Genomic DNA, 115343 nt, shown 5'->3' with positions numbered 1-115343 from the left:
TTGAGCGCCTGCGCGAAGAGTATTTCGATCACATGTGGGCGGATTTTTCGGCTGCCTACGGTGAAGACGCGGGCTGGAAAGAATACAGCGAGTATTTGCACCATGGCCTGTTCGCCATTCGCCGCCGTCTGGGGCTGCAGCGGTATGCAGAATTCACCGCGCTGTTAGATTCCGCGCTGCTGGAACAGCAACGCTCCGGCAGCACAGAGGCGCACTTCAGCTGGCTTGCGCCGCTGCTGAAGGACTATTACGACCCGATGTACGGCTATCAGCTGGAGAAAAAGGCGGAGAAGATTGTGTATCGCGGGACGTTTGAAGACGTTGCCGAATGGCTTGATCGCTAAAATAAAGTCGGATGGCGAGGTAAAAGCAAAACGGCAACCAGGGTTGCCGTTTTTAATGTTTGTTCCCTCTCCCCGTGGGAGAGGGTCAGGGTGAGGGCATCAGGCCGCCCACTACAAAACGACTTAGAAGTCGTAACGCAGACGCACCAAGTTCATATCGCCCAGGTTGTCGGTGCTGGATGTGAACACGTGTTCGTAATCCACGCGGAAGCCGTAATCCAGCTGGAAGCTGATACCCACGCCGTTGTCGATGCGCTGGTAGTTACGGCCGTTCACGTACTCAATACGGTCACCCATGAAGTAAGGCTGGATGGATTTGACCGCGTACTGACCGATTGGGAACTTGTAGCCCGCAAAGTATTCAATACCCCATGCATCACCGGCGAAGTAGTCGTTAACAGACACTTTTTTGGTGGTCAGGAAGTTCTGGTACCAGCCGCCGCCAGCGGAGAAGGTCCAGTTGTCCGGCGTCCAGCTCAGCGCGGTACCGAGGATGTTCTGGTCGTAGGTTTTGCTGTCGCCGTTGTCCGGGTTACGCATGTCCGCGCGGGTGTAGTTCCACGCCGCGCCCCAGGTCAGGTCGGTGGTCAGGTGGTAATCCAGACCCAGCGAGCCGCCGCCTTTACGCTTGTAGCGCAGGCCGTTGCCCGGCAGGTATTCGCTGTCTTCAAACAGGTAGGATGCATAAATATCGGCATCACCCACGGTTTTCTTATATTTCAGCATCTGGCGTGAACGGTAAGAACCGTCGTAATCGCCGTTGATCCCGTTACCCGGAGCCTGGCCGATCATGTCGTAGTCCCAGATATCGGTTTTCGCGCCCACCACATCATAGTAAACGCTGTTCTGTTGACCGAAGGTCAGCGTACCCCAGGTGTCGCTCTTCAGACCGGTATAGAGCATACGACGCGTGGTGTCGTGTGCGCCGTCGGCGTAGTGATGATCCCAGTTAAACTGCGCAGGAATATTGACACCCAGCTCGTAGTAGCTGATCCAGCTGATGTCATCAAACAGATAATAATCAGCCGCGAAACGGAAACGGGTGCCGCCGTCAAAGCCGTTACGCTTGTAGCTGTTTTTACCATCGTCGCCGGTCATGTTCTGGAACTGAGGACGAATACTGCCGCCAACGGTAAAGTTCAGGCGGCTCAGCGGGTTACCCGCCTGAGGATCCTGCTTAAGAACGGTGATTTCCGCCTGAGAAGCGAAGGTAGTCAATGCCACTGCCGCGCCGATCGTTGCCGCCAGCGCTGATTTTTTTATAGTCATTATTTTTCCTTAATAGACACGCTGCTAAATATTTAGCGGGTGAATATTAACTGGAAATAATCGGGCTGTGGGGTCGGGTTTTTAATGTTTTGTGCTACTAAATGAGTGGGTATTATCACTTTGTGCTATTTAAACATTGCGCACCGGCATTAAAACCCGGTGCGCAACTATCACAGTTCTAAATCAACTCGCAAACTGACGGAACAGGGCTTTGCCCTTTAGCAGCCGCGTGCCGAGCCAGCCGCCGCAGAGGGAAAGCAGCGCAGCGCCGCACAGAGGCAGGGTCAACCAGAGACGCCAGTCAGGCTCCCACGGGAAGTCGAAGACCTTTGTCTGCAGCACCGCCAGCGCCGTTTCCGCGCCAATGGCCGCTACCAGACCCGCCACCAGCCCCAGCAGCGCAAACTCGCTCCAGAGCGTCATTCGCAGCAGCCGCTTACCGGCCCCTAGCGTGCGGTAGACAACCAGCTCCTGATGGCGCTGGCGCATGCCCACCTGTACCTGAGCCAGCAGCAACAGCACGCCGCAGATCGTCACCAGCACCACCATGACCTCCAGCGCGCGGCTCACCTGCTCCAGCACCTGCCCTACCTGCTTCAGGATCGCCCCGATATCCAGCAGGCTGACCGTTGGAAACTCCCGGTTGAGCTGGGTCAGCATGCCGTTGCCGTTTTCCCAGCGGAAGCTGGTCAGCCAGCTCTGCGGCTGCCCGTCCAGCGCGCCCGGCGGGAAGATAAAGAAGAAGTTTGGCCGCAGGCTTTCCCAGTCCACTTTACGCAGGCTGGTGACTTTCGCGGTAAAATCCTGGGTATCGCCGGTAAAGGTGACGCTGTCCCCGAGCTTCACGTTCAGCCGCATCGCCAGCCCCTCTTCCATCGAGACTTCCCCCGCTTTCGGCGGCCAGGTGCCGGCGGTTATCGGGTTATGGTCAGGGCGTTTCTCCTGCCAGGTCAGGTTCAGCTCGCGGTTCAGCGACTCGTCCTTATTCCCCTCCGTTGGCTGACCGTTGATCTGCGTCAGACGCGCGCGCACGATGGGATAGAACGACTCAGGGATAATGTGATGCTCCGACAGGAAGCCCTTCAGCGGCGTGACCTGCTCAGGGGCAATGTTGATCAGGAAATAGTTCGGGCTTTCCGGGGGAAGCTGCTGCTGCCAGCGATCCAGCAGATCGCCGCGCAGCACTAACAGCAGCGCTAGCAGCATAAACGACAGCGAAAACGCCGACAGCTGGCTCAGCGTTGACCACGGCTGATGCAGCAGGCGGTTGACCGCCAGGCGCACGGGCAGGGATTTCACCGTGAGCCGCTTCAGGACGTTGAGCAGTATCCAGCCCAGCACGCCGCACAGCAGCGCCAGCACAACCGCCCCGGTCAGTACCGCCCACAGCAGCGTGCTGCCCCCCATCAGCCACGCCAGCAGCCCCACCGCCACGGCAATAATCACCGGAAGGTAGAACTTCAGCGGCCAGACGTTCGCCACCACATCGTTGCGAAGCACGCGCAGCGGCTGCGTCGCGAGCAGCAGGCGGTAGGGGCGTAGCCCCACCAGCAGCGAAATCACCGTCATTGCGCCCATCGCCCACAGCCACGGCCAGAGGCTGGCCGGCGGCAAGGCGGCCGGGAGCACCGGCTTCAGCATCACCATCAGCAGTTTTTCAAACAGCAGCCCCATTATTCCGCCGGTCAGCGCGGACAGAATCAGCAGCATCAGCCACTGGCCGACAATCAGCTTGCGCAGCTGCGCCCTGCCCGCCCCCAGGGTTTTGAGGATCGCCACCAGGTCGTAACGGCTGCGGCAGTAATGCCCCATCGCCACGGCAACCGCCGCCACCGCCAGCAGCAGGGTCAACAGTGCCGAAAGCAGCAGGAACTGCTGAGAACGCTCAAGAGATTTACCGAGCGCCCCTTCGTCCTGCTCCAGCCCGTACCAGCGGTGCTCTGGTTTGAGCTGCGGCAGAAGCCATTTTTCGTACGCGTCAAGCTGGGCAGGCGTGCCGCCAAACTTATAGCGCCAGGTGACGCGGCTGCCCGGCTGAACAACATGGGTTGCCGCAACATCCGCGGTGTTCATCAGCAGGCGCGGCGCAAGCTGGAAGGGGTTAAAGCCGGAGTCAGGCTCCTGCACCACTTCCCCGGCGATTTTCAGCGTGGCGTCACCGACGTCGATACTGTCGCCGGGTTTCAGGTTCAGAAGCGCCATCAGACGTGATGCCAGCAGCACCGTGCCGGGCTTGGGCTTCAGCCCGGGCGGGCTGGTCTGCAGTTCGCCGTACATCGGGTAGATATCATCGACGGCTTTAACGCTGGCGAGCTGCGGCGTGTCGCCCGCAAAGGTCATGGTCTGGAAGCTTATCTGCTCCCCCACCTTCAGCCCTTCTTTACGCGCCTCTGCAATCCAGCCCGACGGCACCGGGCGGGAGCTTTGCAGCGCCCGGTCCCCCGCCATAAACTCCCGGCTCTGCTGGCTGAGCCCTTTTTCCATGCGGTCGCTGACGCTGCCGAGCGCCAGCACGCAGGCCACCGCCAGGCTTAGCGCCAGCCAGACAATCAGCAGCGAGGGGGAACGCCACTCGCGCCAGAACCAGCGGGTAATCATGCCTCCTCCTGAAGAATACCGTTCACCAGCCGCAGGCGGCGATCGCAGCGGGCGGCGAGCTGAGGATCGTGGGTCACGAGGATCAGCGTGGTGCCGTGCTCGCGGTTGAGCGAAAACAGCAGGTCGGCAATCCGGTCTCCGGTTTTACGGTCAAGGTTACCGGTGGGCTCATCGGCAAACAGGACTTCGGGACGACCGTTAAACGCCCGCGCCAGCGCCACGCGCTGCTGCTCGCCGCCGGAAAGCTGTGCGGGAAGATGGTCGAGACGCTTGCCCAGACCGAGCTGCTCCAGCAGCGCCTTCGCGTGCGCCCGGCTTTCACGGCTGTTTTCACCGCGAAGCAGCGCCGGGAGTTCGACGTTTTCAAGCGCGTTCAGGGTCGGGATCAGCATGAAGGACTGGAAGACAAAACCAACGTGACGCGCGCGCAGCGCGGCCCGCGCCTCTTCATCAAGCTGATGCAGCGGTTGCCCGACAAGATGGACCTCGCCGCCGCTGCCGTCGTCCAGACCGGCCAAAATCGCCAGCAGCGTGGACTTACCGGAGCCGGATTCGCCAATCAGCGCGATGGTTTCAGCGCGTTTGACAACGAGTTCAACTCCAGTAAGGATGGAAAGCTCGTGTTCCCCCTGACCGACGGACTTCTTAAGATGATGAACTTCAACACTGTTTTCCGCTGGCATTTGCCCTTCCTGTTTTTGATTCTGATGACCTTCCGCGCGGCGGCTGCGGACACGTTACTGGTTCTCGGCGACAGCCTGAGCGCAGGCTATCGCATGGCGGCCAGCGCGGCCTGGCCCGCGCTGCTCAACGACAAATGGCAGAGCAAGACGTCGGTAATCAACGCCAGCATCAGCGGCGATACCTCGCAGCAGGGCCTGTCGCGCCTGCCTGCGCTGCTCAAACAGCATCAGCCTCGCTGGGTGCTGGTGGAGCTTGGCGGTAACGATGGATTGCGCGGTTTTCAGCCTCAGCAAACCGAGCAAACGCTGCGCACCATTTTACAGGACATTAAGGCGGCAAACGCCCAGCCGCTGCTGATGCAAATTCGCCTGCCGGCCAACTACGGTCGTCGGTATAATGAAGCCTTTAGCGCGATCTACCCTAAGCTTGCCAAAGAGTTTGATATTCCGCTGCTGCCATTTTTCATGGAAGAGGTGTATCTCAAACCCCAGTGGATGCAAGACGACGGGATCCACCCCAATCGCGATGCTCAGCCGTTTATTGCCGACTGGATGGCAACGCGGCTGGCTCCTTTAGTTAAACATGACTCCTGATTAAGCGGAGATTCTGACAGGTAAAGTTATGCAAAAATCGGTCTTAATTACAGGATGTTCCAGTGGAATCGGCCTGGAAAGCGCGCTCGAACTGAAGCGCCAGGGGTTTCGGGTGCTGGCGGCCTGTCGCAAACCCGACGATGTCGAACGCATGAACGGGCTGGGCTTTACCGGCGTGCTGCTGGATATGGACTCGCCGGAGAGCGTTGAACGCGCCGCCGATGAAGTGATCGCGCTGACCGACAATCGTCTGTACGGGCTCTTTAACAATGCCGGCTACGGCGTGTATGGCCCGCTGGATACGCTCTCCCGCGAAACGCTGGAGAAACAGTTTTCGACCAACTTCTTCGGCGTGCATCAGCTCACCATGCGTCTGCTCCCCGCGATGCTGCCGCACGGTGAAGGGCGCATCGTGATGACATCGTCAGTGATGGGGCTGATTTCCACCCCCGGCCGCGGCGCCTACGCCGCCAGCAAATATGCGCTGGAGGCCTGGTCCGACGCCCTGCGCATGGAGCTGCGCCACAGCGGCATCAAGGTCAGCCTGATTGAACCCGGCCCGATCCGCACCCGCTTTACCGAAAACGTGAACCAGACGCAGGCGGATAAGCCGGTCGAAAACCCCGGCATCGCCGCACGTTTTACCCTCGGGCCAGAGGCGGTGGTGGCCAAAGTGCGCCATGCTTTTGAGAGCGAACATCCCAAAATGCGCTATCCGGTAACGCTGGTCACCCACGCCGTAGGCTGGTTAAAGCGCCTGCTGCCGGGCCGGATGATGGACAAAATTTTGCACGGTTGAGTTGAAGCGACGACGCTCATCCCCATGTAAAGAACAAACCGACAAAAGAGAAAGCCGCATGTCCGTACAGAATATCGTCAATATTACAGAAGCTAACCTGCAACAGACCCTTGAACAGTCGATGACCAAACCGATCCTGTTCTACTTCTGGTCTGAACGCAGCCAACACTGCCTGCAGCTGACGCCGGTGCTGGAAAGCCTTGCTGCCCAGTACAACGGTCAGTTCATTCTCGCCAAGCTGGACTGTGACGCCGAGCCGATGGTGGCGTCTCAGTTTGGTCTGCGCGCCATTCCTACCGTTTATCTGTTCCAGAACGGTCAGCCCGTTGATGGCTTCCAGGGGCCGCAGCCGGAAGAGGCGATTCGCGCCCTGCTGGATAAAGTGCTGCCGCGCGAAGAAGAGCTGAAAGCGCAGGAAGGCATGGCGCTGATGCAGGAAGGTAAATACGACGAGGCGCTGCCGCTGCTCAAAGAGGCGTGGCAGCTGTCGAATCAGAATAGCCAGATCGGCCTGCTGCTTGCGGAAACGCAGATCGCCCTGCACCGTTCAGAAGACGCGGAAGCCGTTCTCAAGACGGTTCCGCTCCAGGATCAGGACACCCGCTATCAGGGTCTGGTCGCGCAGATTGAGCTGCTGAAACAGGCCGCGGACACCCCGGAAATTCAGCAGCTGCAGCAGCAGGTTGCCGACAACCCGGCCGACGCTGCGCTGGCAAGCCAGCTGGCGCTGCAGCTGCACCAGGTCGGGCGTAACGAAGAGGCGCTGGAGCTGCTGTTCAGCCACCTGCAAAAAGACCTGGCAGCCGCAGACGGTCAGGCGCGTAAGATGTTCCAGGAAATTCTGGCCGCGCTGGGCACCGGAGACGCGCTGGCGTCGAAGTATCGTCGTCAGCTGTACGCGCTGCTGTACTAACAAAAAAATGCCCGGTGGCGCTAACGCTTACCGGGCCTACAAAACAGGCTTAACCCGTTTTCTTTAATTGCGTCACCACCAACTGGTGACGCGCGTTGTAGAACTTCCGATAGGTCAGGTAGCAGGCAATGATGGTTGACAGGCTTGCCGTGGAAAGCAGCATAAACGTCACCATGATCTGATACTTAATCGCTTTTACCGGATCGATACCGGCAAAAATCAGCCCCGACATCATTCCCGGCAGGCTCACCAACCCCACCGTTTTGGCTGAATCGACCGTTGGGATCAGCGATGAGCGAATGCTCTCACGAATCAGCCGCGCCGAGGCCACTTTAGGCGTCGCTCCCAGGCTTAACTTCTCCTGAAGCTGCTGCTGTTCACTGCTGAAGCGCTGGCCGAGATTGTTATAACACAGCCCAACGGCCACCATGGCGTTCCCCGCGATCATCCCTGAGATAGGGATAACCTGCATCGGCGTAAAGGCAATCGAGCCGGAGAGCACCAGCACCGCCAGCGTGAGCGCCGTCCCGGTGGTAATAGCGATAAACGAAGAGATAAACGCCTTATCTATATATTTACTGCGTTTTTTCGCATTCCACGCCGCGTTGAAACAGATAAAGAGCACCATCAGCAGCGTCAGCACAGCGTGGTTGACGTTGAAAATATACTTCAGCACATAGCCGACGATGATGAGCTGAACCACCGCGCGGCAGATACTCCACACAATATCTTTTTCCAGCCCCAGCTTTTCCCGGTAGCTGACCACAATCGCAATCAGCACCAGCACCATCGAAAACGCCAGTGATTCATTGGTAATGTTATGCTCACCCACGGTTAGCCTCCTGCATTTTCCCGCCGTGCGGCTGAAGCGTAATCACGTCATCCGCATGGGTTATTTCATTAGCGTCGTGCGTCACCCACAGCACGGCAATATTCTGCTCCCGGGCGTAGCGATGAATAATCTCGTTAACGTTGCGCTTGTTGACGTCATCGAGCGCGCTGGTAATTTCGTCCAGCAAAAGCACCTTCGGTAAAAACTGCAGGTTGCGGATCAGCGAGACGCGCTGCTTTTCTCCGCCCGACAGCGCAGAGATGGATTTGGTTAACGTCTCCTGCGCCAGACCAAAGCGGGCAAGATCGCTGATAAACTTTTCCGGCTCCGGCGTTTTATTGCGGATTTGCCACGGGAAAATCAGGTTGTCATAAACCGTATCGCCAAAAAGCGCGGGGGTTTGCACGCAGTAGGAGACCTGCTGGCGATAGTTTTCCGGGGACAGTGTTGCGATATCCTGTCCTTCAAACAGAAGGGTGCCCTCCGTCGGGCTGAGGAGTGAGGCCACAATTTTCAGCAGCGTGCTTTTACCGCAGCCTGAAGGGCCCGTGATTAATTTAAACTCGCCCGGCGACAGGCTAAACCCGACGTGCTGAAGAATAATGTTTTCTCCGGCACGAAATCCAATATCCCTGAGATGTAATAGTTCTTTTTTATCGTTCATTACGCTTCCGTTAACCGCTTCGTGTAATAACCGCCTGTAGCATAATCCTTTCGTGCGCACAGAGCGAATAGCCTCACGCTAAAGCAAGTGTTAAACTTTTTGTTTGTCATTTGTCTCCACCATCACTACAGGAAGTAAGCAGCATGGCACATATCTTTTATGAGTTTCCTTCCCTGAAGCCTGGCGTTCCTGATGTCGAAACATTAATGGAAGTCATCAAATCTTCGGAACTCACGCGTTTTGTCATTGGTGCAGAGGTGGTGGATTTTGTTAAGAAGGCGCTCATCGTGAACACCACGATTGGCAGTTTCAAAAATTGCTATTTCGCCTTCGGCAACGGGACACACTTCCTGGAATTTGACGGCAAGGGAAAATCAAAACGTTTCAATGAAGTACCCGACTGGTTCGTCTCTCCGGCTGAATTTTCTCGTACCCAGTGGCTTATCAACCACGATCTTGCGGATGTAAAGGCCACCCAATTCATTGACGTGCTGATGTCCTACCCGCTGAAAGAGCGCCGCGCGCACTGTAATTTGTTATTCGGACTGGAGCTGGAAAAGGTGAATGCGGTTCCGGCCGCAGCGTCAGCCGCAGGGAAAATCGGCAATAAAAACGGCAAAACGACCAAACCGCGCGTGACCGATCTGGGATCGTTTGAATTGTTCAGCCAGTTCTTTGCGCGCATGAAAACCGCCGTGCTGGCCGATGAGTTTCCTACTCTGCAGGTCCTGACGGGCATGGATAACCTGACTAAAGCGCCGCATAATTTAAAGCAGGGTATCAGGACGTGGTTCAAGGCCATCGCGGGCGATCTTCCACCGAATAACAAACGCGTAGAAGCGGGGAATGCCGTTCTGTTCTGCGCCCCTATCCGCGAACAGATCCAGCGTATCGAAGCGCTGGGGCTGGAGAAGTACTACCAGGGATTATCGAAAGCCATTGCCGAAGCGGGTGATGGATTCATCTCTGACTTTACCTATACTTACGAGCAATAAACACACACTTTCACTCGTCACAGCATGCAAAACAGGAGGTTTTTATGCTTATCGTTGTTCCTGTCCTTATTTTCGTTGCGCTGGTTATCGTGGGCGCAGGCGTCAAAATTGTCCCTCAGGGTTATCAGTGGACCGTCGAGCGTTTCGGTCGCTACACCAATACCCTCCAGCCGGGCTTAAGCCTGATTGTTCCGTTCATGGACCGGATTGGTCGCAAGATCAACATGATGGAACAGGTACTGGACATTCCGTCTCAGGAGAACATCTCCAAGGATAACGCCAACGTCACCATCGACGCCGTCTGCTTTATTCAGGTGATTGATGCGCCGAAAGCGGCCTATGAGGTCAGCAACCTTGAGCTGGCGATCGTCAACCTGACGATGACCAACATCCGTACCGTGCTCGGCTCGATGGAGCTGGACGAGATGCTTTCCCAGCGCGACAGCATCAATACCCGCCTGCTGCACATTGTCGATGAGGCAACCAACCCGTGGGGGATCAAAGTCACCCGTATCGAGATCCGCGACGTGCGTCCGCCGGCTGAGCTGATCGCCTCCATGAACGCCCAGATGAAGGCCGAGCGAACCAAGCGCGCCTATATTCTGGAAGCCGAAGGGGTGCGTCAGGCGGAGATCCTCAAAGCGGAAGGGGAAAAGCAGTCGCAGATCCTGAAAGCGGAAGGCGATCGTCAGTCCGCGTTCTTACAGGCAGAAGCGCGTGAACGTTCAGCCGAAGCGGAAGCCCGCGCCACTCAGATGGTGTCTGAGGCGATTGCCGCAGGTGACATCCAGGCCGTGAACTACTTTGTCGCGCAAAAATATACCGATGCGCTGAAAGAGATAGGCTCCGCGAACAACAGCAAAGTGGTGATGATGCCGCTGGAAGCCAGCAGCCTGATGGGCTCTATCGCCGGTATTGCCGAGCTGATTAAAGACAGCGGAAACGAGCGTAAAAAATGATTGAGCTGATTGTTGCACATCCTCACGCCTTCTGGCTAAGCCTCGGTGGCTTATTGCTGGCGGCGGAGATGCTGGGCGGCAACGGCTACCTGCTCTGGAGCGGTGTTGCCGCCGTCATTACGGGCCTTCTGGTCTGGATCCTTCCCCTGGACTGGGCGTGGCAGGGCGCACTGTTTGCCGTGCTCACGCTGGTGGCCGCGTGGCTGTGGTGGCGCTGGCTAAACCGGCGGGTTAACGAGCAAAAACCGCTGGACGCGCACCTCAACCAGCGCGGACAGCAGATTGTCGGCAAGCGTTTTACGCTCGACACCGCGCTGGTAAACGGGCGCGGGCATATGCGCGTGGGCGACAGCTCGTGGCCGGTGGTCGCCGACGACGACCTCAGCGCCGGCACGCGGGTTGAGGTCATTGCTGTGGAAGGCATTACCCTGCGGGTGAAAGCCTGCTAAGCAGAAGCCTTACGATGACAGCAGCCGGCAAGATTGTCGATAATCGGGCAGTCGGCGCTGTCATCCCCCGGACAGGATTCCGCGAGCTGCAGCAGCTGTTCGCGCATCGCCTGCAGCTCAATGATGTGGCGTTCAATCTCGGCCACTTTTTCCAGCGTGCGTTTTTTCACGTCGGCGCTGTGACGCTTCGGATCGTTGAACAGGTTTACCAGCTCGCCGCACTCTTCCAGATTAAAACCGACCTGTCTTGCCTGGCGCAGCAGCGTCAGTTCATCCAGATGCAGCTGCGTGTAGCTGCGGTAGCCGTTTTCGCTGCGCAGCGGCGGCGTCACCAGCCCCTTCTCTTCATAAAAGCGGATTGCCTTGCTGGTTAAGCCGGTTTTTTTTGCCACGTCACTGATATTCACATTTCCCCCTTGACCTTCCCCTTGATGGAAGGTTTAACCTTCATAACAGTTAGCGAAAAGCGTTACTCCGGTCAACTACTGACCAGTTCATTATACGGGAGTTTTGTTATGTCTCACACTATCGACCTGACGCTGGACGGCCTCTCATGCGGCCACTGCGTCAAACGCGTTAAAGAAAGCCTGGAACAGCGCCCTGACGTTGAAAGCGCTGACGTGACTATCGATCATGCCGCCGTAACAGGCAGCGCCAGCGCGGATGCGCTGATCGATACCATCAAGCAGGCCGGTTACGGGGCGGAGTTAAGCCACCCAAAGGCTAAACCGCTGGCAGAGTCATCATCCCCGTCGGAAGCGCTGACAGCGGCCACTCCTGAGCTTCCGGCTGCTGATGATATTGACGACAGCCAACAGCTGCTGATCAACGGCATGAGCTGCGCCAGCTGCGTCTCCCGGGTACAAAACGCCTTGCAGGCCGTACCGGGCGTCGCGCAGGCACGGGTAAACCTCGCGGAGCGCACTGCGCTGGTGATGGGCAGCGCCTCCGCCGCAGATTTAGTGCAGGCCGTTGAGAAAGCGGGCTATGGCGCAGAGGCCATCGAAGATGATGCCGAACGCCGCGAGCGCCAGCAGGAAACGGCTATCGCCACCATGAAGCGCTTCCGCTGGCAGGCGATTGTCGCCCTGCTGGTGGGTATTCCGGTGATGGTGTGGGGCATGATGGGTGACAACATGATGGTCACCGACGACAACCGCACGCTGTGGCTGGTGATTGGCCTGATTACCCTTGCGGTGATGGTGTTTGCAGGCGGGCATTTTTTCACTAGCGCCTGGAAGAGCCTGAAAAACCGCACCGCGACGATGGATACGCTGGTGGCGCTCGGTACCGGCGCGGCGTGGCTCTATTCAATGAGCGTGAACGTCTGGCCCCAGTGGTTCCCGATGGAAGCGCGGCATCTCTATTATGAAGCCAGCGCGATGATTATCGGCCTGATTAACCTGGGCCACATGCTGGAAGCCCGCGCCCGTCAGCGCTCCTCGAAAGCGCTGGAAAGATTGCTTGATTTAACCCCGCCGACGGCCCGCGTGGTCACGGACGAGGGTGAGAAAAGCGTCCCGCTGGCGGAAGTTCAGCCCGGCATGACGCTGCGCCTGACGACGGGCGATCGCGTTCCCGTTGACGGTAAGATAACCCAGGGCGAAGCCTGGCTGGATGAAGCGATGCTGACCGGCGAGCCTATCCCCCAGCAGAAATCAGATGGCGACGCCGTTCATGCCGGTACGGTGGTGCAGGACGGCAGCGTGCTTTTTACCGCCAGCGCCGTCGGCAGCCACACGACGCTGTCGCGTATTATCCGCATGGTGCGCCAGGCCCAGAGCAGCAAGCCGGAAATTGGCCAGCTTGCTGACAGGATCTCGGCCATTTTTGTGCCGGTGGTGGTCGGCATTGCCCTGCTGAGCGCGGCGATCTGGTATTTCTTCGGCCCCGCACCGCAGATTGTTTACACCCTGGTGATCGCCACCACGGTGCTGATCATCGCCTGTCCTTGCGCCCTTGGCCTGGCGACCCCGATGTCGATTATCTCCGGCGTAGGCCGCGCGGCCGAATTTGGCGTACTGGTGCGGGATGCGGACGCGCTGCAGCGGGCCAGCACCCTTGACACGCTGGTGTTTGATAAAACCGGCACGCTGACCGAAGGCAAACCGCAGGTGGTGGCCGTCACTACCGCAGGCATTGCGCAAGAAGAGGCATTGCGTCTCGCCGCCGCGCTGGAGCAAGGCTCCAGCCATCCGCTGGCGCGCGCCATTCTCGATAAAGCGAATGCTTCTGCCGTGGCGCAGGTCAGCAATTTCCGCACCCTGCGCGGGCTCGGCGTGAGCGGTGAAGCAGAAGGCCATACGCTGCTGCTGGGCAACCAGGCATTGCTTAATGAAAACGGTATTGATACCGCCGCCCTGGAAAGCGAGCTGAAAGCGCAGGCGTCTCAGGGCGCCACCCCGGTTCTGCTGGCGGTGGATGGCAAAGCCGCCGCGCTGCTGGTCGTGCGCGATCCGCTTCGCCAGGACAGCGTGGACGCCCTGCAGCGCCTGCACCGTGCGGGCTACCGTCTGGTGATGCTGACCGGGGACAATCCGACAACGGCCAACGCCATCGCGAAAGAAGCCGGAATTGATGAGGTTATTGCAGGCGTACTGCCGGACGGTAAAGCGGACGCCATCAAGAAGCTGCAAAGTCAGGGTCGTCAGGTGGCGATGGTCGGCGACGGCATCAACGATGCCCCGGCGCTGGCCCAGGCGGACGTGGGGATTGCTATGGGCGGCGGCAGCGATGTGGCCATTGAAACAGCGGCCATTACGCTGATGCGCCATAGCCTGATGGGGGTTGCCGACGCGCTGGACATTTCAAAAGCCACGCTGCGCAACATGAAGCAGAACCTGCTGGGGGCATTTATCTATAACTCGCTCGGTATCCCAATCGCGGCCGGTATTTTGTGGCCGCTGACCGGCACGCTGCTTAACCCAGTGGTCGCGGGCGCGGCGATGGCGCTCTCCTCCATCACCGTGGTGAGCAACGCCAACCGTCTGTTGCGGTTTAAACCGAAGGATTGAACGTTGTACCCGTACGCGCTAGCATGAACCTTTCCGTTCATGGAGCGCGTATGGGTCTGTTTAATCGTATAAAAGCATCGTTTCGCGCCCTCTTTCCTCGCCGTTATGCCTGGCCCGGTCTGGATATCTCTCTCCCTGGCGGGCAGCACCTGCATCTGGTCGGCAGTATTCATATGGGTACGCAGGATATGTCTCCCCTGCCACCCGGCCTGATTAAACTGCTGAAACACGCTGATGCGCTGATCGTTGAGGCGGACATTTCGGGTCAGGAGTCGCCGTTTGCCGGGCTTGAGAGCGATCTCACCCTGGCGGAGCGTCTGAATGAAACCCAGCTTGCGGAACTGACGCGCGTCGCGGATGAAACCGGCGTGTCGCTCTCCATGATTGACACCCTGCCGCTCTGGCAAATTGCGATGGTGCTGCAGGCTACGCAGGCGCAGCGTCTGGGCCTGCGCGGTGATTACGGCATTGATTACCAGCTACTTAACGCGGCAAGGGCGCGCAGTATGCCCATCATCGAGCTGGAAGGGACGGACAGCCAGATTGCGCTTCTGCGGCAGCTTCCCGACGACGGCCTGATGCTGCTGGATGATACGTTGACCCACTGGCACACCAACGCGCGCCTGCTGCAGACCATGATTGGCTGGTGGCTGGACGCGCCGCCAGCGGACGGTAAGCTGGCGTTACCGTCGACGTTCAGCGAATCGTTATACGATGTGTTGATGAACGCGCGTAACAAAGCCTGGCGGCAGACGCTGCATGCGTTACCTGCGGGGCATTACGTGGTGGCGGTTGGGGCGTTACATTTATACGGAGAAGGGAATTTGCCGTCACTGTTGAAATAAAAAAATGGCCAATATTTCTATTGGCCCGTCAAAGAGGAATTTCATCGTTTTTATTATGCCGAAGGAGACCTTCGGTTGAGCCGATTGTCGCTCAAAGTAACCATCACTGCCAATACTATTGCGCAAGATGGTGCTATTTTTTAGACAAACGTCAGGCGTATGCTGTGTGCATGATTTGTCTGTCGTAAGAAGGATAGCTATGACTCCCGCCGTTAAATTACTCGAAAAAAACAACATTTCTTTCCGGATCCACACTTACGATCACGATCCGAATGAAACTAACTTTGGTGATGAAGTGGTGCGCAAGCTGGGGCTGAATGCCGACCAGGTTTATAAAACGCTGCTGGTGGCGGTGAATGGCGATATGAAACACCTCGCCGTCGCGGTTACTCCGGTGGCGGGGCAGCTGGATCTGAAGAAAGTCGCCAAAGCGCTGGGGGCGAAGAAGGTGGATATGGCGGATCCGATGGTGGCGCAGCGCACTACGGGCTATCTGGTGGGCGGGATCAGTCCGCTCGGGCAGAAAAAACGCCTGCCGACGCTGATTGATGCCCCTTCACAAGAGTTTGAAACCATCTTTATATCCGGCGGCAAACGCGGGCTGGATATCGAGCTGGCGGCGGGCGACCTGGCGAAAATGCTGGACGCGAAGTTTGCGGATATTGCGCGGCGGGATTGAGAAAATTGCCCGGTAGCGGCTGCGAGGTAAAAGCAAAACGGTAACAGGCGTTACCGTTTTTTGTGTTCGCACCCTCTCCCGGTGGGAGAGGGTTGGGGTGAGGGCATCAGGCCGCACACCACTACTGCCAGCTCACCTCACCTTTCGGCTCGTAGGCATTCACGTCAATCGGCGAATTCTGCTCGATGAACTGCTTCAGCACTTCCGCATCAATAAAGCCGGTATTTACGTAGCCCGGTTTGTTATCAATGTGCGGATAGCCGTCGCCGCCGGTGGCGTTAAAGCTTAACGTCGCCAGACGGTAAGTCTTGGCCGGGTCAACCGGTTCGCCTTTGATCTTCAGGTCATTAAGCTTGCCGTCTTTCGCGACGAAGCTGACGTTAGCAAACTGCGGATAGGCCCCGGAATCCGGCTTCATCTGCGCCACGGCGGTCAGGTAGTCAATCACCTCTTTCCCGCTCATGTCCGCATAGACCACCACGTTGCCGAACGGCTGCACCTTCAGGACGTCTTTATAGGTAATGTTTCCGCCCTCGATGGAATCACGAATACCGCCGCCGCTCATCACGCCGAAGTCAGCGCCGGTACGCGCCATTTGCGCCGCCAGCACCAGGTGCCCCATGTTGGTCTGCACGAAGCGAACTTTACTGCGGTCCCCCTCCAGACGACCGTTCAGCGTGCCGATTTTCACGTCCAGCTGCGCCTTGCCTTTGTTCTGGAACGGCGTCAGCAGGGAGAGCATCTGCTGGTTTTCAGCGATCTCTGGCGTGAAGAGTACGCGCTCACTTTTCCCGTCCGGGTAGGTGACTTTCTTCTTCAGGTTGACCGGGATGAGCTGATAATGAACCAGCTTCATTTCGCCGTTACGGAACTCGAAATCCGCCCGGCCGACGTATTTGCCCCACTCGTGCGCCTGAACAATCCAGATACCGTTCTGACGGTCCGGCGCGCACGGCGTGCCCGGCACGTAGTCCACCTGCTTTTTGTTCTCCGAGGCCATGCACACCGGATCCTGTGAGTGACCGCCCACAATCATTGCCAGCGAGCCCGCGGGCAGGCTGCGCGCCATTTCCACGTCGCCGGGCGCGTTAGAGCCGTGCTCGCCGTTGTCGTAGTGCCCCATGTGCGTGGTGGCGATAATCACGTCCGGCTTCTCGTTTTGCTGCAGCTCCTGAATTACCAGCTTCGCTTCGTCTGCCGGTTTGCGGAATTCGATATCGGTAAAGAACTCGGGGTTGCCAATTTTCGCCGTATCGTCAGTGGTTAAGCCGATGACCGCAATTTTCAGATCCTGGCGCTTAAACAGCGCCCACGGCTTAAACAGACGTTCGCCGGTGCTTTTCTGGTAAATATTGGCGGAGAGGAAGGGAAATTTGGCCCATTTTTCCTGCTGACGCAGCACGGTCAGCGGATTATCGAACTCGTGGTTACCCACGGCCATCGCGTCGTAGCCAATCAGGTTCATGCCGCGAAAATCAGGTTCCGCGTCCTGTAAATCGGATTCCGGCACGCCGGTATTGATATCCCCCCCCGACAGCAGCAGCACGCTGCCGCCCTGGGCCGCCACCTCTTTACGAATGCCGTCCACCAGCGTTTTTTGTGCCGACAGGCCATATTCGCCGTATTCGCTGCGCCAGAAATGACCGTGGTGATCGTTGGTATGCAGAATGGTGATTTTATAGGTTTTGTCTTTTTCATACGCCTGCGCGGGCAGGCTTACCAGGCCCCATGCGGCGATGAGCGCCAGCGCGACGCCCCGCTTCATTAACTTCATCTTCTCTCTCCCTGACCAATAGACAAAGGCAAAAATTACAGTGACTAACAAGAATAGACAAATAAGTTTTCAGAATTGCGACTTTCTTCAAATGTCCCGGGCGGGTATGTTAGTCGGATAATAATTACACCCTGCATCTCTAATAACGAAAAACGTGGTACTTCTCTCTATGGCAATCAGTGAATCAACCCAGCCCATTTCGGGCGCGCCGGCGTCGCGCACCTCCTTTAAAGTCTTAGGCGCAATCAGTCTCTCGCACCTGCTCAACGACATGATCCAGTCGTTGATTCTGGCCATTTATCCGCTGCTGCAGTCCGAGTTCTCACTAACCTTCGTGCAGATCGGGATGATCACCCTGACCTTCCAGCTGGCTTCCTCACTGCTGCAGCCGGTGGTCGGCTACTGGACGGATAAATACCCGATGCCGTGGTCGCTGCCGATAGGCATGTGCTTCACCCTAAGCGGGCTGGTGCTGCTGGCGATGGCGGGGAGCTTTGAAGCCGTGCTGATTGCCGCCGCGCTGGTGGGCACCGGCTCGTCCGTTTTCCATCCGGAGTCTTCCCGCGTGGCGCGCATGGCCTCCGGGGGACGTCACGGTCTGGCGCAGTCTCTCTTCCAGGTGGGCGGTAACTTTGGCAGCTCTCTCGGCCCGCTGCTGGCCGCGGTGATTATTGCCCCTTATGGTAAAGGCAACGTGGCCTGGTTTGTACTGGCCGCGCTGCTGGCGATCATCGTGCTGGCGCAGATCAGCCGCTGGTATGCCGCTCAGCATCGCGTGAATAAAGGTAAACCTAAAGCGAAGGTTATCAATCCCCTGCCGCGCAACAAGGTTATCCTGGCGGTTTCCGTGCTGCTGGTACTGATTTTCTCGAAATACTTCTATATGGCGAGCATCAGCAGCTATTACACCTTTTATCTGATGCAAAAATTCGGATTATCGGTACAGAATGCGCAGATCCACCTGTTTGCCTTCCTGTTCGCCGTCGCGGCCGGTACGGTTATTGGCGGGCCTGTGGGTGATAAGATTGGGCGTAAATATGTCATTTGGGGCTCTATCCTCGGCGTGGCGCCGTTTACCCTTATTTTGCCGTACGCCAGCCTTGAATGGACGGGGATTTTAACCGTGATCATTGGTTTTATCCTCGCATCCGCCTTTTCCGCCATTCTGGTCTATGCCCAGGAGCTGCTGCCTGGCCGTATCGGTATGGTTTCCGGGCTCTTTTTCGGTTTCGCCTTCGGCATGGGCGGGCTGGGCGCGGCGGTGTTGGGGATGGTGGCGGATCACACTAGCATCTTCCTGGTTTATAAAATCTGCGCTTTCCTGCCGCTTCTTGGGATGTTGACCATATTCCTGCCTGATAACCGTCACAAAGCGTAAATTACGGGTAGCCAAAGTTTAACTTTGGCTACCTGATACCCTGATGCCATAAGGGTTTCTTCTTCATCCCCTCGCTGAATTTATCAAAACGCGCTTTTTTACGTACATATTGCTGTTTTATTCAAACTTCAACAATAATTCATAAACATAAGGGTAAAAATTGTCATAAACTATTACTCGGTTTTTTGGTTTTCGCCAAAAAGGAACACCCACAACGAAAGGAGACGGAATGCACCACGCCACACCGCTTATCACCACCATTGTTGGTGGACTTGTGCTCGCTTTTATCCTCGGCATGATTGCCAATAAGCTGCGTATTTCTCCTCTTGTCGGCTATCTGTTAGCGGGTGTACTGGCGGGACCGTTTACGCCAGGCTTCGTGGCGGATACCAAACTGGCCCCTGAGCTGGCGGAATTGGGCGTGATTCTGCTGATGTTTGGCGTCGGCCTGCACTTCTCCCTGAAGGATCTGATGGCGGTAAAGTCGATCGCCATACCGGGAGCGATCGCCCAGATTGGGGTGGCGACGCTGCTGGGGATGGCGCTTTCGGCGGTGCTGGGCTGGTCGTTAATGACCGGTATCGTATTTGGGCTGTGTCTCTCAACCGCCAGCACCGTGGTGCTGCTGCGCGCGCTTGAAGAGAGACAGCTGATAGACAGCCAGCGCGGGCAAATCGCGATAGGCTGGCTGATTGTGGAAGACCTGGTCATGGTCCTGACGCTGGTGCTGCTGCCAGCCGTCGCCGGGATGATGGAAAAAGACAACGTCGGCCTGGCCTCGCTGGCGCTGGATATGAGTATCACCATCGGTAAGGTGGTGGCGTTTATCGCCATCATGATGCTGGTGGGACGCCGTCTGGTGCCGTGGATCATGTCCCGCAGCGCGGCAACCGGCTCACGCGAGCTGTTTACCCTCTCCGTGCTGGCGCTGGCGCTGGGTATCGCTTTTGGTGCCGTAGAGCTGTTTGATGTCTCCTTTGCCCTGGGCGCGTTCTTCGCCGGGATGGTGCTGAACGAATCCGAGCTGAGCCACCGCGCGGCGCACGACACTCTGCCGCTGCGCGATGCGTTCGCCGTGCTGTTCTTCGTCTCCGTCGGGATGCTGTTTGACCCGATGGTCCTGATTCACCAGCCGCTGGCCGTGCTGGGCACGCTGGCGATCATCATCTTTGGTAAGTCGCTCGCCGCCTTCTTCCTGGTGAGAATGTTCGGCCACTCCCCTCGTACGGCGTTGACCATCGCCGCCAGCCTGGCGCAGATCGGTGAGTTCGCCTTTATTCTGGCCGGTCTGGGCATGGCCCTGAACCTGCTGCCGCAGGCGGGACAAAACCTGGTGCTGGCGGGGGCGATCCTGTCAATTATGCTGAACCCGGTGCTGTTTGCCCTGCTGGAAAAATACCTCGATAAAACCGAAACGCTGGAAGAACAGACGCTCGAAGAGGCCATCGAAGAAGAGAAGCAGATCCCGGTGGATATTTGCAATCACGCCCTGCTGGTCGGCTTTGGCCGTGTGGGCAGCCTGCTCGGTGAGAAACTAATGGCGCAGGGCATTCCGCTGGTGGTGATTGAAACCTCACGCACCCGCGTCGACGAGCTGCGCGAGCGCGGGATTCGTGCGGTGCTGGGCAATGCGGCAAACGAAGAGATAATGAATCTGGCGCATCTGGACTGCGCGCGCTGGCTGCTGCTGACCATACCTAACGGCTATGAAGCGGGCGAGATTGTGGCTTCCGCGCGCGCGAAGTGCCCAACGATTGAGATTATCGCCCGGGCGCACTATGACGACGAGGTGGAGTACATTACCGAGCGCGGTGCTAATAAGGTGGTGATGGGCGAGCGCGAAATTGCGAACACGATGCTGACGCTGCTGGAGAATCCGCCGGTTGAAGAAGGGGTGACGGGGTAAGTTTGGTGCGGTCTGATGCCCTACCCTGACCCTCTCCCACAGGGAGAGGGAATAAACACTAAAAACGGCAACCACAGGTTGCCGTTTTGCTTTTATCTGTCCCAGTAGGCCTCTTCGAGGCTGTCTTCCCGTTCCGGCAGGCCGCGCGTTAAGCGCGGGGAGTGCTGGTTCAGTACCTGATAGCTCACGCGGTTGGCATATTTACACACCTGCGCCAGTGAGGAATAGGTCAGCCAGCTGAACTTGTGCTTGCTGGAGTTCGGCACGTTGGTTTTGTGGTAGGCGTTAGCGGTGATGTCGTGCAGCAGTGCGGCCAGCGCGCCGTCGCCCGCACCGTTGGTGTTCATGATCTTCTCCGGTCCGCCCATGTATGGCGCGATATGGGAGTAGATACGCAGCGGATTCACACAATCTTTGTAGCGCATGCCGCGGCTGAACTCGTACTGGTTGAACTCGGCAATCGCACCGGGCAGCAGCGGGTGCTGGGTTTTGCGCTTGCTCTCTTCTTCCGTGAAGCCCGCCATGTACAGCCCAACTGGACCCGCGGTGCAGAGCACCAGATCCACCCAGTCCAGCGCTTTGTCAGACGCCAGCAGCGGATCGCTTTCGCCGGTCAGCGCTTCGGCCTCTTCTTCGTTCATCGCCAGAATCGAGACGTGCTCTTTCAGGAACGCCTGCCACCACTCCGGGTTATCGGCGATAACAAATTTCGTGCCCAGCGTCAGAACGACAGGCACGTTGTATTTCTTCGCGTACTCAATCGCTTTCATGGTCGCTTCCGGCATCGGCTCGCCCGGCTTACAGCGCACCAGGTAGGAGGTCAGCACCAGCGCCGAGGCGCCCGCAATCACCTCTTCCGGAATACTCTCGGCGCGCAGCTTATTCATATGACCCGGGCTGATGGCAAAAGTACGCTCGCCGGAATCGCTAATCAGCGTAAAGCAGCGGCCAATAGGCCCGTCGACGCCCTGAAGGTAGTTCAGATCGGTACGGCTGGAGGTGTTGCAGAGATAGCGGTAGGCATAGCCACCGATTTCAATATTGCTGCACATCACGCCGAGCAGCACCGAGCGGTCGTCGGCCAGCACGGAGTAGTTATGCATGGTATTGCCGATGGTGCCACCGGCGAACTGATGGGTAATCAGGTTTTCGCGCACCAGCTCCTGGTACAGCGCTTCGGCAACGTCGTCCTCAATCACCAGCGAGTGACCGGCGCTCAGACCGTAACGGGCGACAAACGCATCATCCACTTTCGCTTCAATGTCCACCAGCGTCTGATCGATACCGACGACCCATGCCGCGCTGGTTTCGTTTTCAGGCTGGATTTGCTGCAGGAGCGGATCGCGGGCATCGACGGGGAAGTAGTGTTTGGATTTGCGTTTACCGGGAAATTTCATGGTCTGAACTGTACGAAGAATATGGGCCGGGAATGGTAGCACAAACCCGGCCCGGAGTGCGATCAGCGGCTGTTCGTTACCAGCGAGACCATCATGTCGATATGCTCAGGCGAGTCGTTAAGCGCCGGAATGTACTCGTACTTTTCGCCGCCAGCCTCAAGGAAAAATTCCCGGTTTTGCACCGCGATCTCCTCCAGCGTTTCCAGACAGTCGGCCGAGAAGCCCGGCGACATCACCTGAATGTGCTTCACGCCCTTCTCACCCAGCATTTTGAGGGTTTCATCGGTATAAGGCGTCAGCCACGGCTCGCGGCCGAAACGCGACTGGAAGGTCATCATCACCTTCTCCGGCGGCAGGCCAAGGGCGGAGACCAGCTCGCGCGTGGTATCGCGGCAGCGCTGCGGATAATCATCCCCTTCATTGGCGAAACGCTGCGGGATCCCGTGATAGGAAAGGAGCAGCAGATCCGGCTCGCCGTGCTTTTCAAACGACGCGCGCGCGCTGTTGGCAAGCGCCTTGATGTAGAGATCGTTATCCGCATAGTCGCGAATAAAGGTCACGCCCGGAATGCGGCGGCGGGTCGCCAGTATGCGGGCCAGCTCGTCCCAGACGGCGGCCACCGTCGAGCAGGAGTATTGCGGGTAGAGCGCCAGCACGACGATATGGTCCACGCCCTGCGCCAGCAGTGATTCCACCGCGCTTTCCAGAGAGGGTTTGCCGTAGCTCATGCCGAGCGCGACAGGCATCTCCGGCAGGCGGGCGGCCAGCGCTTTTTCCTGGCGACGGCTGTAGACCATCAGCGGCGAGCCCTCTTCCATCCATACGGACTGATAGAGTTTGGCGACGCGCGGAGAACGAATCGGCAGAATGACGCCACGCAGCAGCGGCCACCACAGCAGTCTCGGGAAATCCACGACGCGCGTGTCGCTTAAAAATTGTCGCAGGTAGCGTTTTACCGCGTCTGATGTAGGTGCTTCTGGAGTGCCCAGATTGGCAAGCAGGATGCCGGTTTTCGCCTGACTCATTCACGCCTCTTAACCATTTGATAGGTTGTCAATTGTAGCGGAAATGCGTTTAAACGAAACCCATTGCTGTAATAGGTAAGATGAGAATATTTCTCACCCGGGAGCCCGGGTGAGAGGCGCGCGATTAGCCGAGGATTTTTTCCAGCTCTGCACGTACGTCAGCCACGGCTTTGGTGCCGTCAACTTTGGCGTATTTGGTGTTACCCGCCTGCGCTTCTTTGGTGTAGTAGCCGATCAGCGGCGCGGTCATCTGATGGTATTCCACCAGGCGTTTACGCACGGTCTCTTCCTGATCGTCTTTACGGGTGGTCAGCTCTTCGCCGGTCACGTCGTCTTTGCCTTCAACCTTCGGTGGGTTGAATTTGATGTGGTAAACGCGGCCAGAAGCAGCGTGTACGCGACGGCCAACGATACGGTCAACGATCAGCTCGTCCGGCACGTCGAACTCCAGAACGTAGTCCACGTTGATGCCCGCTTCTTTCATGGCGTCAGCCTGAGGAATGGTGCGCGGGAAGCCGTCCAGAAGGAAACCGTTACGGCAATCTTCCTGAGCAATGCGCTCTTTGACCAGAGCAATAACCAGCTCGTCGGTCACCAGCTTGCCTGCGTCCATGATGTCTTTCGCTTGTTTACCCAGCTCGGAGCCAGATTTTACAGCGGCGCGCAGCATGTCACCGGTGGAGATTTGCGGAATACCGTATTTCTCCATGATGAACTGAGCCTGAGTTCCTTTACCCGCGCCCGGAGCGCCAAGCAGAATAATACGCATTGCGAAAATCCCCTCAAAAGTCGTTTCAATTTTTCAAAAGCGCTAAACAATACCACCAGAACGGGCATCGCTCAAGGAAGGCGGGAAGGCTGAAACGGTTAACGGGGGGAGATTATTTGGGTTAGTGCGGTCTGGAGCCCTCACCCCGGCCCTCTCCCACGGGAGAGGGAGAAGGCCAGGGGAGGCATGCTCAATTACGCCAGCAGCAGCGCATTCACACGTTTAATGAACAGGTTAGGATCTTCCAGCGTGCCGCGCTCGGCCAGCAGGGACTGATCCAGCAGCAGCTCAACCCACTCGGCAAAGCGGGCGTCGTCCTGGGTATCCGCCGCGCGTTTCACCAGAGGATGATCCGGATTAAGCTCAAAGATATATTTCACTTCCGGTACCGCCTGGCCCGCCGCAGCGAACAGCTTCGCCATCTGAGTACTCATTTCGTCGGCATCGGTGGTGACAATCGCCGGAGTGTCGGTCAGACGGTGCGTGAAGCGCACCTCTTTCACGCGCTCGCCCAGCAGGGTTTTCACGCGCTCAACGAACGGCTCCAGCGCCTTCTCGGCTTCTTTCGCGCTTTCGTCCACTTCATCCGCCAGCTTGTCGATGGATTCGTCGGCTTTGGCTACGGACTGGAACGCCTTACCGTCGAACTCGGTCAGGTAGTTCATCATCCACTCGTCGATGCGGTCAGAAAGCAGCAGCACTTCGATGCCTTTCTTACGCAGCAGCTCCAGGTGCGGGCTGCTCTTCGCCGCCGCGTAGCTGTCGGCGGTGATGTAGTAGATCTTCTCCTGCCCTTCTTTCATGCGGGAGACGTACTCTTCCAGCGACACGGTCTGCGCGGAGGAGTCGGTGTGCGTAGAGGCGAAGCGCAGTAGTTTGGCGATGGTTTCAACGTTCGCGGTGTCTTCTGCCGGGCCTTCTTTCAGCACCAGGCCGAACTGTTTCCAGAAGGTCTGATATTTTTCAGCATCGTCTTTCGCCAGTTTTTCCAGCATCTGCAGAGCACGTTTGGTCAGGGCGTTGCGCAGGTTACGGGTGACGGTGCTGTCCTGCAGAATTTCACGCGAAACGTTCAGCGGCAGATCGTTGGAATCTATCAGACCGCGCACAAAGCGCAGGTAGTTCGGCATGAACTGCTCGGCGTCGTCCATGATGAACACGCGCTGCACGTACAGCTTCAGGCCGTGCTTGTGATCGCGGTTCCACATGTCCCACGGTGCCTGTGCCGGAATGTACAGCAGGCTGGTGTACTCCTGCTTACCTTCCACGCGGTTGTGGCTCCAGGTCAGCGGGTCGGTAAAGTCGTGGGCGATGTGCTTGTAGAATTCGTTGTATTCGTCGTCTTTAATTTCAGACTTGTTGCGCGTCCACAGCGCCTGCGCCTTGTTGATCTTCTCCCAGGAAACCACGGTTTCACCGTCTTTCTCTTCCTGTTTTTCAATCTCAACCGGCAGCGCGATGTGATCGGAGTATTTGCTGATGATGGAGCGCACGCGCCAGTCATTCAGGAAATCGTCTTCCCCTTCGCGCAGGTGCAGGGTGATTTCGGTCCCGCGATCCGCCTTGGTGATGTCATCAACGGTGTACTCGCCTTCCCCTTTGGATTCCCACAGCACGCCGTTCTCGGCGCTGTCGCCTGCCGCACGGGTGCGCACGGTGACTTTGTCGGCCACGATAAACGCCGAGTAGAAGCCCACGCCGAACTGGCCGATGAGCTGGCTGTCTTTCGCCTGGTCAGAGCCCATGGACTCGAGGAACGCTTTGGTGCCGGATTTGGCGATGGTGCCGAGGTGGTCGATCACCTCGTCGCGGTTCATCCCGATGCCGTTATCGGCGATGGTCAGGGTGCGGTTCTCTTTATTGAACGAGACGCGCACGCGCAGCTCGCCGTCGCCTTCGTACAGGTCCGGGTTAGACAGCGCGCGGAAGCGCAGCTTGTCCGCCGCGTCCGAGGCGTTGGAAATCAGCTCACGCAGGAAAATTTCTTTGTTGGAATACAGGGAATGGATCATCAGGTGCAGAAGCTGTTTTACTTCTGACTGGAAACCACGGGTTTCTTGTCCTTTCATCTATGTCGACCTCAACAATGCCATTTAATGGGGTTTTAAAACGTTGAGTGAGAGATGGGGATAAGGGGGGGAATTTTCAAGCGGAGGCCGCGCGCGCAGCCTCCGTTTGGTCAGAAAATAATCTTGTGACGCCCGGCCAGAGAGTGCGACAGCGTGGTGCCGTCGACCATTTCCAGCTCGCCGCCCACCGGCACGCCGTGGGCGATGCGACTGGCGTCAACGCCGTACTGCGAGCACAGTTCGGCGATGTAGTTGGCGGTTGCCTCCCCTTCCACCGTTGGGTTGGTGGCGAGGATCACCTCTTTGATGGTTTCGGACTCAAGACGCTGTTCAAGGCGGTCAAGACCGATATCATCCGGGCCAATACCGTCCAGCGGGGAAAGATGCCCCATCAGCACGAAGTAGCGGCCGGAAAACTGCCCGGTTTGTTCGATGGCGTAGATGTCCGCCGGACTCTCCACCACGCAAATCTGACCGTTTTCCTGACGACGCGGGTTCGTACAGATGTTACACACCTCCTGCTCGGTAAAAGTGCGGCAATCCGCACAGTGACCAATTTCTGACATGGCGCGGGTTAAAGCCTGCGCCAGGCGCATCCCGCCGCTGCGGTCGCGCTGCAATAGCGTAAACGCCATGCGCTGCGCCGACTTCGGGCCAACGCCCGGCAGGCAGCGCAGTGCTTCCATTAACTGCGTGAGCAGCGGACTGGTTTGCATCAGAATGGCATCTTGAAGCCAGGCGGCAGCTGCATACCGCTGGAAACAGAGGCCATTTTCTCTTTCTGAGTTTCGTCGATACGGCGAGCGGCATCGTTAAACGCGGCTGCAACCAGATCTTCCAGCATCTCTTTGTCGTCTTCGAGCAGGCTCGGGTCGATTTCCACGCGACGGCAGTTGTGCGCACCGTTGATGGTCACTTTGACCAGCCCGGCACCGGACTCACCCGTGACTTCCAGCTGAGCGATCTCTTCCTGCATCTTCTGCATTTTTTCCTGCATCTGCTGAGCCTGCTTCATCAGGCCACCCAGACCGCCTTTTCCACCAAACATAGGCTTCTCTCTTTTTCACGTTTAAGGATTACAACCGTAAGTCAGACTCACGATCAAATGGGGCGAATACTCTCTTCATCCAGATCGGCGTCGAAGAACCGGCGCAGGGTCTGAATGTTGTTATCCGCAATAATCGCCTCGCGCGCCTGCGCGAGCTTTTCTTCATAAATGGCCTGGCGCCACTCGAGCGGCGTTTTCACTGCCGGATTATCATCTTCAATGATAGTCAATTCAACCGGTGCGCCCTGTAATGCGGTGAGCGCCTCCGCCAGCGCCTTTTGCGCGCCAGGGGAATTGAGGTGCCGCTGACCCGGACGCAGGTGCAAACGCACCTGATTGCCGTCCTGCTCTTTCCAGGCATTCAGCGCGACCTGCTCGACCAGCTTCGGCAGCTGGAGTTTGCTGACCTCGGCGGCCCAGGCGTCGCGCGCAATGGACTCTTCGGCAAGCTTCGCGGAAAGCTCCGGCGTTTTCTCATGCTCCAGCGCCTTTTTCAGCGCTTTCGGCGTGGCGACCTCTTCCTTCACCGTTTCAGTGATGGTGGTTGCCTTCCAGCGGTAAGCCTCTTCTTTCACCGGGGCTTTCTGCTCGAGCGCGGACGGTGCAGGACGCGACTGTACGCGCTCCGTTACCGAGGCCAGACGTTCAAGCGCGGCGTTGTTCACCGGCCGCGCTCTTCCTGGCGCTGCCGGTTCACTCTTTTTTGGTTTGGTTACTCCCTGCGCACGCTGCAGCTGGCTGCGTGCGGCAAGCACCGAACTGGTGGCATCCGACAGCGGAACGTTCTGCTGCGGCGGCGGTGTCGGCTGCGGCGGCACCTGCTGCGGCGACATCACCGCCGTAGGGGCGACCGGCGCGAAAGACTGCCGCGGCGCTTCCGGCTCCGGCAATGGCATGCGCGGGTGGAAAGCCAGCGCGCGCAGCAGCGTCATTTCAACGCCCATCCGTGGATCCGGCGCGAACGGTAATTCTTTGCGGCCTATCAGCAGCGTCTGGTAATACAGCTGCACGTCGGCAGGCGGCACGGTGCGGGCAAGCTCACGCATCCGCTGTTCAATAGCGGCCATATCCGCACCGATGGCGGACGGAGAAAGCTGCAGCATCGCCACGCGGTGCAGCAGGCTGAGCATCTCAACCAGCAGCCCTTCCCATTCGATACCCCGGGCAGCGGCGGCATTCACCTGCGACATCACGCGTTCGCCGTTGGCGGCGATCATCGCTTCGATAAGCGACAGCGCCTGATCGTCATCCAGCGTGCCGAGCATGGTGCTGACCGCCTCGGTGGAGAGCTTGCCGTCACCGCTGGCAATCGCCTGGTCGGTCAGGCTGAGCGCATCACGCAGGCTGCCGTCCGCTGCGCGGGCCAGCAGCTGCAGGGCGCGCGGTTCGTGGACAATTTTCTCTTCATCAAGAATGTGCTCAAGCTGCGCGCGGATCTGCTCAACGTCCAGCGCCTTCAGGTGGAACTGCAGGCAGCGCGACAGGATGGTGACAGGCAGCTTTTGCGGATCGGTGGTCGCCAGCAGGAACTTCACGTGCGCGGGCGGCTCTTCCAGCGTTTTCAGCAGGGCGTTAAAGCTGTGGCGCGACAGCATGTGCACTTCATCGATCAGGTAGACCTTGAAGCGGCCGCGCGCCGGGGCGTACTGCACGTTATCGAGCAGATCGCGGGTATCTTCCACTTTGGTGCGCGAGGCGGCGTCGATCTCGATCAGATCGACAAAACGCCCCTGCTCGATCTCGCGGCAGTTATCACATACGCCGCACGGCGTGGCGGTGATCCCGGTTTCGCAGTTGAGACCTTTTGCCAGCAAACGGGCAATAGAGGTCTTACCGACGCCGCGGGTGCCGGAGAAAAGATAGGCGTGATGGATGCGACCTAGCGACAAGCCGTTCGCCAGGGCCGTCAGCACATGTTCCTGACCGACAACGTCAGCAAAGGTTTGTGGTCGCCATTTACGGGCTAACACCTGATAACTCATGGGCAGGCTCTGCAACGCTGGAAGGTGAATTTATGGAGGGGAATGCTATCACAACCTCACCCATTGAGCGAGGTTGTGAAAACCGGGATTAATGACCCGGGAAAGGCACCAGGCTGTAGCTGGTGATGCCCTGTTTTTCCAGGCGCTGTTCACCGCCGAGATCGAACAGGTTAATGATGAAGGCCGCGTCGGTCACTTCACCACCCAGACGACGGATCAGCTTCACGGTCGCTTCAATGGTGCCGCCGGTTGCCAGCAGATCGTCGACCACCAGCACCTTGTCGCCAGGCTTGATCGCATCAACGTGGATCTCCAGCTGATCGGTGCCGTATTCCAGCTCATAGCTCTCAGCAATGGTTTCACGCGGCAGTTTGCGCGGCTTACGCACCGGCACAAAACCCACGCCCATCGCCAGCGCAACCGGTGCGCCAAACAGGAAGCCACGGGCTTCGGTACCTACTACTTTGGTGATCCCGGCGTTTTTATAACGCTCGACCAGCAGTTCAATGCTGAGCGCGTACGCTTTCGGGTCTTCCAGCAAGCTGGTGACATCACGGAAAAGAATGCCAGGCTTTGGATAGTCCTGGATGCTTTTGATGCTGTTTTTCAGATATTCAAGCTGCTGTGCAGTTGCGGTCATCGGTTTTGCCTAAATGAAACAGTGTTACTCACAGCGCGCAACGAGTCGGCCAAGGCAACAATTGTTTAACCTTTGACCAGGCGCACCTGTGCTCGAAAACGGTCGAATTTACTGGCTGTGCGCAATAATTGCAACAGTCATGATAAGGCTTCAGTGCTTTTGTTGCTTTTCATCAACCACGGGGATCCGCCACATGAAGATAAGCAGGCAGGAGAGGATCGCCAGCAGAAGAATACGTACCCATATCATTTTCACCAGCCATAATGAAATAGCGAAGGTAATGAGGATCACCGCGATCGCGCGCGGCTTCGCGCCGGGCGGCATGGCCCGGTTTTTTTGCCAGTGCCGCAGATAGCCGCCAAACCATGAGCGATAGAGCAGCCAGTGGTGAAAACGCGGCGACGAGCGGGCGAAGCACCAGGCCGCCAGCAGGATAAACGGCGTGGTCGGCAGCAAGGGTAAAAACACGCCCAGCGTGCCAAGCACTACCGCGAGCCAGCCAATGATGATTAAAATAGTACGCTTCATAATGCGAATCGTTATCAAACTGAACGGCTACTTTACCACTGGAGAGCGCCTTGAAAACAGCACTGCTTCTTGAGAGGCTGCAAAATCAGCTCGTTGCTCTGCGGAAGCAGGCTACACCGCTGATGGGCCACGCCACGCTGAAACCGCGCTTTGACCGGCAGCTTTTTCGTACCCGCAGCACCGTCATTCAGGATTATCTGGCAGAAACGCAGACCAACCTCGACGAGCTTCGCCATGCGGTTGAGAGTGAACAGCAGGAGCAGGTGGCGTGGCTTGCGGAGCATCTCACAGAGCAGATCACCGCTCTGCATCGCGAAATCGCCGCCTGGCCCCTGCGCGCCTGGGACAGCGCCTCGCCGGGGCTCGGTAAATGGCAGCGCAAGCGGCTGGAGAATCAGGAGTTTGAGCGCCGGCTGTTTGAGATGAAGCGCGAGCGCGAGACGCGGCTGAACAACAGCGAAACGCTGGAAGAGCAGCAGCTATTGATGCGCGAGATTAGCGCGCTGGAAGGACGCATCGTCCGCTGCCGTCAGGCGCGGGATGAGATTGAGCGCGTCATTGAACGTTTGACCCGTTAACAGGAGCCACACCCATGTCGCTGGAAAATGCACCCGATGAGGTCAAGCTGGCCGTCGATTTGATTATGCTGCTGGAGAATCATGAGATCCCCGCCGAAACGGTGCTTAAGGCGCTGGAGATTGTACGGCGGGATTTTGAAGGTAAATTACCCTCACCCCGGCCCTCTCCCTGAGGGAGAGGGGGAAAATCGTTCCCTCGCCCCTGAGGGCAGAGGGAAAATAGATTATGCAGGCGTAGGATCGTCACCCTTAATGTCGCGCTTCACTTCCGTATGCTCATCACCCTTCTCGTTGCGCAGGTGAACCTCAAGCTGGTTGAAGGCGATATTAATATCGTTTTCACGGCACAGACGATCGATAGAGCGGTTAAGTTCATCCACCGTATAGCTGCGGTCGCGCAGCTCGCGCACGTATAAACGCAGCTCGTGATCCAGCGTGCTCGGCCCAAAGGTGGTGAAGAAGACCGCCGGAGCCGGATCGTGCATTACTTTCGGATGTTCTGACGCCGCCTTCAGCAGCACCTCTTTCACCTTCTCCAGATCCGATCCATAGGCTACGCCCAGGCGGATCACCACGCGCGTCACCGTATCGGAGAGCGACCAGTTGATCAGGCGCTCGGTCACGAACGCTTTGTTCGGGATGATCACCTCTTTGCGATCGAAGTCGGTGATAGTGGTGGCACGAATACGGATCTTGCTGACCGTACCGGAGAAGGTGCCGATGGTAACCGTATCGCCGATTCGTACCGGACGTTCGAACAGGATGATCAGGCCGGACACGAAGTTACCGAAGATCTCCTGCAGGCCAAAACCAAGACCGACCGAGAGGGCGGCCGCCAGCCACTGCAGTTTATCCCACGAGACGCCAAGCGAGCCAAAGACCGTCATCGCCCCGACAATAATGATCACGTAGTTGAGGATCGTAGTAATGGCGTAGGACGCCCCCTGGCGGAGATTCAGACGTGACAGGAGCAGCACTTCAAGCAGGCCTGGCAGGTTGCGAATCAGCGCCCAGGCAACCACCGACGACACCAGCGCAAACAGCAGGCTGCCCATGGTCACGCTTTTCATGACCGCAGCGCCCGCTTCGGTACCGTTGTATTGCCAGAGGGTAATACTGTCGAGATAGGCGAAAACGGTAATAAGATCTGACCAGATAGCCCAGAACATAACCGCAAACAGGGCGATCATCACCAGCATGGTGATGCGCAGCGTCTGCTGGTTAACCTGCTCCAGGGCGATGGTCGGCTCTTCCTGCGGCTCCGCGCCTTCGGCCCCTTCTTTCACCTGATGCTGACGACGCGCGATAGCACGGCGATAGGCAATGCGGCGAGCCGCCACGCTCAGGCCGCGCAGCACGGTCTGATAGAGCAGGTTCCAGACGATCACCAGATAGACCGTTTCAATCCAGCGCCCGGACAGGCGCAGCGTGGTATAGAAGTAGCCCGTTGCCGTCAGCACCATCAGCGCCAGCGGAATGATCGCCAGCACCGTCACGGTGGCCAGACGAATATTGTGGGACTCTTTATCACGCCAGCTATCGCGGCACATCGGCCACATCAGGATCGCAATCAGCAGCAGGTTCAGCAGGATGACCAGCTGGCCCAGCACGTCATCCATCAGGTGCAGCGGAGAAAGCTCAGAGACAACCGACCAGAAGTGCAGCGGCAGGAGCGCCAGGCTAATGCGCACAATCTGACGACGCCAGTGGCTGGTCAGCTGCGCTGGCATGTTGAAATGACGCACCGCCACGCCGTCTTTTTCCAGCACCTTCCAGCACACGCCAAACACCAGCCAGAACAGCGCCAGCTTTTTACTGAACGCCCACAGCAGATCGCTGACGTTGAGCTGCATGGTGAGCAGAATCAGGCCCACGGCCAGAATAATCAGACACACCGGCAGGGCGCGGATGAGATCGATGAGAATCGCTTTTGGCGTATGGAGCTGGCTATCGTTGCGCAGCTGCCCCACTTCGGAGGCCAGCTTCGCCTGATATTTTTTCAGCCAGCCCAGACGCCAGCGGATCAGACCGGCAATCAGCAGCAGCGGTAAACCGGCCAGGAAAGCAATCATGACCGCAGGCCAGGCTTTCTCCCAGTTTACGGTGATCTTCATGCTCTTAATCTGCGTTTTCAGCGTCTCCGGGAAGGATTTGACCCAGTCCCAGTCCATCGGCTTGTTGCTGTTCACCCAGAAAATCTGCTGGGTCAGGATCTCCTGCAGACTTTTCGAGACGCTCACCAGCTGCTGCTGGTTGATTTGCAGGTTAATGGCCATCATCAGCTGGTTGCCCAGCTGTTTGTTGAGCTGGTCCAGCAGCTCGCGACGCATATCGACGACCTGGAGCAGCGCGTCGTGCACTTCCGGGTTCACGTCGCTGGAATGCCCTTCTTCAATTTTGGCGACAAAGGCATCGCTCTGGAAAAGGGCATCGCGCTGCTGGTTGACGTCAAACTGTTCCAGACGTAAATCCGCAATGCGGTTGGTCATGTCTTCCAGCTCATCGGCGGACGGGAGCGTCTGCTGCTGCTGGTAGAGAATACGCGACAGCAGGAGGCTGCCCTTCAGGACCGCAATCTGCTCTTTGATGTTGCGCTCAGCCTGCAGCGCGCGATCCAGCCAGTTCTTCACTTTGATATTTTGCTGAACCAGCGAGTTGCCGTTTTCCGTCGCCAGTATCAGGCGCTGGCTAAGCTGGTGGTTGGCCTCGAGCTCCTGTTTCACCAGAGGATTTGCCTGAATGCGGGCGGTTTCGTCAGGCGATACGGCCTCCTGGGCGGTTTTTTTCGTCAGGGTCAGGCGTTTGCTGTTTACCGCCTCCTGCAACAGCTGAAGCTGGTGTTCCAGGCGATTAATATTCGCGGTGACGTAATCACGCTGTTTCTGAAGCGTGTCCTGCAGCACCGTATTCCCTTCCAGGCTTTTACGCTGCTGTTCGATTTGCGCATTGAGCAAGGTCTGCTGAACCAGCAGCAGCGTTTGCTGCGTCGGGCGCAGCGTACCCTCGCCTACCGTCGTGCCGTTCAGACGGTTGCGGATCTGCTGCAGCTGCTGAGACGCGGCGTACATCGCGTTTTGCACGCGCTCGGGCTGGGTCTGCAAAGAAACAAGCTGGCTGTTATACGTTGCAAGATCCGACTGCGCGGTTTGCAGGTCGTCGAGCAGTTGTGCGACGCGGGACTCCAGCTGACGTAAGGAGAGCGTCGAGAGCGTCTTACGCGTCTCGTCGTCGTTATCCACATCGCTGAGAGCATTCAGCGCGTCGGTGGCCTTACGCATATTTTCAGGGGCCTGCGCCACCTTCTGGCGAAGCTGGACGGTTTCCGCTTTGATGCGTTCAATTTTATCCAGCGTTTCCAGCGTTTCCGTCAGATCCTGCTGGACGAGTTTCTCCTGAGGGGAGAGATCTTTTTGTTTGTTCAGCGTGTCGAGCTGCGACTGAACATCGCCGCGCGAGGGAATATCGTTGCTGTTATCGGCGCGGGCCCAGGTCAGCGGCGCCGTAGCGAAGAAAAACAGCATCGCAAAGAGCAATGCAAAAACAGGATGTTGCGAGCGATTGATGGGCAGCATAGTTGTGAATGATGTCAGAAGATGACCGAAAATAGTCCGGCGTGAAGAATATCACGCTCGCTGAAAGCAGAATAGCGCGAACATTATCCTCTGAGATAAATCCTGGAAAGGGATCAGGCCGTTAGCGAAGGCGCGTCGCTGCGCAGCGTGGGGCAGAGCTGTAGCATTTCCAGTAAAATCGCCACGTAGCTGCGGGCTTCCTCTTTGAGATCAAAGGATTGCGGCGCGAAAAGCCAGTTTTCCATCAGACCTGAAATGTAGCTGCGCATCAGGATTGCCGCCCGTCGGGTCAAGAGATTGGCCGGTAACAGTTTTGCCTGCATACAGAGGTTAAGATTCTGTTCAATACGATCATAGCTCTCCAGGCTAAGGCTGCGTTGCGCCTGCTGCACCACCGCCATCTCGCCCACAAACTCGCATTTATGAAAAATAATCTCCATCATTAATCTGCGACGTTCTTCAACTACCGTTGCTTCAAGGATATATACTAATATTTCTCTCAATACTGAGAGTGGATCGTCAGGGAATTTTGCCCGATACTCACTCTCGAGATCGCTAATGCTGGACTCTGAAAGCTCCCAGATTTCACTGAACAGATCTGACTTATCTTTAAAATGCCAGTAAATCGCTCCTCGCGTCACACCGGCAGCCTGAGCAATCTGCGCCAGCGAGGTGGATGAAACACCCTGCTGCGAGAACAAACGTATTGCCACATCCAGAATGTGTTGTCGGGTTTCCAGCGCTTGTTGTTTAGTTTTTCGTGCCATAGGTGGGTGAATTTACAGGAGTCAGATTTACATACATTTGTGAATGTATGTACCATAGCATGACGATAATATAAACGCAGCAATGGGTTTTTAGACTCAGGACCCTTGATCAATTTGAAATCGGACACTCGAGGTTTACATATGAACAAAAACAGAGGGTTAACGCCTCTGGCGGTCGTTCTGATGCTCTCAGGCAGCTTAGCGCTAACAGGATGTGACGACAAACCAGCTCAACAAGGAGCTCAGCAGGCGCCAGAAGTAGGCGTCGTGACGCTCAAATCTGAACCTCTACAAATCACCACCGAATTACCAGGCCGTACCAATGCTTACCGCATTGCGGAAGTGCGTCCTCAGGTTAGCGGCATTATCCTGAAGCGTAACTTCACCGAAGGCGGTGATGTGAAGGCCGGTGAGTCTCTGTATCAGATTGATCCAGCAACCTATCAGGCCTCTTATGAAAGTGCGAAAGGCGACCTGGCGAAAGCACAGGCAGCGGCCAAAATTGCTCAGCTGACGTTGAACCGTTACCAAAAACTGCTCGGTACGAAGTACATCAGCCAACAGGATTACGATACTGCCCTGGCGGATGCACAGCAGGCTAACGCGGCCGTGGTGGCAGCCAAAGCGGCCGTCGAAACCGCGCGCATTAACCTGGCCTATACCAAAGTGACCTCCCCTATTAGTGGTCGTATTGGTAAATCTTCCGTCACGGAAGGGGCACTGGTGCAAAACGGGCAAACTACTGCGCTGGCGACCGTGCAGCAGCTCGATCCGATCTACGTTGACGTGACGCAGTCCAGCAACGATTTCCTGCGCCTGAAACAGGAGCTGGCTAACGGCACCCTGAAACAGGAAAACGGCAAAGCCAAAGTGGAGCTGATTACCAACGACGGTATCAAGTTCCCGCAGGAAGGTACCCTGGAATTCTCTGACGTGACGGTCGACCAGACTACCGGTTCCATCACCTTACGTGCGATTTTCCCGAACCCTGACAAAAATCTGCTGCCAGGTATGTTCGTTCGCGCGCGTCTGGAAGAAGGAACGAATCCAACCGCACTTCTGGTTCCACAGCAGGGTGTCACCCGTACGCCACGCGGCGATGCGAGCGCGCTGGTTGTTGGGGCTGACGACAAAGTCGAAACGCGCAATATCACCGCCACCCAGGCGATTGGCGATAAATGGCTGGTGACGGAAGGTCTGAAAGATGGCGATCGCGTGATTGTTACTGGTTTGCAAAAAGTTCGTCCTGGCGCGCAGGTTAAAGCACAGGAAGTGAAATCTGACGATAAACAACAAGCTTCGGCCGCTGGCCAGTCAGAACAAACCAAGTCTTAACTTAAACAGGAGCCGTTAAGACATGCCTAATTTCTTTATCGATCGCCCCATATTTGCGTGGGTGATCGCCATTATCATCATGCTGGCCGGGGGACTTGCGATCTTGAAGCTGCCTGTCGCGCAATATCCAACGATTGCGCCACCGGCGGTGACAATTTCCGCAACCTACCCGGGGGCTGATGCGAAAACGGTGCAGGACACCGTTACCCAGGTTATCGAACAGAACATGAACGGTATCGATAACCTGATGTACATGTCCTCAAACAGTGACTCCACCGGTACGGTTCAGATCACCCTGACCTTCCAGTCAGGTACGGATGCTGACATTGCGCAGGTTCAGGTGCAGAACAAACTGCAGCTGGCAATGCCTTTGCTGCCGCAGGAAGTACAACAGCAGGGTGTGAGCGTCGAGAAATCGTCCAGTAGCTTCCTGATGGTTGTCGGCGTTATCAACACCAACGGCACCATGACGCAGGAAGATATTTCTGACTACGTGGGCGCCAACATGAAGGACGCTATTAGCCGTACTTCCGGTGTGGGTGACGTGCAGCTGTTCGGTTCCCAGTACGCGATGCGTATCTGGATGGATCCGAACAAGCTGAACAACTTCCAGCTTACACCGGTTGACGTGATCAGTGCGATTAAAGCGCAGAACGCCCAGGTGGCGGCCGGTCAGTTAGGCGGTACACCGCCGGTGAAAGGCCAGCAGCTTAACGCCTCGATCATCGCGCAGACCCGTCTGACCTCAGCCGATGAGTTCAGCAAAATTCTGCTGAAAGTGAATCAGGACGGTTCGCAGGTTCGCCTGCGTGACGTGGCAAAAGTTGAGCTGGGCGGTGAGAACTACGACATCATCGCGAAGTACAACGGCAAGCCGGCTTCCGGTCTGGGTATCAAACTGGCGACAGGCGCTAACGCCCTGGACACCGCCACGGCGATCCGCGCAGAGCTGAAGAGAATGGAACCGTTCTTCCCGTCAGGTCTGAAAATCGTTTACCCGTACGACACCACGCCGTTCGTCAAAATCTCGATTCATGAAGTGGTTAAGACGCTGATCGAAGCCATCATCCTGGTATTCCTGGTGATGTACCTGTTCCTGCAAAACTTCCGCGCGACGCTTATCCCAACGATTGCCGTGCCGGTTGTTCTGCTCGGGACCTTTGCGATCCTGTCGATATTTGGCTACTCGATAAACACCCTGACGATGTTCGGGATGGTGCTCGCCATCGGCCTGCTGGTGGATGACGCCATCGTCGTGGTCGAGAACGTCGAGCGTGTGATGGCGGAGGAAGGTCTGCCGCCGAAGGAAGCTACCCGTAAATCCATGGGTCAGATCCAGGGCGCGCTGGTCGGTATCGCGATGGTGCTGTCTGCGGTATTTATCCCGATGGCCTTCTTCGGAGGCTCTACCGGTGCGATTTACCGTCAGTTCTCCATTACCATCGTTTCCGCGATGGCCCTGTCGGTACTGGTGGCGTTGATCCTGACGCCAGCCCTGTGTGCCACCATGCTGAAGCCGATTCAGAAAGGCGGTCACGGCGAGCATAAAGGCTTCTTCGGCTGGTTTAACCGCATGTTTGACAAGAGCACGCACCACTACACCGACAGCGTGGGCAACATCCTGCGCAGCACCGGTCGTTACCTGCTGCTCTATATCATCATCGTGGTGGGCATGGCCTACCTGTTTGTTCGTCTGCCAAGCTCCTTCCTGCCGGACGAAGATCAGGGCGTGTTCCTGAGTATGGCTCAGCTTCCGGCGGGTGCGTCGCAAGAGCGTACCCAGAAAGTGCTGGATGAGATGACCGATTACTACCTCACCAAAGAGAAAGCCAACGTTGAATCCGTGTTTGCGGTTAACGGCTTTGGCTTTGCGGGTCGCGGTCAGAACACCGGTATTGCCTTCGTCTCTCTGAAGGACTGGTCTGAACGTCCGGGCAAAGAGAACAAGGTTGAAGCCATCACCGGCCGTGCAATGGGCACCTTCTCGCAGATTAAAGATGCGATGGTATTCGCCTTTAACCTGCCAGCGATTGTTGAACTGGGTACCGCAACCGGCTTCGACTTCCAGCTGATCGACCAGGGCGGTCTGGGTCACGAAAAACTGACGCAGGCGCGTAACCAGCTGTTTGGTGAAGTCGCTAAACACCCTGACCTGCTGGTCGGCGTGCGTCCAAACGGCCTGGAAGATACGCCACAGTACAAGATCGATATCGACCAGGAGAAAGCCCAGGCGCTGGGCGTATCCATCAGTGACATCAACACCACGCTGGGCGCAGCCTGGGGCGGTAGCTACGTTAACGACTTCATCGACCGCGGTCGTGTGAAGAAAGTGTACGTGATGTCCGAGGCGCAGTACCGTATGTTGCCGAACGATATCAACAGCTGGTTCGTGCGCGGCAGCAATGGTCAGATGGTACCATTCTCGGCGTTCTCAACCTCACGCTGGGAATACGGTTCACCGCGTCTGGAACGCTATAACGGTCTGCCATCAATGGAGATCCTGGGTCAGGCAGCGCCGGGCCGAAGCACCGGGGAAGCCATGAACCTCATGGAAGAACTGGCAAGCAAGCTGCCTGCGGGTATCGGCTACGACTGGACCGGTATGTCCTATCAGGAACGTCTGTCCGGTAACCAGGCCCCTGCCCTGTACGCCATTTCACTGATTGTGGTCTTCCTGTGTCTGGCGGCACTGTACGAGAGCTGGTCGATTCCGTTCTCCGTTATGCTGGTGGTTCCACTCGGGGTTATCGGTGCGCTGCTTGCAGCAACGTTCCGTGGACTGACCAACGACGTTTACTTCCAGGTAGGCCTGCTGACAACCATTGGCTTGTCGGCGAAGAACGCGATACTTATCGTTGAATTCGCCAAAGATCTGATGGAGAAAGAAGGCAAAGGCCTTATTGAGGCGACGCTTGAGGCGGTTCGTATGCGTCTGCGCCCAATCCTGATGACGTCGCTGGCGTTTATCCTCGGCGTACTGCCGCTGGTTATCAGCTCCGGTGCGGGTTCCGGCGCGCAGAATGCGGTAGGTACAGGCGTTATGGGTGGGATGATCACCGCGACCGTACTGGCTATCTTCTTCGTACCGGTGTTCTTCGTGGTGGTTCGCCGCCGCTTCAGCCGTAAAAATGAAGATATTGAGCACAGTCATTCGGTAGAACCTCACTGATACCGGTTCCACATGATAAAAAGGCCGCATTAGCGGCCTTTTTCATTTTCAGAAAAAATCATAAATTACGCTTATTGTGGCTCTATTTATTTTCTGCCATCTTAAATAGACATATCATAATTAACTGATACCTTAATCGGTGAATTCAGGATTTTTTTAATTTCATTTCCCCGCTTAAGGTATTAGGAATATTCCTAATAAGAAGTTCTTACAAAGATAAGTCTGAATCTGAACTTTTCTTATCATTTTTGCTAAGCTGATGAAACGTAAGGAAGCGATAAAACCCCGTCGTTAATTTGGATAAAAACGTTGAGTCCAGGGTGACCATTTGCGTAGACGCTCCCAGCCTGCGGTTTTTATTTGTAATTTTTCGTAATAGCGCGGTGAAATCCAGGAAGGAGTGGCTTATAGTTAGGTTATCAGGAACACAGCACTCATGTAGCTAAGTCAGTTGTATCCATCCCGACAATGATGTTCGGTGAGTAAGAAATCACTCAGAAGGGGATGCGCTATGGACGAGTACTCGCCAAAAAGGCATGATATCGCGCAGTTGAAATTTCTCTGCGAATCCTTGTACCATGACTGCCTTGCCAATCTTGATGAAAGCAACCATGGCTGGGTAAACGACCCAACGTCTGCCATCAATTTACAGTTGAATGAGCTGATAGAGCATATCGCAACCTTCGCACTTAATTATAAAATTAAGTACAATGAAGATAATAAGCTCATTGAGCAAATTGATGAATACCTGGACGACACCTTTATGTTGTTCAGCAGTTACGGCATTAACGCTCAGGATTTGCAAAAATGGCGTAAATCGGGAAATCGGCTATTCCGCTGTTTCGTCAACGTGAGCAGAGCTAACCCGGTGAGTCTTTCCTGTTAAAATTATTACAATTACTAAGGTGAATTTATGTCTGATAAACCACTCACAAAAATCGATTATTTGATGCGCTTACGACGTTGTCAGTCAATTGACACGCTCGAGCGCGTCATTGAAAAGAATAAATACGAGCTTTCTGATAATGAACTGGCGGTATTTTATTCAGCCGCTGACCATCGTCTTGCTGAACTGACAATGAATAAGCTGTATGACAAAATCCCTACTTCTGTGTGGAAATTTGTCCGTTAATCTTTGAAGGGTGTCTGTAGAGTTCTACGCCTCGTTCTGAGTATTTACCTGTCCCGTTATGCTCCCTGTGCGTAAGCCAGGTCTCCGTATAAAACGTGTTCATCAGCAGCAATGTTGTGACGACAGTCACATCGGCTTTTCGGGAACGTTCCCCTTCTGGCCTGTTCCGATTACCCTTCGGTAATAACATCCAGAGAGGTTTCCAATGAGCTTAGAAAAACAGAAAATGATTGCCGGTGAACATTACCGCCCCGGCGATGAGACGTTACGGGCTGACCGACTGCGGGCCCGCCATCTGGTTTACCGCTATAACCACACCGCGCCTGATGAAAAAACAGAACGACAGAACATTCTGGCGGAACTTCTGGGACAAAGCGCAGGAGCTTATATTGAGCCGAGCTTCCGCTGCGACTACGGATATAACATTTATCTGGGCAAAAACTTTTATGCTAACTTCGACTGTGTGATGCTGGATGTCTGCCCTGTTCATATTGGCGATAACTGCATGCTCGCGCCGGGTGTTCATATTTATACGGCTACCCATCCCCTGGACGCGGAAGAACGAAACAGCGGCGTGGAATTTGGAAAACCTGTCAATATTGGCAATAACGTCTGGATTGGTGGCCGGGCGGTCATTAACCCTGGCGTCACCATTGGTGATAATGTGGTCGTGGCCTCCGGCGCCGTCGTGACGAAAGACGTCCCGGCTAACGTCGTCGTTGGCGGCAACCCGGCAAAAATCATCAAAACGCTGTGAGGTTGCGGGGAGTCAACTGTTATAGTCTTTTAGCGCCAGACTGTTACTTTTTTCAGCCTGATGGCTCCCCTAAAATTGGCAGACACCCTGTATTGTCAACTCTCATGAAGGCAAAAAATGACCGAGATACAGCGCCTGCTTACCGCCACCATCGACGATCTCAACCTCCGCGAAAAGCGCGACAATCGCCCGCGCTTTAGCATTAGCTTTATTCGCAAACATCCTGGACTGTTTGTCGCCATGTATGCCGCCTGGCTGGCGACGCTTGTTGTGATGCTGAAGTCCGAAACGCTGGTGGACTCCGTCTGGCTGCTGGTTGTACTGTTTGTCGTCTTTAACGCCTTTTTCTTTTTCGACGTGAATCCGCGCTACCGTTACGAAGATATCGACGTGCTCGATTTCCGGGTCTGCTATAACGGCGAATGGTACAACACGCGTTACGTGCCAGAGGAGCTGATCGAAAACATTATGCACTCTCCGGCGGTAGAAGCCGGGCAAAAAGAGAAACTGCAGAAAATGGTCTCCACCAAAGGTCAGCTCTCTTTCTATGATGTCTTTACCCTTTCCCGCCCTGCTGCTGCGTAATTAACGTCTGCAGGCGTCGGATCCCCAGCGCAAACTGAGAAGCAGAGGTATTGCCGTAACCTAAAACCAGACCGGTTTGCCCCTGCTTCGCCTCCAGGTAGTACCCGCTCAGCGCAGCGGGTGCCAGCTGAAACGCCCTCGCCTGCTCCACTAGCCTCTGGTCGTCAATATCCTCTATCGCCAGCGCCAGATGCATTCCCCCTTCGCCTGCCAGAATGCGATGCGGAGAATAAAGCTCTGCGCCCAGCACCTCACGTAGCTGGCGGTAGCGTTTACGGTAGAGCCTACGCATAGCGGCAAGATGACGGGCGTAATGACCTTCTTCAATGAACAGCGCCAGAGTACGCTGCTCCGCGCGATGCCCCCCGCGCAACAGCGAGCCGATGGCCGGGCGAGCCGCTTTCGCCAGCGCTGGCGGTAAAACCATAAACCCCATTCGAAGTGACGGAAACAGCGTTTTACTGAACGTCCCCAGATATACAACGGGCGCATTGTTGACCATTCCCAGCATCGCCGGTACGGGCTCACCGGCATAGCGGAACTCGCTGTCGTAATCGTCTTCAATGATCCACGCGTTGTGCTTCCGGGCCAGCTCCAGCAGCGCCAGCCGCCGCCGCGCGCTGAGCACGCTTCCATAAGGGAACTGATGCGAAGGAGAGGTAAAAATCATTGAGGGCACAGGCGCATCCAGCCCTTCCCAGCACATTCCCTCGTCATCAACCGGTATTCCCGTCATTGCCAGGCCGGTTTTAACAAACGCACTCTTTGCCCCGCTATAGCCGGGGTTTTCTACCCAGGCGACATCGCCAGGCTCGCTTAACAGCATTGTGCAGAGATTGACGCCCTCAAGCGCTCCTTCGGTTATCACTATCTGGCTGGCGTCGCAGTCGATACCGCGAGACAGGGCGAGATGCCGGGCAATCGCGGCCCACAGCGACGGCTCGCCGGCCGGGTCGCCATAGCCTAACAGGGCACTCCCCTCCTCGCGCAGGACGCGATCGTACAATCGCCGCCACAGCGGCAAGGGGAAATAGTTAATAGCAGGCGTTCCCGGCGTAAACGCCATCACCGGGGTGTCGCGCGGCACGGGCGCGGACAGCAGGGCGACCCGTTTTGTCAGCCTGACGTCAGGATCCGGCAATGCCCGGGCAATCGTACGATGAGCGAATTGCCCCACCCGCGTACCCTGACGGTTACGCAGCAAATAGCCTTCGAGCGCGAGCTGGTCCAGCGCCGCATTGACGGTGTTTCGGGAAACCGAGATCTGCTGCGCAAGCGTTCGCGAACCGGGCAGCTGGCTGCCGGACCGAAGCCTTCCGCCCAGTATGGCCTCCCGCAAAGCGAGATAGAGCGCGCGCTGGAGCGTCTCTTGCCCACGCTTTTTCAGCGCAGCATGGAGCAAAGCGTAAAGCTCATCACCCGGTATATTCATCTTCCCTCCTTGTGGTACCAGAAAAACATAGCCTGGTGGTTCTTTTTAAGGAACCAGCAATTCACTAATCTGGAGATCTTTTCAACGTCACGGAAATAAAGATGAATACATTCAATGCGTTTGGGCAGCCCGTAGGTGAAGCCCTTATCGACTGGCAGCCTCGTCAGCACCCGTCCCGGGTGGTCCTTCAGGGTCACTATTGTCGGCTTGAGCCGTTGCGCGTGGAGCATGCCCACGCGTTGTTCTCCGCCTATTCCCTGGCCGAAGATACCCGCAGCTGGACGTGGCTGCTGCGTGAACCCGATGCCACCGCAGAGGAGTTTGCCGAATGGGTGGCGAGCGTAAGTGAGTTATCCGATCCCATCCACTTTACCGTTATGGATAACCGGACCCAGTCTCCTGTCGGTACGCTTTCCCTGATGCGGATCGATCCTAAAAACGGGGTCGTGGAAGTGGGGCACGTTCACTTCTCTCCTCTGTTAAGCCGCACGCCAGGGTCGACAGAAGCGCAGTATCTGCTGATGCGGTACGTGTTCGATACCCTGGGGTACCGGCGCTATGAGTGGAAGTGCAATAGCCTGAACGAGCCTTCCCGCAAAGCGGCGCTGCGTCTGGGCTTTCAGTTTGAGGGACGCTTTCGTCAGGCACTGGTCATAAAAGGCCGTAACCGGGATACCGACTGGTTTTCGATTCTCGACAAAGAGTGGCCGGCGCTGGCTAACGCCTTTGAAAGCTGGCTTGCCACCGACAATTTTACTGCCGATGGCAAACAGAAAAGATCCCTGGAAAGCTGGCGAGAAACGCGCGTTTAGCGTCTTTTTTTACGTCCCTGAACCGCCTTAAAGCGCGGATTAGATTTGCAAATCACGTATAAGCGTCCCTTGCGTTTGACTATCTGGCAATCCGGGTGACGCTGCTTTGCACTGCGTAATGAGTTAAGTACCTGCATGGTTAGCCCCGCTTCGCATTGAGAAAACCGCCAAAACGCTTGCGGAAGCGCGCTGCGCTGCCGTCCGTGGAGAACGTTTTCTGCTTACCGGTATAAAACGGGTGCGATTTTGAAGAAACCTCGATGGTGATGTACGGATACGTTTCACCGTCGAGTTCAATTTCGCGGTCGGTTTTAATGGTTGAGCCGACTTTAAAGTATTCATTAGCGCTAGTGTCGTGGAATACCACGGTGCGATAGGCTGGGTGGATATCGGGTTTCATCGTAAATCCTTTATGTTTTGTTATAACATAACAAAATAATATCCAGGCGAGGTTGAAAAAACAACCCCTCTCTTCTGACGATAATTTCTCGTTTGCCTGAGATAAAATGAAAACCATGCCAACCACGTGCTATAACTATATCATTTCGCGATAAAATCTTTCTCTTCAGGCAGGGAACTCAATGCCCAGGAAGGGTGTACGAGGAAGGACACGACAGCATGAAAACCCGACATCTGGTCAGTCTGGTGACTGGCGTACTTATCTTTTCCGTGCTGGTCCCCATTTGTCTGAGCATCTGGCTGGCCCACCGCCAGGCGGAAGATAAATTCGCCGATGCGCTGGATAACTACGCCTCCCGCGTGCTGGTACGCACCGACAGGGTTGTAGACCAGGCAAAGGAAGCACTCGATCACCTGCAGGCTTTTGAGGGAGTGCCATGTAGCCCCTTGCAATTGAGGGAAATGCGCCGGGTCGCTTTCTCGTGGCGATATGTCCAGGAAGTAATTTATATCGACAACCTTCGACCGCTCTGCTCCTCCCTGGAGCAGACCAGTCATGCGCCCCCTTTTCCCCCTCCAATGCGCATTACCGAAGATGGTTACAGCGCGTGGCTGACCACGCAAAACGATCTTGGGTTTAACCGCTACATGACGGTGCTGGGAAAAGGCCACTACCTTGTCATGATCGATCCTGCCTCGCTGGTGGACGTGATCCCTTTCGGCGAGATAGCGATTGATGCCGCCCTGGTAGGAAGCACAACGCACCGCATATTCGCCAGCAGCAGCAAGCTTGATTCTCACATCCGCGACATGGTTCAGGAGCGGGGTGTGAAAAGCGTGCAGTACAACGGTTCAATGTACGTTATGAAGTCTGTACCTGAGCTTGGGTTTACCGTCGTCGCATGGGCAACGCTCAAACCGCTCGCTGAAACCTGGCACCGGCAGCTTCTTTTCTGGTTACCGTTCGGCATGTTGATAAGCCTGCTCGCCGCACTGTTTGTCCTGCGGATCCTGCGGCGTATCCAGTCGCCGCGCAATCGCCTGCTTGACGCCATTCACAGCCGGGATTTTGTGGTTCACTATCAGCCCATCGTGGCGCTCTGTAGCGGAAAAATTGTGGGCGCTGAGGCGCTGACGCGCTGGCCGCAGCCAGACGGAAGCTGCCTCTCACCGGATATTTTTGTCCCCCTTGCCGAGCAAACGGGGCTCATCTCGCAGCTGACGCAGCTCGTCATCGAAAAGGTGTTTGAAGATATGGGACACTGGCTGCAGCGTCATCCGGATCAGCATATCTCCATAAACCTCGCCCCTGCCGATTTAACCTCCGGCATCCTGCCGCCTCTGCTGAGTCAGCTCCTGAACAAGTGGCAGATCCACCCCCGGCAAATCGCCCTGGAGCTCACCGAGCGCGGCTTTGCCGATCCCAAAATTAGCGCACCGGCTATCGCCGCATTGCGTCGTTCGGGCCACCCTGTCTATATTGATGATTTTGGCACGGGCTATTCCAGCCTGAGCTATCTGCAGGATCTGGACGTCGACACGCTAAAAATTGATAAATCGTTCGTGGATGCATTGGAGTATAAAAACGTGACGCCGCACATCATTGAAATAGCGAAGTCGCTGAAGCTGGCGATGGTAGCGGAGGGCGTCGAAACCGCAGGGCAACTCGCCTGGCTACACCGCCACGGCGTGCAGTACGGTCAGGGATGGTTTTACAGTAAAGCGCTGCCGAAGACGGAATTTATTCTTTGGGCAGAAAATAACCTCGGCATGCATTCTACTTAAGATAGGATTTCATCACCCGCAACACCACGCCAAGATCGGCTTCACGCTGCGCTTCTTCAGGCTCTTTCACCACATGATCGGTTAAATGCCCTTCGATCACCTGCATCATCATGCCATTGACCGCCCCGCGGATCGCCGCCAGCTGCTGTAACACCTCGGCGCATTCGTGATCGCTGTTGAGCATTTTTTCCAGCGCGGTGCTCTGCCCCTGAATTTTCTTCAGGCGAGTCAGTAACATCTTCTTGTCGCGAGCGGTATGTGACATCTCTGTATTCCTTATTTTTTGGCTTTTAAAGCATATCACGCTCTACTCCCCCTGAGTATTTTTCTACTGGGGGGTAGTATTGAGCTACTGGGGGGGAGTAGTATCTCCGCACGCTTTCCACTCCGGAATTTCCCATGACCGATTTTGCTTCACTTCTTCCGCAGGGCAATGCCTGGCTGTTTGTTCCCAGCGCTATCCTGCTCGGTGCGCTACATGGCCTGGAACCGGGCCATTCAAAAACAATGATGGCCGCCTTTATTGTGGCCATCCGCGGCACGCTGAAACAGGCGGTGTTGCTCGGCCTGGCGGCCACGCTCTCCCATACGGCGGTGGTCTGGCTCGTTGCGATGGCGGGATTATGGTTTGGTCGGGGCTGGGATGCGCACACGTCCGAACCCTGGTTCCAGCTGATCTCCGGAGTGCTGATCGTTGCGATCGCCCTGTGGATGGCGTGGCGAACCTGGAAAGAGAGCCAGCCGCACGATCATCATCATCACGATCATGATTACCACCACCATGACCATGACCACCACCATGACCATGACCATGACCACCACCATGACCATCATCATCACCACGAACACTCGCTGGTTGAAGAAGAGTGGCAGGACGCCCACCAGCGCGCTCACGCGCAGGATATTAACCGGCGCTTCAGCGGTCAAAATGTCACCACAGGACAGATCGTGATGTTTGGCCTGACCGGCGGGCTTATCCCCTGCCCGGCGTCCATCACCGTGCTGCTGATCTGCCTGCAGCTGAAGCATTTCGCCCTCGGCGCGACGGTGGTGTTCAGCTTCAGTATTGGTCTGGCGTTAACGCTGGTCGCTTCCGGCGCGATTGCCGCCTTAAGCCTCAAGCACGCGACCAAACGCTGGCCCGGGTTTAGCGAATTCTCCCGTAAAGCGCCGTGGATCTCCGCTGCGCTGATTACCGTAGTAGGGATGTACATGAGCCTGCATGGCCTGAGCGGCATTCTGGCGTAAGACTGCGGCCACGCTCTGTGGCCGCATCTTCATGGTCAGTTAAGGGTTCTGCTGCCAGCTGAAGGTATAGCGAAGCTGACGTGTCTGCAGGATGAACTCCGGCGAGACGCTGGGGCTCCAGGAGTCGTCGCCGCCCACGCCCATATGGAACGCATCAAGATTGAGCCAGCATCCCGGCTCTTCGCACAGCAGATGATGATGGGTTGTCTCACGCAGCTGCTGCTGGCCGTAGCGGCTCACCGAGAAATGGAACCGGCCGTTTAGCTGATGCGTTCCCACCACAAGTTCCCGGGTATCGCAGCGCAAACCATTTTCCGTCGGGAAGATATACGGCGTGTGCATGGCCTCGAGAGGTAATGTCCAGCGACCCTGCTGCGCCGCCAGCTTTCTGTCCGGGTAGTTTTCATGCGGCCCCAGCCCCAGCCATTGAACGTTTTCCGGCGTTTCGGCGAGATGAACGCTCAGGCCAACGCGCGCGGGTTCAGGGATATCAGATGCCATATCGACCTGAATATCGCCATGCAGAACGCCCCGATCGTCCACCCGCCAGACTTTACGACTCAGGAACAGCGCCTTGCCGCGATACTCAAGGACATGCTGGGTTGTGACCACCACCTCGCCTGCGTGCTGCTCAGCCTCACAGTGCAGCACGCGCGGGGTGAGATCGTACATGCCCGCCGCTTTCCAGCGTTCAACCCAGGCGTTCGGATCGATCTGCGTCGCTTCACTCACGCCAATGTCATTATCCAGCGGCGCGCGGCTGACGTTATCCGTCAGAGGTGAAAGGAGCGTTTCAACGCCGTTTCGCCACCACTGGGACAGGTTTCCGGTTGCGCGATCGAACTGCCAGCGCTGTTGACGATGGGCGATCTCCAGGATGCGATCGGTTTGCGTTAACACTGGAGGCTCGCCCGCCGGGACTGGCGGAGCAAGAAAGAGCGGAGCCGGAAGCGGCCACTGCTCCCACGCGCAGCGATGGTCTGCCGGAGACCACGGCGTTGCCCGCGGCTGGCGTACCTCAACGTTCAGCCAGATCTCACCCGGCCCGGCGTTCAGCGCCGGCAGGTCAATCTCCAGACGCTGGGTGCCTTCAGGCGCCATCGAGAGCGTCACCTCGCCCGCGGCCAGCACGTCCCCGTCCCGGGCAACCGTCCAGTTCAGCACTTCGTTATCGGTGTGGCGGAACAGGTAGCCGCTTTGCACCTCAATCACCAGCGGAGAGGTGCTGACCCGCGTAAAGATAAAGAACTGCTGGGCGCGCTGCGCCTCGTACAGCGCCGGATGCGGCGAGCGATCGGGGAACACCAGCCCGTTTAGACAGAACTGCCGATCGTTCGGCTTATCGCCGAAGTCTCCGCCGTAGGCCCAGAACGCGTTGCCCCTTTCGTCCCGTTTCGTCAGGGCCTGATCGACCCAGTCCCAGACAAACCCGCCCTGCAGGCGAGGATGGCTGCGAAACGCTTCCCAGTACTTCGCAAACCCGCCGAAGCTATTTCCCATCGCGTGGGCGTATTCACAGAGGATCAGCGGGCGCGTTTCGTCCGGCATACCGATCCATTTCTTGATTGACCATTTAGGCACAGCCGGGAAGGGCTGATCCCGATCGACCCGGGCGTACATCGGACAGACAATATCGGTCGCCGCCGTGTTCGCGCCGCCGCCTTCATACTGCACCGGGCGCGTAGGTTCGGTGGTTTTCAGCCAGCGGTACAGCGCATCGTGGTTCGCGCCGTGGCCCGACTCATTGCCCAGAGACCAGATGATAACCGAAGGATGATTACGATCGCGCTGCACCATGCGGGTCACCCGCTCGCTCATGGCGGGCAGCCAGCGCGGATCGTCAGCAAGGCGGCTCATCGGCACCATGCCGTGCGTTTCGATATTGGCTTCGTCAACGACGTACAGCCCGTAGCGGTCGCAAAGCCGGTACCACATGGGATGGTTCGGGTAGTGCGAGCAGCGCACGGCGTTGAAGTTGTGCTGCTTCATGATTTCGATATCGCGGCGCATGGTCGCTTCGTCCATCACCTGGCCGTTTTCCGGGTGATGCTCGTGCCGGTTAACCCCGCGGATCAGCAGCGGTTTACCGTTAAGCTTCAGCAAGCCATTGCTAATCTCAACGCGGCGGAAGCCCACGTCGCACGCCTCAACCTCCAGCACCTCACCCTGCGGGTTAAGAAGCGCAATCGTCAGGCGATACAGTTTTGGCGTTTCAGCGCTCCAGAGTGCGGGCTGATCAACGGGGATCGCCGCCGTTAAGCGCTCTGCCCAGCTGCCGCGCTCGTCGACGATGGCCGATCCTGGACGCCGGGAAACGCTGGCGCATTTTTCACCCGTGCGCCACAGGGTCATGACCACCTCGCCGTCCGCAAAGCCAGCGCCTGCCAGAGCGACATCCACCTTCAGCACCGCGCGGTCCAGCTCCGCATTCAGGTCCGTCACCACGTGATAATCGGCAATCTGCGTATCGGGTTTATGCAGCAAGGTCACATCGCGGAAGATGCCGCTCATGCGCCACATGTCCTGATCTTCCAGATAGCTGCCGTCGCACCAGCGCAATACCATGACCGCCAGGCGGTTCTGCCCGGGGCGTAATGCCGCCGAGAGGTCAAATTCAGCGGGCAATCGGCTGTCCTGGGAATAGCCCATCCACTGACCGTTGCACCACAGATGGAACGCCGAGTTCACGCCGTCGAAGATGATGCGGGTCTGCCCGCTCTGAAGCCAGGCATCATCCACCTCAAATGTGAGCGAGTAACAACCGGTCGGGTTTTCCTGCGGCACGAAAGGCGGGTTAACGGGAATGGGATAGGTGACATTGGTATAGATGGGCGTGTCGAACCCCTGCATCTGCCAGTTAGACGGCACGGGCATCGCAACGGCATCTGCGCAATCTTCGGTTACCCATGCCTGAGGAACCCGCTCCGGCGCAGAAAAATAGCTAAACCGCCATAGCCCGTTGAGAGAGTGCCTGCTGGCGGATCCAGCGTCCTCTCTGGCAGAGGGCTCATTGCGCCAGCTGTGCAACGGCGCGTGTGCGGCCAGACGATTCCACTGGGTGACGCCAGGATTTTCCCAGTCCCGACGGGCCAGAATGGCGCTGAGGGTCAGCGGTGAAGTGGTGGACATAGTAACCTCTTTGCGAAGCGCTCACAATTTTGGTTAACATGCCCTGGCACCGGGCAACGGTAAAGCGTTCAATCGCGGGGTAGCGAGTCCGATCACAAAGTTTTATTTGCGGGCAATCTGCTCGGCAAGCAGTGCCAGGCTTCTGAGCTGCTGCGCCAGATCCTCGCGTTCGGCCTGCTTAGGGTTGCGCCGCGCGCTCGAATGACGAGTAACCAGCGTCACCGGCAGCTGAACCTGCCGGCACGCTTCGCCCCCGGAAGACGCCAGCAGCCACTCCACGCTGCGTTCGCCCGCCTCGCGAAACGCCTGACGAATGGTCGTCAGCGGCGGGGAGAACCAGGCGCTGTCGGCCGTATCGTCAAACCCAACCACCGAAAGCTGGCCAGGGATTGCGATACCTTTTTCCGCGCAGGCGCGCATCACCCCGAGCGCCATCTGATCGTTCGCCACCAGAATCGCGTCCGGTAATGCCGCCCCCGACAGCAGCACGTGTCCCTTCTCATAACCGCTGGCCGCGCTCCAGTCACCGTAGGCCACAGCCGCCGCGTTAAGACCCGCCTGCGCCAGCGTCGCTTTCCAGCCCGCCAGGCGCGCCCGCGCAGAGACCGAGCTTTCCGGCCCGCTCAGCAGGGCAATGCGCTGGTGCCCCAGCGAAAGCAGATGCTCAACGCCCAGACGCGCCCCCTGCTCCGCGTTAAACACGAGGCTGTTTACCCGCGCTGAGGGCGCCACATCGAGGAACAGTACCGGGACGGGTGACGCCAGCGCTCCGAGCTCTTCGGCGAGCGGATCGTCAAGCGGCACATTCACCAGCAGCGCGTCCACCCGCTGTGCCAGCAGCGTCTGAAGCGCGGCCTGACACTGCCGGGGTTGCTCCACCATGGAAATCAGGACGCTCGCCCCCTGTTCCGCCGCACGCGATTTGACCGCCGACACAATTTGCGAAGGCGCGTGCAGGGCCAGGTCGGTGGTGATGAGGCCCAGCGTACGGGTGCGTTTCCCCGCCAGCTGCTGCGCCCGAAGGTTAGGAACGTAGTGCAGCTCCGCCATCGCCTGCTGCACCTTTTCTCGCGTGCGGGCAGACACATGTTCCGCGTCGTTAATGACGCGGGAAACGGTCTGATAAGAAACCCCTGCAAGGAGGGCGACATCATAGAGAGTGATTGCTTTCATGCTTTCTGGCATCGCGATTTTCGAAGCGTCTATTCTGGCACAGCGACGCCGTTAAAACATGTGAGCGCTTCGCAAAATTAAACAACCCGCTCCGGCTGGGGTATTTCCGCAATGCGTGGCTTCTGGCGGAACCAGGGCAGACAGAGCTGGATAAGCGGGCCAATGGTCAGAGCATACAGTACGGTTCCCACCCCAAACGTGCCGCCAAGCACGCACCCAATCAGCAGAACGGACACTTCAATTGAGGTACGCACGCTGCGAATGGACCACCCCAGCCGGGCGTGAATGCCTGTCATCAGGCCGTCGCGCGGGCCAGGCCCGAAACCGGCCCCGATGTACATGCTGGTCGCAATCGCGTTCATCACGATGCCCGACACCAGGAAAGCGATTCTAACGGGTAACGAATCCAGTTCCGGGATAAGCGCCATGCTGGCGTCCGCCGCCAGACCGATACAAATCACGTTGCTGATCGTGCCAAGGCCCGGCATCTGGCGCAGCGGGATCCACAGCAGCAGCACCGCAGCGCCGGTCACAATGATTACCGTCCCGATAGTCATCCCCAGCTGCATCCCCACCCCGAGGTGAAACACATCCTAGGGATCGACACCCAAATCGGAACGAATAAACATCGCGGTGGAAAGGCCATACAGTCCTAAACCGACATAGAGTTGTAGCAGACGACGTACCATTTTTATCTTCTCCAGTGAACCAGGCTTTCATCCTGACCTAAAATGGCACTATGATTAATGTCCAGTTTTCAAATAGTGGACTGCATATGTCATCACGTCGTTTCGGAAGTCAGTCTCTGGTACGCCTTTTAGGCCACTGGCAGCAAGCCTCATCCCGCACCCCGCTCTGGCGACAGCTGGCCGACGCGCTGCGTTTGTTAATCCTCGATGGACGTCTGGCTTTGAATACGCGTCTACCGGGCGAGCGTGAGCTGGCCTCCGCGCTGGACGTGAGCCGAACCACCGTCAGCAGCGCCCTCGCCCACCTGCGTGAAGAAGGGTACCTTGAAAGCCGCCACGGCAGCGGGTCACGGGTCATTCTCCCTGACACGCGCGCCGTTCCTACCCTTTCAGCGGCGAGCGCCGCACTGGATCTCTCCACTGCCGCCCTGAATGCCGGGCCGGAGATCCATCAGGCTTATACCCATGCGCTCACGGCCATTACCCCGCATCTCTCGCTGACGGGCTACGATCAGCTTGGGCTGCCGACGCTGCGGGAGGCCATCGCTGCGCGCTACACCGCGCGGGGTCTTCCCACCCGCGCAGATGAAGTGATGGTGGTCAATGGTGCCGTCAGCGGCTTTGCGCTGGTACTGCGGATGATGACCGGGCCGGGGGACCGCGTCGTGGTCGATCATCCCACCTATCCGCTGGCGATTGCCGCCATTCAGGGGGCGCAGTGTCGGCCAGTCGGGGTGTCGCTGCCGGAAACCGGCTGGGATACGGATGGCTTTGCCGCAACGCTTGCCCAGACGGCGCCGCGCCTGGCCTACCTGATGCCAGATTTTCATAATCCGACCGGGCGCTGTATGGATATCGCCACCCGTCAGGCCATCACGGATATTGCAGCCCAAACCCGCACGGCGCTGGTGGTGGATGAAACGATGGTGGATCTCTGGTTTGATGCGCCTCCCCCGCCGCCGCTGGCCGCCTTTAACCCGCAGGCCACCGTCATCACCTTAGGCTCTGCCGGAAAAAGCTTCTGGGGCGGGCTGCGTCTCGGCTGGATCCGCGCCTCATCGCGCATCATCGCTACCCTTGCCCAGACGCGGGATACCCTGGATTTAGGCTCGCCGCTGCTCGAACAGCTCGCAATGCAGTGGCTCATTAATAACAGCGAGACGTTTCTGCCCGCACGCCGGAAGATGCTGGCAGAACGGCGCGATCGCTGTGGTGAACTGCTGCGTGAACTTTTCCCGGAGTGGAAATTCCACGAGGCGGAAGGCGGGCTCTCTTACTGGATAGAGCTCCCGGGCATGCTGGCGACACAGCTTGCTGCGCGGGCAGAAATAATCGGGATTAACCTGGGAACCGGGACGCGATTTGGTTTATCAGGGGCGTTTGACCGCTATTTACGTATGCCCTTCTCGCTGGAATCGACAGAGCTTGAGCAGGCGTTACTGAGGATCAAACCGTTATGGCTCACCCTGAATAAAAACGTGCCATCGTTAAAACGCAGCGTGATCTAATATTAAAATATTTGAAGCAGATCATAAAATAAAAACTGCTGACTGTAACATATGCAGTCAGCAGTTTTCACTGGTCAGGGTTTAATGCTGAGGAGGAATAGGAAAGCCTTTTAGTGAAATAACGAAGTTATCACCGTCTTTCTTTATTTTTGCACCGGTATCACACCAGTCAGACGCAATACGAAAGAACTCATCGCTTCCAACATTCCAGCCAAGACGTACATGCTTCACGTAGCCTGAACGCAACAGATCGCAGGCCTCGTTGTAGTCACTGGCGGTTGACAGTTGTTGTTTCATTTTCTCTTCTTCAGAAGTTTACGTAGAGCCTTGATTTCTTTAGGAGTAAAAGGAGAAACACTCTCTTCTTCCGTATGCTGATTATCAATATCCTCTTCCGATACTCCCGCCTCTTCTACTGCTTCGAACGCCAGCAGCAGCAGTTTCTCTGTCGTCACGCTTAAATTCTCGTTATTGACTTCCGCATAGTGGCGAAGTCTTTCTTTTAGCGCGTCATCAATCTTAACGTTTAATACCGCTGTAGCCATGTTTGTCACTTCCCTTCGGAATAAGTACTTTATTTAATACACGAACTTAACAATGTTATCCAGATATATATTTTTTTGAGTTATGGAAGAAAATAACCGTCCGATTATAAAATGACAGTCTATTATTACAGGTTTATGACAATAATATTTCATTGCAATGAAATATATATTACACAATATAGACGTAGTTTTATTGTGGAGAAATGATGTAAGGGAGAGGTGAAGCAGAAGAATCTTATGAGGCCACAAATGGGTGGGGGCCCTGCCAGCTACATCCCGGCACACACGTCGTCTGCCCTGGCTGCTTCCTTCCGGACCTGACCTGGTGAACAGAGTAGCGTTGCGGGAGAACCAACAGAGCCCCCATTGAGAGCGTTGATAACCAACGCGCTGGCGCATTATCCCTGTGCTAAGACCCAATTGCAAGCGACCAGAAACCGGATGCTGGTTTCTTGCGCAAACAGGCGCAGCAATCATGAAGATCTTCGTTTACCATAGCTTTCCAGACACTCCCTACAGGTAAAGGTATGGACGAACACGACTCCTTTCCACAGCGCGTATGGCAAATCGTGGCCTCAATCCCGGAAGGCTACGTCACCACCTATGGTGATGTCGCGCGTCTGGCCGGTTCCCCGCGCGCGGCGCGACAGGTTGGCGGCGTCCTGAAACGGCTGCCGGAAGGCAGTACGCTGCCCTGGCATCGGGTGGTGAATCGTCATGGCGCCATTTCGCTCACCGGGCCGGATCTTCAGCGTCAGCGTCAGGCGTTACTTTCAGAAGGGGTGCAGGTGTCAGGTTCGGGTCAGATCGATTTGCAGAAGTTTCGCTGGGTGTATTGACCCCTCTCCCGGAGGAGAGGGGAAATGCAGAAATTACATCTGAGTCGGTGGGGTTGGCAGGGACGGCTGATTGGTCTGCGGTGCGACCGGCACTTCGGTCTGCTGTACCGGCACCAGGTTCAGGTCGATTTTTGTCCCACCGTTGTTGATCGCTTCCTGGACCGTATCGGTGATAAACACCAGCTTGCCGTTGATGGTTACCGCTGCGCTCAGCAGGATACGGGCGTTAGGCTGCACGTCCGACGGGTTATACGGCAACACGAAGCTAAACGGCGCCTGCTTGCCTTCAGTACGAACGGCACGCTGGGCCACAACTTTCGACGGTGCGTCGGCCAGAGAAGCATCAGACAGCGTTACGGTTAATACCGCATCCGGCGGCAGCGCAACTTTCTGTTTAATCCAGATGGTACCGGAAACATTAGGCTGCTGAATGGATTGCTGTGAAAGGGTATTAATCCCGTTCGGGTCGGCTGCTGGTACCGGCACCTGGGCACTCTTACCGGCACAGGCGGACAACGCCACCGCAATAGCTACACCACTTAGCATGGGCACGAGTTTCATTGAAGTCTCCTTATCAATGCACCAGCGGGATCGATCCCATCCGATGTCGTTTCAATCACATAACGTATCTAAGTGTGGCACAGATCACCGATTTATGCCTGAAAACGTGCCGATATTCAGATTATTCTACCCATCGGACCACTTTCATTTCTGCGTTATACTCTGCCTATCTTTCGCTACGGCGTTTATTGAGGACAACTATGAGTCAGGCACTGAACAATCTGCTGACATTACTGAATCTGGAAAAAATTGAGGAAGGACTCTTTCGCGGACAGAGCGAAGATCTCGGCTTACGCCAGGTCTTCGGGGGGCAAGTCGTCGGACAGGCACTGTACGCAGCAAAGGAGACTGTCCCGGCAGACCGTCTGGTGCATTCATTCCACAGCTACTTCTTACGCCCTGGCGATAGCGCAAAACCGATTGTGTATGACGTTGAAGTCCTGCGAGACGGCAACAGCTTCAGCGCACGCCGCGTAGCGGCCATTCAGAGCGGCAAGCCGATCTTTTACATGACCGCCTCTTTCCAGGCGCCGGAATCCGGCTACGAGCATCAAAAAGTGATGCCCCCGGCTCCGTCACCCGACTCTTTAAAGTCAGAGACGGATATCGCCCGCGCGCTGGCGCATCTGCTTCCGCCGCAGGTCAAAGAGAAGTTTCTCTGCGATAAGCCGCTGGAGATCCGCCCGGTTGAGTTCCACAACCCGATGAAAGGCCATACCGCCGAGCCGAAGCGCCAGGTCTGGATCCGGGCTAACGGGACCGTGCCGGAAGATTTCCGCGTGCATCAGTATCTGCTGGGCTATGCGTCAGATTTCAACTTCCTGCCGGTGGCGCTGCAGCCGCACGGCGTTGGTTTTCTGGAAAAAGGGATGCAGGTTGCGACGATCGATCACTCCATGTGGTTCCACCGTCCGTTCAACATGAATGAGTGGCTGCTTTACAGCGTGGAGAGTACGTCAGCGTCGAGCGCGCGTGGGTTTGTGCGTGGGGAGTTTTATACTCAGGACGGCGTGCTGGTCGCGTCTACGGTGCAGGAAGGGGTAATGCGTAATCGCGGGTGATTGTGTACAGCCTGATGCCCTCACCCTGCCCCTCTCCCATGGGGAGAGGGAATAAACATTAAAAACGGCAACCGAAGTTGCCGTTTTGCTGTTTATCAGGCGTTATACGCATTCTCGCCGTGGCTGTTGACGTCCAGACCTTCGCGTTCCTGCTCTTCCGGTACGCGCAGACCCACCGTCATATCCGCCAGCTTATAGCCAATGAAAGCGACAACGGCAGACCAGACAACGGTGATTGCAATACTTTCCAGCTGCACCAGCACCTGATGAACCATGGTCACGCCTTCTGCGTAGCCCACGCCACCGAGCGATTTCGCGGCGAAGATACCGGTCATGATACAACCCACGATACCGCACACGCCGTGAACACCAAACACATCGCATGGGTCGTCAACGCGCAGCACACGTTTCAGTGCGGTCACGCCCCACAGACCCGCCAGACCGGACACCAGGCCGACCAGCAGCGCGCCACCCACGCCGACATAACCACACGCTGGCGTAATGCCAACCAGACCGGCAATGGCACCCGAACAGGCACCCAGCAGTGACGGTTTACCGCGTACCGCCCACTCGCCAAACACCCAGGAGAGGATTGCACCGGCCGTGGCCACAACGGTGTTCACGAAGGCCAGCGCGGCGATTTCGTTTGCTGCACTTGCCGAGCCGGCGTTGAAGCCAAACCAGCCAAAGTAGAGGATAGCCGTACCGGTAAACACCATCGGCAGGTTGTGCGGTTTGAACGCTTCTTTACCGAAGCCCACGCGTTTTCCAATCAAGTAGGCGCCCACCAGGCCCGCTACCGCGGCGTTGATGTGTACAACGGTACCGCCCGCGAAGTCCAGCGCGCCGTGCGTTGCCAGCAGACCGCCACCCCAGACCATGTGCGCAATCGGCACATAGGAGAGCGTCATCCAGACCACCACGAAGATCAGCACGGCAGAGAAACGAATACGCTCGGCGAGCGCGCCCACAATCAGCCCGACGGTAATACAGGCGAAGGAGCCCTGGAACGCAACGTGGATATACTGATAGAAGCTGCCCATCAGCGCGGTCAGCTCAATATTTTTCAGCATCACCCAGTCGAAGTTACCAAAGAACGCGTTGCCCGTGCCGAACGCCAGCGAGTAACCGTAAACCACCCACAGCACGCAGACCAGTGCGAACGTCACGGCAACCTGCGTCAGCATGGAGAGAACGTTTTTGCCACGGATCAGGCCGCCGTAGAACAGCGCAATGCCCGGAATTGACATGAACAGCACCAGCGCGGTGCTGATCATCATAAAGGCGTTATCGGCTTTGTCGACCACCGCAGGGGTAGCAGCCAGCGCCAGGCCCGGCAGCAGCGCCAGCGAACCCAGACCCGTTTTGAGTGTTGCTATCTTCATTTTCTCGATCCCTATCACTGTGTGCCAGGAGTTACTTACAGAGCCGCTTCGTCAGATTCGCCGGTACGGATGCGAATGACGCGCTGCAGTTCGGCAACGAAAATTTTGCCGTCGCCAATTTTGCCGGTATAGGCCGCTTTGCTAATGACATCAATGACTTCATCAAGCTGATCGTCAGCAATCGCGACATCAATTTTTACTTTTGGCAGAAAGTTAACGCTGTATTCCGCCCCGCGATAAAGCTCGGCATGACCCTTCTGACGACCAAAGCCTTTCACTTCGGTGACAGTCAGTCCCTGAATACCCATTGAAGACAACGCTTCACGCACGTCTTCGAGTTTGAATGGTTTGATTACAACCGTAACCAGCTTCATAGATCCCCTCCAGTCAGAATTCGGTAATGGCCGCAGCTTACGCAGAAGGTATTGCAAGGGGTGTGCCAGAAATGAAAACCAGGGGGAAAAGCGGCATAACGAGCGTTGCACGGTTCTGGTTAACGAACCGGTGAAAAAAAACGCACCATGCCGGTGCAGGGTGCGTTTCCGTTTTGCACCAACAGGAATGACTGTTAGCGCGTCGCCTCATTTTGGTGCATCAGGCGCTAAGCGACTCTTCATCGCGCACGCTGGCCGCCAGCTCTTCGCCCGCCAGCTGCAGCTGGTACATCTGCCAGTAGCGCCCTTTTGCTTCCAGCAGTTCACGGTGGGTACCGCGTTCAACGGCCTGTCCGCGATGCAGCACCAGAATGGTATCGGCATCGACGATGGTGGAAAGACGGTGGGCAATCACCACCAGCGTCGTATGGTCGCGTACGGCGGCCAGCGCCTGCTGGATGGCCTGCTCGGTGCCGGAGTCAATACTGGCAGTGGCTTCATCCAGAATCAGGATCTGCGGGGTTTCAATCAGCACCCGCGCCAGCGCCAGAAGCTGCTTTTGACCGACGGAGAGATTGTTCCCTTGCTCGCCCAGTTTGGTATTGATCCCATCGCTAAACCCGCGCGCCAGCTCTGCCAGCTGCACTTTTTCCAGCACGTCCCAGACTTGCTCCTGGGAGTAGTCTCGGCCAAGGGTCACGTTCGCGTAGAAAGTATCGGCCAGCACGACCGGATCCTGCTGCACCATCGCGACGCCTTTACGCAACACGGTGTGGCTGAGAGACGCGAGCGGGCGCCCGTCGAGGCGGATTTCGCCGTGCGTGACCGGGTAATAGCCCATCAACAGGCTGGCGAGCGTGCTCTTACCGCTGCCGGTATGCCCCACCAGCGCCACGAAACCGCGCGATGGAACGTCAAGCGTGATGTCCTGCAGCACCAGCCGGTCTTCGCGATAGGCAAACGAGACGTTATCAAAGGCGATAGTCCCGCTTTGCAGAGGACGCTCGTCATTGCCGTAGGCCTGGCGCGGCCTGTCCATCAGCTCAAACACGCGCTCACCGGCGACCACCGCCTGCTGCAGCATCGATTGCTGGGTGGTGAGCTCTATCAGCGGCTCGTTAAGGCGTCCGAGATAGCTGATAAAGGCGTACAGCACGCCCACTTCAATCGTACCGTTTGAGCTCAGCCCGAAGAGCATCAGCAGCCCGCAAAGCACCAGCGCCGAGAAAAGGCTCAGCAGCGGACGCAGCAGGAAACCATCAAGCCGCAGCGTCTGCATACGCGCCATGTAGTGCGAACGGCTGGCTTCACCCATGCGTTCGCCAAAGCGCGCCTGCTGGCGGAACTGCTGGATGACGCTCATGCCGTTGATCACTTCGTTGAAGCCATCGTTGATGTCGGCCAGATACGCGCGCACCCGACGCACGATCGGCGTGCTGTAGCGCTGGTAAATGACCATGACAATCAGCACCGCCGGGAAGATGGTGATCGCCACCAGCGCCATGCGCCAGTCGAGGCTGAACATCGCCACCAGCATCGCGCCAATCAGCGCCGCGCTGCGTAACACCGTCGCGACCACGGTAACGTACAGATCGCGGATCACCTCGGTATCGTTGGTCACGCGCGAAATCACCTGCCCGACCGGCTGGATATCAAACTCGCTGAGCGGCTGGCGAAGCGCCGCGTCCATCACATCCGTACGCAGCTGCTGAACAACGCCCACGGCTGCGCGGTTAAACAGCAGCGACTGAGCATAGTGCAGCCCTGCCGCCGCCAGCTGCAGGCCAACGTAGGCCACGCCTAAACCCGCCACCAGCCCCAGCGGAAGGTAGCTTTTGGCGACCATGTTGTCGATAAAATAGCTGATGAGCAGCGGACCGCTCACCTCAGCAATCGCCGCAATCCAGAGTAAAAGCACGGCCACGGAGAGCGGTTTACGCCACGGCGAGCCGTAGGCCAGCAGACGTTTGAGCGTCGGCCACATCGTTCCGAGCTTACGCATTGGCGGCCTCCTCATCCTGCTCCGGCGCATCGTCCAGCGCCGCCTCAAGCTGTTGATAGCGGTACATATCGCGATACCAGCCCGGCTGCTCGGCAAGCGTTTCATGCTGCCCGCGCTGGGCAATGTGCCCGTGCTGTAAGACCACAATTTCGCTGGCTTCAGTGAGCGCCGACAAACGGTGGGCGCTGATAATCACCGTGCGTCCGTCACCCCACTGGCGCAGGTTATGCAGGATCTGATGCTCGGTACGGCCGTCCACGGCAGAAAGCGCATCATCCAGGATCAGGATTTCAGCATTCAGCAGCAGCGCGCGGGCAATGGAGATACGCTGCTTTTGCCCGCCGGACAGCATAACGCCGCGTTCCCCGACTTCCGTTTCGTACCCCTGCGGCAGACGCAAAATATCATCATGTACGCTGGCCAGACGCGCCACATGTTCAATCTCGTCCTGCGTCGCCCCAGGGCGTCCCAGGGCGATGTTGTTCGCCACGGTGTCCGAAAATAAAAACGGCGTCTGGCTGACGACCGCCAGGCGACCGCGCCACTCGTCCAGCAGCAGTCTGGTCAGGGGAATATCGTGGAAGCGGATATCGCCTTCGGTGACGTCAAAGTGGCGCTGAAGCAGAGAAAGCACGGTACTTTTGCCGGATCCCGTCGGGCCGCAGATGCCCAACATTTGCCCTGGCTGCAGGGTAAAGCTGACGTTCTCCAGCACCGGATGCTCCGTATGCGGATAGACAAACTTGCGGACGTCGACGGTCATGACGCCGCGCCCTTCCGGTACGGCTTCACTGCCGTCGATGACCACCGGCGCTTCGGCCAGCATGGCGCGAATTCGGCTGTAGGCGGCGCTGCCGCGCTCCACGATGTTAAACATCCAGGCCAGCGCCAGCATCGGCCAGATCATGAGACCCAGATACATCGCAAAGCTGGTCAATTGCCCCAGGGTAAGCGAGCCCTGCACCACCATCCAGCTTCCGCCGCCAATGGCCAGCATATTTGCCATGCCGATTGCGATATAAATCGTCGGGTCAAAGCGGGCGTCGATACGCGCGACGCGCATGTTTTTCGCCCCCGTGTCTGCCGCATCGGCGGCAAACAGCGCAGACTGACGGTCTTCCAGACCAAACGCTTTGATCATGCGGATGCTGGTCATGCTCTCCTGGGTGCGATCGTTCAGCGACGAAAACGCCGCCTGCGCCAGCTTAAAGCGCTCGTGCAGCTGTTCGCCATAGCGATTGATCGCCAGCGCCATGATCGGCATCGGCAGCAGCGCAAGCAGGGTCAGCTGCCAGCTGATCTGTGTGGACATCACGATCAGCACCGCGCAGCCCATCACCAGCGAGTCCACCAGCGTCAGCACCCCTTCCCCGGCGGCAAAGACCACGCGATCGACGTCGTTCGTCGCGCGGGCGATGAGATCCCCGGTGCGATGACGAAGATAAAATTCGGGATGCTGTCGGCTCAGCTGGCGGTAAAAATCTTCACGTAGCTCAACGGCCAGCTGATAGGACGCACCAAACAGCAGCACGCGCCAGACGTAGCGCAGCAGATAAACAATGACCGCCGTCAGCACCAGCGTGCCGACCCACATCAACACCCGTGCGGTGGTGTAATGCTGTTCGGTGACGCCATCCACGACGTATCCCACCACTTTCGGCGGGATCAGCTGCAGGATGGCAATAATAATAAGCAGGGCGACTGCACCGAGGTAGCGTTGCCACTCCCGACGAAAGTACCAGCTTAATTGGGCAAATAATCGCACGCGGTTTGTTCCTGAAGGTATTTTACGAAGTTATTCAATGGGTAATGCTGTGGTGTATTTAATCTGTTCCATGGCAAAGCTTGAGGTGACGTCCGACAAACCCGGTACGCTGTTCACCAGCCGCTTGTAGAAATCATCATAGCGCTTCATGTCGGCCACCTGGACGCGCATCAGGTAATCATACTCTCCGGCCATACGCCAGAAACCGAGCACCTCGGGCATCTCAGACACCTGAGTAACGAAGCGGCAATACCACTCGCTGCTGTGATGCTGGGTTTTTATCAGCACAAATGCCGTCAGCCCAAGCCCCAGCTTTTCGGGATCTAACAACGCGACGCGCCCCAGAAGAATGCCGTCATCTTCCAGCTTCTTAAGGCGCTTCCAGCACGGAGTGGTGGTCAGATTAACGGCATCTGCCAGCGCCTGCAAAGAGAGGGTACAGTCATTTTGCAGCAATGAAAGGAGCTTGCGGTCAATTTTATCTAGCATACCCACCTCACAGAGAAAATTTTTCTCTCTTCATTCTATTTTAAAGGCCAGATAGCAACAATTTTTTCTGTGCTTTTCGCTATCCTAGGCACAAAATGACAAACGGATAACGATGATGAATAGCACCTGGGTTAAACATGCGATCAGCGAAATCAATGCCGACTATCAGCGCTCGGCGGATACGCATCTGATTCGCCTTTCCCTGCCGGGATTTGACGGCATTCAGCTCTATCTGAAAGATGAAAGCACTCATCCCACCGGCAGCCTGAAGCATCGCCTGGCGCGTTCGCTGTTTTTATACGGTTTATGTAACGGCTGGATTAAAGAAGGCACCACTATTATTGAATCTTCGTCCGGTTCAACGGCGGTGTCCGAAGCCTATTTCGCCCGCCTGCTGGGCCTGCCATTTATCGCGGTGATGCCGTCCTGCACCGCAAAACGCAAAATCGAACAGATCGAATTTTACGGCGGACGCTGCCACTTTGTGGAAAGCGCCTGCGAAATCTACGCCGCCTCCGAAATGCTGGCCCGCGAGCTGAACGGCCACTATATGGACCAGTTCACCTTCGCCGAGCGCGCGACGGACTGGCGCGGCAATAACAACATTGCCGACAGCATTTTCCGCCAGATGACCCACGAACCGCATCCGGTTCCGTCGTACATCGTCATGAGCGCCGGTACCGGCGGCACGTCAGCCACGATTGGGCGCTACATCCGCTGTCAGGGCTACGATACCCAACTGATGGTGGTTGACCCGCAGAACTCCGTGTTCCTCGACTACTGGCAAAACCGCGATGCGGAACTGCGCAGCCCGGTGGGCAGTAAAATTGAAGGGATTGGCCGCCCGCGCGTCGAGCCCTCTTTCATCCCCGACGTCGTGGATGAGATGATGCGCGTGCCGGATGCCGCAAGCGTGGCAACGGCGCACTGGCTGGAAACGCAGCTGGGCCGCAAAGTGGGCGCATCGACGGGCACAAATATGTGGGGCGCACTGCAGCTTGCCGCCCGTATGCGCGAAGAGGGCCGCACCGGTTCCATCGTCACGCTGCTGTGCGACAGCGGCGAGCGTTATCTCGATACCTACTACAACGCAGAGTGGGTGCAGGCCAACATCGGCGATATCGCCCCGTGGAAAGCGCAGATTGCAGACCTGGTGAAATAAAAAAAGCCAGACCGAAGTCTGGCTTGCTGGAAGGGTCTCACTATTCGGGGGAATACGGGAGATTGTTGTTGTCCAGCCAATGCGTCAAAAAATGGGACACTGCTTCATTGCGGCAGTGGCCAATAACCGGCAGATGGGGAAGTTCTGCTTTCAGCTGCGCCATCGCATTCCCCATGATCAGACCGCGACCTACGCTACCGAGCATTTCGCGGTCGTTCATGGCGTCACCAAACGCCATACACTCCTGCAGCGTTAAGCCAAGGTGGTCGCTCAGCACCGCCAGAGCGGAGCCTTTGTTACAGCCCACCGGCAGCACTTCCAGACAATCTACCGCCGAGAAGGTCAGATGCGCCCGGTCGCCCAGCGCCTCATTCAGCTGAATCCTTAAGCGGCACAGATCGTCATGATCGCCGCAGAAGCAGATCTTGGTTACCGCATGGGCGGGGATCCGACGCAGATCGATAAGCTGGTATTTGAAACCGCTGTAAACATGCGCATGCAATAATTCCGGGATTTCGCTTCCGGTGAACCAGCCGCGATCGTTAAAGACGTGGACGCTGGCCTGCGTGTCCCAGGTGCTGTGCAGCACGATATCCGCAACTTCCGGGTTGAGATCCTGCCGGTGCAGCACATCCCCTTCTACGGAGTGAATTCGCGTCCCGTTGCCGGTGATCAGAAAAGCGTCGAGGGAGAACGCGCCCAGCAGGTGGCGCATCTCCAGCACATGGCGCCCGGTGGCAAACGTCAGGGTGACATCACGCTCGCGCAGGCGCTTCAGCGTGTTCAGGGTTTTTTCCCCTAAACGGTGATCCGGCATTAACAGCGTACCGTCCATATCAAATGCAGCGAGCCGAGCCATGATTACTCCCGAAATGTGATGCGGTTAACTTGTGCAACAGTATCGTGTGAGATATACGGAAGTAATAGTGAATAGATGAAAATTATTGTTCCGGGTTTTTTTATGCGCCAGCTCAATCGACTCAACCAGTATCACCGCCTCTGGCAGCCTTCTCAGGGTGCAACGCAACAGGTCACCATCAGCGAGCTGGCCGCCCGCTGTTTTTGTAGCGAGCGGCATGTCCGAACCCTGCTGCGCCAGGCCCAGGAGGCGGGCTGGCTCAGCTGGCGAGCGCAGTCTGGCCGCGGTAAGCGCGGTGAGCTAACGTTCCATGTCGCCCCGGAGTCACTGCGCAATGCGATGATGGAAGAGGCGCTGAAAAGCGGGCAGCAGCATAACGCGCTGGAATTGGCCCAGCTTGCCCCTGAAGCGCTGCGGTCATTACTGCATCCTTTTTTGGGCGGGCAGTGGCAAAACGACACGCCGACGCTGCGCATCCCCTACTATCGCTCTCTGGAGCCGCTTCAGCCGGGGTTTTTACCGGGCCGGGCAGAGCAGCATCTGGCGGGACAGGTGTTCTCAGGCCTTACGCGTTTTAACGGTAACAGCAGTGAACCCACGGGCGATCTGGCGCATCACTGGGATGTCTCTGATGACGGCCTGCGCTGGCATTTCTACATTCGCTCCACCCTGCACTGGCATAACGGCGATAAAATAGAAACGGCGCAACTCCAGCGAAGTCTGACAGCGCTGTTGACGCTTCCTGCCCTGCGCACTCTGTTTCAGAGCGTCTTATGTATTGAAACAACGCATCCTCAGTGTCTGACGTTTACGCTGCATCAACCGGACTACTGGCTGCCGCACAGGCTGGCAACCTACTGTAGCCGTCTGGCGCATCCCGACCATCCTGCGGTTGGCAGTGGCCCCTTTCGGCTGGCCGCTTTTGAGCCCGACCTGGTTCGTCTGGAAAGCCATGAGCAGTATCACCTGAGCCATTCGCTGCTCAAAGCCATCGAATACTGGATCACTCCCCAGCTTTTTGATTACAGCCTGGGCACCAGCTGTCGTCACCCGGTGCAAATCGCGATCGGCGAGGCCGACGAGCTGGAAAGTCTGCGGCTGGTAAGCAGCAGCACCAGCCTGGGGTTCTGCTACCTCACGCTTAAACAGAGCGCGCGCCTGAGTGAGATCCAGGCGAAGCGGCTTATCAATATCATTCATCTCTCCAGGCTTCTTCACACACTTCCGCTAAACGAAGGGCTCATCACGCCCACCCAGGAGCTGCTTCCCGGGTGGACCATCCCCGAATGGCCTGATTTATCGGACGTACCCCTCCCTGAAGCGTTGACGCTGGTTTACCATCTCCCTGTTGAGCTTCACACCATGGCCAGCCAGTTGAAGGCATACCTGGCGCTACAGGGGTGTGAACTGACCGTCATCTTTCACGACGCCAAGACGTGGGACGGATGCCTGGAGCTTGCCGATGCAGACATCATGATGGGGGACAGGCTGATTGGCGAAGCGCCGGAATATACGCTTGAACAGTGGCTGCGCTGCGATGCCCTCTGGCCGCACGTTCTTAGCGCTCCGGCTTACGCTCATCTGCAAGCCACGCTGGATGCGGTACAGACACAGGCCGAGGCTCAGGATAGACACGCGGGGCTGCAAGCCATCTTTAACCGGCTAATGGAGAGTGCGGTGCTTACGCCACTCTTTAATTATCAATACCAAATCAGTGCTCCGCCTGGCGTGAATGGTATACGCCTCAACACCCGCGGCTGGTTTGACTTTACCGAAGCCTGGCTGCCGCTCCCAACTCGTGAAGAAGCTGGTCGCCGTCGTGGTCAGACGGTAACATAACGTTTTTACCGTAACAGTCGAGATGATTTATGAAACGTGCCGTCGTAGTGTTCAGCGGAGGACAAGACTCTACTACCTGCCTGGTCCAGGCCCTTTATCAGTACGATGAAGTTCACTGTGTCACTTTCGATTATGGTCAGCGTCATCGCGCTGAGATCGACGTTGCTCGTGAACTAGCCCTGAAACTGGGCGCACGCGCGCACAAGGTGCTGGACGTTACGCTGTTAAATGAACTGGCCGTGAGCAGCCTCACTCGCGACAGTATTCCTGTGCCAGACTATGAACCCGATGCCAGCGGCATTCCGAATACCTTCGTGCCGGGCCGTAATATCCTCTTCCTGACCCTGACGGCGATCTACGCCTATCAGGTAAAGGCCGAAGCGGTGATCACAGGCGTGTGCGAGACCGACTTCTCCGGCTACCCGGACTGCCGTGATGAGTTCGTGAAAGCGTTAAACCACGCCGTTAATCTGGGGATGGCGAAAGAGACGCGCTTTGAAACTCCGCTCATGTGGCTGGATAAAGCCGAAACCTGGGCGCTGGCGGACTACTGGGGCAAGCTGGACCTGGTTCGCAGCGAAACGCTCACCTGCTATAACGGTATCAAAGGCGACGGTTGCGGCCAGTGCGCGGCCTGTAATCTTCGCGCTAACGGACTGAACCACTATCTTGCCGATAAAGCCGGCGTGATGGCCGCGATGCAGAAAAAGACCGGCCTAAAATAGGGCTACTTGACCGTGCTGTCACAAAACGGGTGTCGACAGCACGAGTACGCCTTAACAAGTCTTACGCGATCATCAACTCCAGCTTTTCACGCAACTCCCCTTCCAGCGGCAGCGCTTTCTGCGTTTTCAGATCGATACAGACAAAGGTGATCAACGCATCAGCCACCACCTGCCCTTCTGGATCGAGCGTCACCACCTGGCTTAAGACCCCGCTTTTGCCATTGATCTGCTGCACCTGGCTGGTGACCGTGAGCACATCACCCAGCACGGCCGGACGGCGGTAGTTGATGTTGATATTGACGACCACAAACGCGATGTTGTGCGCGGTCAGCCACTGAAAGCTTTCGCTATTTTCCAGCCCGTCCCAGCGCGCTTCTTCAAGAAACTCAAGATAGCGAGCATTGTTCACATGCTGATAAACGTCGAGATGAAAACCGCGTACTTTGATTTTTGTCTGCATAGCGCAATAGCCTTTACTGTTATTGTAGGAAGAGAGGTCATAACTGGTATGACCTCTTTATCCTGGCAAAATTTTGCCGCAGTGCAAGAAATTGCGTAATTACAACGTCAGGTGTGAGAGGTTGCGCTCAACCAGCGCGCTGCCCATGCCCGGCACCTGCTTGAGATCGTCGACCGTTTTGAAAGGACCATACTCTTCGCGGTAGCTGACGATGGCCTGCGCTTTTTTCAGGCCCACGCCATTCATCGCGCGGGCGAGATCTTCCGCTGAGGCTGAATTGATACTGACCCGCGTACCGTCATCATCCGCATTTTTACCAGCGTCTGTCGCTTTGGTTTGCCCTTGCACCGGCGCTGCCGCGTCGGACTTGCTCTGGGTAGCTTGTGTTTTGGCGGCGGGGGCCGACGCCATCGCACCCGCACTCATCCCGGTGGTGGCAATAGCCAGCGTAATTAACAGTGCTTTGATTCCACATTTCATGCTGTTATCTCCTTGTTTGTTGACAGCCACGTCACGATAGCCGCGAGTTAAAACCGGCACAAACAGCAGATTGCAGAAATGGAAAAGGCCGCGAAAGCGGCCTTTAGTTTTTGCAGAGCGTTACGAAAATCTGCGAGCAGACACGTAATTACTGCTGCTGAGTCATTACATCACCCAGCTTGATTTTGGCTTCTTTACGCAGGTTGCTCATCATGGCTTCGAAGGCAATCTGGGCATTGTTCTGGGTAATCCCCTGAACCATCGCTTTCTTCTGCGCTTCTGGCAGGGTACCGGCTTTCACTTCATCCAGCGCCAGCAGAACGACGTTACCCTGTGCATCGGTGGTGGTGCCGAAGCTTGGCTTGTCCTTGGCAGGCAGCGTCAGACCAAACGCGGCCTGGCTGATTGGGTCCTGGCCGGTACGGCTCAGCGTTTTCGCTTCACCGAAGCTCAGGCCAGCCGCTTTCAGCGCGTCTTCTTTACCCGCTTTCAGATCGGACAAAATCTTCTCAGCATCCAGTTTCGCCTGCTGTTCCGCTTTGTTGTGCTTAACCTGAGCGATAACCTGATCCTTCACTTCCGCCAGCGGTTTGACCGCTTCTGGCTTGTGTTCGCTGACGCGCAACACAAACGCACGATCGCCGTCGACGGTAATGATGTCAGAGTTACTGCCCGGCGTGCCGTTCTCACCCACCAGACCACCGTTGAAGATAGCATCAGAAACCGGTTTGAAGTTCAGCTCTTCCGGCAGGTTGTCACGACCAAACCAGCCCGTTTCAACCGCCTTCACGCCCGCCGCCTGCTCTGCACCTGCCAGAGATTCGTTGTCGTTGCTGGCAGCATCGCTCACCTTCTGCTGCAGCGCGTAATAGGCATCCAGCGCTTTTTCCTGTTTAACTTTCGCCGCGATATCATCGCGAACGTCAGCCAGCGGCTTGGTTTTCGCCGCAGTGATGTCGTCCAGACGCACGACCAGGAAACCAACGGAAGACTTAATAACGCCTGAAAGCTGACCTTTCTCTTTCAGACCGGCATTTTTCAGCTCGTCAGGGGTGGTCGCGTCTTCTAGCCAGCCCATATCACCGCCGTTTTTCGCAGAGATAATGTCGGTGGATTTCGCTTTCGCAACGGTCGCGAAATCAGCGCCTTTGTTCAGCTCATCCAGCGCCGCTTTAGCATCGGCCTCAGTTTTCGTCTGAATCACGCTGTAGCGGTTACGCTGCGGCTGAGTGAACTGATCCTGATGCTGATCGTAGTAAGACTGGATTTCAGCATCAGATGCGGTTTCCTGCAGCGCGGCCGCATCCAGCTTGATATAGCTCACGCGGAACTGCTCTGGAGAAACAAAGGAGTTCTTATTCTGCTCGTAGTAAGCGTTAACGTCAGCATCGCTCACCTGCTGTTTCGCCGCCAGGGCGTTCACATCAATGGTCGCTTCGCGTACAACACGCTGCTGCGCCACCAGCGCGGCCAGTTCGTCCGTTTCACCTTTGAGCATGAAATCGGTGCCCACAACGGCATTGATAAGCTGCTGGGTGGTCAGCTGGTTACGCAGCGCCTGAGCGTACTGGTCGGCCGTCATCCCCATCTGATTGACGATGCTGTTGTAACGCGCGTTGTCGAATTTACCGTTAGACTGGAAGGCTTGCGTGGAGAAGATGGCTTTTTTCACCTGCTCATCACTGATGCCAAGGCCCAGTTTTTTGGCATACTGATCAAGCAGCGCTTCGTCGATAAGACGGTTCAGCGTCTGTTGGCGCAGGGTCTTCATGTACCCTTCGTTCGCTGCCAGTTCAGAGAATTGGTCGCCCAGCTGTTGCTGCATACGGTTACGTTCACCGGCAAAAGCATTCTCGAACTGACCACGGCTGATTTCCTGGCCATTCACTTTTGCGGCATAGTTTGCGCCACCGCCAATAAGGTAACTGCTCACGCCGGTCAATATGAACGACACGATAATGATACCGAAAATAATCTTGAGCACGAGACTGTTAGCAGCCGTGCGTAAGCTGTCCATCATGGTGTAACAACACTCCGCTGTAGGTGACTGGTTACCTGACGCTGACGGAAAATCCTGCCCGTCGCGCGTGAAGGCGTATTGTGACAAGAAAACGGGGCGATTGTCAGCCCACAACTCGCATAAACTCGCACAAATCAGGTCTGGACAAACAAAAAAGGCACATCAAATGATGCGCCCTTGTACTTTCCGGCTTCCCTGAAACGGGAAAGCAATCAGTTTACTGCGTCTTTCAGCGCTTTACCTGCACGGAAACCCGGCACTTTAGCAGCAGCAATGGTGATCTCTTTACCGGTCTGAGGGTTGCGGCCAGTACGGGCAGCACGCTCTTTAACAGCAAAAGTACCGAAACCTACCAGTGCAACGTCGTCCCCAGCCTGCAGAGATTCAGTAACAGAAGCAATTAAAGCATCTAACGCACGTCCAGCTGCAGCTTTAGAAATATCAGCACCCGCAGCAATTTTGTCAATCAGTTGAGATTTATTCACTGTTCTCTTCCTCTCTTTATAATTTATATCGCGCCTGAATCCTTCACAACGCGACCGCGCAGCAGTTATATCAGGCCTGCCATGACCTTACAACACCCGTTGTTGAGGGCCGACCTAATCAGCAATCTAAATTAGCTATACAAAAAAAGGCTGGCAAGTGCGAAATGACTTACCAGCCTTGTTTTTATTGACGCTCTTTGCGCGAGGTCACTATTTTGCGGTTACAACCTGCATTCCGGAGGGTTCATTCTGCAATGCGAGACTGAGAACTTCCTCAATTCGCTTCACAGGATGGATCTGCAGATCGGCAATCACGTTGTCCGGAATCTCTTCCAGATCGCGTTTATTTTCGTAAGGGATCAATACGGTTTTGATCCCACCGCGGTGTGCCGCCAGCAGTTTTTCTTTTAAACCACCAATCGGCAGAACCTGGCCACGCAGCGTAATTTCACCAGTCATTGCCACATCGGCACGCACCGGGTTCCCAGTCAGGCAGGAAACCAGAGCGGTACACATGGCAATACCCGCGCTTGGGCCATCTTTCGGCGTCGCCCCTTCAGGAACGTGCACGTGGATGTCGCGTTTTTCGTAGAAATCCGGGTTGATACCCAGTTTCTCCGCGCGCGCGCGCACCACGGTCAGCGCCGCCTGGATGGATTCCTGCATCACTTCACCCAGCGAGCCGGTGTAGGTCAGCTTGCCTTTGCCCGGCACGCAGGCGGTTTCGATGGTCAGCAGATCGCCGCCCACTTCCGTCCATGCCAGGCCAGTTACCTGACCAACGCGGTTTTCGTTGTCCGCGCGACCGTAGTCAAAGCGCTGAACGCCCAGGTACGCATGCAGATTGTCGCCGTTAATCACAATGTGTTTCAGGCTCTTATCCAGCAGCAGCTGTTTCACCGCTTTACGACACAGTTTAGAGATTTCACGCTCAAGGCTACGCACGCCCGCTTCGCGAGTGTAGTAGCGAATGATGCCAATAATCGCGCTGTCCTCGACGGTCAGCTCGTTGGATTTCAGCGCGTTACGCTCAATCTGTTTCGGCAGCAGGTGCTGCTTAGCGATGTTCAGCTTCTCGTCTTCGGTATAGCCAGAGAGACGAATCACTTCCATACGGTCCAGCAGCGGGGCCGGAATGTTCATGGAGTTGGAGGTCGCCACGAACATCACATCGCTCAGGTCGTAGTCCACTTCCAGGTAGTGATCGCTGAACGCCACGTTCTGTTCTGGATCAAGCACTTCCAGCAGTGCAGATGCAGGGTCACCGCGCATGTCCGACGACATCTTGTCGATCTCATCGAGCAGGAACAGCGGGTTTTTAACCCCCACTTTCGCCATCTTCTGGATCAGTTTACCCGGCATAGAACCGATGTAGGTACGGCGGTGACCGCGGATTTCCGCTTCATCGCGTACGCCACCCAGCGCCATACGGATATACTTGCGTCCGGTCGCTTTGGCGATGGACTGACCCAGAGAGGTTTTACCCACCCCCGGCGGTCCTACCAGGCACAGAATTGGGCCTTTGATTTTGTTTACACGGCTTTGTACCGCGAGGTACTCAAGAATGCGGTCTTTCACGCGCTCCAGGCCGTAGTGGTCGGTATCCAGGATTTCCTGCGCCTGACGCAGGTCTTTTTTGACCTTGCTGCGGGCGTTCCACGGAACCTGCACCATCCACTCAATGTAGCCGCGAACAACGGTCGCTTCAGCCGACATTGGAGACATCATTTTCAGCTTCTGCAGTTCTGCTTCGGCCTTCTCTTTCGCCTCTTTCGGCATCTTGGCCGCGTCAATCTTACGCTTCAGCGCTTCGTTTTCGTCCGGCGCGTCGTCCATCTCGCCCAGTTCTTTCTGAATGGCCTTCATTTGCTCATTCAGATAGTACTCGCGCTGAGATTTCTCCATCTGCTTTTTCACGCGGTTGCGAATGCGCTTCTCAACCTGCAGCAGATCGATTTCAGACTCCATCATCGCCATCAGGTATTCCAGACGTTCGTTAACGTCTGACATTTCCAGCACGGACTGCTTGTCAGCCAGCTTCAGCGGCATATGTGCAGCGATGGTGTCCGCCAGACGCGCAGGATCGTCGATGCTGTTCAGCGACGTCAGCACTTCTGGTGGAATTTTCTTGTTCAGCTTGATATAGCCTTCAAACTGGCTAATCGCGGTGCGAACCAGCACTTCCTGTTCGCGCTCATCAAGCTCAGGCGAATCAAGGTACTCTGCCTTGGCAGAGAAGTGTTCGCCGTCGTCTGAGAGAGTGGTAATACGCGCACGCTGCAGGCCTTCTACCAGCACCTTCACGGTGCCGTCAGGCAGCTTCAGCATCTGCAAAATAGAGGCCACGGTCCCGACGGTGAAAAGATCGTTTACACCCGGCTCATCCGTTGATGCTTCTTTCTGCGCCACCAGCATGATTTTTTTATCATGATCCATGGCGGCTTCGAGGCAACGGATAGATTTTTCCCGCCCTACAAATAAGGGTATGACCATGTGCGGATAAACCACCACATCGCGCAACGGCAATACGGGGATTTCAATGCGTTCAGAACGCTCAGGATTCATAGAGCTCTCTCTTAGTTAGTGTCCGCCAGGTAAGCTGGTCATGTCACAGTGCTTCACATAACCATTAACATGTATCCAGTATATGGGGATGTTTCCCACACATTCAACGCTATGAATACGGAAAAAGAAAAAGGGGAGATAAAATCCCCCCTTTTTGATTAACTGCTTGTATGATTTGGCTAATTATTCGCCAGATGCCTGCTGCGCTTCCGGTTTGCCGTAAATCAACAGCGGCTTGGTTTGACCGCTAATGACGGACTCGTCAATCACCACTTTCTCAACGTCTTCCATTGATGGGAGATCGTACATGGTGTCGAGCAGTGCCGCTTCAACAATTGAACGCAGACCACGGGCACCGGTTTTACGAACCATCGCTTTCTTGGCAATCGCATCCAGCGCTTCGTCGCGGAATTCCAGATCAACGCCTTCCAGATTGAACAGCGCCTGATACTGCTTGGTCAGCGCATTTTTCGGCTCTTTCAGGATCTGGATCAGCGCGTCTTCGCTCAGTTCATTCAGCGTTGCCACGACCGGCAGACGGCCGATGAATTCAGGGATCAGACCGAATTTGATCAGATCTTCCGGTTCAACCTGAGACAGCAGTTCGCCTTCGTTTGGTTTTTCGGACGTCGATTTCACCGTTGCGCCAAAACCAATGCCGGAGCCGGTTTCAACACGGTGGGAGATGACTTTGTCCAGACCAGCAAACGCACCGCCACAGATGAACAGGATCTTGGAGGTATCAACCTGCAGGAACTCCTGCTGCGGATGTTTACGACCACCCTGTGGCGGAACGGCGGCAACCGTACCTTCAATCAGTTTCAGCAGTGCCTGCTGTACGCCTTCACCCGATACGTCACGGGTAATGGACGGGTTGTCTGATTTACGGGAGATCTTGTCGATCTCATCGATGTAAACAATCCCGCGCTGGGCTTTCTGTACGTCGTAATCGCACTTCTGCAGCAGTTTCTGGATGATGTTTTCGACGTCCTCACCCACATAACCGGCCTCGGTCAGGGTGGTGGCATCCGCCATCGTGAACGGAACATCAAGCAGGCGCGCCAGAGTTTCAGCCAGCAGCGTTTTACCGGAACCGGTTGGGCCGATCAGCAGAATGTTACTTTTACCCAGTTCTACGCCATTGCTGGTGTCGCCGTTACGCAGACGTTTGTAGTGGTTGTAGACCGCTACCGCCAGCACTTTCTTGGCCTGCTCCTGTCCGATGACGTAGTCGTCAAGGTGATGACGAATTTCATGCGGCGTTGGCAGCGCGCTGCGCTCACGGTGCGGTGCGACTTCTTTAATCTCTTCGCGAATGATGTCGTTACATAAATCGACACATTCGTCGCAGATATACACGGACGGCCCGGCAATCAGTTTACGCACTTCATGCTGGCTTTTGCCGCAAAAAGAGCAGTACAGCAGTTTGCCCGAACCATCTTTGCGTTTATCTGTCATGAGTCCAAACCTCTTTTTAAGTTCTTTGTGCCGCACATGACGACGCAAATGCCATTCTAAGACGCAAGCTGCAATCAGCAGCGTGCCGCCCTACCTTAGTATAGCGGCACACTCGCGTCACGGGCATCAATTACGATGGGTCAACACGGAGTCGACTAAGCCGTACTCAACTGCCTCTGAAGCAGAGAGGAAGCGATCGCGCTCGGTATCGCGCTCGATCTGCTCGAGTGGTTGACCCGTATGCTGCGCCATAAGTTCATTCATGCGCGCTTTTACTTTCAGAATTTCACGGGCGTGGATTTCGATATCCGTCGCCTGCCCCTGGTAACCGCCCAGTGGCTGGTGAATCATCACGCGGGAATTTGGCAAGCAGAAACGCTTACCTTTCGCCCCTGCTGTTAACAGGAACGCGCCCATAGATGCAGCCTGACCCATACAGATAGTGCTTACATCAGGCTTGATGAATTGCATGGTGTCATAAATGGACATTCCTGCTGTAATCACGCCACCCGGGGAGTTAATGTACAGGTAAATGTCTTTTTCCGGGTTTTCCGCTTCCAGAAACAGCATCTGCGCCACGATCAGGTTAGCCATGTGGTCTTCCACCTGGCCGGTCAGAAAGATAACGCGTTCCTTGAGCAGACGGGAATAGATATCAAAAGAACGCTCACCACGTGAGGTCTGTTCAATAACCATTGGCACCAGAGCCATATGGGGTGCAAAGTTATCTCGTTCGCCACTGTATGACATTTCCGTCTCCTGGATCAAAATTGAAAACACCTGCTGTACTGATTGTAACCTTACGGACGGATTATCAGCCAGTCTCATTCATCATGATTACGTACTTATGGGGTTCACAGTGCCCTATTTCAAGCATAACAACCTTTTGTTGTTACGCTAACACCGAAAGGGCGTTTTAGCACTCTTCCTGGGCTATCGCTGCGATAAAAAAAACCCGCTGCCGCAAGGCAACGGGTTTTCTGTTCAAACTTTAAACCGTTGGGGCGAAATTACGCCTGCTGGTTCATCAGTTCGTTGAAAGAGGTCGCTTTTTCGGTCACTTTCGCTTTCGCCAGTACCGCTTCAACAGCCTGCTCTTCCAGGGCAACATTGCGCATGTTGTCCATCAGCTCTTTGTTCTTACCGTAGAACTCGATCACTTCTGATGGATCTTCGTATGCAGAAGCCATCTCTTCGATCAGGCCCTTCACACGCTCTTCGTCAGCTTTCAGCTCGTGGGTACGAATCACTTCGCCCAGCAGCAGGCCAACAACAACGCGGCGTTTCGCTTGCTCTTCGAACAGCTCGCGTGGCAGTTCCATCGCTTGCTGCTGGTTGCCACCGAAACGCTGTGCAGCCTGGCGGCGCAGAACGTCGATTTCGCTGTCGATCAGGGCAGCTGGAACGTCGATTTCATTGGCTTTCACCAGACCTTCGATCGCCTGAGATTTCACACGGTTACGTACAGCGCCGTTCAGTTCGCGTTCCATGTTCTTACGCACTTCGGTACGCAGACCCGCTACGGAACCATCTTCCACGCCGAAACGCTTGATGAATTCTTCAGTCAGTTCTGGCAGTTCGCGCTCTTCAACTTTCTTCAGGTTGATAGCGAACTTCGCTGCTTTCCCTTTCAGGTTTTCAGCGTGGTATTCTTCCGGGAAGGTCACGTCGATAGTGAACTCTTCGCCAGCCTTGTGGCCTTTGATACCGTCTTCGAAGCCTGGGATCATACGACCCTGGCCCATAGCCAGTACGAAGTCAGACGCTTTACCGCCTTCGAACTCTTCGCCGTCTACAGAACCGGTGAAGTCGATGGTGACACGGTCTTCAGCGTCAACAGCGCCTTCTTTCTCTTTCCAGTTCGCCTGCTGCTTGCGCAGGGTATCCAGCATGCCGTCAACGTCTTCGTCAGTCACGGAAACAACTGGTTTTTCAACTTCGATAGATTCCAGACCTTTCAGCTCAACTTCCGGGTACACTTCGAACTCTACGGAGTAGGTGAAGTCTTCGCCCAGTTTGTATTCGCCTGGAACGTAGTTCGGCGCACCGGCCGGATTGATTTTTTCTTTGATGATCGCATCAATAAAGTTACGGCTCATCAGTTCACCCAGCACATCCTGACGCACGGAAGCGCCATAACGCTGAGCAACAACATTCATTGGTACTTTGCCCTTGCGGAAGCCGTCAATACGTACTTTTTTTGCTACGTTGACCAGCTCGCTTTTCACAGCAGTTTCGATGCTGTCAGCAGCGATAGTAATCGTTACACGGCGGCCAAGGCCTTGAGTGGTTTCAACTGAAACTTGCATCTTGTTACCTCAAAAAAATCACAGTGCTCGGTCAACTCTGAATCTGTCTGTTATACCGGGATGCTCTCTTAGTGCAGATCCACATTCCCTGTCGCCAGAATCATCCCGAAGACATTCAATAAGACGCGGCATTATAGCGGCATCACTTAGGTGAGTCGAGAACGGTTGGGGCATGTTGCTGCGGCTTTTTTCACACTTTAAGGCTATTTTTAGCCTTAAAATCGCACCATCCGCTCAAAACTCAAACAAAACAAAACGGCCCGGAGGCCGTTTTGAGGAAATCTGTAAGCAACATACTGGAAAAGCTCCAGCCGTTGCAAATCCGATTTATCAGGCGATAGTGCCTGCACCGCGACAGGGAGGCGATGCGAAAACCGTATCCTGCAGGCCTTCCCATTCCTTAATGGTGTAGGTATGCAGTGCCAGCGCATGCACGGTCGTGGAGAGTTCTTCCGTCAAGGTGCTGTAGATCAAGCGGTGTCGATTCAGGAAACGTTCTCCCGTGAAGCGATCGCTAACCAGAACCACTTTAAAGTGGCTTTCAGAACCTGCCGGCACGTTATGACGATAGCTTTCGTCGACGACTTCGAGGAACACAGGGTTGAACGCTGCCCTTAATTTATCTTCTATATGCTCACGTATCATCATGAAATTACTCCTCCGACAACGCCAGGATGTCACCCATCCCTTTAAATGTTAGCCGCTTTTACCGTTTCCATTACACCTTGACAACAAATATTTAGCTTTCGTCTGATTTTCTCATTCAAACGAATGAAGTTCACTGTGAGACTCATACGTTTTGTCATACACGGATTGGGAAAAACGGTGAACTGGTCAGTTTTCGGACAAGGCGATGAATTTACATGCGTTGACCACTTCCCCTCGCCGTTGGCGATGTTATGATGGCGGCAATTTTTCTCTTTATATGCTTACGATTCGTTGAGAACCCGAAAATGTTAAAAAAACTCTTCTTTCCGTTGGTAGCCCTTTTTATGCTGGCAGGCTGCGCTACTCCGCCAACCACTATTGATGTCTCACCAAAAATCACCCTGCCTCAGCAGGACCCAAGCCTGATGGGCGTCACCGTGAGCATTAACGGTGCCGATCAGCGTCAGGATCAGGCGCTGGCAAAAGTGACCCGCGATAACCAGCAGGTTACCCTCACCGCGTCCCGCGACCTGCGCTTCCTGCTCCAGGAAGTGCTGGAGAAACAGATGACCGCTCGCGGCTACATGATTGGCCCAAGCGGCGCGGTCGATCTGCAGATCATCGTGAACAACCTGTACGCTGACGTGTCACAGGGCAACGTGCGCTACAACATCGCGACCAAAGCGGATATCGCCATCATTGCCACCGCGAAGAATGGCAACAAGATGACCAAAAACTACCGCGCCAGCTACTCTGTTGAAGGTGCCTTCCAGGCTTCTAACCAGAACATTGCTAACGCCGTGAACAGCGTGCTGACCGACACCATTGCCGATATGGCGCAGGACACCAGTATTCACGACTTTATCAAGCAGAACGCGCGTTAATCCCGCTCTCTGACCCGGTGTATCACCGGGTCAGTTTTATAAGAACATGTCCAGCCACTACTTACGCATTTTCCAGCAACCGAAATCAGCTATCCTGCTGATCCTCGGCTTCGCCTCGGGTTTACCCCTCGCACTCACTTCCGGCACGCTTCAGGCGTGGATGACGGTTGAGAACATAGATCTTAAAACCATCGGTTTCTTCTCGCTTGTCGGCCAGGCCTATGTCTTTAAGTTCCTGTGGTCTCCGGTCATGGATCGCTATACGCCGCCTTTCCTCGGGCGTCGACGCGGCTGGTTAGTGATGACGCAGATCCTGCTGCTGCTGGCTATTGCGGCGATGGGATTTCTTGAACCCACCACCCAGCTTCGCTGGATGGCCGCGCTTGCGGTGGTGATTGCCTTCTGTTCCGCCTCTCAGGATATCGTGTTCGACGCCTGGAAGACGGACGTGTTACCTGCGGAAGAGCGCGGCGCCGGTGCGGCAATCAGCGTGCTGGGCTATCGCCTCGGGATGCTGGTCTCCGGCGGGCTGGCGCTGTGGCTCGCCGATCGTTACCTCGGCTGGCAGGGCATGTACTGGCTGATGGCCGCCCTGCTGATCCCCTGCATTATCGCGACGCTGTTCGCGCCCGAACCGAGTGACGTCATCCCGGTTCCCCGCTCGCTGGAGCAGGCCGTCGCCGAACCGCTCCGTGACTTCTTTGGCCGCAACAACGCCTGGCTGATCCTGCTGCTTATCGTCCTTTATAAGCTGGGCGATGCCTTTGCCATGAGCCTCACCACCACCTTCCTGATCCGGGGCGTCGGCTTTGACGCCGGTGAAGTCGGCGTGGTGAATAAAACGCTGGGGCTGTTTGCGACCATCGTCGGCGCGCTTTATGGCGGCGTATTGATGCAGCGCCTGACGCTGTTTCGCGCGCTGCTGATTTTCGGCATCCTTCAGGGTGCCTCTAACGCAGGCTACTGGCTGCTGTCGATTACCGACAAACATACGATCAGCATGGCCGCGGCGGTGTTCTTCGAAAACCTCTGCGGCGGCATGGGAACCGCGGCGTTTGTCGCCCTGCTGATGACCCTGTGCAACAAGTCGTTTTCCGCTACCCAGTTCGCGCTGCTCTCGGCGCTCTCCGCCGTTGGGCGTGTTTACGTTGGCCCGATTGCCGGCTGGTTTGTGGAAGCCCATGGCTGGCCAACATTTTATCTCTTCTCGGTCGTGGCTGCCGTGCCGGGAATTTTATTGCTGCTGGTCTGCCGTCAGACGCTTGAATATACCCAGCGGACAGAACATTTTATGCCGCGCACCGAATATCGCCGCGCTTACCGTTTTGCGCTACGTCTGTTAATGGCGGGCTGTATCGCTCTGGCGCTCTGGCTAGTGGTGCTTATTATCAATGCCAGCACCTCTCTGGTACTCCCTTTCGAAGCCCTTCTGCTGGACGCAGGCGCCCTGCTGGCTATCGCCGGGATCATGATCGGAGGTCTGCTCGATTTCATGGCGTTGCGTAAAACGCAGATGACCTGAAGAAAAATGCGAAAGGTTATTTCCCGTTGTAATCACTAACTGAAATTATAACGGTGAAATAGCCGCCAACCGCAAAAAAAATATTTGTTGATTTGTGCGGGATAGGATTTGGAAATTATTGGCTCCCACTCCAAAACGCTATTTTTCATTAAACGATTCAGCATACGAGAGTTTGATTTTTCGTTTTTTAGATGTCTTTTTATTGATAATTAATTGTTAATTTTTTGTTTATTTTTAACAATGGTTATACCAATTGCCCCTTTTAGGGTATGCTTGGGGGTCCTTTCGTTATAAAGCCCATGCCGTGCGGCTTCGGTCATAAAAACCGACATAATTTGCAACACTTGTGACACGTGCGGCAGAACCCGGTAACACCTTCCTGACACAGGCCTAATGATGTTTACAGTAATGTAACCTTCCCGTAAAATGCCCGCACACTTTAAACGCCACCAGACTCCGTGGAATTGAGGTCGTTAAATGAGACTCGGGAAATACAATAAAAGTTTGGGATGGTTGTCATTATTCGCGGGCACTGTATTACTCAGTGGCTGCGATTCTGCACTACTAGACCCCAAAGGACAGATTGGACTGGAACAACGTTCACTGATATTGACGGCTTTTGGCCTGATGTTGATTGTGGTTATTCCTGCCATTTTGATGGCTGTTGGTTTCGCCTGGAAGTATCGTGCGAGCAATAAAGATGCGAAGTATAGCCCTAACTGGTCACACTCCAATAAAGTGGAAGCTGTGGTCTGGACGGTTCCTATTCTGATCATCCTGTTCCTTGCCGTACTGACCTGGAAAACCACTCACGCACTTGAGCCAAGCAAACCGCTGGTTCACGATGAGAAACCTATTACCATTGAAGTGGTCTCCATGGACTGGAAATGGTTCTTCATCTATCCAGAGCAGGGTATTGCTACCGTGAATGAAATCGCCTTCCCGGCGAACACTCCGGTTCAGTTCAAAGTGACCTCCAACTCCGTAATGAACTCCTTCTTCATCCCACGTCTGGGTAGCCAGATTTACGCGATGGCCGGTATGCAGACCAACCTGCACCTGATCGCGAATGAAGCAGGCACCTATGATGGTATCTCCGCCAGCTATAGCGGCCCGGGCTTCTCAGGTATGAAGTTCAAAGCTATTGCGACGCCAGACCGTGCCGCTTTCGACCAGTGGGTTGAAAAAGCGAAGCAGTCTCCAAACACCATGTCTGACATGGCGGCGTTCGAAAAAGTGGCTGCACCAAGCGAATACAACAAGGTGGAGTACTTCTCTAATGTGAAACCAGATTTGTTCAAAGACGTTATTGGCAAATTTATGGATCACGGCAAGAGCATGGACATGACCCAGCCTGAAGGCGAGCACAGCGCGCACGAAGGTATGGAAGGCATGGACATGAGCCACGCGGAAACCGCTCACTAAGGGGCCGAGGAAGAAAATGTTCGGAAAATTGACACTGGATGCAGTGCCCTACCATGAACCGATTATCGTGGTTACGGTGGCTGCAATTATCATTGGTGGCGCGGCCTTACTGGCCCTGATCACTTACTTCGGTAAGTGGAGCTACCTGTGGAACGAGTGGCTGACTTCGGTTGACCACAAAAAACTCGGTATCATGTACTGCATCGTCGGTATCGTCATGTTAATTCGTGGCTTTGCGGATGCGATCATGATGCGTAGCCAGCAGGCACTCGCTTCTGCGGGTGAAGCCGGCTTCCTGCCGCCGCACCACTACGATCAGATCTTTACCGCCCACGGCGTTATCATGATCTTCTTCGTGGCGATGCCGCTGGTTATCGGTCTGATGAACGTTGTCGTTCCGCTGCAAATCGGCGCGCGCGACGTGGCGTTCCCGTTCCTGAACAACCTGAGCTTCTGGTTCACGGTTGTCGGCGTTATCCTGGTTAACCTGTCACTGGGTGTGGGCGAATTCGCGCAGACCGGCTGGCTGGCTTACCCGCCGCTGTCAGGAATTGAGTACAGTCCAGGCGTTGGCGTCGACTACTGGATTTGGGCGCTTCAGCTCTCCGGTGTCGGTACTACCCTGACCGGTATCAACTTCTTCGTGACCATTATCAAGATGCGTGCCCCTGGCATGACCATGTTCAAGATGCCGGTATTTACCTGGGCATCTCTGTGCGCCAACATCCTGATTATTGCCTCCTTCCCAATTCTGACCGTCACCATCGCGCTGCTGACCCTGGATCGCTATCTGGGCACCCATTTCTTCACGAATGATATGGGTGGCAACATGATGATGTACATCAACCTGATTTGGGCCTGGGGTCACCCGGAAGTGTACATTCTGGTTCTGCCTGTGTTCGGTGTGTTCTCCGAAATCGCGGCAACCTTCTCGCGTAAACGTCTGTTTGGTTACACCTCTCTGGTGTGGGCAACCGTGTGTATTACCGTTCTGTCGTTCATCGTTTGGCTGCACCACTTCTTCACCATGGGTGCGGGCGCGAACGTAAACGCCTTCTTCGGTATCACCACCATGATTATCGCCATCCCTACCGGGGTGAAGATCTTCAACTGGCTGTTCACCATGTACCAGGGCCGTATCGTGTTCCACTCAGCGATGCTGTGGACCATCGGCTTCATCGTAACCTTCTCCGTAGGTGGGATGACCGGCGTACTGCTGGCGGTACCGGGCGCTGACTTCGTTCTGCACAACAGCCTGTTCCTGATTGCGCACTTCCATAACGTTATCATCGGTGGCGTGGTCTTCGGCTGCTTCGCTGGCGTAACCTACTGGTGGCCAAAAGCGTTCGGCTTCACGCTGAACGAAAAATGGGGTAAACGCGCGTTCTGGTTCTGGATCATCGGCTTCTTCGTAGCATTTATGCCGCTGTACGTGCTGGGCTTCATGGGTATGACCCGTCGCCTGAGCCAGCAGATCGATCCGCAGTTCCACCCAATGCTGATGGTTGCAGCGGGCGGTGCCGTGCTGATTGCCTGTGGTATCGCGTCTCAGCTGATTCAGTTCTACGTGTCTATTCGCGACCGCGATCAGAACCGTGACCTGACCGGTGACCCATGGGGTGGCCGTACGCTGGAGTGGGCGACCTCTTCTCCACCTCCTTTTTATAACTTCGCCATTGTGCCGCAGGTTCATGAACGTGACGCATTCTGGGAAATGAAAGAGAAAGGTGAAGCGTACAAGCAACCTGCTCATTACGAAGAGATCCACATGCCGAAAAACAGCGGTGCGGGCATCGTGATTGCCGCCTTCGCAACGGTATTTGGTTTCGCAATGATCTGGCACATCTGGTGGATGGCGATTGTTGGCTTCGCCGGCATCGTAATCAGCTGGATTGTGAAGAGCTTTGACGAGGACGTGGACTACTACGTACCAGTCCGTGAAGTTGAGAAGCTGGAAAATCAGCATTTCGACGAGATTTCTAAAGCGGGGCTGAAAAATGGCAACTGATACTCTGGCGCACTCAACTGCCCACGCGCATGAGCATGCGCACCACGATACAGGACCGACAAAAGTCTTCGGTTTCTGGATCTACCTGATGAGCGACTGCATTCTGTTCTGCTGTCTGTTCGCAACCTATGCCGTTCTGGTGAACGGCACAGCGGGCGGCCCGACCGGCAAGGACATTTTTGAACTGCCGTTCGTTCTGGTTGAAACCGCACTGCTGTTATTCAGCTCCATCACCTACGGCATGGCGGCTATCGCCATGTACAAAAACAACAAGAGCCAGGTTGTTTCCTGGCTGGCGTTGACCTGGTTGTTTGGTGCTGGATTTATCGGGATGGAAATCTATGAATTCCATCACCTGATCATGGAAGGCTTCGGCCCGGATCGCAGTGGCTTCCTGTCCGCGTTCTTCGCGCTGGTCGGCACTCACGGTCTGCACGTGACCTCCGGTCTGATCTGGATGGCAGTCCTGATGTTCCAGATCTCCCGTCGCGGCCTGACCAGTACTAACCGTACCCGTATCCTGTGCCTGAGCCTGTTCTGGCACTTCCTGGACGTGGTGTGGATCTGTGTGTTCTCTGTTGTCTATCTGATGGGGGCGATGTAATGAGTCATTCTAACGATCATGGCGCTTCCCACGGCAGCGTAAAAACCTACATGACAGGTTTCATCCTGTCGATCATCCTGACGGTGATCCCGTTCTGGATGGTGATGAGCGGTTCTGCGTCTAAGCCGGTTATCCTGGGTGCAATCCTGGTAACCGCTGTGATTCAGATTCTGGTGCATCTGGTTTGCTTCCTGCACATGAACACCAAGTCCGATGAAGGCTGGAATATGACCGCCTTTATCTTTACCGTGATTATCATCGCTATCCTGGTAGTCGGTTCCATCTGGATTATGTGGAACCTCAACTACAACATGATGGTTCACTAAGAGCGGCGAGTATGTTTAAGCAATACCTGCAAGTAACGAAACCAGGCATCATCTTTGGCAACCTGATCTCCGTGATCGGAGGGTTCCTGCTGGCCTCTAAGGGCAGCATTGATTACACCCTCTTTATCTACACGCTGGTCGGTGTGTCACTGGTTGTTGCGTCCGGTTGTGTATTTAACAACTACATCGACATGGATATCGACAAGAAGATGGAAAGGACCAAAAATCGGGTGCTGGTGAAAGGCCTGATCGCCCCTTCCGTCTCGCTGGTGTACGCCACCTTGCTGGGTATTGCTGGCTTTATGCTGCTGTGGTTTGGTGCTAACCCGCTGGCCTGCTGGCTGGGGGTGATGGGGTTCGTGGTGTATGTGGGCGTCTACAGCCTGTATATGAAACGCCACTCCGTCTACGGCACGCTGATTGGTTCTCTCTCCGGCGCTGCGCCGCCGGTGATTGGCTACTGCGCGGTCACGAACGAGTTCGACAGCGGTGCGCTGATCCTGCTGGCTATCTTTAGCCTGTGGCAGATGCCGCACTCCTATGCCATCGCGATTTTCCGCTTTAAGGATTATCAGGCAGCGAACATCCCGGTTCTGCCGGTCGTGAAGGGCATTTCAGTTGCCAAGAACCACATCACGCTGTACATCATCGCCTTTGCCGTGGCAACGCTGATGCTCTCTCTGGGCGGTTACGCCGGATACAAATATCTGGCAGTAGCGGCCGCGGTGAGCGTCTGGTGGCTCGGTATGGCGCTGCGCGGTTACAAAGTGGAAGATGACAAAGTCTGGGCGCGCAAGCTGTTTGTGTTCTCGATTGTGGCCATCACCTCGCTATCGGTGATGATGTCCGTGGACTTCATGGTGCCGGATTCGCACAACCTGCTGACTTACGTCTGGTAAGCCAAACAGGTCAATAAAAGGGTGCTTCGGCACCCTTTTTTATTCACTGAATCTACTAATAACGCATGTAATATTTGTTAAATAACCCTTTATTTACCCCGCCCCTTCCCCGCACTACACTATGGCCTGCTTTTGAACTGAGGTGGTAATGAACGATTATAAAATGACGCCAGGCGAGCTACGCGCGACCTGGGGCTTAGGGACTGTCTTCTCGCTACGGATGCTTGGCATGTTTATGGTCCTGCCTGTTCTGACCACGTACGGTATGGCGCTGCAGGGGGCCAGCGAGGCGCTGATTGGGCTCGCGATCGGCATCTACGGCCTGGCGCAGGCGGTCTTCCAGATCCCCTTTGGCCTGCTCTCTGACCGGGTGGGCAGAAAGCCGCTGATCGTCGGCGGGCTGCTGGTCTTTGTGCTCGGAAGCGTGATTGCCGCCCTCTCCCACTCCATCTGGGGGATTATTCTTGGCCGCGCCCTGCAAGGGTCCGGCGCGATTGCCGCCGCGGTGATGGCGCTACTCTCAGACTTAACCCGCGAGCAAAACCGCACCAAAGCGATGGCGTTCATCGGCGTGAGCTTTGGCGTGACGTTTGCGATTGCCATGGTGCTGGGCCCCATCATTACGCACACGTTGGGTCTGCACGCCCTGTTCTGGATGATTGCCGTGCTGGCAACCATCGGTATTGCCTTAACCCTGTGGGTCGTGCCGGACAGCAAGAACCACGTTCTGAACCGCGAATCAGGGATGGTAAAAGGCTGCTTCAGCAAAGTGATTGTCGAGCCGCGCCTGCTTAAGCTGAATTTTGGCATTATGTGCCTGCACATCCTGCTGATGTCGACCTTTGTCGCTCTGCCCGGCCAGCTTGCCGCAGCGGGTTTCCCGGCGGCTGAGCACTGGAAAATCTATCTGGTCACGATGCTGATTTCGTTTGTCTCCGTCGTGCCGTTCATCATCTACGCCGAAGTGAAGCGCAAAATGAAGCGCGTCTTCGTGGGCTGCGTGGCGGTCCTGCTGATTGCCGAAATTGTGCTCTGGGGTGCCGGTCCGCACTTCTGGGAACTGATTGCCGGCGTACAGCTGTTTTTCCTGGCCTTTAACCTGATGGAAGCGCTGCTGCCGTCGCTGATCAGCAAAGAGTCCCCCGCCGGATATAAAGGCACCGCGATGGGCATCTACTCCACCAGCCAGTTTCTCGGCGTGGCGATCGGCGGCTCGCTCGGCGGCTGGGTGGACGGCCTGTTTGATTCACAAACCGTGTTTCTCGCCGGTGCGCTACTGGCGACGGTCTGGCTGCTGGTCGCCAGCACCATGAAAGAGCCGCGCTACGTGAGCAGCCTGCGAGTGGAAATCCCGGATGATGTGGAAATCAGCGATGCGCTTAAGCAGCGTCTTGAAGCCAAAGAGGGTGTAACAGAGGTGCTCATTGTCCCGGAAGAGCGCAGCGCTTACGTCAAAATAGACAGTAAAATGACCAACCGCTTCGAAGTCGAGCAGGCGCTCAAAGCGTGAAAAAAAGCCCGGTTAAACCGGGCTTTTTTATATTAATCGCGGAAGTTTTTAAACTGGAACGGTTGCCCCAGATCGCCGCCGCGCACCAGCGCCATTACGGACTGGAGATCATCGCGGGACTTCCCGGTCACGCGAATTTCTTCGCCCTGGATCTGCGCCTGCACCTTCAGCTTGCTGTCTTTGATGAGCTTAACGATCTTCTTCTGCACCGCGCTCTCAATGCCCTGCTTCAGCTTAGCTTCCACAAACCAGTTCTTACCGCTGTGCACAAACTCTTCCGGCACGTCCAGAGACGTCCCTTCGATACCGCGCTTTAACAGCTTGGCGCGCAGAATGTCGAGCAGCTGATTCACCTGGAAGTCAGACTCGCTCAGCACCTTAATGGTCTTATTTGCGTCGTTCAGCTCAAACGACGCCTCTACGCCGCGAAAATCGAAACGTGACTCAACTTCGCGGGTTGCGTTCTCAACGCCGTTGCGAACTTCCTGGATATCAACTTCGGAAACAATATCGAAAGATGGCATCTTTTCTTCTCCCTTCACTTTTGTTGCGTTGCATAATACCCGCTACGAGGCATAACTCAACAGAAGCTTAGCTGTATAATTAAGCTGTAACACCTGGCGCAGTTGCAGGTGAGGAGGAACAATGAAAATTACGGTGCTCGGATGCGGAGCGCTTGGTCAGCTGTGGCTGACCGCGCTGTGCAAGCACGGACATGAGGTTCAGGGCTGGCTGCGCGTGCCCCAGCCCTATTGCAGTGTAAACCTGATTGGTGAAGACGGAAGCATCTTTAACGAATCCCTCACCGCGAACGATCCTGACTTCCTGGCGCAAAGCGACCTTTTACTGGTGACGCTCAAAGCGTGGCAGGTCTCAGACGCGGTAAAAACGCTGGCCGCGCAGCTCCCCTCCACTTCCCCCATTCTGCTGCTGCATAACGGCATGGGGACGCTTGATGAGCTGAAAAACGTCCCGCAGCCCCTGCTGATGGCGACGACCACGCACGCTGCGCGTCGCGACGGCAACATCATCGTGCATGTCGCCAGCGGCGTGACGCACATCGGGCCCGCAAGAACTCAGGATGGAGATTACAGCTATCTTGCCGATGTGCTGCAGAAGGTGCTGCCGGACGTCGCCTGGCACAACAACATCCGCCCTCAGCTGTGGCGCAAGCTGGCGGTAAACTGCGTAATCAATCCGCTGACGGCGCTGTGGAACTGCCCGAACGGAGAGCTGAAAAATCATCCGCAGGACGTTGCCATGCTGTGTGCGGAAGTCGCGGCGGTCGTTGGGCGGGAAGGCCTGCATACCTCGGCCGACGATTTGCGCTGCTATGTCGAGCAGGTCATTGAGAGCACGGCAGAAAACATCTCCTCGATGCTGCAGGATGTTCGGGCATTACGCCACACGGAGATCGACTACATCACGGGATATCTGCTAAAACGCGCCCGCGCGCACGGCATCGCTGTGCCGGAAAACGCCCGTCTGTATGACCTGGTTAAACGTAAGGAGAGTGAATATGAGCGCGTCAGCACTGATCTGCCTCGCCCCTGGTAGCGAAGAGATGGAAGCGGTCACCACCATTGATTTGATGGTGCGCGGCGGCATTAAGGTCACCACCGCCAGCGTCGCCAGCGACGGTAATCTGGCAATCACCTGCTCGCGCGGGGTGAAAATCCTTGCGGATGCCCCCCTTGTTCAGGTGGCTGACGGCGATTACGACATCATCGTGCTGCCCGGCGGCTTAAAAGGCGCGGAATGTTTTCGCGACAGCCCGCTGCTGGTCGAGACCGTGCGTCAGTTCCATCTGTCAGGCCGTATCGTCGCGGCAATCTGTGCCGCCGCCGGAACGGTTCTGATTCCGCACGATATCTTCCCCATCGGCAACATGACCGGTTTCCCGGGGCTCAAGGATACGATCCCGGAAGAGCACTGGGTTGATAAACGCGTCGTCTGGGATCCGCGCGTCAACCTGCTGACCAGCCAGGGGCCAGGCACCGCGATTGATTGTGGCTTAAAGATTATTGACCTGCTGGTCGGGCGCGAGAAAGCGTACGAAGTAGCGTCATCGCTGGTGATGCCTGCGGGGATTTATAATTATTACGAATAGGTGTTCTCCCTCACCCTGTGGGAGAGGGGCGGAGGCAACAGGTCGCCCCCGCCCTGCAATAAACTACGGGCGATACACCTTCACATTCGCAAAGCCCTGCTCGCGCAGATACAGCGCCTGCAGACGGCTCATCACTCCACGCTCACACCACAGCAGATAGGTTTTGCTCTGGTCGAGGTCGCCAAATTTGGTGCTCAGCTTGTAGAACGGCAGAGAAACCACTTCGACGCCTTCAACCTGCAGCGGCTTGTCATCCTGCTCATCAATGGAGCGAATATCCAGAATTGCATCGTTAGCGCCGAAACCGCTCACGGTTTCAACTTCAACGACTTCCTGCTCGGTCTGCTGGGCAATCTCGCGGATGTCGATGTTGGAGGCTTCCTCCACCACTTTTTCCAGAATGCTGAAATCGAAGTTCTCTTCTTCCGCTTCGATCTTCGCCTTCACCGCCTTCACCGTTGGGCTTTTTGAGATCACGCCGCAGTATTCCGGCATGGTGCGGGCAAAATCTTCGGTGCCGATTTCGCGCGCCAGGTCGATGATGTGCTCTTTGTCGTGGGAGATCAGCGGACGCAGGATCAGCGTATCAGACACGTTGTCGATAAGACGCAGGTTGGTCAGCGTCTGGCTGGATACCTGGCCCAGCGCTTCACCGGTGACCAGCGCCTGCACGCCGTAGCGCTCGGCAACTTTGGACGCCGCACGCACCATCATACGCTTCAGCACCACGCCCATCTGGCCGTCGTCGACTTTCTCGAGGATTTCACCCACGACCGGCTCAAAGTTGATCGCCACGAAACGCACGCGGTGGGAACTGCCGAAGCGGTTCCACAGATAATGCGCGACCTGACGAACGCCGATTTCGTGCGCCGCGCCGCCCAGGTTGAAGAAGCAGTAGTGCACGCGGCAGCCGCGACGCATCAGCATATAGCTGGAGACGCCGGAGTCGAAGCCGCCGGAGATGAGGGACAGGACGTCTTCCTGGGTGCCGATCGGGAAGCCGCCGATACCTTCATAGCGCCCTTTCACCAGCAGCAGGCGATCGTTTTCGATCTCCAGGTTCACGGTCACGTCCGGGTTGGTCAGACGAACGCGCGCCGTTTCAACGTGCTGGTTCAAACCGCCGCCAACGTAACGTTCCACTTCAATAGAGCTGAACTCGTGCTTGCCGCGACGCTTCACGCGCACGCAGAAGGTTTTGCCTTCGATCTGATCGCGGTACTGGACCAGCGCTTTCTCGAAGATGTCGTGCATATCGCTGAACGGAACATCTTCCACTTCCAGGATATGGTGGATCCCCGGAATACGGGTCAGCGCGTCGCGAATATCCTGACGTTTATTTTCGTCTTTGGCGCGTACTTCAACGTGGTCCCAGTGGCGCACCACGGCGAGGGTTTCGTCGTAGTGCTTTAATACGTTACGAATGTTCCCGGTGAGAATTTTAATAAAGCGCAAACGCACAGATTGGCTTTTGATGGTGATTTCAGGGAACAATTTAATGATAAACTTCATGGCGGCAATGTTTCTTAGGCAAGCGTATTAAGGCTTGTAATGGAAAAGAGTACAGCAGCCCACACCCGTGGCTGCATCCAGGCGCGCAAGTATACCACCATCGCGCCGCTCCTGTGCACATTGCGCGTTATTTGATAATTGCCCTGAGTCCGTTACCATGTCGGGGCTGAGAATATAAGAGTCAATTCACTATGCCGAAGAAGAACGACGCACCGGCCAGTTTCGAAACTGCGCTGAGTGAACTGGAGCAAATCGTTACCCGTCTTGAGAGCGGCGATCTCCCGCTGGAAGAGGCGCTCAATGAATTCGAGCGTGGCGTGCAGCTGGCGCGCCAGGGGCAGGTCAAACTGCAGCAGGCCGAGCAGCGCGTACAGATCCTGCTTTCCGACAGCGAAGACGCGAAAACCACGCCTTTCACACCGGACGCCGAGTAAATGGATTTTGCCAACGAGCTTCAGGCGCGTGTCGTACGCGCCAACGACGCCCTGCGCCGTTTTATTGCGCCACAGCCTTTTCAGAACACTCCACTGGTTGAAGCCATGCACTATGGCGCACTCTTGGGTGGAAAGCGCCTGCGCCCGTTCCTGGTGTACGCCACAGGCAATATGTTTGGCATCAGCGACAACACGCTGGACGCCCCGGCAGCCGCCGTGGAGTGCATCCACGCCTACTCGCTGATCCACGACGATCTCCCGGCCATGGACGACGACGATTTGCGTCGGGGTCAACCCACCTGCCACATCAAGTTTGGCGAGGCGAATGCCATTCTGGCGGGTGATGCCCTGCAGACGCTGGCGTTCTCGATTCTGAGCGACGCACCAATGGCCGAAGTGGCTGACCGTGACCGTCTGGCAATGATTTCCGAACTGGCCATGGCCAGCGGCGTGGCCGGCATGTGCGGCGGACAGGCGCTAGATCTTGAAGCGGAAGGACGTCAGGTTAATCTGGAACAGCTGGAGCGTATTCATCGCCATAAAACCGGGGCATTGATTCGTTCCGCCGTTCGCCTGGGCGCGCTGAGCGCGGGTGAGCAAGGGCGCAAAGCCCTGCCGATTCTGGACAGATACGCAGAAAGTATCGGTCTGGCATTCCAGGTTCAGGATGACATTCTGGATGTGGTGGGCGATACTGCAACATTGGGTAAACGTCAGGGTGCGGACCAGCAGCTTGGCAAAAGTACCTACCCCGCCCTGCTGGGCCTTGAGCAAGCCCAACGTAAAGCCCGGGATCTGATTGACGACGCCCGCCAGTCGCTAAATGAACTGGCCGCGCAATCGCTGGATACCTCGGCACTGGAAGCGCTAGCGGACTATATAATCCAGCGTGATAAATAAACTATATATCTCGATGAGCCTTTGATGAGTTTTGATATTGCCAAATACCCGACACTGGCGTTAGTTGACTCCACCCAGGAGTTACGCCTGTTGCCGAAAGAGAGCCTGCCGAAGCTGTGCGACGAGCTGCGTCGCTACCTGCTCGACAGCGTAAGCCGCTCCAGCGGCCATTTCGCCTCCGGGCTTGGCACGGTTGAGCTGACCGTGGCGCTGCACTACGTCTATAACACGCCTTTCGATCAGCTCATCTGGGACGTGGGCCACCAGGCTTATCCGCACAAAATTCTGACCGGACGTCGCGATAAAATTGGCACTATTCGTCAGAAAGGTGGCCTGCATCCGTTCCCGTGGCGCGGTGAGAGCGAGTATGACGTGCTGAGCGTCGGCCATTCCTCCACCTCCATTTCTGCGGGCATCGGTATTGCCGTCGCCGCCGAGAAAGAGAACAAGCAGCGCCGCACCGTCTGCGTGATTGGCGACGGTGCCATCACCGCGGGTATGGCCTTCGAAGCCATGAACCATGCGGGCGACATCAAGCCGGACATGCTGGTTATCCTCAACGATAACGAAATGTCGATCTCCGAGAACGTTGGCGCGCTGAACAACCATCTGGCACAGCTGCTCTCCGGCAAGCTTTACTCCTCGCTGCGTGAAGGCGGTAAAAAAGTCTTCTCCGGCGTACCGCCGATCAAAGAGCTGCTTAAGCGTACCGAAGAGCACATCAAAGGCATGGTCGTGCCGGGCACCCTGTTTGAGGAGCTGGGCTTTAACTATATTGGCCCGGTTGACGGTCACGACGTGCTGGGCCTGGTGACCACGCTCAAGAACATGCGCGACCTGAAAGGCCCGCAGTTCCTGCATATCATGACTAAAAAAGGGCGCGGTTACGAACCGGCGGAAAAAGATCCGATCACCTTCCACGCGGTGCCGAAATTCGACCCGTCCAGCGGCTGTCTGCCAAAAAGCAGCGGCGGCATGCCGAGCTATTCAAAAATCTTCGGCGACTGGCTATGCGAAACCGCAGCCAAAGACAACAAGCTGATGGCTGTGACGCCTGCCATGCGTGAAGGCTCCGGCATGGTGGAGTTCTCCAGAAAATACCCTGACCAGTATTTTGACGTTGCCATTGCCGAGCAGCATGCGGTGACGTTTGCAGCGGGCCTGGCCATTGGCGGCTACAAGCCGGTTGTCGCTATCTATTCCACCTTCCTGCAGCGCGCCTACGATCAGGTGATCCACGACGTGGCGATTCAGAAGCTGCCGGTACTGTTTGCTATCGATCGTGCGGGCGTCGTCGGTGCCGACGGCCAGACGCACCAGGGCGCGTTTGATCTGTCGTTCCTGCGCTGTATTCCGGATATGGTTGTCATGACGCCAAGTGACGAGAACGAATGTCGTCAGATGCTGTTTACCGGCTACCACTATCAGGATGGCCCAAGCGCCGTTCGCTACCCGCGCGGCAATGCGGTGGGCGTTGAGCTTCAGCCGCTGGAAAAATTGCCGATCGGTAAAGGTCTGGTGAAGCGTCGCGGTGAAAAAGTGGCGATCCTGAACTTCGGCACGCTGATGCCAGAGGCGGCTAAAGCGGCTGAAGCGTTGAATGCCACCCTGGTGGACATGCGCTTTGTGAAGCCGCTCGACGACTCTCTGATCCTGAGTATGGCTGAGACGCATGACGTGCTGGTCACGCTGGAAGAAAACGCCATCATGGGCGGCGCGGGCAGCGGCGTGAACGAGGTACTGATGGCGAACCGTACAGCCGTGCCGGTGCTGAACCTCGGCCTGCCGGATCACTTCATTCCGCAAGGTACTCAGGACGAAGCCCGTGCGGCTATTGGCCTGGACGCCGCCGGTATCGAAGCCAAAATCCGTACCTGGCTGGACTGACCCCTCCCCCTTTTCCGCTCCTGCTATGCTTAAACCTGGTGTTTAAACAGCAGGAGCGGAACCGTGCAATACACTACGTTAGGAAAAACGGACCTTAAGGTTTCCCGACTTTGTCTGGGATGCATGACCTTTGGCGAGCCCGATCGGGGAAACCACGCCTGGACGCTGCCGGAAGAGAGCAGCCGTCCGATTATCAAACGCGCCATCGAGGGCGGCATTAACTTCTTTGACACCGCCAACAGCTACTCCGACGGCAGCAGCGAGGAGATTGTCGGCCGCGCCCTGCGCGATTTTGCCCGTCGGGATGACATCGTCGTCGCCACCAAGGTCTTCTATCCGTCAGGCGACCTGTCTCAGGGACTTTCTCGCGCCCAGATCCTTCGCTCCATTGATGACAGCCTCAGACGTCTGAACATGGATTACGTCGATCTGCTGCAAATTCACCGCTGGGATTACAACACGCCAGTCGAGGAGACGCTTGAGGCGCTCAACGACGTGGTCAAAGCCGGGAAAGCTCGCTACATCGGCGCGTCGTCTATGCACGCGTCGCAGTTTGCCCAGGCGCTGGATCTCCAGGCGCAGCACGGCTGGGCGCGATTTGTCACCATGCAGGATCACTACAATCTGATCTATCGTGAAGAAGAACGCGAGATGCTGCCGCTGTGCCATCAGGAGGGCGTGGCGGTGATCCCGTGGAGTCCGCTGGCGCGCGGCCGCCTGACCCGTCCATGGGGGGAAACCACGGCTCGCCTGGTATCGGATGAAGTGGGAAAAAATCTTTATTCCGGTACAGAAGCCAGCGATGCGCTAATTGCCGAACGGTTAGCCGGAATTGCCGACGATACCGGTGCCACTCGCGCCCAGGTAGCGCTGGCTTGGCTGCTGGGCAAGCGCGGGGTCGCGGCACCGATTATTGGAACGTCGCGGGAAGAACAGCTGGATGAGCTGCTGAATGCGGTGGATATCACGCTGACGCCAGAGCAGATTGCCGAGCTGGAGACGCCGTATCAGCCGCATCCGGTGGTGGGGTTTAAGTAAGCCCTGCCACAGAGAAAGGGAACAAAACACATAGGCCGGGTAAGGCGAAGTTGCCACCCGGCAATACAGAGCGCACAACATCACGCGAAGTGATCGTACCCTTTCCAGTCCAGCGTAACGGGCGCGCCGTCTTTCACAAACTTCAGCCCTTCGCTTTCCGGCATGATCTGACCGATGCAGGTGAATTTCGCGCCGAGATGCGCTAACGCCACGTCCAGCGTTCCACGGTTGAGCTCAGGCACCGTGAAGCACAGTTCGTAGTCTTCACCACCGGACAGCGCCCAGCGCAGCGCCTGCTCAGGTTCAACGTGGCGAAGCTGCTGCTCAGACAGCGGGAAGAGATCCAGGTCAACGCGCGCGCCGACGCCGCTGGCCTTCAGGATATGGCCGAGATCGGAGATCAGCCCGTCAGAGAGATCGATAGCCGAGCTTGCCCGTTCGCGCAGCGCCTGGCCGTGCAAAATACGCGGCGTTGGCCGCAGATGGCGTTTCACCAGATACGCCGCATCGTCAGCATCTTCAACCGTTAAACGATTTTGAAGGATCGCCAGCCCTGCCGCGCTATCGCCCGGCGTACCGGTCACGTAGATCCAGTCGCCGGGTTTTGCGCCTGAACGCTTCAGCGCGCGGCCAAGCGGCACGTAGCCGTGGATCGCCAGCGTCATCGACAGCGGCCCGGCAGTCGTGTCGCCGCCAATCAGCTGCATATCGTAATAGCTAAGCTGCTCAAAAAGCGCATCGCTAAAGGCTTCCAGCCAAGCTTCATCTACCTCTGGCAGCGTCAGAGCCAGCGTTAGCCACGCGGGATCGGCCCCCATCGCCGCCAGATCGCTGACGTTAACCGCCAGGGCTTTATACGCCAGATCGGCAGGATCGATATCCGGTAAGAAATGACGGCCGCACACCAGAGTGTCGGTGCTGATTGCCAGCGTCTGTTTTTCGGGAATATTGAGAAGTGCACAGTCATCGCCAATGCCGGTTTCAACATCAAGACGAGAGGTTCTGACACGGTCGAAATAACGGGCAATCAGGGAGAATTCGCCGCATGCCATACGTTATGCCTCAGCAAATAAAAGAAAAAACCGGAGCCGCACTGCCCGTCAGGCAATGCAGGACTCCGGTTTGCGGATCACTTTTTGTGGGGACGGATCGCAGGTGCTGCTTTATCAAGTACGCCGTTTACAAACTTGTGGCTGTCTTCAGCGCCGAAGGTTTTCGCCAGCTCGATCGCTTCGTTGATGGCCACTTTATACGGCACATCATCACGTTTAGACAGCTCAAACAGCGCGATACGCAACACTGCTTTTTCCACCTGACCCAGCTCTTCGAGCAGACGGGACAGGTATGGCTTCATCAGGCCATCGAGATACGCGCTATTAGTCGCCACTCCCGACAGCAGTTCACGGAAGTACAGAACGTCAACGTCTTTCACGTCCTGTTCTGACAGGAACTGGTATTCAACATCAGAGATGTCGTTCTGGGACAACTGCCAGGAGTAAAGTGCCTGGACGGCACATTCACGGGCGCGGCGACGAGCAGCAGGTTTCACGGAATTCCCCTTACAAAAAAATCAGGCCTTGATGGCTTTCAATACATTGATCATTTCAAGCGCGGTCAGTGCAGCTTCTGCACCTTTGTTACCGGCTTTGGTGCCAGCACGTTCGATGGCTTGTTCAATACTTTCGGTGGTCAGCACGCCGAACGCGACAGGAATTTCAGCATCCTGCGCAACGTGTGCCAGACCGTTGCTTGCACCGCCCGCAACGTATTCGAAGTGCGCAGTGCCGCCACGAATAACGGTACCCAGCGCAATCACCGCGTCGTATTTACCGGTTTTCGCCAGCGCGCCCGCCGCCAGCGGCAGTTCGTAAGCGCCTGGAACCCAAACAACGGTAATGTTGTCATCTTTAACCTGGCCGATGCGTTTCAGGGCGTCAATCGCACCTTCCAGCAGGCTGTCGTTGATGAAGTTGTTGAAACGCGCAATGGTGATGGCGACGCGAGCGTCCGGGGTAGCTACAGCAGCTTCAATAATGTTCATACTCTTCCTTTACGGGTTCATTTGGCCCCGCAGGGGGGCGGATTTTATCATAATACTTTGCGCACTGCTTCCCTATTTCAGGAGCAATTACGCTGTCGTTAAGTGGAGGCAGACATCCGGGCCTACCGGACGAATCTCGCTAAATTTGAGTTGCGGTGCGTCGGCCAGTTTTTCAAGGCCGGGCAGCACAAACAGGCCGCGCGCGTCGTGACCTAACAGTTTAGGCGCAACGTAAACAATCAGCTCATCCACCAGCCCGGCCTGTAAAAGCGCACCGGCGAGCGTTGGCCCCGCTTCAACCCAGATGCTGTTCACCTGCTGCTTGCCGAGCAGCATCATCAGCACCACCAGATCCAGATGACCGTTATGCTCCGGCACCATAATACTGCGCACGCCTTCCGGCCATTCGCGTGTATCTTCTTTAGTGCGGGCAATCCAGGTTTCACCCGGCTGCTGGACAATACGGTGCTCCGGCGTCACGCGGTTCTGGCTATCAATGATAATACGCAGCGGCTGACGCAGGTTCTCCTGCGGGTACAGCGCCTGAGTATCGGCATTCAGCTCGTCCCAGCGCACGGTCATGGCCGGATCGTCAGCCAGAACGGTTTCACTGCTGGTGAGAATAGCATGGCTTTGCGCGCGCAGACGTTGCACATCGAGCCTTGCCTGTGGTGACGTGATCCACTGGCTTTCGCCGTTTGCCATCGCCGTACGACCGTCCAGCGAGGCGCCCAGCTTAAGCTGAATATACGGGAACCCCGTGCGCATGCGCTTCAGAAAGCCTTTGTTGATCGCTTCCGCGTCCTGCATCATCAGCCCATGGCTGACGTCAATGCCTTCCTGCTGCAGGCGATACAGGCCGCGCCCGGCAACCTGTGGATTCGGGTCCTGCATCGCAGCGACCACGCGCGACACGCCCGCCGCAATCAGCGCTTCACAGCACGGCGGCGTACGCCCGTGATGGCTGCAGGGCTCCAGCGTGACGTAGGCTGTGGCGCCGCGCGCCTTCTCACCGGCCATGCGCAACGCATGGACCTCGGCATGCGGCTCGCCGGCACGATAGTGAAATCCTTCCCCTACGATCTCGCCATCTTTAACGATAACACACCCGACGTTCGGGTTGGGATGGGTGGTAAAACGACCGCGCTGCGCCAGCTTCATGGCTCTCGCCATGTAAATCTCATCCTGCATGAGCTTAATCCTGTAAGCGGGCGATCTCTTCGCCAAACTCTTTGATGTCTTCGAAGCTGCGGTAGACCGAGGCGAAGCGGATATAGGCGACCTTATCAAGCTTTTTCAGCTGCTCCATCACAAGGTTGCCGATCATTTTGCTCGGCACTTCACGCTCACCCAAACCACGAAGGTAAGATTTTATGTGGTTTAACGCCATCTCAACGTCATCCGCGCTGACAGGGCGTTTTTCCAGGGCCTTCAGCATCCCGCTGCGCAGTTTCTCTTCGTTAAACGGCTCGCGCACGTCGTTGCTTTTTACCACGCGCGGCATTACCAGCTCTGCAACCTCAAAGGTCGTGAAACGCTCGTTGCACACCAGACACTGCCGACGACGGCGTACGGATGACCCTTCGCCCACAAGACGAGAGTCGATGACTTTGGTATCCACAGCGGAGCAGAATGGGCAATGCATACGGTATCCCTGTTATGTGGTTAACTAATTTTCATTTTACCCTGATCTGGCCTGACAACAAAGGAAGAGCTTTTTGAGACAAAGGATCTATGTCTGACACGTTGAGGCTGGCTACCATTAAGGCGATCCGTTATTTCAAGGAAATAAACGCAATGACAAGACGTTACCTGAAGATTTTGCTGGTGGGGAGCCTCTTCACCCTTAGCGCCTGTGCACAGCAAACCGAAGTTCGCCAGATGAAACAAAGCGTCAACACGCTCAATACGGCGATGGACAAACTGAATAAAGAAACGGTGAAGATCACCCAACAAAACGCGCTGAACGCAAAATCCAGCAGCGGGGTGTATCTGCTGCCTGGTGCCAATACGCCTGCGCGGCTCAACAGCCAGATTGGCACGCTTAAAATGTCACTGGTGAACGTTGCGGCGAATGCAGATGGTACTCGCGCAACATTACGCATCCAGGGAGAATCCAACGATCCGCTTCCGGCCTTCAGTGGCACCGTCGAGTGGGGCCAGATCCAGGGCACAACCGAGAGCTATCAGGAAGTGAATGTGAAGAACCAGTTGTTCACTGCTCCCGCGAGTATACTGGCGCCCAGCGATGTTGATATCCCGCTTCAGCTGAGTGGACTCACGCCAGATCAGTTAGGTTTTATCCGCATCCACGATATCCAGCCCGCCGCGCAGTAACCCCCTCCTTCAACGGAGTGCAATGTCACTCCGCTAACATTTACATTTCGTATGGATTGGCAACATAAATGATTGCCGCTACAATCCCGCCCGTTTAAAGTACGCAAACGTGAACGCAATCGATTACGCGTGTGAGAGATATGTGAAACAACACATATTTTTGTGAGCAGGGATTCCTATAATAGGCACCGCAGAAACACGAAATATTTAGAAACGCAATTCGCGCATTTTTCACTCCCGGAAGGGAATTTCAATCAGTGGCATGATTATGAAAAAAACATTACTTGCAGCCGGCGCCGTGCTGGCACTTTCCTCCTCTTTCACTGTTAACGCAGCGGAAAACGATAAACCACAATATCTCTCCGACTGGTGGCACCAGAGCGTTAACGTCGTGGGCAGCTACCACACCCGTTTCGGACCACAGATCCGCAACGATACCTACCTGGAGTACGAAGCGTTCGCCAAGAAAGACTGGTTTGATTTCTACGGCTATATGGATGCACCGGTATTCTTCGGCGGTAACACCGACGCGAAAGGTATCTGGAACCACGGTTCCCCACTGTTCATGGAAATTGAACCACGCTTCTCTATTGATAAACTGACCGGTACCAGCCTGGCGTTTGGTCCGTTCAAAGAGTGGTACTTCGCGAACAACTACATCTACGACATGGGCCGCAATAAGTCTGGTCGCCAGAGCACCTGGTACATGGGTCTGGGTACGGACATCGATACCGGCCTGCCAATGAGCCTGTCTCTGAACGTGTATGCTAAGTACCAGTGGCAGAACTACGGCGCCGCGAACGAAAACGAGTGGGATGGCTACCGTTTCAAAGTGAAATACTTTGTGCCAATTACCCAGCTGTGGGGCGGTAACCTGAGCTATATCGGCTTCACCAACTTTGACTGGGGTTCAGATCTGGGCGACAACGACTTCCGCGACCTGAACGGTAAGAAAGCGCGCACCAACGACTCCATCGCCTCCAGCCACATCCTGGCGCTGAACTACGATCACTGGCACTACTCTGTTGTTGCGCGTTACTGGCACAACGGTGGTCAGTGGAACGACGACGCGAGCCTGAACTTCGGCAACGGCGACTTCAGCGTTCGCTCTACCGGCTGGGGTGGTTACCTGGTTGTGGGTTATAACTTCTAACCTGTGCGGGACTGTGCGGGCTGCTGCCCTCACCCTGACCCTCTCCCACAGGGAGAGGGAACAAATACTAAGAACGGCAACATACGTTGCCGTTTTGCTTTTACCTCGCCGCCAGGCTTTTTACTGCTTAACCTTCCGCAAAAAATCTGCCAGAGACCTGTCCGCACTCTCGCTAAACCGCCTCTCCGTCTGCACAATATTGAGACATCGGTCGAGCCGGAAACAGCGATAGTCATCGCGCCGTTCGCACCACGCCGCCAGCAGCCAACGCTCCCCCCAGAAGAACAATCCTAACGGCTGAACCTCACGCTGTGAGAGTTGCCCAACTTCGTCGCGGTAATGCAACGCCAGCACACGCTGAGCGGAAATTGCCTTATGAATCATGTCAAAATCGCTACGGGAGTGGCTTTGCATGCAAAAATCCGGGGCGTAGATCCGCGTCTGCTCCGCCTTTCGACGACTCTCCTCGGGCAGGATAGCCAGCACCTTCTCCTGAGCCGACTCCAGCTCGCGCGACAGCGATTCCCCTCCCCAGGTTTTGAGCAGGCGAATCGCGACGATCAGCGCCTCTGACTCCTTATTTGTCAGCATCAGCGGCGGCAGGTCAAATCCCGACATCAGCCGATATCCGCTCCCCGCCTCACCTTCCACCGGCACGCCGGAAAGCGACAGGTCGCGGATATCGCGGTAGACCGTGCGCTCGGACACGCCAAGCCGGTCCGCCAGATGCGCTGCCGTTGTCAGACGCCTGCCCCGCAGGATCTGCACAATCTGAAACAAACGGTCAGCGCGTCGGGTCATATCCTATTCCGCTCTCAGGCAGGTTGATGGAGCCCGACGCGGTTGCCCTCGCTGTCGGTAAACAATGCGATAGTGCCAATGCCATGCGGCAGTTCCAGCGGGCCAAACACGCACTCGCCGCCCGCGGAGGCTATGCGATCGAGCGTGGCCGCCAGATTGTCAGTATGCAGGTAAATAATAGCGCCCTGCAAAGACGGTGTAACGCCGTCAAATTTTGCCAGCGCCCCGCCTGTACCCGGATCCTCATGCGGGAAAACGGCCAGCTCCGCGCAGTCCATTTTCTCGCGACGCAGCGCGAACTGCATCACCGGCTCATAAAATTTGATGGCGCGATCCATATCCGCGACCGGAATTTCAAACCAGTTAATGACGCTTTTCATACATCCTCCTGACTGTTGTTTGGGTTCAGAAGGAGTCTACGAGAGGGCTCCTGACAGCATACTGTCAGGAGTGTTTGTCAGGAGCAGATAAAAAAAATCCCGGTCAACCGACCGGGATTTCGATAACGCGCTAAACGTCGCCTTACGGCAGAATGGACGGCTGATCCGCCCCTTCTTTCTCGACTTTCTGCTGGAGCAGGTGCTCGCGCTTCATGCCGAGTTTCAGTGCCAGAGCGGACGCGACGTAGATAGACGACGCCGTACCGATGGTGACACCGATCAGCATGGTCAGCGAGAAGCCTTCCAGTACCGGACCACCGAAGAGGAACAGCATCAGGATCACCATCAGGGTGGTACCGGATGTGATCAGGGTACGGTGCAGCGTCTGGGTCAACGACACGTTAAAGATTTCGTACGGCGTACCGCGACGGATCTTACGGAAGTTTTCACGGATACGGTCAGATACCACGATACTGTCGTTCAGTGAGTAACCGATAACGGACATCAGGGATGCCACAATCGTCAGGTCAATCTCAATGTGGAACAGCGACAGTATGCCCATGGTGATCACCACGTCGTGCGCCAGAGCGATAACCACACCGGCCGCCAGTCGCCACTCAAAGCGGAAACCGACGTATACCAGAATGGAGATCAGCGCCACCAGCAGCGCCATCGCACCGGTCTGCGCCAGATCAGCACCCACGCTTGGGCCGACGAACTCAATACGCTTGACCGCCGCGTTCTGGCTGGTTGTTTCGTTAATCACGCTAACAACCTTGCTGCCCAGCTCCTGGCTGCCGTTGGCATCGTGCACCGGTGGCATACGCACCATGATGTCGCGGCTGCTGCCGAAGTTCTGCAGCAGCGGCTCTTCAAAGCCCGCTTTCTGCAGCGATTCTCGCATCTGGTCCATATCGACCGGTTTTTCCAGGGAGATTTCAATTACCGTACCACCGGTAAAATCGAGCCCCCAGTTAAAGCCTTTCACGCCCATAATGACGATGGACAGAATCAGCAGGAAACCTGAAATGCCGAAGGCCCAGTAGTCCCAGCGCATAAAGTCCCAGACTTTACGGCCGTGGTTCAATTGTTCAACAGTATATTCCTGTGCCACAACGCACTCCTCAGATAGACAGCTTTTTGACGCGCTTGCCGCCGTACAGCAGGTTCACGATGGCACGGGTGCCGACAATAGCGGTAAACATTGACGTTGCGACACCGATACCGGTTGTAATCGCAAAGCCTTTGATAGCGCCGGTACCCACTGCATACAGGATAAGAACCTTGATCAGTGTTGTTACGTTCGCATCGAAGATAGAGCTGAACGCGCCTTTATAACCTTCGTCAATCGCCTGCTGAACAGAACGACCGTTGCTCAACTCTTCTTTGATACGTTCGTTAATCAGTACGTTGGCGTCGACCGCCACCGCAAGGGTCAGAACGATACCCGCAATACCCGGCATGGTCAGCGTCGCCCCCGGCAGCAGGGACATGATGCCGATAATCAGCACCAGGTTCGCAATCAGCGCAGAGGTCGCAATCAGACCAAACTTCTTATAGAAGAAGATCATGAACAGAATAGAGACCACCAGACCGGCCAGACACGCTTCCAGGCCCTGCTGAATGTTTTGCATACCCAGAGTTGGACCAATGGTACGTTCTTCAACAATCTGAATTGGCGCAATCAGCGCACCGGCACGCAGCAGCAGGGAGAGCTGACGCGCTTCGTTCGGGTTGTTGATGCCGGTAATACGGAAGCTGTTACCCAGACGAGACTGGATATTGGCGATGTTAATCACCTCTTCCTCTTTCACCAGCACAGCACGACCGTTTGCATCTTTCTTACCGCTGTCTTTGTACTCCACGAACAGGGTTGCCATCGGTTTACCGATGTTGTCCTTGGTGAAGTTAGACATGATGTTACCACCCGCGCTATCGAGCGAGATGTTAACCTGCGGCTGGTTGTATTCGTCCTGGCTCGACGTGGAGTCGGTGATGTGATCACCGGTCAGAATCACGCGTTTGTACAGCACAACTGGCTGACCTTCGCGGGTCTGTTTCACTTCGGAGTCACCCGGAATACGGCCAGAAGCGGCAGCAGACTGGTCAACATTGGTATTCACCAGACGGAATTCCAGGGTTGCTGTCGCACCCAGAATCTCTTTCGCACGCGCGGTGTCCTGAATACCCGGCAGTTCAACCACGATACGGTCAGCACCCTGACGCTGTACCAGCGGCTCGGCCACACCCAGCTGGTTTACACGGTTACGCAGAATGTTGATGTTCTGCTGAACGGCATATTCACGCGCTTCTTTCAGGCGCGCATCGGTCATCACCGCACGCAGCTGGTTGCTGCCCTGCGAGGAGATCACCAGGTCACGGTGACGTTGAGTCAGATAATCTACAGCCTGATCGCGCGCCGCGCTGTCGCGGAACGTGATGCTCATGCCGTAGTTATCTTCTTTACGCACGGTGGTGTAAGCGATGCCTTTATCACGCAGATCGCTGCGCAGGCTGTCGATATTCTGTTCCTGCAGCTTGCCGAGCGCGGTATCCATATCCACTTCCATCAGGAAGTGGACGCCGCCACGCAGGTCAAGACCGAGTTTCATTGGCTCTGCTTTCATCGCAGCCAGCCAACGCGGGGTTGCAGGGGCAAGGTTAAGCGCCACGACGTATTTGTCACCCAGCACGCCCATCAGCGCTTCGCGAGCGCGGAGCTGCGTGTCGGTGGTGTCGAAGCGAGCAAGAATTGCACCCTCTTCCAGAGCCACAGACTTAGCGGTAATTTTTTCTTCTTGTAACGTTTTCTGGACCTGGATCAGCGTTTGCTCACTGGCGGCGACACCGCGCGCGCCAGTGATTTGAACAGCCGGATCCTCACCATACAGGTTGGGAAGCGCGTACAGCAGGCCGACGAGAATCACGACGACCAGCATGATGTACTTCCACAAAGGATAACGGTTTAACACGGCAGTTCCCTTTGGGAAAAGTTGGGATTACAGCGCCTTCATGGTGCCTTTCGGCAGAACGGCAGCTACGAAGTCACGTTTGATGACCACTTCAGTGGTGTCGTTCAGGGCGATAGCAATGTAGCCATTTTCAGCCACTTTGGTTACGCGACCCACCAGACCACCGTTAGTCAGTACTTCATCGCCTTTCGCAATGGAGTTCATCAGGTTTTTGTGCTCTTTGGTGCGCTTCTGCTGTGGACGCAGGATCATGAAGTAGAAGATCAGACCGAACACAACCAGCATCAGAATCAGAGACATCGGGCTGCCCTGCGCTGGAGCACCTGTTGCCGCTACCGCATCAGAAATAAAAAAGCTCATTCAAATTCCCTCATTATTAAAATTAATCAACGTTCAACGGTGGAACATCCCGCCCCTGACGTTGGTAGAAATCGGTCACGAAGCTCTCTAATTTACCCTCTTCGATAGCCTTACGTAAACCAGCCATTAAGCGCTGATAATAACGAAGATTATGAATGGTATTGAGACGCGCGCCCAAAATCTCGTTGCAACGATCGAGATGATGCAGGTACGCGCGAGAATAATTGCGACAGGTATAGCAATCGCACTCGGAATCGAGCGGGCTGGTGTCACTCTTATGCTTCGCGTTACGGATTTTCACCACGCCATCGGTAACGAACAAATGGCCGTTACGCGCGTTGCGGGTTGGCATGACGCAGTCGAACATATCAATGCCGCGGCGTACGCCTTCAACCAGATCTTCTGGTTTACCCACGCCCATCAGGTATCGTGGTTTATCCGCCGGGATTTGCGGGCAGACATGCTCCAGAATGCGGTGCATGTCTTCCTTCGGCTCACCCACAGCCAAACCGCCGACAGCGTAGCCATCAAAACCTATCTCTACCAGACCTTTAACAGAGATATCGCGTAAATCTTCGTAAACGCTGCCCTGGATAATGCCGAACAGCGCATTTTTGTTCTGCAGGGAGTCAAAACGATCACGGCTACGCTTCGCCCAGCGCAGAGACATCTCCATGGAGCGTTTTGCGTAGTCCCAGTCAGCAGGATACGGCGTACATTCGTCGAAGATCATCACGATGTCAGAGCCGAGATCGTACTGAATCTCCATCGATTTTTCGGGATCGAGGAAAATCGGATCGCCGTTGATCGGGTTACGAAAGTGTACGCCCTGCTCGGTGATCTTGCGGATATCGCCCAGGCTGAAGACCTGGAAGCCGCCGGAGTCGGTCAGGATTGGGCCTTTCCACTGCATGAAATCGTGCAGGTCGCCGTGGAGCTTCATGATCTCCTGACCCGGACGCAGCCACAGGTGGAAGGTGTTGCCGAGGATAATCTGTGCGCCAGTGGCTTCTACTTCTTCCGGCGTCATCCCTTTTACGGTGCCGTACGTGCCCACAGGCATAAACGCGGGGGTTTCCACCACGCCGCGATCAAACACCAGTCGACCGCGACGCGCGCGGCCATCGGTGGTATCGAGTTCAAATTTCATTTTTTCTCCGACGTCAGAAAAACAGTCCAACGTTGTAAAACGGTGCCGCGGACTTATTCCCCGACACGCTCATTCAAAGCCAGCGGATTGTACGTGATAAACATCGCGTCCCCGTAGCTAAAAAAGCGATATTTTTGTTCTACCGCAGACTTGTAGGCCGCCATCGTATGCTGATAACCGGCAAATGCCGACACCAGCATAATCAGCGTTGATTCAGGCAGATGGAAGTTGGTCACCAGCGCGTCAATCACTTTGTACTGATAGCCCGGGTAGATAAAGATCTGCGTATCGCCAAAGAACGGCTCGATAAGATCGCTCTTTGCGGCCTGCGCGGCGCTCTCGAGTGAGCGCACGGACGTTGTACCGACCGCCACGACGCGGCTGCCGCGCGCTTTCGCCGCCAGGACCGCGTCCACCACATCCTGAGGCACTTCAGCATACTCAGAGTGCATGATGTGATCTTCAATGCTGTCCACGCGCACCGGCTGGAAGGTTCCCGCCCCGACGTGCAGCGTCACGAACGCCATCTCAATGCCCTTCGCGCGCAGTTTCTCCAGCAGCGGCTCATCAAAATGCAGGCCCGCGGTCGGCGCAGCGACGGCGCCAGGCTTCTGGCTGTAGACGGTCTGGTACAGCTCGCGGTCAGCCTCTTCGTCCGGACGCTCAATATACGGCGGCAGCGGCATGTGGCCGATGGCGTTCAGGATATCGAGCACCGTGCGTTCGTCGTTGAACTCCACCTCGAACAGCGCGTCGTGGCGCGCGGTCATGGTCGCCTTGATGCTCTCATCATCGCCCAGCAGCAGCTCCGCGCCCGGCTTTGGCGCCTTAGATGCGCGAATATGTGCCAGAATACGTTTATCATCGAGCATACGTTCGACCAGCACTTCAATCTTGCCGCCGCTGGCTTTGCGGCCGAACAGGCGCGCCGGGATCACGCGGGTATTGTTAAAGACCAGCAGATCGCCAGGGTTGAGCTTGTCGAGCAAATCGGTGAAAGTACCGTGCGTCAGCTCGCCCGTTGGCCCATCCAGTGACAGTAAGCGACAGCTGCTGCGCTCAGGCATGGGATAGTGAGCAATCAGGGATTCAGGTAGTTCAAAGGAGAAATCGGCGACGCGCATGACGTATACTCGTGACTTAAAAACAGGCGGCATAGTCTAGTGCTCACACCCTTTTGCTGCAACAACTAGCCGCCCCCGGACAAAAAAACGCATGAATTTTCTCGCTCACCTGCATCTCGCACACCTCGCTGACAGCTCCCTTTCCGGCAATTTGCTGGCCGATTTCGTACGCGGCAACCCCGCTGAGGACTATTCCCCTGAGGTTGTCGACGGGATTTTTATGCACCGCCGCATCGACGTGCTGACGGATAAGCTGCCGGAAGTGACGGAAGCCAAAGCGTGGTTTCGCCCTGAAACGCGCCGCGTTGCGCCGATCACGCTCGACGTGATGTGGGACCACTTTCTGTCGCGCCACTGGGAACAGCTGTCGCCGGAGATGCCCTTGCCGGCGTTTGTGCGCTATGCCCACCAGCAGGTGTCGATCATTCTGCCCGACTCGCCGCCGCGCTTTGTGAATCTGAATAACTATTTATGGTCGGAACGCTGGCTGGAGCGCTATCGCGAGATGGATTTCATCCAGAATGTGCTGAACGGGATGGCGAGCCGCCGACCGCGACTGGATGCGCTGCGGGACTCCTGGTATGACCTGGATGAACATTACGATGCGCTGGAAGCGCGTTTCTGGCAGTTTTACCCGCGCATGATGGCGCAGGCGAAAAACAAACAGCTCTGACAGAATTCGTATTGATAGGTAAAAGCTGGCGGAACGATTGTCACCACCTCTTTGTCTTATCCATGAACACTCTCTATACTGGCTCGCGTTGCGTTCCAAATAACCTTAGTATCTACAGGAGAATCATATGGTTCTGGTAACTCGTCCGGCTCCGGATTTTACAGCTGCAGCAGTTCTGGGCAACGGTGAAATCGTTGAAAACTTCAACTTCAAACAGCACACCAACGGTAAAGCGACCGTTCTGTTCTTCTGGCCAATGGACTTCACTTTCGTTTGCCCGTCTGAGCTGATTGCCTTCGACAAACGTTATGAAGAATTCCAGAAGCGTGGCGTGGAAGTTGTTGGCGTCTCCTTCGACTCTGAATTTGTACACAACGCATGGCGTAACACCCCTGTCGACAAAGGCGGCATCGGTGCGGTGAAATACGCAATGGTTGCGGACATCAAACGCGAAATCCAGCAGGCTTACGGTATCGAACATCCGGACGCTGGCGTTGCGCTGCGCGGTTCCTTCCTGATCGACGCTAACGGCATCGTTCGTCACCAGGTTGTGAACGATCTGCCGCTGGGTCGTAACATCGACGAAATGCTGCGCATGGTTGACGCGCTGCAGTTCCACGAAGAGCACGGCGAAGTGTGCCCGGCTCAGTGGGAAAAAGGTAAAGAAGGCATGAACGCGTCTCCAGACGGCGTTGCTAAATACCTGTCTGAGAACGTATCCAGCCTGTAATCGGCACGGTTTACGAAAAAGGCCCGCTTATGCGGGCCTTTTTTTATGCCTTACGCTGCGTCTCTCGCCAGATGCGCCAGGCCATGCCCGCCAGCAGAATCACCCCCGCAATCAGCACGCCCCATACCAGCAGCGTGTTCATCCTGCTCTCCCGCTCGGCCGCGGAGGTAGCGGTCAGACGCCCCTCGCCGCCTAATGCGACATTATCCTGAATATCGGCCTGCGGCAGGTTCGCCATATCATAGGTCTTGCGCAGATCGGCCGGGATCAGCATATCGGGCTCCAGGCTGGCAGGCTTCGCGGCGCCGTTGCCCCAGGCGAGCACGTACGGCGCTTTCCCCTGCGCGTTGAACACCAGGTCATAGCGGTCGCGATGTCCCGTGACGCTCGGCAGGTATTCCGGCAGACGCGCATTCAGCGTCGTGATTTTCACGGCCTGCACCAGCCCCCCGTGAAGCGAAACCGGTGGCGACGTTTTTCCCTCAAGACGGTAAAGGACCTCTTTCTTCAGGGGGTGCCATGCGTCTTTCTCCGTACTCCGCCACGCTATCTCCACGGGAAGGACGCCATCGCCGTTCAGTGAAATGCTGACAGCACTCAGCGGCTGCGGTCGCGCCCAGTGCCACTGCGCTTCGCTTGTCGATAGCTGTTCCCCTTCGCCCTCAAGGTCGACCGCTTCCGGGGCCGCCTGGGCAGGTGCGCTGATTGCGTTTACGCCGGTCAGGGTTATCCCCTGGCTCTGCGCGTTCAGCACCACCATGAGATAGCGATTCGCATCGGGAGATAAAACCGCATCGGTATCGATCCGATCGAGCTTAAGACGATCCTGGCCGCTGACGACGTCCAGCAAGGGCATATCCTCGCGCAGGGTATACCAGCGCTTAAGATCCTCGCTGTAATAGACCGACGCCGTTCCCTGCCACGGCGTCTGCGGAGTATTCCAGAGCAGCTGCAGCTGGGATATGGCGATCTCGCCCGTCGCCTTTTCCGGCAGGGTCAGCAGATAATGTTGCCCGGCTGCGGCGGCTTTTTGCCCCTCCAGCACAATTTCAACGCCGTTTCCCGAACGAAGCAGGATCTTATCGCTGTCACCGGATCCTTGCGAAGCCGCAAGCGGCGAGGCGTCCAGCGGGAAGAGGCGCAGCGAAGTGGATTGCGCTGGCGTCTGCGGACGCGTCGCGCTGACCAGGCTGAAGGGAACCGGCTCGCCCGACTGGTTAAAGACGCGGACATCATGCAGATCCGGCGACGTACTTTGCTCATAGACGGCGAGCGGCAGCAGCACCCGATACCACTGGGAGGGAACCGACGTATCCAGTGAAAGACCAAAGGCATAGTCCCGGGGCGATTCCGTTTGTCCCTCGTCGCAGAACGCCCGGCCGGAAAGCGCCAGCAGCGCGGTACAGGCTACCGCTTTCATCCATTTCATTTTTCATCTCCTGTTTTGGGCGGTAGCGGTGAGAAATACCCCACGATCAGAACCAGTATCGCCACGCCGATAAACGCCACCGCGCGCGACAAACCGCCTCCGCCCGCGCTGTCCACCAGCATCAGTTTAACCATCACCACGCCCAGCAGTGCGGCACCGCAGAGCCACTCCTGCCGGGAAGCCCGACGGGTGGCATGGATCATGACCACCAGCGCGCTCAGCATCCAGAACAGGGCAAAACTGGTCTGGATAAGCCGCGAATCCCACAGCGATGCCATATTCCAGGCCACGTCGCCGTACCAGGCCAGGGCGCGCATCAACGCACCGTTTAGCCACCAGAAGCCAAACGCCATAATCGCGACGGCGGGCCACGGACGCGCTTGCGCAAGCCATGCCGGATAGTAGCGTTCTACCGCCCGATAAAAGACGACCAGCCCCAGCAGCGCGAACGCCGCGCCTTCCTCAAGCGGGTTTACCAGCGGCAGCCAGGTCTGACGATAGACCACGCCGTCCTGGAAATTGGTCACCACCAGCAGTACCAGCAGCGCCACGACGGCAGGGATCGGCGCCAGGCAGGCGTAGAGCGCAGGCCACTCCCGGAACGGCCACACGCGACGCCGTACGGCTGCAGAAAGCGCCATAATCACCCCGCCGCCTGCGGCCATCGCTAATCCGCTGCCCCAGGCCGCCATGCCCCACGGCAACGACCGGGCAAACCAGTAAAGCTCCGCGGCCAGCGCCAGCAAAATCATCCAGAACAGCGACAGATGCAGCCCCATCGCGATGCGCGGCAGGAGTCTTTCACCGTCGCGCCGCAGCAGCATCAGCGCGGCAGGAAGCGCAACGCACCAGGCGAGATTTGACCAGCCAGCGGCAACGATCTGCTGGTGCCAGAGCTGATAACCCACCATCAGCAGCATAACCGGCCACAGCAGCCATTTGCTGGCATCCAGCTCCCGCCACGCCAGGCGAGCAGCCGCCAGCCGCCAGCCACAGACCGATGCCGCCGTCAGCGCCAGCACGCCCGCCAGAATCGGTAATTCCTTCGTCAGTGCCAGCCGCGATGCACCCAATAGCGCCACGAGCCAGAACAGCAGCCCGCCTGCCAGCAGCGCCCAGCTGACCGGCAGAAAGAGAGTCCGCCACAGCCAGGCCGCAGCCAGCCAGCAAAGACTGAGGATGGTGAAGATCAGCAGCAGGCTCAGGGACGTAACGCCGTTCGTTTGCGCCCACAGCGCGCTGCCGAGCGCCAGCACCAGCAGCGCCGTCCCGCTATAGCTCATGCGACGCTGGTTCTGCTGTACGCCCAGCCAGAGGATACCCAGCCCTTCCAGCGCCCAGGCCATCGCCGTCCAGCGCGCCGACAGCGCCAGCGGAATGGCGAGCGTGGCAAATCCGCCGCCGATTGCCAGCGCCGCCATGACCAGAGGTCGCCCGATAGAGGGATAGCGCCGCAGCGCAAGGAACGCGAGGGTAAGATAGAATGCACCGTAGCCCAGCGCGCTCAGGGCCGGTCCATATTCCCAGTGCCGGGTCATGCCGTACTGCATCCCGAAACCGATCAGCGGCGGAGCAAACAGCAGCACGCCGTCAATAATTTGCTTCCCTTTCTCCTGCGCCCGCAGCGACAGCACCACGCTCAGGACGCCGAATATCAGCGTATTGGCAATCAGGAACAGCTGGCAGACCCAATAGTCTTCAGGCTGGTAGTCATTCAGCCCCCACAGGCCGCCCACGCCGAACGTAAACAGTAGCCCGAGCAGATTCAGCTCGCGCCAGTGCTGCCAGATGCTGATAGCGAGAATGCCGATGGAAAGCAGGAGATAGAAAGAGAACAGCGCCACAAAGCTGCCGCCCCCGGTAGATAAGAGCAGCGGCGCAAGATACCCGCCGAGGCTCGCCAGCATGGCCAGGCTCAGCGCCTTCTGCAGCACCGCCAGCCCGACGCTCGCCGCGCATATCACCACCAGTAGCGCAAAGGCCAGCGTCATCGGCAGCATTTGCCAGAGCCGAAAGGCACCAAACACCGTCAGGTAGAGCACGCCGGTCGCCCCGCCCTGGAGGATCAGCGCATAGACACGCTGCCTGTGCCGCAGCCGCCACCCGACCGCCAGCAGGACGATGGCAAACAGCGCCGTTGCCACGAGGCGCAGCTCAAGCGGGAACAGGGAATGTTCCACGGTATAGCGCAGCAGGAATGAAAGACCGAGGAAGAGCAGCAGGATCCCAAGCTTCGCCAGCGGGTTACCCTGCATAAACCAGCGCACCAGCGACGTCAGGATGCCGCCAAAGGCAGAAGGCTGTTTTGCCGCAGGCGTCGGGGCCGGAGCGGGTTCTGCCACGGCAGCGGGAGTATCGGAACGCCAGGGGTCGACAGGCGCGGGAGCATCTTCAACCACCGGCGCGGTCACGACCGCCGGAGCGGCAGACTGCACCGGCTCTGGCGCTATCTCATTCGCGCCGCGCTGTTCAAGCGCCTCAATGCGCTGGCGTAGCCGGGCGATCTCCTGTCGAGCCGCCGTACTTCGGTTAAAGCCGATAACCGCAAGCACGGGTGCCACCACCAGCGCAAATACCAGGAACAAACAGCCAAGGATGTAAAGCTCGTCCATGTTTCCACCTTCACCGTAAACGATCCGTTAAGGTTGACACAAATAGTTGCATTTGCGCCATCTTAAAAGGTGGAAACATTAGCAGGTCTTAGCTGCCAAACCAGATTGTCGCGGATACCGCAGGCAGCGCCAGCACGCCGTCCTGTATCGTTGCCTTGCCCTCTTTATTCTTCCACGCCGCCACCTTCAGCAGCGGTGAATCATCCAGCACCACTTCGCAGGCTTCGCCCCGGTTAATGGCCACCAGCACGCGCTGCTGATTGTAGACGCGAGCAAACACCACCACGTTATCGTGGGCATACACCACCTGACAGCCGCCGTAGCGAAGGGCGAGACTCTGCTTACGCAGCTTCGCCAGCCGCTGATACAGGCTGAACAGCACCTTGTCCTGCTTCTCTGGCTCCCACGGGAAGGTTTTCCGGCAGAACGGATCGTTGTTGCCGTCCAGCCCCACTTCGTCTCCATAATAGATGCACGGCACGCCCGGCCAGGTGAAGAGCCAGGTCACCGCCAGCGGCAGACGCGCCACATCCTTGCCGAGCAGGGATTTAAAGCGGGCGGTATCGTGGCTATCGAGCTGGTTGAACATCCGCAGCTGCTGCTGATGAGACAGACCGGCGCGATAGTTCTCCATCCACGCCATGCAGGTTTCAGCGTCGATATGATTCGGATCGTAGGAGATGTCGGTGTTAGCGAGGAATCCCCACAGCGGGAAGGTAAAGCCGCGATAGTTCATCGCCGCATCTTCCGCATCGTTCTGCAGCCACTGGCGCGCGTCGCCAAAGTGCTCGCCAAAGACGAACGCCTCTGGCTGGGCCGCTTTTGCCGAGCGCGTAATCCCGGCGACGTGCTGAAGGTTATTCCGCGCCCCGCCCGCTTCGCCGAGCATATGCACTACGTCCAGACGCCAGCCGTCCATATTCCACGGCGCCTTCAGCCAGTGACGGACGATGCTGTCTTCACCGCCGTAGATTTCATTCACGAGCGTTGGCGACTGGAAATCCAGCTTCGGCAGGCTGGCGTAACCCAGCCAGTCCAGCGCGCGGCCCTCCTCGTTAAAGCTGTACCAGTCGCGCTGCGGCGACTCCGGGTTATGACATGCCCCGCCCATCGACTGGTTATGACGGTCAAACCAGGCGTGCGAATCTCCGCTGTGGTTGAACACGCCGTCCAGAATCAGGCGCATGCCTTCGTTTTGGGTGTTCTTACGCAGGCGCAGCAGCGCCTCGTCACCACCAAACTGCGCGTCAACGTGGCGATAATCTTCGGTATCGTATTTGTGCACGCTCGGGGCTTTAAACACCGGGTTGAGATACAGCGCCGTCACGCCGAGCTTTTTCAGATACGGCAGCTTTTCGCTGATGCCGTCGAGATCGCCGCCGTAAAAAGTGGATCCGCCCGCCTGCGCGGTTAAGGGCTCATCCCACTCTTTCAGGATAATGTCGTGGCCCGCCGCATGGTGGTGATAGATCTTATCCTGGTCGGCAGTGCGTTTTTCGCTGCGCGCAAAACGGTCAGGGAAAATCTGGTAAAACACCTGATCGTTAACCCACTGCGGGCCGTTATCCGGGTAATCGACCGCGAACTGCTCCAGCCGTGCGGGCGGGAAACGGCTAAACCCCTGCGGGGTAAACCACAGCTGGCGGTTATTCCACAGCAGTTTGAAGCTGTAGCGGCGACGCGGCTGCCCGCTGCTCAGGTCGATATTTGCTCGCCACGCCGTTATGCCCGGCTGCGGCTGGCTGCGCAGCTTGTGCATTTTCAACCCGGTCTCTTCGTTATCTATTTCGGCGCGGAGCGTCACGCGTTCAGGCTGATTTTCCCCCGCCAGCCAGAACGTAATCACAAGGTTGTCTTTGTTTTGCTTAACAAATGGGGCAACCGGAAGGTGCCAGGCGTTTAACATCACGAATCCCCTTTGATGAAATTGACGTCACCTTGCCACAGGGTGGTTAAGGATAGCTCACCATGACGTGATTTATTGGGGGAGGAGGACGGGGGAGGAGGTAATAATGCCCGCACGGACGACTCCCTCTCCCTTGAGGGAGAGGGCTGGGGTGAGGGGGAAACATGCGGCTATTGGGGTAATTCCGTTCACTTCATGTTCCTTGCTACTCTGTAATGCCATGGCCTGTGAACGTGCCAGGGCGGCTCAGTCGCCACCACCCTGGCGACCCGGGCTCCCGGCGGTAAATCGCCGCTTCGCGGTGCCCTCAGCTTATTCCTTCAGGCTATCGGGTCGGGCATGAGCCTGCATCCATGCAGGCC

105 protein-coding genes, 1 other RNA gene, 2 pseudogenes and 1 other annotated feature (1 of these 109 running past the window's edge) are annotated in these 115343 nt (G+C 56.5%); of the genes and pseudogenes, 47 read left to right on the top strand and 61 right to left on the bottom strand.

The window, feature by feature from the left end; all coding sequences use genetic code 11:
- Nucleotides 1–344, top strand: the 3' end of a protein-coding gene (gene mnmH, locus ACMWLG_RS06215) for a tRNA 2-selenouridine(34) synthase MnmH (protein WP_045400763.1). Its footprint begins 727 nt before the window's first position; 344 of the gene's 1071 nt are visible here — the last part of the coding sequence; its start codon lies beyond the left edge, outside the window; it ends in the stop codon at nt 342–344.
- A 123-nt stretch (nt 345–467) separates the two neighbouring features.
- Here mnmH and ACMWLG_RS06210 read toward each other — a convergent pair whose 3' ends face one another.
- From ACMWLG_RS06210 to ybbA, 3 genes are all read right to left on the bottom strand, one after another.
- Complete coding sequence (locus ACMWLG_RS06210; protein ID WP_023310628.1) at nt 468–1613, bottom strand: porin; 1146 nt, start codon at nt 1611–1613, stop codon at nt 468–470.
- Nucleotides 1614–1796: 183 nt separating this feature from the next.
- On the bottom strand, nt 1797–4211 hold the full coding sequence (gene ybbP, locus ACMWLG_RS06205; protein ID WP_045620362.1) for a putative ABC transporter permease subunit YbbP: 2415 nt from the start codon (nt 4209–4211) through the stop codon (nt 1797–1799).
- The gene (ybbA, locus tag ACMWLG_RS06200) at nt 4208–4894 is read right to left on the bottom strand and encodes a putative ABC transporter ATP-binding protein YbbA (RefSeq protein WP_414762963.1); all 687 of its coding nucleotides are present in this window, start codon (nt 4892–4894) and stop codon (nt 4208–4210) included. The genes ybbP and ybbA overlap by 4 nt, the downstream gene beginning before the upstream one ends.
- On the opposite strand from ybbA, the gene tesA reads away from it, so the two are divergent.
- Genes tesA through ACMWLG_RS06185 form a run of 3 tightly spaced genes read left to right on the top strand, consistent with a single transcriptional unit; the run spans nt 4865 to nt 7200 of the window.
- The gene (gene tesA, locus ACMWLG_RS06195; RefSeq protein WP_032661743.1) at nt 4865–5488 is read left to right on the top strand and encodes a multifunctional acyl-CoA thioesterase I/protease I/lysophospholipase L1; all 624 of its coding nucleotides are present in this window, start codon (nt 4865–4867) and stop codon (nt 5486–5488) included. The two genes, ybbA and tesA, sit on opposite strands and share 30 nt — an antisense overlap.
- A 28-nt stretch (nt 5489–5516) precedes the next feature.
- Nucleotides 5517–6287: an SDR family oxidoreductase gene (locus tag ACMWLG_RS06190; protein ID WP_014882827.1), complete on the top strand. Its 771-nt coding sequence runs from the start codon at nt 5517–5519 to the stop codon at nt 6285–6287.
- A 58-nt stretch (nt 6288–6345) separates the two neighbouring features.
- Nucleotides 6346–7200, top strand: coding sequence for a co-chaperone YbbN (locus ACMWLG_RS06185; RefSeq protein ID WP_045400756.1), 855 nt, complete (start codon nt 6346–6348; stop codon nt 7198–7200).
- Nucleotides 7201–7249: 49 nt separating this feature from the next.
- Here the strand turns inward: ACMWLG_RS06185 and fetB are convergent, their stop codons facing one another.
- Both fetB and fetA read right to left on the bottom strand, forming a co-directional pair.
- A complete protein-coding gene (gene fetB / locus ACMWLG_RS06180; RefSeq protein ID WP_023310623.1) occupies nt 7250–8032 on the bottom strand; it encodes an iron efflux ABC transporter permease subunit FetB in 783 nt (260 codons plus the stop codon).
- On the bottom strand, nt 8025–8696 hold the full coding sequence (fetA, locus tag ACMWLG_RS06175; protein ID WP_045400753.1) for an iron efflux ABC transporter ATP-binding subunit FetA: 672 nt from the start codon (nt 8694–8696) through the stop codon (nt 8025–8027). Before fetA ends, fetB begins: the two co-directional genes overlap by 8 nt.
- Nucleotides 8697–8839: 143 nt before the next feature.
- On the opposite strand from fetA, the gene ACMWLG_RS06170 reads away from it, so the two are divergent.
- Genes ACMWLG_RS06170 through ACMWLG_RS06160 form a run of 3 tightly spaced genes read left to right on the top strand, consistent with a single transcriptional unit; the run spans nt 8840 to nt 11099 of the window.
- Complete coding sequence (locus ACMWLG_RS06170; protein ID WP_023310621.1) at nt 8840–9691, top strand: hypothetical protein; 852 nt, start codon at nt 8840–8842, stop codon at nt 9689–9691.
- Nucleotides 9692–9735: 44 nt separating this feature from the next.
- Nucleotides 9736–10650: an SPFH domain-containing protein gene (locus tag ACMWLG_RS06165; protein WP_414762962.1), complete on the top strand. Its 915-nt coding sequence runs from the start codon at nt 9736–9738 to the stop codon at nt 10648–10650.
- Complete coding sequence (locus ACMWLG_RS06160) at nt 10647–11099, top strand: NfeD family protein (protein ID WP_032661457.1); 453 nt, start codon at nt 10647–10649, stop codon at nt 11097–11099. The genes ACMWLG_RS06165 and ACMWLG_RS06160 overlap by 4 nt, the downstream gene beginning before the upstream one ends.
- Here the strand turns inward: ACMWLG_RS06160 and cueR are convergent.
- Complete coding sequence (gene cueR / locus ACMWLG_RS06155; RefSeq protein WP_023310618.1) at nt 11096–11506, bottom strand: Cu(I)-responsive transcriptional regulator; 411 nt, start codon at nt 11504–11506, stop codon at nt 11096–11098. The two genes, ACMWLG_RS06160 and cueR, sit on opposite strands and share 4 nt — an antisense overlap.
- Before the next feature lie 108 nt (nt 11507–11614).
- Here cueR and copA point away from each other — a divergent pair, with 108 nt between their 5' ends.
- The 3 genes from copA (at nt 11615) to ybaK (ending at nt 15637) form a co-directional block, all read left to right on the top strand.
- On the top strand, nt 11615–14113 hold the full coding sequence (copA, locus tag ACMWLG_RS06150) for a copper-exporting P-type ATPase CopA (RefSeq protein WP_045400750.1): 2499 nt from the start codon (nt 11615–11617) through the stop codon (nt 14111–14113).
- 50 nt (nt 14114–14163) lie between these two features.
- The gene (locus ACMWLG_RS06145; RefSeq protein ID WP_045400748.1) at nt 14164–14958 is read left to right on the top strand and encodes a TraB/GumN family protein; all 795 of its coding nucleotides are present in this window, start codon (nt 14164–14166) and stop codon (nt 14956–14958) included.
- A gap of 199 nt (nt 14959–15157) precedes the next feature.
- Entirely contained in the window at nt 15158–15637 is a 480-nt protein-coding gene (gene ybaK, locus ACMWLG_RS06140) for a Cys-tRNA(Pro)/Cys-tRNA(Cys) deacylase YbaK (RefSeq protein WP_023310615.1), read from the top strand.
- Nucleotides 15638–15758: 121 nt separating this feature from the next.
- Here the strand turns inward: ybaK and ushA are convergent, their stop codons facing one another.
- Entirely contained in the window at nt 15759–17411 is a 1653-nt protein-coding gene (ushA, locus tag ACMWLG_RS06135; RefSeq protein WP_045400745.1) for a bifunctional UDP-sugar hydrolase/5'-nucleotidase UshA, read from the bottom strand.
- Nucleotides 17412–17580: 169 nt separating this feature from the next.
- On the opposite strand from ushA, the gene ACMWLG_RS06130 reads away from it, so the two are divergent.
- Entirely contained in the window at nt 17581–18789 is a 1209-nt protein-coding gene (locus tag ACMWLG_RS06130; RefSeq protein ID WP_045400741.1) for an MFS transporter, read from the top strand.
- Nucleotides 18790–19018: 229 nt separating this feature from the next.
- On the top strand, nt 19019–20695 hold the full coding sequence (gene ybaL, locus ACMWLG_RS06125) for a YbaL family putative K(+) efflux transporter (RefSeq protein ID WP_045400738.1): 1677 nt from the start codon (nt 19019–19021) through the stop codon (nt 20693–20695).
- Between the two features lie 92 nt (nt 20696–20787).
- Here the strand turns inward: ybaL and ACMWLG_RS06120 are convergent, their stop codons facing one another.
- From ACMWLG_RS06120 to ACMWLG_RS06080, 9 genes are all read right to left on the bottom strand, one after another.
- A complete protein-coding gene (locus ACMWLG_RS06120) occupies nt 20788–22092 on the bottom strand; it encodes an inosine/guanosine kinase (protein WP_029741032.1) in 1305 nt (434 codons plus the stop codon).
- A 62-nt stretch (nt 22093–22154) separates the two neighbouring features.
- Nucleotides 22155–23117 (bottom strand): ferrochelatase, encoded by a 963-nt coding sequence (gene hemH, locus ACMWLG_RS06115; protein ID WP_045400736.1) that lies wholly within the window; start codon nt 23115–23117, stop codon nt 22155–22157.
- A gap of 124 nt (nt 23118–23241) precedes the next feature.
- On the bottom strand, nt 23242–23886 hold the full coding sequence (gene adk / locus ACMWLG_RS06110) for an adenylate kinase (protein WP_006809841.1): 645 nt from the start codon (nt 23884–23886) through the stop codon (nt 23242–23244).
- Nucleotides 23887–24080: 194 nt separating this feature from the next.
- Nucleotides 24081–25955 carry a molecular chaperone HtpG gene (gene htpG / locus ACMWLG_RS06105; RefSeq protein ID WP_023310609.1) on the bottom strand — a complete coding sequence of 625 codons (1875 nt, stop codon included), beginning with the start codon at nt 25953–25955 and terminating at the stop codon, nt 24081–24083.
- A 110-nt stretch (nt 25956–26065) separates the two neighbouring features.
- Nucleotides 26066–26671 carry a recombination mediator RecR gene (recR, locus tag ACMWLG_RS06100; protein WP_023310608.1) on the bottom strand — a complete coding sequence of 202 codons (606 nt, stop codon included), beginning with the start codon at nt 26669–26671 and terminating at the stop codon, nt 26066–26068.
- Nucleotides 26671–27003 carry a YbaB/EbfC family nucleoid-associated protein gene (locus ACMWLG_RS06095; protein ID WP_003858972.1) on the bottom strand — a complete coding sequence of 111 codons (333 nt, stop codon included), beginning with the start codon at nt 27001–27003 and terminating at the stop codon, nt 26671–26673. Before ACMWLG_RS06095 ends, recR begins: the two co-directional genes overlap by 1 nt.
- A gap of 53 nt (nt 27004–27056) precedes the next feature.
- Entirely contained in the window at nt 27057–28985 is a 1929-nt protein-coding gene (gene dnaX, locus ACMWLG_RS06090; RefSeq protein ID WP_023310607.1) for a DNA polymerase III subunit gamma/tau, read from the bottom strand.
- Nucleotides 27663–27727 (bottom strand) — a sequence feature (DnaX frameshifting element). (Overlaps the previous gene by 65 nt.)
- Nucleotides 28986–29073: 88 nt before the next feature.
- Entirely contained in the window at nt 29074–29625 is a 552-nt protein-coding gene (gene apt, locus ACMWLG_RS06085; protein WP_000127359.1) for an adenine phosphoribosyltransferase, read from the bottom strand.
- Nucleotides 29626–29775: 150 nt separating this feature from the next.
- Nucleotides 29776–30153, bottom strand: coding sequence for a DUF454 family protein (locus tag ACMWLG_RS06080; RefSeq protein ID WP_045400733.1), 378 nt, complete (start codon nt 30151–30153; stop codon nt 29776–29778).
- 50 nt (nt 30154–30203) lie between these two features.
- Between ACMWLG_RS06080 and priC the strand changes: the two genes are divergently transcribed.
- Entirely contained in the window at nt 30204–30731 is a 528-nt protein-coding gene (gene priC / locus ACMWLG_RS06075; protein WP_045400730.1) for a primosomal replication protein N'', read from the top strand.
- A gap of 14 nt (nt 30732–30745) precedes the next feature.
- Nucleotides 30746–30914, top strand: a pseudogene (rsmS, locus tag ACMWLG_RS06070) (pleiotropic regulatory protein RsmS); the annotation flags it as partial.
- Between the two features lie 41 nt (nt 30915–30955).
- On the opposite strand, the gene mscK reads toward rsmS, so the two are convergent.
- Both mscK and acrR read right to left on the bottom strand, forming a co-directional pair.
- Complete coding sequence (gene mscK / locus ACMWLG_RS06065) at nt 30956–34303, bottom strand: mechanosensitive channel MscK (RefSeq protein ID WP_414762961.1); 3348 nt, start codon at nt 34301–34303, stop codon at nt 30956–30958.
- Nucleotides 34304–34416: 113 nt separating this feature from the next.
- Nucleotides 34417–35070: a multidrug efflux transporter transcriptional repressor AcrR gene (acrR, locus tag ACMWLG_RS06060; protein WP_023310602.1), complete on the bottom strand. Its 654-nt coding sequence runs from the start codon at nt 35068–35070 to the stop codon at nt 34417–34419.
- A gap of 141 nt (nt 35071–35211) precedes the next feature.
- Here acrR and acrA point away from each other — a divergent pair, with 141 nt between their 5' ends.
- The 6 genes from acrA (at nt 35212) to ACMWLG_RS06030 (ending at nt 42048) form a co-directional block, all read left to right on the top strand.
- Nucleotides 35212–36405 carry a multidrug efflux RND transporter periplasmic adaptor subunit AcrA gene (gene acrA / locus ACMWLG_RS06055; protein WP_023310601.1) on the top strand — a complete coding sequence of 398 codons (1194 nt, stop codon included), beginning with the start codon at nt 35212–35214 and terminating at the stop codon, nt 36403–36405.
- A gap of 22 nt (nt 36406–36427) precedes the next feature.
- Nucleotides 36428–39574, top strand: a complete 3147-nt coding sequence (gene acrB, locus ACMWLG_RS06050) for a multidrug efflux RND transporter permease subunit AcrB (protein WP_023310600.1) — start codon at nt 36428–36430, stop codon at nt 39572–39574.
- 511 nt (nt 39575–40085) lie between these two features.
- On the top strand, nt 40086–40460 hold the full coding sequence (gene tomB, locus ACMWLG_RS06045) for an Hha toxicity modulator TomB (RefSeq protein ID WP_008499288.1): 375 nt from the start codon (nt 40086–40088) through the stop codon (nt 40458–40460).
- Nucleotides 40461–40487: 27 nt separating this feature from the next.
- Nucleotides 40488–40706: an HHA domain-containing protein gene (locus ACMWLG_RS06040; RefSeq protein WP_008499287.1), complete on the top strand. Its 219-nt coding sequence runs from the start codon at nt 40488–40490 to the stop codon at nt 40704–40706.
- A gap of 205 nt (nt 40707–40911) precedes the next feature.
- Entirely contained in the window at nt 40912–41463 is a 552-nt protein-coding gene (gene maa, locus ACMWLG_RS06035) for a maltose O-acetyltransferase (RefSeq protein ID WP_023310599.1), read from the top strand.
- 117 nt (nt 41464–41580) lie between these two features.
- Nucleotides 41581–42048, top strand: coding sequence for a YlaC family protein (locus ACMWLG_RS06030; protein ID WP_045400719.1), 468 nt, complete (start codon nt 41581–41583; stop codon nt 42046–42048).
- Here the strand turns inward: ACMWLG_RS06030 and ACMWLG_RS06025 are convergent.
- Nucleotides 42020–43480 carry a PLP-dependent aminotransferase family protein gene (locus tag ACMWLG_RS06025; RefSeq protein WP_414762960.1) on the bottom strand — a complete coding sequence of 487 codons (1461 nt, stop codon included), beginning with the start codon at nt 43478–43480 and terminating at the stop codon, nt 42020–42022. The two genes, ACMWLG_RS06030 and ACMWLG_RS06025, sit on opposite strands and share 29 nt — an antisense overlap.
- Nucleotides 43481–43581: 101 nt before the next feature.
- On the opposite strand from ACMWLG_RS06025, the gene ACMWLG_RS06020 reads away from it, so the two are divergent.
- Nucleotides 43582–44292, top strand: coding sequence for a GNAT family N-acetyltransferase (locus ACMWLG_RS06020; RefSeq protein ID WP_023310596.1), 711 nt, complete (start codon nt 43582–43584; stop codon nt 44290–44292).
- Here ACMWLG_RS06020 and ykgO read toward each other — a convergent pair.
- Together ykgO and ACMWLG_RS06010 are read right to left on the bottom strand one after the other, a co-directional pair.
- Nucleotides 44289–44429, bottom strand: a complete 141-nt coding sequence (gene ykgO, locus ACMWLG_RS06015) for a type B 50S ribosomal protein L36 (protein WP_003859006.1) — start codon at nt 44427–44429, stop codon at nt 44289–44291. The two genes, ACMWLG_RS06020 and ykgO, sit on opposite strands and share 4 nt — an antisense overlap.
- A gap of 2 nt (nt 44430–44431) precedes the next feature.
- Complete coding sequence (locus ACMWLG_RS06010; protein ID WP_010428154.1) at nt 44432–44692, bottom strand: type B 50S ribosomal protein L31; 261 nt, start codon at nt 44690–44692, stop codon at nt 44432–44434.
- Between the two features lie 218 nt (nt 44693–44910).
- Here ACMWLG_RS06010 and ACMWLG_RS06005 point away from each other — a divergent pair, with 218 nt between their 5' ends.
- Nucleotides 44911–46476 carry an EAL domain-containing protein gene (locus ACMWLG_RS06005; RefSeq protein WP_045400712.1) on the top strand — a complete coding sequence of 522 codons (1566 nt, stop codon included), beginning with the start codon at nt 44911–44913 and terminating at the stop codon, nt 46474–46476.
- Here the strand turns inward: ACMWLG_RS06005 and ACMWLG_RS06000 are convergent.
- A complete protein-coding gene (locus tag ACMWLG_RS06000) occupies nt 46469–46741 on the bottom strand; it encodes a metal-sensing transcriptional repressor (protein ID WP_045400709.1) in 273 nt (90 codons plus the stop codon). The two genes, ACMWLG_RS06005 and ACMWLG_RS06000, sit on opposite strands and share 8 nt — an antisense overlap.
- 134 nt (nt 46742–46875) lie before the next feature.
- Between ACMWLG_RS06000 and ACMWLG_RS05995 the strand changes: the two genes are divergently transcribed.
- Nucleotides 46876–47724 carry a nickel/cobalt efflux protein RcnA gene (locus ACMWLG_RS05995; RefSeq protein WP_045400706.1) on the top strand — a complete coding sequence of 283 codons (849 nt, stop codon included), beginning with the start codon at nt 46876–46878 and terminating at the stop codon, nt 47722–47724.
- 39 nt (nt 47725–47763) lie between these two features.
- Here the strand turns inward: ACMWLG_RS05995 and ACMWLG_RS05990 are convergent, their stop codons facing one another.
- The 3 genes and pseudogenes from ACMWLG_RS05990 to ACMWLG_RS05980 form a co-directional block, all read right to left on the bottom strand.
- Entirely contained in the window at nt 47764–50853 is a 3090-nt protein-coding gene (locus ACMWLG_RS05990; protein WP_045400703.1) for a beta-galactosidase, read from the bottom strand.
- A 102-nt stretch (nt 50854–50955) separates the two neighbouring features.
- Complete coding sequence (locus tag ACMWLG_RS05985; RefSeq protein WP_045400700.1) at nt 50956–52026, bottom strand: LacI family DNA-binding transcriptional regulator; 1071 nt, start codon at nt 52024–52026, stop codon at nt 50956–50958.
- 77 nt (nt 52027–52103) lie between these two features.
- A pseudogene (locus tag ACMWLG_RS05980) lies at nt 52104–52715 on the bottom strand (YczE/YyaS/YitT family protein).
- An 86-nt stretch (nt 52716–52801) separates the two neighbouring features.
- Between ACMWLG_RS05980 and ACMWLG_RS05975 the strand changes: the two are divergent.
- Nucleotides 52802–54223, top strand: a complete 1422-nt coding sequence (locus tag ACMWLG_RS05975; RefSeq protein WP_045400697.1) for a PLP-dependent aminotransferase family protein — start codon at nt 52802–52804, stop codon at nt 54221–54223.
- Nucleotides 54224–54304: 81 nt separating this feature from the next.
- Here ACMWLG_RS05975 and ACMWLG_RS05970 read toward each other — a convergent pair whose 3' ends face one another.
- From ACMWLG_RS05970 to ffs, 3 genes are all read right to left on the bottom strand, one after another.
- Complete coding sequence (locus ACMWLG_RS05970; RefSeq protein WP_023310588.1) at nt 54305–54520, bottom strand: hypothetical protein; 216 nt, start codon at nt 54518–54520, stop codon at nt 54305–54307.
- Nucleotides 54517–54768, bottom strand: a complete 252-nt coding sequence (locus tag ACMWLG_RS05965) for a hypothetical protein (RefSeq protein ID WP_023310587.1) — start codon at nt 54766–54768, stop codon at nt 54517–54519. The genes ACMWLG_RS05970 and ACMWLG_RS05965 overlap by 4 nt, the downstream gene beginning before the upstream one ends.
- A 260-nt stretch (nt 54769–55028) precedes the next feature.
- Nucleotides 55029–55125: signal recognition particle sRNA small type (gene ffs, locus ACMWLG_RS05960), an RNA gene on the bottom strand.
- A gap of 170 nt (nt 55126–55295) precedes the next feature.
- Here ffs and ACMWLG_RS05955 point away from each other — a divergent pair.
- Nucleotides 55296–55607, top strand: coding sequence for an MGMT family protein (locus tag ACMWLG_RS05955; protein ID WP_029741631.1), 312 nt, complete (start codon nt 55296–55298; stop codon nt 55605–55607).
- Nucleotides 55608–55640: 33 nt separating this feature from the next.
- Here the strand turns inward: ACMWLG_RS05955 and ACMWLG_RS05950 are convergent, their stop codons facing one another.
- Nucleotides 55641–56168, bottom strand: coding sequence for a YbaY family lipoprotein (locus tag ACMWLG_RS05950; protein ID WP_008503301.1), 528 nt, complete (start codon nt 56166–56168; stop codon nt 55641–55643).
- 200 nt (nt 56169–56368) lie between these two features.
- Here ACMWLG_RS05950 and tesB point away from each other — a divergent pair, with 200 nt between their 5' ends.
- Nucleotides 56369–57229, top strand: coding sequence for an acyl-CoA thioesterase II (gene tesB, locus ACMWLG_RS05945; RefSeq protein ID WP_045400695.1), 861 nt, complete (start codon nt 56369–56371; stop codon nt 57227–57229).
- 95 nt (nt 57230–57324) lie between these two features.
- Here the strand turns inward: tesB and amtB are convergent, their stop codons facing one another.
- From amtB to ACMWLG_RS05920, 5 genes are all read right to left on the bottom strand, one after another.
- Nucleotides 57325–58614, bottom strand: coding sequence for an ammonium transporter AmtB (amtB, locus tag ACMWLG_RS05940; protein WP_023310584.1), 1290 nt, complete (start codon nt 58612–58614; stop codon nt 57325–57327).
- A gap of 35 nt (nt 58615–58649) precedes the next feature.
- On the bottom strand, nt 58650–58988 hold the full coding sequence (glnK, locus tag ACMWLG_RS05935) for a P-II family nitrogen regulator (RefSeq protein WP_008503304.1): 339 nt from the start codon (nt 58986–58988) through the stop codon (nt 58650–58652).
- Between the two features lie 220 nt (nt 58989–59208).
- The gene (locus tag ACMWLG_RS05930; RefSeq protein ID WP_039263947.1) at nt 59209–60990 is read right to left on the bottom strand and encodes a SmdB family multidrug efflux ABC transporter permease/ATP-binding protein; all 1782 of its coding nucleotides are present in this window, start codon (nt 60988–60990) and stop codon (nt 59209–59211) included.
- Nucleotides 60983–62755, bottom strand: a complete 1773-nt coding sequence (locus ACMWLG_RS05925; protein WP_045620369.1) for a SmdA family multidrug ABC transporter permease/ATP-binding protein — start codon at nt 62753–62755, stop codon at nt 60983–60985. The genes ACMWLG_RS05930 and ACMWLG_RS05925 overlap by 8 nt, the downstream gene beginning before the upstream one ends.
- Before the next feature lie 30 nt (nt 62756–62785).
- On the bottom strand, nt 62786–63244 hold the full coding sequence (locus ACMWLG_RS05920) for an Lrp/AsnC family transcriptional regulator (RefSeq protein ID WP_023310581.1): 459 nt from the start codon (nt 63242–63244) through the stop codon (nt 62786–62788).
- Nucleotides 63245–63356: 112 nt separating this feature from the next.
- Between ACMWLG_RS05920 and ACMWLG_RS05915 the strand changes: the two genes are divergently transcribed.
- Nucleotides 63357–64406 (top strand): PLP-dependent cysteine synthase family protein, encoded by a 1050-nt coding sequence (locus tag ACMWLG_RS05915; protein ID WP_219725590.1) that lies wholly within the window; start codon nt 63357–63359, stop codon nt 64404–64406.
- A 40-nt stretch (nt 64407–64446) separates the two neighbouring features.
- On the opposite strand, the gene cof is transcribed toward ACMWLG_RS05915, so the two are convergent.
- On the bottom strand, nt 64447–65265 hold the full coding sequence (gene cof / locus ACMWLG_RS05910) for an HMP-PP phosphatase (RefSeq protein ID WP_045400687.1): 819 nt from the start codon (nt 65263–65265) through the stop codon (nt 64447–64449).
- Nucleotides 65266–65367: 102 nt separating this feature from the next.
- Here cof and ACMWLG_RS05905 point away from each other — a divergent pair, with 102 nt between their 5' ends.
- Nucleotides 65368–67104 carry an SgrR family transcriptional regulator gene (locus tag ACMWLG_RS05905; protein WP_045400832.1) on the top strand — a complete coding sequence of 579 codons (1737 nt, stop codon included), beginning with the start codon at nt 65368–65370 and terminating at the stop codon, nt 67102–67104.
- A 29-nt stretch (nt 67105–67133) separates the two neighbouring features.
- Nucleotides 67134–67829 (top strand): 7-cyano-7-deazaguanine synthase QueC, encoded by a 696-nt coding sequence (queC, locus tag ACMWLG_RS05900; protein ID WP_045400684.1) that lies wholly within the window; start codon nt 67134–67136, stop codon nt 67827–67829.
- Nucleotides 67830–67890: 61 nt separating this feature from the next.
- On the opposite strand, the gene ACMWLG_RS05895 is transcribed toward queC, so the two are convergent.
- The 9 genes from ACMWLG_RS05895 to bolA form a co-directional block, all read right to left on the bottom strand.
- The gene (locus ACMWLG_RS05895; protein ID WP_024906822.1) at nt 67891–68289 is read right to left on the bottom strand and encodes a YbgC/FadM family acyl-CoA thioesterase; all 399 of its coding nucleotides are present in this window, start codon (nt 68287–68289) and stop codon (nt 67891–67893) included.
- Between the two features lie 99 nt (nt 68290–68388).
- Nucleotides 68389–68769, bottom strand: a complete 381-nt coding sequence (locus ACMWLG_RS05890; protein ID WP_045400681.1) for a helix-hairpin-helix domain-containing protein — start codon at nt 68767–68769, stop codon at nt 68389–68391.
- A gap of 148 nt (nt 68770–68917) precedes the next feature.
- Nucleotides 68918–70789, bottom strand: a complete 1872-nt coding sequence (ppiD, locus tag ACMWLG_RS05885; RefSeq protein WP_023310572.1) for a peptidylprolyl isomerase — start codon at nt 70787–70789, stop codon at nt 68918–68920.
- A gap of 212 nt (nt 70790–71001) precedes the next feature.
- Nucleotides 71002–71274: a nucleoid-associated protein HU-beta gene (hupB, locus tag ACMWLG_RS05880; protein ID WP_002444653.1), complete on the bottom strand. Its 273-nt coding sequence runs from the start codon at nt 71272–71274 to the stop codon at nt 71002–71004.
- Between the two features lie 210 nt (nt 71275–71484).
- Nucleotides 71485–73839, bottom strand: a complete 2355-nt coding sequence (gene lon, locus ACMWLG_RS05875; protein WP_045400678.1) for an endopeptidase La — start codon at nt 73837–73839, stop codon at nt 71485–71487.
- A 183-nt stretch (nt 73840–74022) separates the two neighbouring features.
- Nucleotides 74023–75297 (bottom strand): ATP-dependent protease ATP-binding subunit ClpX, encoded by a 1275-nt coding sequence (gene clpX / locus ACMWLG_RS05870; RefSeq protein WP_023310570.1) that lies wholly within the window; start codon nt 75295–75297, stop codon nt 74023–74025.
- A gap of 126 nt (nt 75298–75423) precedes the next feature.
- Entirely contained in the window at nt 75424–76047 is a 624-nt protein-coding gene (gene clpP / locus ACMWLG_RS05865; protein ID WP_008503317.1) for an ATP-dependent Clp endopeptidase proteolytic subunit ClpP, read from the bottom strand.
- A 260-nt stretch (nt 76048–76307) separates the two neighbouring features.
- Entirely contained in the window at nt 76308–77606 is a 1299-nt protein-coding gene (tig, locus tag ACMWLG_RS05860) for a trigger factor (RefSeq protein ID WP_023310569.1), read from the bottom strand.
- Between the two features lie 330 nt (nt 77607–77936).
- The gene (bolA, locus tag ACMWLG_RS05855) at nt 77937–78254 is read right to left on the bottom strand and encodes a transcriptional regulator BolA (RefSeq protein WP_021241655.1); all 318 of its coding nucleotides are present in this window, start codon (nt 78252–78254) and stop codon (nt 77937–77939) included.
- A 305-nt stretch (nt 78255–78559) separates the two neighbouring features.
- On the opposite strand from bolA, the gene ACMWLG_RS05850 reads away from it, so the two are divergent.
- The 8 genes from ACMWLG_RS05850 (at nt 78560) to ACMWLG_RS05815 (ending at nt 87432) form a co-directional block, all read left to right on the top strand.
- Nucleotides 78560–79138, top strand: a complete 579-nt coding sequence (locus ACMWLG_RS05850) for a lipoprotein (protein WP_023310568.1) — start codon at nt 78560–78562, stop codon at nt 79136–79138.
- A gap of 46 nt (nt 79139–79184) precedes the next feature.
- A complete protein-coding gene (gene ampG / locus ACMWLG_RS05845) occupies nt 79185–80660 on the top strand; it encodes a muropeptide MFS transporter AmpG (RefSeq protein WP_414762959.1) in 1476 nt (491 codons plus the stop codon).
- Between the two features lie 477 nt (nt 80661–81137).
- Entirely contained in the window at nt 81138–82085 is a 948-nt protein-coding gene (gene cyoA, locus ACMWLG_RS05840; RefSeq protein WP_014882770.1) for a cytochrome o ubiquinol oxidase subunit II, read from the top strand.
- A 16-nt stretch (nt 82086–82101) separates the two neighbouring features.
- Complete coding sequence (gene cyoB / locus ACMWLG_RS05835; RefSeq protein ID WP_014168864.1) at nt 82102–84093, top strand: cytochrome o ubiquinol oxidase subunit I; 1992 nt, start codon at nt 82102–82104, stop codon at nt 84091–84093.
- Nucleotides 84083–84697: a cytochrome o ubiquinol oxidase subunit III gene (locus tag ACMWLG_RS05830; RefSeq protein ID WP_008503324.1), complete on the top strand. Its 615-nt coding sequence runs from the start codon at nt 84083–84085 to the stop codon at nt 84695–84697. The genes cyoB and ACMWLG_RS05830 overlap by 11 nt, the downstream gene beginning before the upstream one ends.
- Nucleotides 84697–85023, top strand: a complete 327-nt coding sequence (locus ACMWLG_RS05825; RefSeq protein WP_006176899.1) for a cytochrome o ubiquinol oxidase subunit IV — start codon at nt 84697–84699, stop codon at nt 85021–85023. The genes ACMWLG_RS05830 and ACMWLG_RS05825 overlap by 1 nt, the downstream gene beginning before the upstream one ends.
- Nucleotides 85024–85034: 11 nt before the next feature.
- Entirely contained in the window at nt 85035–85922 is an 888-nt protein-coding gene (cyoE, locus tag ACMWLG_RS05820; RefSeq protein ID WP_013095848.1) for a heme o synthase, read from the top strand.
- A gap of 148 nt (nt 85923–86070) precedes the next feature.
- Nucleotides 86071–87432: an MFS transporter gene (locus tag ACMWLG_RS05815; RefSeq protein WP_023334702.1), complete on the top strand. Its 1362-nt coding sequence runs from the start codon at nt 86071–86073 to the stop codon at nt 87430–87432.
- Nucleotides 87433–87464: 32 nt separating this feature from the next.
- Here the strand turns inward: ACMWLG_RS05815 and ACMWLG_RS05810 are convergent, their stop codons facing one another.
- Complete coding sequence (locus tag ACMWLG_RS05810; protein WP_023334701.1) at nt 87465–87956, bottom strand: YajQ family cyclic di-GMP-binding protein; 492 nt, start codon at nt 87954–87956, stop codon at nt 87465–87467.
- A gap of 121 nt (nt 87957–88077) precedes the next feature.
- Between ACMWLG_RS05810 and panE the strand changes: the two genes are divergently transcribed.
- Both panE and yajL read left to right on the top strand, forming a co-directional pair.
- The gene (gene panE, locus ACMWLG_RS05805) at nt 88078–88989 is read left to right on the top strand and encodes a 2-dehydropantoate 2-reductase (protein WP_045400674.1); all 912 of its coding nucleotides are present in this window, start codon (nt 88078–88080) and stop codon (nt 88987–88989) included.
- Entirely contained in the window at nt 88952–89542 is a 591-nt protein-coding gene (yajL, locus tag ACMWLG_RS05800; protein WP_414762958.1) for a protein deglycase YajL, read from the top strand. Before panE ends, yajL begins: the two co-directional genes overlap by 38 nt.
- Nucleotides 89543–89605: 63 nt before the next feature.
- Here the strand turns inward: yajL and thiI are convergent, their stop codons facing one another.
- Complete coding sequence (gene thiI, locus ACMWLG_RS05795) at nt 89606–91054, bottom strand: tRNA uracil 4-sulfurtransferase ThiI (RefSeq protein WP_023310562.1); 1449 nt, start codon at nt 91052–91054, stop codon at nt 89606–89608.
- Between the two features lie 191 nt (nt 91055–91245).
- On the opposite strand from thiI, the gene xseB reads away from it, so the two are divergent.
- The 4 genes from xseB to ACMWLG_RS05775 all read left to right on the top strand — a co-directional run bounded on the left by xseB (nt 91246) and on the right by ACMWLG_RS05775 (nt 95313).
- The gene (gene xseB, locus ACMWLG_RS05790) at nt 91246–91488 is read left to right on the top strand and encodes an exodeoxyribonuclease VII small subunit (protein ID WP_008503331.1); all 243 of its coding nucleotides are present in this window, start codon (nt 91246–91248) and stop codon (nt 91486–91488) included.
- The gene (gene ispA, locus ACMWLG_RS05785; protein WP_008503332.1) at nt 91489–92388 is read left to right on the top strand and encodes a (2E,6E)-farnesyl diphosphate synthase; all 900 of its coding nucleotides are present in this window, start codon (nt 91489–91491) and stop codon (nt 92386–92388) included.
- A 24-nt stretch (nt 92389–92412) separates the two neighbouring features.
- Nucleotides 92413–94275 (top strand): 1-deoxy-D-xylulose-5-phosphate synthase, encoded by a 1863-nt coding sequence (gene dxs / locus ACMWLG_RS05780; RefSeq protein ID WP_045400670.1) that lies wholly within the window; start codon nt 92413–92415, stop codon nt 94273–94275.
- Nucleotides 94276–94338: 63 nt separating this feature from the next.
- Complete coding sequence (locus ACMWLG_RS05775) at nt 94339–95313, top strand: aldo/keto reductase (protein ID WP_045400668.1); 975 nt, start codon at nt 94339–94341, stop codon at nt 95311–95313.
- An 80-nt stretch (nt 95314–95393) separates the two neighbouring features.
- Here the strand turns inward: ACMWLG_RS05775 and thiL are convergent, their stop codons facing one another.
- The 5 genes from thiL to nrdR all read right to left on the bottom strand — a co-directional run bounded on the left by thiL (nt 95394) and on the right by nrdR (nt 98999).
- Entirely contained in the window at nt 95394–96365 is a 972-nt protein-coding gene (gene thiL, locus ACMWLG_RS05770) for a thiamine-phosphate kinase (RefSeq protein WP_045400665.1), read from the bottom strand.
- 77 nt (nt 96366–96442) lie between these two features.
- The gene (gene nusB / locus ACMWLG_RS05765) at nt 96443–96862 is read right to left on the bottom strand and encodes a transcription antitermination factor NusB (RefSeq protein WP_024906809.1); all 420 of its coding nucleotides are present in this window, start codon (nt 96860–96862) and stop codon (nt 96443–96445) included.
- A gap of 21 nt (nt 96863–96883) precedes the next feature.
- A complete protein-coding gene (ribE, locus tag ACMWLG_RS05760) occupies nt 96884–97354 on the bottom strand; it encodes a 6,7-dimethyl-8-ribityllumazine synthase (protein ID WP_006176874.1) in 471 nt (156 codons plus the stop codon).
- Between the two features lie 87 nt (nt 97355–97441).
- Nucleotides 97442–98545, bottom strand: a complete 1104-nt coding sequence (gene ribD / locus ACMWLG_RS05755; protein ID WP_045400663.1) for a bifunctional diaminohydroxyphosphoribosylaminopyrimidine deaminase/5-amino-6-(5-phosphoribosylamino)uracil reductase RibD — start codon at nt 98543–98545, stop codon at nt 97442–97444.
- Nucleotides 98546–98549: 4 nt separating this feature from the next.
- A complete protein-coding gene (gene nrdR, locus ACMWLG_RS05750) occupies nt 98550–98999 on the bottom strand; it encodes a transcriptional regulator NrdR (RefSeq protein ID WP_008503337.1) in 450 nt (149 codons plus the stop codon).
- A gap of 152 nt (nt 99000–99151) precedes the next feature.
- Between nrdR and ACMWLG_RS05745 the strand changes: the two genes are divergently transcribed.
- Entirely contained in the window at nt 99152–99691 is a 540-nt protein-coding gene (locus ACMWLG_RS05745; protein ID WP_023310555.1) for a DUF3251 domain-containing protein, read from the top strand.
- Nucleotides 99692–99959: 268 nt separating this feature from the next.
- A complete protein-coding gene (locus ACMWLG_RS05740) occupies nt 99960–100844 on the top strand; it encodes a nucleoside-specific channel-forming protein Tsx (RefSeq protein WP_025756198.1) in 885 nt (294 codons plus the stop codon).
- Nucleotides 100845–100964: 120 nt separating this feature from the next.
- On the opposite strand, the gene ACMWLG_RS05735 is transcribed toward ACMWLG_RS05740, so the two are convergent.
- The 7 genes from ACMWLG_RS05735 to queA form a co-directional block, all read right to left on the bottom strand.
- Nucleotides 100965–101645: a helix-turn-helix transcriptional regulator gene (locus ACMWLG_RS05735; RefSeq protein WP_045400660.1), complete on the bottom strand. Its 681-nt coding sequence runs from the start codon at nt 101643–101645 to the stop codon at nt 100965–100967.
- 14 nt (nt 101646–101659) lie between these two features.
- On the bottom strand, nt 101660–102025 hold the full coding sequence (locus tag ACMWLG_RS05730; RefSeq protein ID WP_045400656.1) for a VOC family protein: 366 nt from the start codon (nt 102023–102025) through the stop codon (nt 101660–101662).
- Between the two features lie 142 nt (nt 102026–102167).
- The gene (gene secF, locus ACMWLG_RS05725) at nt 102168–103139 is read right to left on the bottom strand and encodes a protein translocase subunit SecF (RefSeq protein ID WP_008503342.1); all 972 of its coding nucleotides are present in this window, start codon (nt 103137–103139) and stop codon (nt 102168–102170) included.
- Nucleotides 103140–103149: 10 nt separating this feature from the next.
- Nucleotides 103150–104997 carry a protein translocase subunit SecD gene (secD, locus tag ACMWLG_RS05720; protein WP_071957349.1) on the bottom strand — a complete coding sequence of 616 codons (1848 nt, stop codon included), beginning with the start codon at nt 104995–104997 and terminating at the stop codon, nt 103150–103152.
- Nucleotides 104998–105024: 27 nt separating this feature from the next.
- A complete protein-coding gene (gene yajC, locus ACMWLG_RS05715) occupies nt 105025–105357 on the bottom strand; it encodes a preprotein translocase subunit YajC (RefSeq protein ID WP_003859109.1) in 333 nt (110 codons plus the stop codon).
- Nucleotides 105358–105379: 22 nt separating this feature from the next.
- Nucleotides 105380–106507, bottom strand: coding sequence for a tRNA guanosine(34) transglycosylase Tgt (tgt, locus tag ACMWLG_RS05710; RefSeq protein WP_003859110.1), 1128 nt, complete (start codon nt 106505–106507; stop codon nt 105380–105382).
- A 53-nt stretch (nt 106508–106560) separates the two neighbouring features.
- Nucleotides 106561–107631: a tRNA preQ1(34) S-adenosylmethionine ribosyltransferase-isomerase QueA gene (queA, locus tag ACMWLG_RS05705; RefSeq protein ID WP_045400651.1), complete on the bottom strand. Its 1071-nt coding sequence runs from the start codon at nt 107629–107631 to the stop codon at nt 106561–106563.
- Between the two features lie 91 nt (nt 107632–107722).
- On the opposite strand from queA, the gene acpH reads away from it, so the two are divergent.
- Nucleotides 107723–108304: an ACP phosphodiesterase gene (gene acpH / locus ACMWLG_RS05700; protein ID WP_023310549.1), complete on the top strand. Its 582-nt coding sequence runs from the start codon at nt 107723–107725 to the stop codon at nt 108302–108304.
- Between the two features lie 127 nt (nt 108305–108431).
- Entirely contained in the window at nt 108432–109034 is a 603-nt protein-coding gene (locus tag ACMWLG_RS05695; RefSeq protein WP_014168840.1) for a peroxiredoxin, read from the top strand.
- 43 nt (nt 109035–109077) lie between these two features.
- Here the strand turns inward: ACMWLG_RS05695 and ACMWLG_RS05690 are convergent, their stop codons facing one another.
- From ACMWLG_RS05690 to malZ, 3 genes are all read right to left on the bottom strand, one after another.
- Nucleotides 109078–110463, bottom strand: a complete 1386-nt coding sequence (locus ACMWLG_RS05690; RefSeq protein WP_045400648.1) for a DUF3999 domain-containing protein — start codon at nt 110461–110463, stop codon at nt 109078–109080.
- Nucleotides 110460–113075, bottom strand: coding sequence for a DUF2339 domain-containing protein (locus ACMWLG_RS05685; RefSeq protein WP_045400645.1), 2616 nt, complete (start codon nt 113073–113075; stop codon nt 110460–110462). The genes ACMWLG_RS05690 and ACMWLG_RS05685 overlap by 4 nt, the downstream gene beginning before the upstream one ends.
- Before the next feature lie 88 nt (nt 113076–113163).
- Nucleotides 113164–114981 (bottom strand): maltodextrin glucosidase, encoded by a 1818-nt coding sequence (gene malZ / locus ACMWLG_RS05680; protein WP_045400642.1) that lies wholly within the window; start codon nt 114979–114981, stop codon nt 113164–113166.
- Nucleotides 114982–115343: the final 362 nt, after the last annotated feature.

Source organism: Enterobacter sp. 01-M-02-SI-ECC (assembly GCF_047530595.1).
In the GTDB taxonomy this organism is placed as follows: Bacteria; Pseudomonadota; Gammaproteobacteria; order Enterobacterales; family Enterobacteriaceae; genus Enterobacter; species Enterobacter cloacae_M.
This window is presented reverse-complemented; position numbering and strand designations above follow the sequence as displayed.

Coding starts and splice junctions, on each gene's coding strand:
- apt (WP_000127359.1), bottom strand. CDS start 29,625: ATGACCGCAACTGCACAGCAGCTTGAATATCTGAAAAACAGCATCAAA.
- ACMWLG_RS05920 (WP_023310581.1), bottom strand. CDS start 63,244: ATGCTAGATAAAATTGACCGCAAGCTCCTTTCATTGCTGCAAAATGAC.
- ACMWLG_RS06040 (WP_008499287.1), top strand. CDS start 40,488: ATGTCTGATAAACCACTCACAAAAATCGATTATTTGATGCGCTTACGA.
- ACMWLG_RS05895 (WP_024906822.1), bottom strand. CDS start 68,289: ATGCAGACAAAAATCAAAGTACGCGGTTTTCATCTCGACGTTTATCAG.
- ybbA (WP_414762963.1), bottom strand. CDS start 4,894: ATGCCAGCGGAAAACAGTGTTGAAGTTCATCATCTTAAGAAGTCCGTC.
- cof (WP_045400687.1), bottom strand. CDS start 65,265: ATGGCTCGGCTCGCTGCATTTGATATGGACGGTACGCTGTTAATGCCG.
- ACMWLG_RS05850 (WP_023310568.1), top strand. CDS start 78,560: ATGTTAAAAAAACTCTTCTTTCCGTTGGTAGCCCTTTTTATGCTGGCA.
- ACMWLG_RS05815 (WP_023334702.1), top strand. CDS start 86,071: ATGAACGATTATAAAATGACGCCAGGCGAGCTACGCGCGACCTGGGGC.
- acrB (WP_023310600.1), top strand. CDS start 36,428: ATGCCTAATTTCTTTATCGATCGCCCCATATTTGCGTGGGTGATCGCC.
- yajL (WP_414762958.1), top strand. CDS start 88,952: ATGAGCGCGTCAGCACTGATCTGCCTCGCCCCTGGTAGCGAAGAGATG.
- ACMWLG_RS06005 (WP_045400712.1), top strand. CDS start 44,911: ATGAAAACCCGACATCTGGTCAGTCTGGTGACTGGCGTACTTATCTTT.
- clpP (WP_008503317.1), bottom strand. CDS start 76,047: ATGTCATACAGTGGCGAACGAGATAACTTTGCACCCCATATGGCTCTG.
- ACMWLG_RS06000 (WP_045400709.1), bottom strand. CDS start 46,741: ATGTCACATACCGCTCGCGACAAGAAGATGTTACTGACTCGCCTGAAG.
- acpH (WP_023310549.1), top strand. CDS start 107,723: ATGAATTTTCTCGCTCACCTGCATCTCGCACACCTCGCTGACAGCTCC.
- ACMWLG_RS06160 (WP_032661457.1), top strand. CDS start 10,647: ATGATTGAGCTGATTGTTGCACATCCTCACGCCTTCTGGCTAAGCCTC.
- ACMWLG_RS05690 (WP_045400648.1), bottom strand. CDS start 110,463: ATGAAATGGATGAAAGCGGTAGCCTGTACCGCGCTGCTGGCGCTTTCC.
- mscK (WP_414762961.1), bottom strand. CDS start 34,303: ATGCTGCCCATCAATCGCTCGCAACATCCTGTTTTTGCATTGCTCTTT.
- recR (WP_023310608.1), bottom strand. CDS start 26,671: ATGCAAACCAGTCCGCTGCTCACGCAGTTAATGGAAGCACTGCGCTGC.
- tesB (WP_045400695.1), top strand. CDS start 56,369: ATGAGTCAGGCACTGAACAATCTGCTGACATTACTGAATCTGGAAAAA.
- thiI (WP_023310562.1), bottom strand. CDS start 91,054: ATGAAGTTTATCATTAAATTGTTCCCTGAAATCACCATCAAAAGCCAA.
- ribD (WP_045400663.1), bottom strand. CDS start 98,545: ATGCAGGATGAGATTTACATGGCGAGAGCCATGAAGCTGGCGCAGCGC.
- ribE (WP_006176874.1), bottom strand. CDS start 97,354: ATGAACATTATTGAAGCTGCTGTAGCTACCCCGGACGCTCGCGTCGCC.
- queC (WP_045400684.1), top strand. CDS start 67,134: ATGAAACGTGCCGTCGTAGTGTTCAGCGGAGGACAAGACTCTACTACC.
- ACMWLG_RS05930 (WP_039263947.1), bottom strand. CDS start 60,990: ATGCGTAAGCTCGGAACGATGTGGCCGACGCTCAAACGTCTGCTGGCC.
- ACMWLG_RS06210 (WP_023310628.1), bottom strand. CDS start 1,613: ATGACTATAAAAAAATCAGCGCTGGCGGCAACGATCGGCGCGGCAGTG.
- ACMWLG_RS05890 (WP_045400681.1), bottom strand. CDS start 68,769: ATGAAATGTGGAATCAAAGCACTGTTAATTACGCTGGCTATTGCCACC.
- amtB (WP_023310584.1), bottom strand. CDS start 58,614: ATGAAGATAGCAACACTCAAAACGGGTCTGGGTTCGCTGGCGCTGCTG.
- ybaK (WP_023310615.1), top strand. CDS start 15,158: ATGACTCCCGCCGTTAAATTACTCGAAAAAAACAACATTTCTTTCCGG.
- bolA (WP_021241655.1), bottom strand. CDS start 78,254: ATGATGATACGTGAGCATATAGAAGATAAATTAAGGGCAGCGTTCAAC.
- ACMWLG_RS06010 (WP_010428154.1), bottom strand. CDS start 44,692: ATGAAACCCGATATCCACCCAGCCTATCGCACCGTGGTATTCCACGAC.
- copA (WP_045400750.1), top strand. CDS start 11,615: ATGTCTCACACTATCGACCTGACGCTGGACGGCCTCTCATGCGGCCAC.
- ispA (WP_008503332.1), top strand. CDS start 91,489: ATGGATTTTGCCAACGAGCTTCAGGCGCGTGTCGTACGCGCCAACGAC.
- cyoE (WP_013095848.1), top strand. CDS start 85,035: ATGTTTAAGCAATACCTGCAAGTAACGAAACCAGGCATCATCTTTGGC.
- tgt (WP_003859110.1), bottom strand. CDS start 106,507: ATGAAATTTGAACTCGATACCACCGATGGCCGCGCGCGTCGCGGTCGA.
- ybaL (WP_045400738.1), top strand. CDS start 19,019: ATGCACCACGCCACACCGCTTATCACCACCATTGTTGGTGGACTTGTG.
- ACMWLG_RS05695 (WP_014168840.1), top strand. CDS start 108,432: ATGGTTCTGGTAACTCGTCCGGCTCCGGATTTTACAGCTGCAGCAGTT.
- acrA (WP_023310601.1), top strand. CDS start 35,212: ATGAACAAAAACAGAGGGTTAACGCCTCTGGCGGTCGTTCTGATGCTC.
- clpX (WP_023310570.1), bottom strand. CDS start 75,297: ATGACAGATAAACGCAAAGATGGTTCGGGCAAACTGCTGTACTGCTCT.
- ppiD (WP_023310572.1), bottom strand. CDS start 70,789: ATGATGGACAGCTTACGCACGGCTGCTAACAGTCTCGTGCTCAAGATT.
- ACMWLG_RS05810 (WP_023334701.1), bottom strand. CDS start 87,956: ATGCCATCTTTCGATATTGTTTCCGAAGTTGATATCCAGGAAGTTCGC.
- ACMWLG_RS06080 (WP_045400733.1), bottom strand. CDS start 30,153: ATGAAGCGTACTATTTTAATCATCATTGGCTGGCTCGCGGTAGTGCTT.
- ACMWLG_RS06185 (WP_045400756.1), top strand. CDS start 6,346: ATGTCCGTACAGAATATCGTCAATATTACAGAAGCTAACCTGCAACAG.
- ACMWLG_RS05970 (WP_023310588.1), bottom strand. CDS start 54,520: ATGAAACAACAACTGTCAACCGCCAGTGACTACAACGAGGCCTGCGAT.
- ACMWLG_RS06095 (WP_003858972.1), bottom strand. CDS start 27,003: ATGTTTGGTGGAAAAGGCGGTCTGGGTGGCCTGATGAAGCAGGCTCAG.
- dxs (WP_045400670.1), top strand. CDS start 92,413: ATGAGTTTTGATATTGCCAAATACCCGACACTGGCGTTAGTTGACTCC.
- lon (WP_045400678.1), bottom strand. CDS start 73,839: ATGAATCCTGAGCGTTCTGAACGCATTGAAATCCCCGTATTGCCGTTG.
- ACMWLG_RS05730 (WP_045400656.1), bottom strand. CDS start 102,025: ATGAAAAGCGTCATTAACTGGTTTGAAATTCCGGTCGCGGATATGGAT.
- adk (WP_006809841.1), bottom strand. CDS start 23,886: ATGCGTATTATTCTGCTTGGCGCTCCGGGCGCGGGTAAAGGAACTCAG.
- ACMWLG_RS05745 (WP_023310555.1), top strand. CDS start 99,152: ATGACAAGACGTTACCTGAAGATTTTGCTGGTGGGGAGCCTCTTCACC.
- ACMWLG_RS05830 (WP_008503324.1), top strand. CDS start 84,083: ATGGCAACTGATACTCTGGCGCACTCAACTGCCCACGCGCATGAGCAT.
- ACMWLG_RS06165 (WP_414762962.1), top strand. CDS start 9,736: ATGCTTATCGTTGTTCCTGTCCTTATTTTCGTTGCGCTGGTTATCGTG.
- ACMWLG_RS05950 (WP_008503301.1), bottom strand. CDS start 56,168: ATGAAACTCGTGCCCATGCTAAGTGGTGTAGCTATTGCGGTGGCGTTG.
- nrdR (WP_008503337.1), bottom strand. CDS start 98,999: ATGCATTGCCCATTCTGCTCCGCTGTGGATACCAAAGTCATCGACTCT.
- ACMWLG_RS05915 (WP_219725590.1), top strand. CDS start 63,357: ATGATGAATAGCACCTGGGTTAAACATGCGATCAGCGAAATCAATGCC.
- cyoA (WP_014882770.1), top strand. CDS start 81,138: ATGAGACTCGGGAAATACAATAAAAGTTTGGGATGGTTGTCATTATTC.
- dnaX (WP_023310607.1), bottom strand. CDS start 28,985: ATGAGTTATCAGGTGTTAGCCCGTAAATGGCGACCACAAACCTTTGCT.
- ykgO (WP_003859006.1), bottom strand. CDS start 44,429: ATGCAGGTACTTAACTCATTACGCAGTGCAAAGCAGCGTCACCCGGAT.
- tesA (WP_032661743.1), top strand. CDS start 4,865: ATGAACTTCAACACTGTTTTCCGCTGGCATTTGCCCTTCCTGTTTTTG.
- ACMWLG_RS06145 (WP_045400748.1), top strand. CDS start 14,164: ATGGGTCTGTTTAATCGTATAAAAGCATCGTTTCGCGCCCTCTTTCCT.
- fetA (WP_045400753.1), bottom strand. CDS start 8,696: ATGAACGATAAAAAAGAACTATTACATCTCAGGGATATTGGATTTCGT.
- tomB (WP_008499288.1), top strand. CDS start 40,086: ATGGACGAGTACTCGCCAAAAAGGCATGATATCGCGCAGTTGAAATTT.
- ACMWLG_RS06130 (WP_045400741.1), top strand. CDS start 17,581: ATGGCAATCAGTGAATCAACCCAGCCCATTTCGGGCGCGCCGGCGTCG.
- malZ (WP_045400642.1), bottom strand. CDS start 114,981: ATGTTAAACGCCTGGCACCTTCCGGTTGCCCCATTTGTTAAGCAAAAC.
- ACMWLG_RS05735 (WP_045400660.1), bottom strand. CDS start 101,645: ATGACCCGACGCGCTGACCGTTTGTTTCAGATTGTGCAGATCCTGCGG.
- hemH (WP_045400736.1), bottom strand. CDS start 23,117: ATGAGTCAGGCGAAAACCGGCATCCTGCTTGCCAATCTGGGCACTCCA.
- ACMWLG_RS05740 (WP_025756198.1), top strand. CDS start 99,960: ATGAAAAAAACATTACTTGCAGCCGGCGCCGTGCTGGCACTTTCCTCC.
- panE (WP_045400674.1), top strand. CDS start 88,078: ATGAAAATTACGGTGCTCGGATGCGGAGCGCTTGGTCAGCTGTGGCTG.
- ACMWLG_RS05975 (WP_045400697.1), top strand. CDS start 52,802: ATGTCATCACGTCGTTTCGGAAGTCAGTCTCTGGTACGCCTTTTAGGC.
- ACMWLG_RS06030 (WP_045400719.1), top strand. CDS start 41,581: ATGACCGAGATACAGCGCCTGCTTACCGCCACCATCGACGATCTCAAC.
- ACMWLG_RS05905 (WP_045400832.1), top strand. CDS start 65,368: ATGCGCCAGCTCAATCGACTCAACCAGTATCACCGCCTCTGGCAGCCT.
- ACMWLG_RS05955 (WP_029741631.1), top strand. CDS start 55,296: ATGGACGAACACGACTCCTTTCCACAGCGCGTATGGCAAATCGTGGCC.
- yajC (WP_003859109.1), bottom strand. CDS start 105,357: ATGAGCTTTTTTATTTCTGATGCGGTAGCGGCAACAGGTGCTCCAGCG.
- ACMWLG_RS06025 (WP_414762960.1), bottom strand. CDS start 43,480: ATGAATATACCGGGTGATGAGCTTTACGCTTTGCTCCATGCTGCGCTG.
- cyoB (WP_014168864.1), top strand. CDS start 82,102: ATGTTCGGAAAATTGACACTGGATGCAGTGCCCTACCATGAACCGATT.
- ACMWLG_RS06020 (WP_023310596.1), top strand. CDS start 43,582: ATGAATACATTCAATGCGTTTGGGCAGCCCGTAGGTGAAGCCCTTATC.
- ACMWLG_RS06170 (WP_023310621.1), top strand. CDS start 8,840: ATGGCACATATCTTTTATGAGTTTCCTTCCCTGAAGCCTGGCGTTCCT.
- ACMWLG_RS05990 (WP_045400703.1), bottom strand. CDS start 50,853: ATGTCCACCACTTCACCGCTGACCCTCAGCGCCATTCTGGCCCGTCGG.
- maa (WP_023310599.1), top strand. CDS start 40,912: ATGAGCTTAGAAAAACAGAAAATGATTGCCGGTGAACATTACCGCCCC.
- ACMWLG_RS05825 (WP_006176899.1), top strand. CDS start 84,697: ATGAGTCATTCTAACGATCATGGCGCTTCCCACGGCAGCGTAAAAACC.
- ampG (WP_414762959.1), top strand. CDS start 79,185: ATGTCCAGCCACTACTTACGCATTTTCCAGCAACCGAAATCAGCTATC.
- ACMWLG_RS05985 (WP_045400700.1), bottom strand. CDS start 52,026: ATGAAAGCAATCACTCTCTATGATGTCGCCCTCCTTGCAGGGGTTTCT.
- ushA (WP_045400745.1), bottom strand. CDS start 17,411: ATGAAGTTAATGAAGCGGGGCGTCGCGCTGGCGCTCATCGCCGCATGG.
- xseB (WP_008503331.1), top strand. CDS start 91,246: ATGCCGAAGAAGAACGACGCACCGGCCAGTTTCGAAACTGCGCTGAGT.
- ACMWLG_RS05995 (WP_045400706.1), top strand. CDS start 46,876: ATGACCGATTTTGCTTCACTTCTTCCGCAGGGCAATGCCTGGCTGTTT.
- thiL (WP_045400665.1), bottom strand. CDS start 96,365: ATGGCATGCGGCGAATTCTCCCTGATTGCCCGTTATTTCGACCGTGTC.
- tig (WP_023310569.1), bottom strand. CDS start 77,606: ATGCAAGTTTCAGTTGAAACCACTCAAGGCCTTGGCCGCCGTGTAACG.
- ACMWLG_RS06190 (WP_014882827.1), top strand. CDS start 5,517: ATGCAAAAATCGGTCTTAATTACAGGATGTTCCAGTGGAATCGGCCTG.
- ybbP (WP_045620362.1), bottom strand. CDS start 4,211: ATGATTACCCGCTGGTTCTGGCGCGAGTGGCGTTCCCCCTCGCTGCTG.
- htpG (WP_023310609.1), bottom strand. CDS start 25,955: ATGAAAGGACAAGAAACCCGTGGTTTCCAGTCAGAAGTAAAACAGCTT.
- ACMWLG_RS05965 (WP_023310587.1), bottom strand. CDS start 54,768: ATGGCTACAGCGGTATTAAACGTTAAGATTGATGACGCGCTAAAAGAA.
- ACMWLG_RS05685 (WP_045400645.1), bottom strand. CDS start 113,075: ATGGACGAGCTTTACATCCTTGGCTGTTTGTTCCTGGTATTTGCGCTG.
- acrR (WP_023310602.1), bottom strand. CDS start 35,070: ATGGCACGAAAAACTAAACAACAAGCGCTGGAAACCCGACAACACATT.
- ACMWLG_RS06120 (WP_029741032.1), bottom strand. CDS start 22,092: ATGAAATTTCCCGGTAAACGCAAATCCAAACACTACTTCCCCGTCGAT.
- glnK (WP_008503304.1), bottom strand. CDS start 58,988: ATGAAGCTGGTTACGGTTGTAATCAAACCATTCAAACTCGAAGACGTG.
- queA (WP_045400651.1), bottom strand. CDS start 107,631: ATGCGCGTCGCCGATTTCTCCTTTGAACTACCTGAATCCCTGATTGCT.